Source organism: Dermacoccus sp. NHGro5 (genome assembly GCF_017565385.1).
GTDB classification, from domain to species: domain Bacteria; phylum Actinomycetota; class Actinomycetes; order Actinomycetales; family Dermatophilaceae; genus Dermacoccus; species Dermacoccus nishinomiyaensis.
Map to the genome: position 1 here is coordinate 1 of NZ_JAGEKQ010000032.1, position 93,289 is coordinate 93,289.

The 93,289-nt window shown below is 69.7% G+C and carries 81 protein-coding genes; 29 read left to right on the forward strand and 52 right to left on the reverse strand.

Going from position 1 to position 93,289, the window contains the following annotated elements:
- Positions 1-108: 108 nt before the first annotated feature.
- Entirely contained in the window at positions 109-642 is a 534-nt protein-coding gene (locus J4Z35_RS11950) for an isochorismatase family protein (protein ID WP_208065591.1), read from the reverse strand.
- Between the two features lie 207 nt (positions 643-849).
- On the opposite strand from J4Z35_RS11950, the gene J4Z35_RS11955 reads away from it, so the two are divergent.
- The 4 genes from J4Z35_RS11955 to J4Z35_RS11970 all read left to right on the forward strand — a co-directional run bounded on the left by J4Z35_RS11955 (position 850) and on the right by J4Z35_RS11970 (position 4,527).
- Positions 850-2,379 carry an AMP-binding protein gene (locus tag J4Z35_RS11955; protein WP_208065592.1) on the forward strand — a complete coding sequence of 510 codons (1,530 nt, stop codon included), beginning with the start codon at positions 850-852 and terminating at the stop codon, positions 2,377-2,379.
- Positions 2,380-2,433: 54 nt separating this feature from the next.
- Positions 2,434-3,195, forward strand: coding sequence for an SDR family oxidoreductase (locus tag J4Z35_RS11960; protein ID WP_006946150.1), 762 nt, complete (start codon positions 2,434-2,436; stop codon positions 3,193-3,195).
- A gap of 106 nt (positions 3,196-3,301) precedes the next feature.
- Positions 3,302-4,054 (forward strand): 3-oxoacyl-ACP reductase FabG, encoded by a 753-nt coding sequence (gene fabG / locus J4Z35_RS11965; protein WP_006946283.1) that lies wholly within the window; start codon positions 3,302-3,304, stop codon positions 4,052-4,054.
- Positions 4,055-4,074: 20 nt separating this feature from the next.
- Complete coding sequence (locus tag J4Z35_RS11970) at positions 4,075-4,527, forward strand: MaoC family dehydratase (protein WP_038567023.1); 453 nt, start codon at positions 4,075-4,077, stop codon at positions 4,525-4,527.
- A gap of 103 nt (positions 4,528-4,630) precedes the next feature.
- On the opposite strand, the gene J4Z35_RS11975 is transcribed toward J4Z35_RS11970, so the two are convergent.
- From J4Z35_RS11975 to ndhC, 12 genes are all read right to left on the reverse strand, one after another.
- The gene (locus J4Z35_RS11975) at positions 4,631-5,014 is read right to left on the reverse strand and encodes a hypothetical protein (protein WP_208065593.1); all 384 of its coding nucleotides are present in this window, start codon (positions 5,012-5,014) and stop codon (positions 4,631-4,633) included.
- A gap of 38 nt (positions 5,015-5,052) precedes the next feature.
- Complete coding sequence (pepN, locus tag J4Z35_RS11980) at positions 5,053-7,836, reverse strand: aminopeptidase N (protein ID WP_208065594.1); 2,784 nt, start codon at positions 7,834-7,836, stop codon at positions 5,053-5,055.
- Positions 7,837-7,898: 62 nt separating this feature from the next.
- The gene (locus J4Z35_RS11985) at positions 7,899-9,416 is read right to left on the reverse strand and encodes a proton-conducting transporter membrane subunit (RefSeq protein ID WP_208065595.1); all 1,518 of its coding nucleotides are present in this window, start codon (positions 9,414-9,416) and stop codon (positions 7,899-7,901) included.
- Positions 9,413-11,095 carry an NADH-quinone oxidoreductase subunit M gene (locus J4Z35_RS11990; RefSeq protein WP_208065596.1) on the reverse strand — a complete coding sequence of 561 codons (1,683 nt, stop codon included), beginning with the start codon at positions 11,093-11,095 and terminating at the stop codon, positions 9,413-9,415. Before J4Z35_RS11990 ends, J4Z35_RS11985 begins: the two co-directional genes overlap by 4 nt.
- Entirely contained in the window at positions 11,092-13,068 is a 1,977-nt protein-coding gene (locus J4Z35_RS11995; RefSeq protein WP_208065597.1) for an NADH-quinone oxidoreductase subunit L, read from the reverse strand. The genes J4Z35_RS11990 and J4Z35_RS11995 overlap by 4 nt, the downstream gene beginning before the upstream one ends.
- Positions 13,065-13,511, reverse strand: a complete 447-nt coding sequence (nuoK, locus tag J4Z35_RS12000) for an NADH-quinone oxidoreductase subunit NuoK (protein WP_208065598.1) — start codon at positions 13,509-13,511, stop codon at positions 13,065-13,067. The genes J4Z35_RS11995 and nuoK overlap by 4 nt, the downstream gene beginning before the upstream one ends.
- Positions 13,508-14,020: an NADH-quinone oxidoreductase subunit J gene (locus J4Z35_RS12005; protein WP_208065599.1), complete on the reverse strand. Its 513-nt coding sequence runs from the start codon at positions 14,018-14,020 to the stop codon at positions 13,508-13,510. Before J4Z35_RS12005 ends, nuoK begins: the two co-directional genes overlap by 4 nt.
- A 94-nt stretch (positions 14,021-14,114) precedes the next feature.
- Positions 14,115-14,750 carry an NADH-quinone oxidoreductase subunit I gene (locus J4Z35_RS12010; RefSeq protein WP_208065600.1) on the reverse strand — a complete coding sequence of 212 codons (636 nt, stop codon included), beginning with the start codon at positions 14,748-14,750 and terminating at the stop codon, positions 14,115-14,117.
- Positions 14,747-15,703, reverse strand: coding sequence for a complex I subunit 1 family protein (locus J4Z35_RS12015; RefSeq protein ID WP_115297088.1), 957 nt, complete (start codon positions 15,701-15,703; stop codon positions 14,747-14,749). The genes J4Z35_RS12010 and J4Z35_RS12015 overlap by 4 nt, the downstream gene beginning before the upstream one ends.
- A complete protein-coding gene (locus tag J4Z35_RS12020) occupies positions 15,700-16,269 on the reverse strand; it encodes an NADH-quinone oxidoreductase subunit C (RefSeq protein ID WP_038567011.1) in 570 nt (189 codons plus the stop codon). The genes J4Z35_RS12015 and J4Z35_RS12020 overlap by 4 nt, the downstream gene beginning before the upstream one ends.
- Positions 16,266-16,895: an NADH-quinone oxidoreductase subunit B gene (locus J4Z35_RS12025; RefSeq protein WP_239304127.1), complete on the reverse strand. Its 630-nt coding sequence runs from the start codon at positions 16,893-16,895 to the stop codon at positions 16,266-16,268. The genes J4Z35_RS12020 and J4Z35_RS12025 overlap by 4 nt, the downstream gene beginning before the upstream one ends.
- Before the next feature lie 132 nt (positions 16,896-17,027).
- Positions 17,028-17,399: an NADH-quinone oxidoreductase subunit A gene (gene ndhC / locus J4Z35_RS12030; protein ID WP_006946140.1), complete on the reverse strand. Its 372-nt coding sequence runs from the start codon at positions 17,397-17,399 to the stop codon at positions 17,028-17,030.
- A 282-nt stretch (positions 17,400-17,681) separates the two neighbouring features.
- Between ndhC and recC the strand changes: the two genes are divergently transcribed.
- The 5 genes from recC (at position 17,682) to J4Z35_RS12055 (ending at position 27,612) form a co-directional block, all read left to right on the forward strand.
- Positions 17,682-21,119: an exodeoxyribonuclease V subunit gamma gene (gene recC / locus J4Z35_RS12035; RefSeq protein WP_208065601.1), complete on the forward strand. Its 3,438-nt coding sequence runs from the start codon at positions 17,682-17,684 to the stop codon at positions 21,117-21,119.
- On the forward strand, positions 21,116-24,499 hold the full coding sequence (locus tag J4Z35_RS12040; protein WP_208065602.1) for a UvrD-helicase domain-containing protein: 3,384 nt from the start codon (positions 21,116-21,118) through the stop codon (positions 24,497-24,499). Before recC ends, J4Z35_RS12040 begins: the two co-directional genes overlap by 4 nt.
- Entirely contained in the window at positions 24,496-26,364 is a 1,869-nt protein-coding gene (gene recD, locus J4Z35_RS12045; RefSeq protein ID WP_208065603.1) for an exodeoxyribonuclease V subunit alpha, read from the forward strand. Before J4Z35_RS12040 ends, recD begins: the two co-directional genes overlap by 4 nt.
- Positions 26,365-26,433: 69 nt before the next feature.
- A complete protein-coding gene (gene rarD / locus J4Z35_RS12050) occupies positions 26,434-27,351 on the forward strand; it encodes an EamA family transporter RarD (protein ID WP_208065604.1) in 918 nt (305 codons plus the stop codon).
- Positions 27,352-27,402: 51 nt separating this feature from the next.
- Positions 27,403-27,612, forward strand: coding sequence for a hypothetical protein (locus J4Z35_RS12055; protein ID WP_208065605.1), 210 nt, complete (start codon positions 27,403-27,405; stop codon positions 27,610-27,612).
- Positions 27,613-28,140: 528 nt separating this feature from the next.
- Here the strand turns inward: J4Z35_RS12055 and J4Z35_RS12060 are convergent.
- From J4Z35_RS12060 to J4Z35_RS12085, 6 genes are all read right to left on the reverse strand, one after another.
- Complete coding sequence (locus J4Z35_RS12060) at positions 28,141-29,442, reverse strand: D-arabinono-1,4-lactone oxidase (RefSeq protein ID WP_208065606.1); 1,302 nt, start codon at positions 29,440-29,442, stop codon at positions 28,141-28,143.
- Entirely contained in the window at positions 29,435-30,586 is a 1,152-nt protein-coding gene (locus tag J4Z35_RS12065; protein WP_208065607.1) for an alanine racemase, read from the reverse strand. Before J4Z35_RS12065 ends, J4Z35_RS12060 begins: the two co-directional genes overlap by 8 nt.
- A complete protein-coding gene (locus tag J4Z35_RS12070) occupies positions 30,583-31,179 on the reverse strand; it encodes a TetR/AcrR family transcriptional regulator (RefSeq protein WP_062258326.1) in 597 nt (198 codons plus the stop codon). Before J4Z35_RS12070 ends, J4Z35_RS12065 begins: the two co-directional genes overlap by 4 nt.
- Positions 31,180-31,327: 148 nt before the next feature.
- Complete coding sequence (locus J4Z35_RS12075) at positions 31,328-32,356, reverse strand: polyprenyl synthetase family protein (protein ID WP_208065608.1); 1,029 nt, start codon at positions 32,354-32,356, stop codon at positions 31,328-31,330.
- Positions 32,357-32,378: 22 nt separating this feature from the next.
- Complete coding sequence (locus tag J4Z35_RS12080; protein ID WP_208065609.1) at positions 32,379-33,701, reverse strand: geranylgeranyl reductase family protein; 1,323 nt, start codon at positions 33,699-33,701, stop codon at positions 32,379-32,381.
- The gene (locus J4Z35_RS12085; RefSeq protein WP_050786552.1) at positions 33,698-34,459 is read right to left on the reverse strand and encodes a demethylmenaquinone methyltransferase; all 762 of its coding nucleotides are present in this window, start codon (positions 34,457-34,459) and stop codon (positions 33,698-33,700) included. The genes J4Z35_RS12080 and J4Z35_RS12085 overlap by 4 nt, the downstream gene beginning before the upstream one ends.
- A 138-nt stretch (positions 34,460-34,597) precedes the next feature.
- On the opposite strand from J4Z35_RS12085, the gene J4Z35_RS12090 reads away from it, so the two are divergent.
- The 3 genes from J4Z35_RS12090 to J4Z35_RS12100 all read left to right on the forward strand — a co-directional run bounded on the left by J4Z35_RS12090 (position 34,598) and on the right by J4Z35_RS12100 (position 37,286).
- Positions 34,598-35,884, forward strand: a complete 1,287-nt coding sequence (locus tag J4Z35_RS12090; protein ID WP_136788547.1) for an isochorismate synthase — start codon at positions 34,598-34,600, stop codon at positions 35,882-35,884.
- Positions 35,885-36,070: 186 nt separating this feature from the next.
- Positions 36,071-36,532 (forward strand): flavodoxin, encoded by a 462-nt coding sequence (locus J4Z35_RS12095; RefSeq protein WP_165584159.1) that lies wholly within the window; start codon positions 36,071-36,073, stop codon positions 36,530-36,532.
- A gap of 478 nt (positions 36,533-37,010) precedes the next feature.
- Positions 37,011-37,286 (forward strand): hypothetical protein, encoded by a 276-nt coding sequence (locus J4Z35_RS12100; RefSeq protein WP_165584158.1) that lies wholly within the window; start codon positions 37,011-37,013, stop codon positions 37,284-37,286.
- Positions 37,287-37,308: 22 nt separating this feature from the next.
- Here J4Z35_RS12100 and J4Z35_RS12105 read toward each other — a convergent pair whose 3' ends face one another.
- The 3 genes from J4Z35_RS12105 to menD all read right to left on the reverse strand — a co-directional run bounded on the left by J4Z35_RS12105 (position 37,309) and on the right by menD (position 39,712).
- The gene (locus tag J4Z35_RS12105; protein WP_165584157.1) at positions 37,309-37,482 is read right to left on the reverse strand and encodes a hypothetical protein; all 174 of its coding nucleotides are present in this window, start codon (positions 37,480-37,482) and stop codon (positions 37,309-37,311) included.
- Positions 37,483-37,560: 78 nt separating this feature from the next.
- Positions 37,561-37,743, reverse strand: a complete 183-nt coding sequence (locus tag J4Z35_RS12110; RefSeq protein WP_165584156.1) for a hypothetical protein — start codon at positions 37,741-37,743, stop codon at positions 37,561-37,563.
- A 121-nt stretch (positions 37,744-37,864) separates the two neighbouring features.
- Entirely contained in the window at positions 37,865-39,712 is a 1,848-nt protein-coding gene (menD, locus tag J4Z35_RS12115) for a 2-succinyl-5-enolpyruvyl-6-hydroxy-3-cyclohexene-1-carboxylic-acid synthase (RefSeq protein WP_243755055.1), read from the reverse strand.
- On the opposite strand from menD, the gene J4Z35_RS12120 reads away from it, so the two are divergent.
- From J4Z35_RS12120 to J4Z35_RS12130, 3 genes are all read left to right on the forward strand, one after another.
- Positions 39,711-40,790: an aldose 1-epimerase family protein gene (locus tag J4Z35_RS12120; RefSeq protein ID WP_208065611.1), complete on the forward strand. Its 1,080-nt coding sequence runs from the start codon at positions 39,711-39,713 to the stop codon at positions 40,788-40,790. The genes menD and J4Z35_RS12120 overlap by 2 nt on opposite strands.
- A 272-nt stretch (positions 40,791-41,062) precedes the next feature.
- Complete coding sequence (locus J4Z35_RS12125; RefSeq protein ID WP_347813548.1) at positions 41,063-43,324, forward strand: helicase-associated domain-containing protein; 2,262 nt, start codon at positions 41,063-41,065, stop codon at positions 43,322-43,324.
- The gene (locus J4Z35_RS12130) at positions 43,321-43,800 is read left to right on the forward strand and encodes an NUDIX domain-containing protein (RefSeq protein ID WP_136788549.1); all 480 of its coding nucleotides are present in this window, start codon (positions 43,321-43,323) and stop codon (positions 43,798-43,800) included. Before J4Z35_RS12125 ends, J4Z35_RS12130 begins: the two co-directional genes overlap by 4 nt.
- Here J4Z35_RS12130 and J4Z35_RS14580 read toward each other — a convergent pair.
- The 3 genes from J4Z35_RS14580 to J4Z35_RS12145 all read right to left on the reverse strand — a co-directional run bounded on the left by J4Z35_RS14580 (position 43,758) and on the right by J4Z35_RS12145 (position 48,205).
- Positions 43,758-44,321, reverse strand: coding sequence for an EamA family transporter (locus tag J4Z35_RS14580; RefSeq protein ID WP_243755056.1), 564 nt, complete (start codon positions 44,319-44,321; stop codon positions 43,758-43,760). The two genes, J4Z35_RS12130 and J4Z35_RS14580, sit on opposite strands and share 43 nt — an antisense overlap.
- 434 nt (positions 44,322-44,755) lie before the next feature.
- The gene (locus J4Z35_RS12140; protein WP_062258333.1) at positions 44,756-46,741 is read right to left on the reverse strand and encodes a M13-type metalloendopeptidase; all 1,986 of its coding nucleotides are present in this window, start codon (positions 46,739-46,741) and stop codon (positions 44,756-44,758) included.
- A gap of 99 nt (positions 46,742-46,840) precedes the next feature.
- The gene (locus tag J4Z35_RS12145; RefSeq protein WP_062258335.1) at positions 46,841-48,205 is read right to left on the reverse strand and encodes an MFS transporter; all 1,365 of its coding nucleotides are present in this window, start codon (positions 48,203-48,205) and stop codon (positions 46,841-46,843) included.
- 296 nt (positions 48,206-48,501) lie between these two features.
- On the opposite strand from J4Z35_RS12145, the gene J4Z35_RS12150 reads away from it, so the two are divergent.
- Both J4Z35_RS12150 and J4Z35_RS12155 read left to right on the forward strand, forming a co-directional pair.
- The gene (locus J4Z35_RS12150; RefSeq protein ID WP_136788551.1) at positions 48,502-50,133 is read left to right on the forward strand and encodes a DNA repair helicase XPB; all 1,632 of its coding nucleotides are present in this window, start codon (positions 48,502-48,504) and stop codon (positions 50,131-50,133) included.
- A gap of 17 nt (positions 50,134-50,150) precedes the next feature.
- Positions 50,151-50,408, forward strand: coding sequence for a type II toxin-antitoxin system prevent-host-death family antitoxin (locus J4Z35_RS12155; RefSeq protein WP_243755057.1), 258 nt, complete (start codon positions 50,151-50,153; stop codon positions 50,406-50,408).
- A gap of 90 nt (positions 50,409-50,498) precedes the next feature.
- Here J4Z35_RS12155 and J4Z35_RS14755 read toward each other — a convergent pair whose 3' ends face one another.
- Positions 50,499-50,915, reverse strand: coding sequence for a DUF2530 domain-containing protein (locus tag J4Z35_RS14755; protein WP_235182005.1), 417 nt, complete (start codon positions 50,913-50,915; stop codon positions 50,499-50,501).
- Between the two features lie 222 nt (positions 50,916-51,137).
- On the opposite strand from J4Z35_RS14755, the gene J4Z35_RS12165 reads away from it, so the two are divergent.
- Positions 51,138-52,625, forward strand: coding sequence for an NCS2 family permease (locus J4Z35_RS12165; protein ID WP_038566975.1), 1,488 nt, complete (start codon positions 51,138-51,140; stop codon positions 52,623-52,625).
- A 66-nt stretch (positions 52,626-52,691) separates the two neighbouring features.
- On the opposite strand, the gene J4Z35_RS12170 is transcribed toward J4Z35_RS12165, so the two are convergent.
- From J4Z35_RS12170 to J4Z35_RS12180, 3 genes are all read right to left on the reverse strand, one after another.
- Positions 52,692-53,600: a DUF3027 domain-containing protein gene (locus J4Z35_RS12170; protein WP_208065613.1), complete on the reverse strand. Its 909-nt coding sequence runs from the start codon at positions 53,598-53,600 to the stop codon at positions 52,692-52,694.
- A gap of 2 nt (positions 53,601-53,602) precedes the next feature.
- Positions 53,603-53,986 carry a cold shock domain-containing protein gene (locus J4Z35_RS12175; protein ID WP_006946178.1) on the reverse strand — a complete coding sequence of 128 codons (384 nt, stop codon included), beginning with the start codon at positions 53,984-53,986 and terminating at the stop codon, positions 53,603-53,605.
- A gap of 90 nt (positions 53,987-54,076) precedes the next feature.
- On the reverse strand, positions 54,077-54,580 hold the full coding sequence (locus tag J4Z35_RS12180; RefSeq protein ID WP_040014818.1) for a hypothetical protein: 504 nt from the start codon (positions 54,578-54,580) through the stop codon (positions 54,077-54,079).
- Positions 54,581-54,747: 167 nt separating this feature from the next.
- On the opposite strand from J4Z35_RS12180, the gene J4Z35_RS12185 reads away from it, so the two are divergent.
- A complete protein-coding gene (locus J4Z35_RS12185) occupies positions 54,748-55,992 on the forward strand; it encodes a crosslink repair DNA glycosylase YcaQ family protein (protein ID WP_243755058.1) in 1,245 nt (414 codons plus the stop codon).
- 67 nt (positions 55,993-56,059) lie between these two features.
- Here the strand turns inward: J4Z35_RS12185 and J4Z35_RS12190 are convergent, their stop codons facing one another.
- The 12 genes from J4Z35_RS12190 to J4Z35_RS12245 form a co-directional block, all read right to left on the reverse strand.
- Positions 56,060-57,895 (reverse strand): DUF3824 domain-containing protein, encoded by a 1,836-nt coding sequence (locus tag J4Z35_RS12190; protein ID WP_115296544.1) that lies wholly within the window; start codon positions 57,893-57,895, stop codon positions 56,060-56,062.
- A gap of 117 nt (positions 57,896-58,012) precedes the next feature.
- Positions 58,013-58,669 carry a response regulator transcription factor gene (locus J4Z35_RS12195; RefSeq protein ID WP_208065615.1) on the reverse strand — a complete coding sequence of 219 codons (657 nt, stop codon included), beginning with the start codon at positions 58,667-58,669 and terminating at the stop codon, positions 58,013-58,015.
- 120 nt (positions 58,670-58,789) lie between these two features.
- Entirely contained in the window at positions 58,790-60,187 is a 1,398-nt protein-coding gene (locus tag J4Z35_RS12200; RefSeq protein ID WP_136788558.1) for an ATP-binding protein, read from the reverse strand.
- Entirely contained in the window at positions 60,184-60,918 is a 735-nt protein-coding gene (locus J4Z35_RS12205) for a LemA family protein (RefSeq protein WP_208065616.1), read from the reverse strand. Before J4Z35_RS12205 ends, J4Z35_RS12200 begins: the two co-directional genes overlap by 4 nt.
- A gap of 130 nt (positions 60,919-61,048) precedes the next feature.
- Positions 61,049-61,813, reverse strand: a complete 765-nt coding sequence (locus J4Z35_RS12210) for a CbiX/SirB N-terminal domain-containing protein (protein WP_208065617.1) — start codon at positions 61,811-61,813, stop codon at positions 61,049-61,051.
- Entirely contained in the window at positions 61,806-62,756 is a 951-nt protein-coding gene (locus tag J4Z35_RS12215) for a uroporphyrinogen-III synthase (protein WP_006946229.1), read from the reverse strand. Before J4Z35_RS12215 ends, J4Z35_RS12210 begins: the two co-directional genes overlap by 8 nt.
- Positions 62,749-63,534 carry a uroporphyrinogen-III C-methyltransferase gene (gene cobA, locus J4Z35_RS12220; protein ID WP_243755059.1) on the reverse strand — a complete coding sequence of 262 codons (786 nt, stop codon included), beginning with the start codon at positions 63,532-63,534 and terminating at the stop codon, positions 62,749-62,751. The genes J4Z35_RS12215 and cobA overlap by 8 nt, the downstream gene beginning before the upstream one ends.
- A 130-nt stretch (positions 63,535-63,664) precedes the next feature.
- Entirely contained in the window at positions 63,665-63,934 is a 270-nt protein-coding gene (locus J4Z35_RS12225; RefSeq protein WP_006946225.1) for a DUF4031 domain-containing protein, read from the reverse strand.
- 79 nt (positions 63,935-64,013) lie between these two features.
- On the reverse strand, positions 64,014-64,418 hold the full coding sequence (locus J4Z35_RS12230) for a nitrite reductase (NAD(P)H) small subunit (protein WP_006946104.1): 405 nt from the start codon (positions 64,416-64,418) through the stop codon (positions 64,014-64,016).
- Positions 64,415-67,051, reverse strand: a complete 2,637-nt coding sequence (gene nirB, locus J4Z35_RS12235) for a nitrite reductase large subunit NirB (protein WP_208065619.1) — start codon at positions 67,049-67,051, stop codon at positions 64,415-64,417. The genes J4Z35_RS12230 and nirB overlap by 4 nt, the downstream gene beginning before the upstream one ends.
- Positions 67,052-67,264: 213 nt before the next feature.
- Complete coding sequence (gene pyrE, locus J4Z35_RS12240; RefSeq protein WP_038570314.1) at positions 67,265-67,819, reverse strand: orotate phosphoribosyltransferase; 555 nt, start codon at positions 67,817-67,819, stop codon at positions 67,265-67,267.
- A 27-nt stretch (positions 67,820-67,846) separates the two neighbouring features.
- The gene (locus J4Z35_RS12245) at positions 67,847-68,629 is read right to left on the reverse strand and encodes an SDR family oxidoreductase (protein ID WP_040014821.1); all 783 of its coding nucleotides are present in this window, start codon (positions 68,627-68,629) and stop codon (positions 67,847-67,849) included.
- An 85-nt stretch (positions 68,630-68,714) separates the two neighbouring features.
- Here J4Z35_RS12245 and J4Z35_RS12250 point away from each other — a divergent pair, with 85 nt between their 5' ends.
- Together J4Z35_RS12250 and J4Z35_RS12255 are read left to right on the forward strand one after the other, a co-directional pair.
- Positions 68,715-69,503 (forward strand): exodeoxyribonuclease III, encoded by a 789-nt coding sequence (locus J4Z35_RS12250; protein ID WP_006946080.1) that lies wholly within the window; start codon positions 68,715-68,717, stop codon positions 69,501-69,503.
- 207 nt (positions 69,504-69,710) lie between these two features.
- Positions 69,711-71,183, forward strand: a complete 1,473-nt coding sequence (locus J4Z35_RS12255) for an NAD(P)/FAD-dependent oxidoreductase (protein ID WP_208065620.1) — start codon at positions 69,711-69,713, stop codon at positions 71,181-71,183.
- 76 nt (positions 71,184-71,259) lie between these two features.
- Here J4Z35_RS12255 and J4Z35_RS12260 read toward each other — a convergent pair whose 3' ends face one another.
- The 5 genes from J4Z35_RS12260 to J4Z35_RS12280 form a co-directional block, all read right to left on the reverse strand.
- A complete protein-coding gene (locus J4Z35_RS12260) occupies positions 71,260-71,634 on the reverse strand; it encodes a hypothetical protein (RefSeq protein WP_208065621.1) in 375 nt (124 codons plus the stop codon).
- Between the two features lie 163 nt (positions 71,635-71,797).
- A complete protein-coding gene (locus tag J4Z35_RS12265; protein WP_243755060.1) occupies positions 71,798-73,045 on the reverse strand; it encodes a sugar phosphate nucleotidyltransferase in 1,248 nt (415 codons plus the stop codon).
- Positions 73,046-73,157: 112 nt separating this feature from the next.
- Positions 73,158-73,673, reverse strand: coding sequence for a tRNA (cytidine(34)-2'-O)-methyltransferase (locus tag J4Z35_RS12270; RefSeq protein WP_208065622.1), 516 nt, complete (start codon positions 73,671-73,673; stop codon positions 73,158-73,160).
- A 19-nt stretch (positions 73,674-73,692) separates the two neighbouring features.
- Positions 73,693-75,354, reverse strand: a complete 1,662-nt coding sequence (locus tag J4Z35_RS12275) for an AMP-binding protein (RefSeq protein ID WP_208065626.1) — start codon at positions 75,352-75,354, stop codon at positions 73,693-73,695.
- 118 nt (positions 75,355-75,472) lie between these two features.
- Positions 75,473-76,099, reverse strand: a complete 627-nt coding sequence (locus tag J4Z35_RS12280) for a TetR/AcrR family transcriptional regulator (RefSeq protein ID WP_006946248.1) — start codon at positions 76,097-76,099, stop codon at positions 75,473-75,475.
- A 167-nt stretch (positions 76,100-76,266) separates the two neighbouring features.
- On the opposite strand from J4Z35_RS12280, the gene J4Z35_RS12285 reads away from it, so the two are divergent.
- Together J4Z35_RS12285 and J4Z35_RS12290 are read left to right on the forward strand one after the other, a co-directional pair.
- Positions 76,267-76,833, forward strand: a complete 567-nt coding sequence (locus J4Z35_RS12285) for a DUF4352 domain-containing protein (RefSeq protein WP_040014822.1) — start codon at positions 76,267-76,269, stop codon at positions 76,831-76,833.
- 261 nt (positions 76,834-77,094) lie between these two features.
- Entirely contained in the window at positions 77,095-77,529 is a 435-nt protein-coding gene (locus J4Z35_RS12290; protein WP_006946077.1) for a lipoprotein, read from the forward strand.
- A 93-nt stretch (positions 77,530-77,622) separates the two neighbouring features.
- Here J4Z35_RS12290 and J4Z35_RS12295 read toward each other — a convergent pair whose 3' ends face one another.
- Positions 77,623-78,300, reverse strand: coding sequence for an N-acetyltransferase (locus J4Z35_RS12295; RefSeq protein WP_243755061.1), 678 nt, complete (start codon positions 78,298-78,300; stop codon positions 77,623-77,625).
- Between the two features lie 340 nt (positions 78,301-78,640).
- Between J4Z35_RS12295 and J4Z35_RS12300 the strand changes: the two genes are divergently transcribed.
- The 5 genes from J4Z35_RS12300 (at position 78,641) to J4Z35_RS12320 (ending at position 85,258) form a co-directional block, all read left to right on the forward strand.
- Positions 78,641-80,218 carry a carboxyl transferase domain-containing protein gene (locus J4Z35_RS12300; protein WP_040014862.1) on the forward strand — a complete coding sequence of 526 codons (1,578 nt, stop codon included), beginning with the start codon at positions 78,641-78,643 and terminating at the stop codon, positions 80,216-80,218.
- Positions 80,219-80,223: 5 nt separating this feature from the next.
- Positions 80,224-82,353 carry a biotin carboxylase N-terminal domain-containing protein gene (locus tag J4Z35_RS12305; protein ID WP_006946200.1) on the forward strand — a complete coding sequence of 710 codons (2,130 nt, stop codon included), beginning with the start codon at positions 80,224-80,226 and terminating at the stop codon, positions 82,351-82,353.
- 155 nt (positions 82,354-82,508) lie between these two features.
- Complete coding sequence (locus J4Z35_RS12310) at positions 82,509-83,684, forward strand: acyl-CoA dehydrogenase family protein (RefSeq protein ID WP_006946270.1); 1,176 nt, start codon at positions 82,509-82,511, stop codon at positions 83,682-83,684.
- A 106-nt stretch (positions 83,685-83,790) separates the two neighbouring features.
- Positions 83,791-84,336 carry a MaoC family dehydratase gene (locus J4Z35_RS12315; RefSeq protein ID WP_006946184.1) on the forward strand — a complete coding sequence of 182 codons (546 nt, stop codon included), beginning with the start codon at positions 83,791-83,793 and terminating at the stop codon, positions 84,334-84,336.
- A gap of 88 nt (positions 84,337-84,424) precedes the next feature.
- A complete protein-coding gene (locus tag J4Z35_RS12320; RefSeq protein ID WP_040014823.1) occupies positions 84,425-85,258 on the forward strand; it encodes a CoA ester lyase in 834 nt (277 codons plus the stop codon).
- Positions 85,259-85,476: 218 nt separating this feature from the next.
- Here the strand turns inward: J4Z35_RS12320 and J4Z35_RS12325 are convergent, their stop codons facing one another.
- Together J4Z35_RS12325 and J4Z35_RS12330 are read right to left on the reverse strand one after the other, a co-directional pair.
- On the reverse strand, positions 85,477-87,291 hold the full coding sequence (locus J4Z35_RS12325; protein ID WP_074041103.1) for an MFS transporter: 1,815 nt from the start codon (positions 87,289-87,291) through the stop codon (positions 85,477-85,479).
- A gap of 81 nt (positions 87,292-87,372) precedes the next feature.
- Positions 87,373-88,086, reverse strand: a complete 714-nt coding sequence (locus J4Z35_RS12330) for an LppX_LprAFG lipoprotein (protein WP_074041104.1) — start codon at positions 88,084-88,086, stop codon at positions 87,373-87,375.
- Between the two features lie 121 nt (positions 88,087-88,207).
- Here J4Z35_RS12330 and J4Z35_RS12335 point away from each other — a divergent pair, with 121 nt between their 5' ends.
- A complete protein-coding gene (locus tag J4Z35_RS12335) occupies positions 88,208-89,116 on the forward strand; it encodes an alpha/beta hydrolase (RefSeq protein WP_144693533.1) in 909 nt (302 codons plus the stop codon).
- Between the two features lie 114 nt (positions 89,117-89,230).
- Here the strand turns inward: J4Z35_RS12335 and J4Z35_RS12340 are convergent, their stop codons facing one another.
- From J4Z35_RS12340 to J4Z35_RS12350, 3 genes are all read right to left on the reverse strand, one after another.
- Positions 89,231-90,112, reverse strand: coding sequence for a universal stress protein (locus J4Z35_RS12340; RefSeq protein WP_082740471.1), 882 nt, complete (start codon positions 90,110-90,112; stop codon positions 89,231-89,233).
- Positions 90,113-90,306: 194 nt separating this feature from the next.
- On the reverse strand, positions 90,307-92,967 hold the full coding sequence (clpB, locus tag J4Z35_RS12345; RefSeq protein ID WP_208065623.1) for an ATP-dependent chaperone ClpB: 2,661 nt from the start codon (positions 92,965-92,967) through the stop codon (positions 90,307-90,309).
- A 127-nt stretch (positions 92,968-93,094) separates the two neighbouring features.
- On the reverse strand, positions 93,095-93,289 hold a 195-nt coding region (locus J4Z35_RS12350), incomplete at its 5' end, for a helix-turn-helix transcriptional regulator (RefSeq protein ID WP_208065624.1).

A 93,289-nucleotide genomic window follows, 5' to 3' on the forward strand; every position in this document is an offset into this window, starting at 1 on the left:
GATCGCCATGGCCCTCGACCGTAGGTGAGCGTCCGGCGAAGGGTTATGGAGGTTCGTGCTACCCAGAGCACGAACCTCCACAACCCTCGTGGGAGCGGCTGCCACCCGTCAGGCGAACGCGTCGGCGGCTGTCGTCGTCGAGCCCACCGCGTCAGGCTGCTTCGTCCAGGACGCTTGGGCGTTGAGGACGCGGATGGCTTCGTCCGGGCCGTAGGGCAGGCCATGTTCGCGCATGTCGGCGGTCGTGTGCGCGTCTTCGACGAGCGTCATGTCGTAGCCGCGGTGGATGCCGCCGTAGAACGTCGAGCGGATGCAGGCGTCGGTCTGAGCGCCGCAGAGGACGATGCGCTTCACGCCGCGCTCCTGCAGACGTTCGGGGAGGTCGGTCTCGACGAACGCATCACCCCACGTCTTGTGGACGACCGGTTCGTCAGGTGCCGGAACGAGCTGCGCGACGGTCTGCCACTCGTCGCTGTCACGCGGCATCCCCGGGTCGGAGTGCTGCACCCAGATGACGGGCACACCCTGCTCACGCGCCCGATCGACGAGCGATGAGATCTTCGCGACGACGTCGTCGCTGTTGACGGATTCGGCCATGACATCGTTCTGCACATCGACGACGAGAAGTGCTGTTTCGCTCATGCAGTCAGCCTAGGTGGCCCCGGTGACAACGCTGCCCGGACGTCCCACTTCATGTCAGGTGGCGCCATGTGGGGAAGTCATCAGGCCTGACGGGCAGTGCGCAGGACAACGCCATCCAGTTGTTGAGCAATGCTCAACAAGATGCCCCAGGAGCGTTGTCGGTGTGGTGTGATGTGATGCACAGCACAATCAACGTCTGGAGTGCACATGTCCGAGCTGCCCCTCGTCTCCACCACGCTCTCCCTCGCCAGCGTGCTCGCCGAACCGGCGCGCCGCACCCCTGACGCTCTTGCCCTGATCGAGGGCGAGCGTCGACTCACGTACGCGGAGGTCTGGCGCGAGGCGCGCACGGTCGCCGCGCAACTCATCGCGGACGGCGTCACGCCCGGCGACCGCGTCGCGCTGCTGGCGCCCAACGTCGTCGAGTTCGTCACGAGCTACTACGGCATCCTCGCGGCGGGTGGCGTCGTCGTCCCCGTGCCGACGCTGCTGCAAGGGCGCGAGGCCGCCTACCTCCTGGAGACGGCCGAGGTGAGCCGCCTGCTCCACCACCCGGCTGTCGCGGCGACGGCGACGAAGGCGTCGGAGATCACCGGCGTCCCCGCGGTCGACATCGCGACGTACGCGGCCAGCGCCGAACCCATCAGCAACTTCGTGGCACGCGAGCCGCTCGACCCCGCCGTCATCTTCTTCACGAGCGGCACGACGGGCAAGCCCAAGGGTGCGATCCTCACCCATCTCAACCTGGTGATGAACTGCACGGTCAGCGCGTTCGACGGCAACGGCGTCGCGGCGGGCGCCGTCGTCCTGGGGTGCCTGCCGTTGTTCCACATCTTCGGTCAGTCCGTCTCGCTCAACGCGGCGTTCCGGCGCAGCGTCACCGTCGTCCTGCAGCCGCGTTTCGACGCGACGGAGGCGCTGCGCCTCATGAACGCCGAGGGCGTGACGATGATCTACGCCGTCCCGACGATGTACATCCAGCTCCTCAAGGCAGTCGGCGAGCACCCCGAGATCCCCGTCCCGCAGCTCGCCGATGCCATCAGCGGCGGCGCGTCGCTGCCCGTAGCCGTGCTCGAGAAGTTCGAGAGGGTGTTCTCGACGAAGATCCACGAGGGCTACGGCCTCAGCGAGACCTCGCCGTCGATCACGTCGAACCAGGAGGCGCTCGGCGTCGAACCGGGCACCGTCGGACACGCGCTGTGGGGCATCGACATGGGCATCGCCGACCTGACGGTGCCCGAACGCGTCGAGCTGCTGCCGCCGGGCGAACGCGGCGAGGTCGTCTGCCGCGGCCACGCCATCTTCGCCGGCTACTGGAACAACCCGGCCGCGAGCGCCGAAGCCCTGCAGGACGGATGGTTCCGCACCGGCGACATCGGCATCCAGGACGAGACGGGGCGGATGCGCATCGTCGACCGAACGAAGGATCTCGTCATCCGCGGCGGGTACAACGTCTACCCGCGCGAGGTCGAGGAGACGCTGATGCGCTATGACGGCGTCGCGCAGGTCGCCGTGATCGGCGTGCCCGACGAGCAGTACGGCGAGGAGATCATGGCCGTCGTCGTGCCGTCCGACGACGCTGCGCTCGACGCTGAGACGCTCGTCGCCTGGAGCCGAGAGCAGCTCGGATCGCACAAGTACCCGCGCCGCGTCGACATCGTCGAGGCGCTGCCGCTCGGGCCGAGCATGAAGGTGCTCAAGCGCGAACTTCGCACGAGGTACGCCGAAGGGGCATAGTGTTGTTGAGCAACGCTCAATAGCGTTGCGTGCGTCTTTCGAGAGGAATGCTTCATGACTGCACAGGCCAGCCGCTTCACTGGCAAGGTCGCGATCGTCACCGGCGCGAGCCGCGGGATCGGCCTCGCCATCGCCCAGCGCTTCGTCGACGAGGGCGCGAACGTCATCATCACCGCGCGCGGCCAGGAGACGCTCGATGCGGCCGTCGCGCAGCTCGGCGACGCGGCCGTCGCCGTCGCCGGCAAAGCGCAGGACAAGGCGCACCAGGACGAGGTCGTGCGCACCGCGATGGAGCGCTGGGGCCGCATCGACGTGCTCGTCAACAACACGGGCATCAACCCCGTCTACGGCGGCCTCATGGACCTCGACGACGACGCGGCGCGCAAGATCGCCGACGTCAACCTGCTCGCGACGCTGTCGTGGACGCGCGCCGTCTGGAACGCGTGGATGAAGGACAACGGCGGCTCGGTCGTCAACCTCGCGAGCATCGCCGGGCTGCGCGCCGCACCCGGCATCGCGTTCTACGGCGTGACGAAGGCCGGCGTCATCCACATGACGGAGGAGCTCGCCGCCGAACTCGGCCCGAAGGTGCGCGTCAACGCCGTCGCCCCCGCCGTCGTCAAGACCGACTTCGCGAAGGCCCTGTACGAGGGACGCGAGGAATCCGTCGCCAAGCCCTACCCGCTCAAGCGCCTCGGCGCGCCGGAGGACATCGCGGGGCCCGTCGCGTTCCTCGCCTCCGACGACGCCGCGTGGATGACGGGCCAGACGCTCGTCGTCGACGGCGGCATCACCGTCACCGGCGGGCTCGTCTGAGACCTGCTGCCGGCTACTGCTGGCCGTCGCTGTTTGCGTGCACGTGCACGCGAGTAGATGAGCCACGAAACCTGAACGACCCCCCGCTCCACGAAAGGACTTCCCCATGACCCAGCGAACCGCCATCGTCACCGGAGCCGCGCGCGGCATCGGCGCCGCCGTCGCCAAGCGCCTCGCTGCGGACGGCATGAAGGTCGCCGTCCTCGACCTCGACGAATCCGCTTGCGCGGCAACGGTCGAGGCCATCAAGACCGCCGGCGGCGACGCCCTGGCCGTCGGCTGCGATGTCGCCGATGAGGAGAGCGTCAAGGGCGCCGTCGCCCGCGTTGCCGACGAGCTCGGCGCGCCGACCGTCCTCGTCAACAACGCCGGCATCCTGCGCGACAACCTGCTGTTCAAGATGTCGGCCGACGACTGGGACATGGTGATGAACGTGCACCTGCGCGGCTCGTTCCTCATGTCGCGCGAGTGCCAGGCGCACATGACGAAGGAGGGTTTCGGCCGCATCGTCAACCTGTCGTCGAGCTCCGCGCTCGGCAACCGCGGCCAGGCGAACTACTCGGCCGCGAAGGCGGGGCTGCAGGGCTTCACGAAGACGCTCGCCATCGAGCTCGGTAAGTTCGGCGTGACGGCGAATGCCATCGCCCCGGGCTTCATCGAGACGGACATGACGGCGGCGACGGCCGAGCGCGTCGGCGTGCCGTTCGAGGACTTCATCAAGGGCGCCGCCGAGATGACGGCCGTCAAGAAGGCCGGCCAGCCCGACGACATCGCCAACGCGGCGTCGTTCTTCTGCGACGAGCGCTCCGGGTACGTCTCCGGGCAGGTGCTGTACGTCGCCGGCGGACCGCTCTGCTGAACCGGGACGAGGAGAACACCATGCGAACGTTCAACGGACTCGACGAACTCAAGACGGCTGTCGGCGAGCATCTCGGCACGAGCGAGTGGCACGAGATCACGCAGAAGATGGTCGACCAGTTCGCGGACGCCACCGGCGACCACCAGTGGATCCACGTCGACCCCGAACGCGCCAAGAGCGGCCCGTTCGGCACGACCATCGCGCACGGCTACCTGACGTTGTCGCTCGCGCCGATGCTGTCGTCGGAGATCTGGACGATCGAAGGCATCACGATGGCCGTCAACTACGGCTCGAACAAGGTGCGCTTCACGCAGCCCGTGCCCGTGGGGTCGCGGGTGCGCGGCAGCATCGTGCTCGACAGCGTCGACGAGAGCCCCAAGGGCGCCCAGGTCGCCATGACGCTGACCGTCGAGATCGAGGGTCAAGAGCGACCCGCGTGCGTCGCGCAGACGCTGAGCGTCATCGTGCCCTGACGATCGGCGCCGCTGCGCTCGTGTTCGAGCGCGCACGATGGCGGGTGACTCACGAGGTGGAGGGCAGTTTCGAACCAACCAGTGAGTTACCCGCCATCGTGCGTCAGGCCTGCGATTCGTCGGTCCCGGGGTCGATGAACGCGGCCCGGATTCTGCGGGACTCCTCGTCCCCCAGCCACTCAAGCGCATAGATCAGGGCGGGGCGACCGCCCTGCCTGACCCCTGTCCACTCGCCTCGGGCCCACTGTTCGGTCTCGGCCTCGATTGCCTCGCCGTCACTCAGCCAGATGTCTGTGCACACTCCGTCCGGCAGGTCGAGCCACAGAATCGCGTTCTCGTAGGGTGTCGACCAGCATCGCCACCACAGATGACCACTCTCGAGCGTGGCGAGGCGAACCGATTCGACGTACAGAACTCCTGAGCGACCATCGGGCAACGTGGCACGCGCCGCGCGATCGCGAAACGGGTCGAGACGCGGATCGGGCATGAACCCCGTCTCGAGATCGGGCTTCCGGAGCAGCCCCATCAGCCCTCGACGAACGCGGCGCGTGAGGCGAGGACCTCACGCACGAGGGCCTGCTGGTCGACGACGGCACGGCGTACCGATGCGGGCAGGTCGCGCTCGAGCATGCGGCGGGCCTCGACGTCGAGTTCCTCGCTCGCGAGCGCGGTCGGGAACGCGAGCGACGCGACGCGGGCGAGGGCGTCCTCACCCACCCAGGCGCGCATCGCAGGGACGTCGCTGACGTAGCGCTCGATGTACGGCGCGAGCGTGGCCTCGTCGTCGGCCGACCAGAAACCGCTCGCCAGGGCGTTCATCTCGTAGTTGCTGTGCGCGGGAGCGTCAGCGGTGGGGGCGGCCGTCAGCTCCTCCCAGGCCCATTCCTTCGCCTCGGCAGTCGGGAACGAGGCGCGGGCGGTGAGATAGCCGAGCTGACCCGGCATCGTCTCGTCAGCCGCGAGGGCAGCGTCGAGCTCGGCGATCGTCACGGCGTCGAGCTGTGCGAGGCGACGCGCCACGCGCCACCGGAACGGTGCGTCACCGTCGAGCCCCGCCGGCAGGCCCTCCCCCGCGAACCAGGGACGCAGACGCTCGGCGTCGCCCGTCGAGGCGACGAGACGCGCCCCCGCGAGGAGGCGGGGATCGTCGACGGCATTGACCTGTGCGCCCGAGGACGCACCGGCCGAAGTCGATGACGGTGCGCCGGCAGGGCTCAGCGAAGATGCGCCGGCAGCGCTCGACGACGGGCTGGCAGTGCTCGTCGAGGACGCCACTGACATGGCCCTCGTCGAAGAATCCGATGCCGCAGCCATGAGCTGCTCCCCCACCGCGGCGAGACGTGCCGCAGCGTCCGAACGCTCAGGCCACGGCATGAAGCGTCCGACGACCTGCCCCAGGGCCACGCCGACGGCGACGTCGAGCACGGGCATCTGCGTCTCGGCCGGCAGCGCGCCCTCGGCGATGGCGAGCACCTGCTGCGGGGAGACGACAGCCGTCGCGAGGCCGTGGGCGAGTGCCGTCCAGATCATGCCGCGCGTGGTTGCGTCGGCGATGCCGGGCAGTGCGGTCGGCAGCGCAGCGAGGGTCGCGGCGTCGAACTCGACGCCCGCCCACGTCAGGTCACCGGCGTTCGGGATGATGGCGGCGACCTGCTCACCGCGCGCCATCGCTCCGCTCACCTCGGGAAGGTCGACGCGGCCCGCAGCGCCCGTCAGGTCGTCGACGGCGACGAGGGCGCCGTCGGCTGAATGGGCGCTCACGCGGAGGGTGTGCGTGCGCTCGGCAGGCCACTGCGTGTTGGCCTCGATGACGAGGTGGGGCGCGCTCGTCGTGTCAGCCGCGGCGGAGGCATCGTGATCCAAGGGAGCGGACGCAGCCGGGTCGCGGGCGTCGTCGAGCGTGCGGGTGGTACGTGCTGCGTCATCGGCACCCTCGGTCACCACACCGCGGGCCGCGCCGACGAACCCGTCGACGCGGAGGGTGTCCATGCCGGCCGTCTCGAGCCACGCGGCGGCCCATCGCGTCAGGTCGGTGCCGGAGGCCTCTTCGAGGGAGGCGAGGAAGTCGGCGAGCGTCGCGTTCGCGAACGCGTGCCGCTGCAGGTGCAGTCGAACGCCTGCGATGAACGCGTCGTCACCGATGTGGTGGATGAGCTGACGCAGCACCGCCGAACCCTTGGCGTAGGAGATGCCGTCGAAGTTCTGCAGCGCCGTGTCGGTGTCGGGCGCGGGCGCGCCCGCGACGGGGTGCGTCGACGGCGACCGCTCCGCCGCGTAACCCCGTGCCTTGCGGCCGGCGGCGACGTCGACCCACGCGTCGTCGAACTCGGTGGCCGCGACGAGCGTGCGGTTGGCCATGTACTCGGCGAACGACTCGTTGAGCCACAGGTCGTCCCACCACTGCATCGTCACGAGGTCGCCGAACCACATGTGCGCCATCTCGTGGCTGATCGTGTTGGCGCGCGACAGGTGCTCGGTGCGGCTCGCGGCGCCGGTGAAGACGAGCTGGTCGCGGAACGTCACGCACCCCGGGTTCTCCATCGCGCCCGCGTTGAACTCAGGAACGAACACCTGGTGGTACTCGCCGAACGGGTATCGGATGCCGAACAGCTGGTGGTAGTAGTCGAACGACTCGCGCGTCACGGTGAGCATCTCGTCGGCCTGCGCCTCGAGCCGGTCGCGCAACGAGGCGCGCGCGTGCAGCGCAAGGGGAATGCCGTCGTGCTCAGCCGTGACGGTGGCGAAGGGGCCGGCGCAGACGGTGACGAAATACGTCGCGAGCGGTTTCGTCGTCGCAGCGCGCCAGAGCTGCGGCTCGACCTCGCGCATGGCGCCGTTGGCGACGACCGTCCACCCCTGCGGGGCGCGCACGGTGACGTCGTACGGCGCCTTGAGGTCGGGCTGGTCGAAGCAGGCGTAGACGCGCGATGCCGCGTCCATGAACAGGTGGCCGTAAACGTAGTCGTTGCTGTCGGCGGGGTCGGTGGCCCGGTGCAGGCCCTGCCCGTCGCGCCCGTACGTCATGCGCGCGGTGACGACGAGTTCGTTGCGCTCGGCGAGATCGTCGAGGCGCAGGCGACGACCGTCGAGGGCCGTGGTGACGTCGAGGTCACGCCCGTTGAGCGACGCTGACAGCAGCTCGTCGGGGTCGAGGTCGACGAACGTCGACGCTCCGGCCTGCGCGTCGAACGTCAGCGTCGTCGTCGAACCGAACGTGCGGGGCCCCGCGTCGAGATCGAGGTCGATGCGGTAGGCCGTCGGATGCACGATCGCGGCTCGTGCTTGCGCTTCGTCACGCGTCAGAGTCATGCTGCCATCCTGCCAGCCCAGGGTGTGCCGCAGGTGGAACGCGGTTACCGACGGCGCGGGCCTCAGAAGAAGCGCAGCAGCAACGACGGCAGGATGCTCGTCGCGACGAGCACGAGCGCCATCAGCGCGATGACGACGCGGTGGCCGCGCGTCGTGACGACCAACGGCGAGGCCGCCGCGCCTGCGGACGTACCCACGACGGTCGCGCCCGCCCCCTCGACGGAGTCAGCGGCCGGCGCATCGGATGCGTCGCCCGTCGCGTCACCGATCGGCACGAACATCGCGACGATCCAGCGCAGGTACACCGCCACGCCGAGCAGCGTGTTGAGCACCGCGAACCCGAGCAGCCACCACGAGTGGTCGACGGCGACGGGTTTCATCGCGACGACCTTCGCGACGACACCGACGATGCTCGGCGGCAACCCGGCGAGCGCGAGCAGGCCGAGCGCCATCGCCGCCGCACTCAGCGGATGCGAGCGGAACATGCCGCGCAGCGAGTCGATCTGCACTGCCCGGCCGGGCCGCTCGAACGCGGCGAGGACGACGAACACCGCGGCCGTGCCCAGCGTGTAGAGCGCAAGATACTGTGCGGCTGCATGCGTCGAACCGGCCGAGACGCTCGTGAGCGGCAGCAGCACCCAACCGGCCTGCGCAACCGTCGACCACGCCATGAGACGCAGCAGATCGACCTGACGCAGCGCCATGACGTTGCCGAGCGTCATCGACAACGCCGCGATGATGCCGAGGGCCGTCTGCGCCGGCGAACCGAGCGCGGACGCCGCCGACACGACGACGAGCATCGCGCCGAGCGCGCCCACCTTGGACGTCGTCGCGAGGAACGCCGCGACCCACGTGCCGGACCCCGCGAACGCCTCCGGCGTCCAAGCGTGGAACGGCGCGAGCGACAGCTTGAAACCCACACCGGCGAGCACGAGCATCATCGCGACGACGGCGAGCGGCTTGCGGGCCGGGTCGGCGAACGCCGTGATGACGGCGTCACCGCTCATCGCGATGGTGCCCGTCGCAGCAAACCACAACGCACACCCCAGCGCGAGCACGGCGAACGACGCGAGCGCCGTGACGAGCAACGTCAACGCACCGTGCGCGGCCGCCCGGCCACCACGCAACGCGACGAGGGCGATGCTCGGCAGCGTCGCGAGTTCGAGGAGCACGAGCCACGATGCGAGGTCTCGCGCGGCGACGACGCCGACGCATCCGGCCGTCGCGGACAGCACGAGCATGGCGCGCACCGCGGCGCGTTGAGGGGACGTCGGACGCACCGGCTCGAGCGCCGCGAGCACGACGACGACGAGCGCCGAGACGAGCGCCAACCCCACGAGGCCCGTACCCGGCGCGTCGAGACGCCACCAGCATTGCCCGCCGGAGCACAACGTCGCCACGTGCCCTCGGCGCCCCGCGACGACGAGGGCACCCAACGCACCGACCAGACCGAGAGCCGCGATGATCCACGGCAACCGCGCCTTGGCGTGGAAGACCACGTCGACGAGCAGCACGAGAAGCGCCGCGACCATCGGCGCGGCAGCCGGTGCGAGGGCGAGAGCGTCGACGGAGATCTTCACTTGACGCCTCCCAGCAGCGTGACGAGCTCGTCGTTCATGAGATGCATGAGGGGGCTCGGGACGAGACCGAGGGCGATCGTCGCGAGCGTCAGCACGCCGATCGCGAGCCACTCCGCGCCCGTGACGCGCTGCATGGCCGCGGCGCCGTCGGCCGATGAAGCGGTGGCCGTTGACGCGGTGGCCGACGCGTCATCGGACGTGTCGTCGAACGCCGTCGCGCCGAACGCACTCGCACCGGCCGACTTCGCGCCGAGCTCGGTCTTCGTCGCGCCAGGCTGTGCCGCCGCGTCAGACGCAGCGTTCGCAGTCGCCCGACGGGCGTCATCGACAGCCGCGCGACGAGCGTCGTCGTCGAGGTCGCCGGCCCAGACGGCGCGCAATACGCGTGCGCCGTAGACGGCGGCGAGCACGGCGCCGAGGGCGGCGAGGGCCGTCAGCACGTGGAACAGGGTGTTGGGTCGTGACGGCGCATCCCACGCCGCGAAGAGTGCGAGGATTTCGCCCCAGAAACCGGCGAGCCCGGGCAGCCCGAACGCAGCGGCGACCCCGACGACCAGGGCGAACCCGAGTCGCGGATCGGTGTCACGCAATCCGAGCGCGGGTGCGTCGACGTCGACCGACCCGCGGCGCGCCTTCAGCGCACCGACGATCGCGAACAGCAGCGCCGAGATGACACCGTGCGCGATGTTGCCGTAGAGCGCGGCACCGAAACCGATGACCTGCCCGGCCGCGAGCGCCAGCATGACGAAACCCATGTGCGCGATCGACGACCACGCGACGAGACGTTTGAGGTCGCGTTCGACGAGACAGACGAGGCCACCGACGATGATGCCGGCGACCGCCAGGATCGCGATGATCGGCGCGATGCGGCGCCATGCGTCCGGCATCGGCAGCGCGACGAGACGGACGAAACCGTACGTGCCCAGCTTCAGCAGCACGGCGGCGAGCATCATCGAACCGGCAGTCGGTGCCGCCGTGTGAGCGCGCGGCAGCCACGCGTGCACGCCGAGCAGCGGCACCTTGACGGCGAGGCCGACGCTGATGAGCGTCGCGGCGACGAGCGTCGTCGTGAACGGCAGGTGGTGTGCGGCCGCCGTCAGGTGGTCCAGGTCGCTCGTGCCGGTCGCGGCGACGAGCACGAGCAGCCCCGCGAGCATGAGCATGGAACCACCGACGGTGTAGAGCGCGAACATCCACCCGGCGCGACGACGCTCGGCGGGCGCAGCGTCACCGAAGCGGTCGATGAGCACCCACATCGGCACGAGGGCGACCTCGAAGGCGATGAAGAAGCCGATGACGTCGCGCACCGTGAACGCGGCGACGGCCGCGCCGAGCACGACGAGCAGGCTGCCGTAGAACAGCCCCGGCGTGCCCTTCGGACGCTGACGGGACGACACGGCGACGGCGAGCAGCGTCACCGCTGCGGCGAGCACGACGAGGGGCGCGCTGATGCCGTCGATCGTCAGGTGCAGGCGCAGCCCGATCTGCGGCACCCACGGCCGGTCGACGACGGCGTCCCCCATCGCCGCGGCGAGGCCGGCGACGAGCGATGCAGCCGCGGTCAGGAGGGCGATGCACCAGGCGGCGGTGTGCGACAGCGGACGTCCGAGGCGGTCGGACGCCATGAGGGCGGCGCCGAGACCGAGCGGCAGGGCGCTGGCGAGGAGCAGGGCGATCACCACAACGTCACCCCCACGACCGAGGCGACGACGACGCCGACGATGACCCACGACAGGCCCGTCGAGGGGCGGCGCGTGTGCGGTGCGTCGGCGAGGTCGCCGAGGCGCGCCATGCCGGCGGGCAGCGTGTCGTGCGCTGCGGCGAGACGAAGATCGGTGCCGTGGACGACATGGGCGAACCACACGACCGGCCGCGCCAGCGCGAGGTAGGCACGATCGAGGCCGAACCCGCGCGTGGCGAGCAGCGTCATGCGTCGCGGCAGGCGCCGGGAGGCGTCACCGTAGAGCTGACGCAGCGACATGATGCGCACGACGAGCACCGACGCGAGCACGAGCAGCACGGTGGCCCCCATCATCGGCAGGTTGAGATGCCGGGTGTCGATGTCGATGAGCGGCGTCAGCGCGAGGGCTCCACCGAAGATGCCGCCGAGGGCGAGCACCCACATCATGAACCGCACCATGACGCCGGGGCGCGGCAGCACCTCGTCCTCGTCGTACTCCTCGACGGCGGCGATCTCCTCGCCGTGCTCGTCGACCTCGGGCGAGGTGCGCAGCAGTTCGACGATGTCGACGTCGCGCACGACGTGCGAGTCGTTGAGGACCTGACGTTCACCGCGGCGCTCCAGCGTCGTGCGGTGCTGCAGGATGAGCCAGGCACGCATCGAGTACGCCGCGGTCGCGGCGACGATGAGGAACAGCATGATGAACCCGATGAGCCCTTCGACGTGTCCGTCCGCCTGCGAGCGCGCTGCGTCGTTGATCATCGCATCCTTCGAGACGAACGCGATCGTCGGAGGCAGCCCCGCCATGGTGAACAGCCCCAGGGTCGCCGGAACGAACGTGCGCGGCAGGCGACGCAGCGACCCCGACATGCGACTCGCGAGCGTGCTGCCGATGACGACGTACAGCCAGCCGAGCAGCAAGAACAGCATCGACTTGAAGAAGGCGTGGCCGACGAGGTGGAGCAGCGCGGCGTCGGCCGAGTCACCCGGCGGGACGGCGCCGACGGCCAGCAGCATGAGCCCGACCTGGCTGACGGTCGACCACGCGAGCAACCGCTTGAGGTCGAACTGGCAGAACGCGGCCAGCGCCGCGAGCAGCGACGTCACGCCGGTGACGAGGACGAGCGTCAGGCGGGCTGTCGGTTCAAGTGCGAGCAGCGGCTCGAACTGGGCGAGCACGACGGTGCCGGCGGCGACCATCGTCGCGGCGTGGATGAGCGCGGAGGCGGGCGTCGGGCCCTCCATCGCATCAGGCAGCCAGTCGCTGAACGGCAGCTGTGCCGACTTGCCGAGCACGCCGCAGACGAGGCCGAGCAGGACGGCGAGTCGCAGAGGGCCGTCGATGTGCGTCCACGTGCTGAGGATGTCGCTGATGCGCGTCGTGTGCGCGACCATCGCGAGCGCCGCGAGGCCGACGATGAAGGGCGCGTCTGCGAGGCGGGTGACGACGAAGGCCTTGAACGCTGCGCGGCGGGCCGCAGCGCGCTCGCTCTCGTGGCCGATGAGCAGGTACGAGCACCAGCCCATGACCTCCCAGCCCATCAGCGTGAGCAGCACGTCGTTCGACAGCACGACGAGCACCATCGCTCCAGTGAACAGCGCGACGCTCGAGGCGAACACGCGATAGCGCGGATCGGAGTACAGGTACCAGCGCGCGAAGAGCTGCACCGTCAGTGACACGAGAAGCACGACGGCGACGATGAGCGCGCTCGTCGCGTCGTCGCGCAACTGCAGCGGCACCCGCAGCGTGGGCCCGAGCGGCAGCGCGTCGAGCGTCGTGACGTCCTGCGCCACCCCCGAGCCGAGATGACGTAGCACGAGCCAGACGGACGCGCCGAGCGCCGCGGCCGTCGTCACGGAGGCGAGGACGAAGGCGACGACGTTGCGGCGTCCGAGGACGAACGCCAGCAGCGTGCCGATGAGCGGCAGCGCGAGAGCCGCCTGCGCGAGGTGAGACGTCACGCTCGTCACGAGGTCACCTCCGGCGAGGATGCTGAGGATGCCGGCGACGTGGTCGACGTCGCGGCCGGCGAAGCCGCGGTGGCCGTCGCGCCCGCCTCGCGAGCGCCGCTGTTCTCCCCCGTGACCTCACGCGTGTCGGCGCGCACCTCGTCGGCGTCGAGCCCTTCACCGAGGTCGATGTGGCCGCGCGCCCGGAACGCATACAGGATGATGCCGAGCGCGAGCGTCACCTCGGCGGCGGCGAGGGTGATGACGAACAGGGACATGATCTGGGCGGAGCCGCCTGGATCGGGCAGGATCGCGCTCGTCGTGACGAGCACGAGGTTCGCGGCCGCGAGCACGAGTTCGACACCGATGAGCATGAGCACGGCGTTGCGGCGCGCGAGGATGGCGTAGACACCGGCGCCGGCGAGGATCGAGGCGAGGCCGAACGGCAGCACGAGGTGGATCATCGACCGCCTCCCGAGCGTCGCGAACCGATCATCGCGAGGCCCCCGACGAGGGCGGCGAGCAGGACGAGCGAGACGACCTCGAATGGCCACGCGAACCGGCCGAACAGGTTCTGCGCGAGGTCGGTCGTCGTGCCCGAGTTGATCCGCGCGCCGCGTGTGCCGAACGCCGAGACGAACGCCGAGAACAGCAGACCGCCCGTCGCCGCGGCGATGACGAGGGCGGCCATCCGCGTCATGATGGGCGCGTCGTGGTCGCCGCTGCGCCCGATCGGCGCGCGCGTCAGCATGACGGCGAACAGGACGAGGACGACGACCGCTCCGACGTAGACGAGCAACTGCACGAGCGCGACGAGTTCGGCGCCGAGGACGAGGTAGCAGCCCGACAGCGTTGCGAGGCACACCGTCAGCCACAGTGCGGCGTGGACGATCTGCCGCGTCGTCACCGCACAGATCGCGGACGCGGCGCTGATGAGGCCGAGGCAGGCGAACAGGGCGTCATGGACGGTCATGGTCGCTCCCCCCTGGTCCTGGCTGCCCGGCTGCTGATGGGCGTGTCGGCTTCGGTGTGGCGGGCGGTGGCCCGCGTCGTCGTGGTGCTCGCGTTCACTGCGTCGGCCGACGTCGTTGCACGCGTGCGGGTTTGCTCGCCGCAGCCACCTCGGCGGCCCCGGGTGCGCCGTCGTCGAGGTCGGGCGGCGCGGGGACGGTGCGCATCCACTCGCCGAGCTCGTCCTTCTCCTGCAGCAGGTCGCGGATGTCGTTCGTCGCGTACTCGAACTGGGGGCTCCAGAACAGCGCGTCGAACGGGCAGACCTCGATGCAGATGCCGCAGTACATGCACAGCGAGAAGTCGATGGCGAACCGGTCGACGACGTTGCGCTGACGATCGCGCCCACCGGGCGTCTCGCTCGGCACCGTCTCCTTGTGCGAGTCGATGTAGAGGCACCAGTCGGGGCACTCGCGCGCACACAGCATGCAGGCGGTGCAGTTCTCCTCGAGCAGCGCGATGACGCCGCGGCTGCGCGGCGGCAGGTCGGGCTTGACGTCCGGGTACTGCTGCACGGACGTCTTCTTCGTCATCGTGCGCGCGGTCGTGCGCATCCCGGCGAGCAGGCCGCGGATCGGACCCGCCTCACGCCCGGAGGAGGGCAGCGGGTGGACGTGGCGACCGAGATCGCGCGGGGCGTCGGGAGTCGCGTCGCCCGAGGCGGACGCGTCGTTCTCGTGAGGCTGAGTCATGCGGTGTAGATCACTCCTGCCGCGGTGAGAGCGAGTTGGACGAGTGCGAGCGGGACGAGCACGAACCAGGCGAAACGCTGCAGCTGGTCCTCACGCAGCCGCGGCCAGCTCATGCGCATCCACAAGATGACGAAGGCGACGACGGCCGTCTTGAGCAGCATCCACACGAACCCGAGCGCGCCCTCGAACGGGCCGTTCCACCCGCCGAGGTAGAGCGCGGCGAACAGTGCCGACATCACGACGATGCCTGCGTACTCGCTCAGCAGGAACAGCGCGAAACGCAGGCCGGTGTACTCCGTCATCACGCCCATGACGACCTCTGAGTCGGCGACGGGCATGTCGAACGGCGGGCGTTGCAGCTCGGCCGTCATCGCGACGAGCAGGACGAACGCGCCCGGCAGCTGCCACAGCAACCAGATCGGGTGCCACTCGTGGACGATGCCGGAGATGCTGAGCGAACCCGCAGCCATCGCGAACGACGCGCACGCGAGGATGAGCGGCACCTCGTAGCTGACGAGCTGCGCGGCCGACCGGAACGCGCCGAGCGTCGCGTACTTGTTGCCCGAACCGAACCCTGCCATGAGCGTCGCGACCGTGCCGATGCCGGAGACGGCGAGCACGTAGACGAGCGACGCGGGCAGGTCACCGGCGACGAGGCTCGGCGTGAACGGGATGGCCGCGAGCGCCAGCAGATAGCTGAACATCGACACCGCCGGCGCGAGCTTGAACACGCCCCGGTCAGCGGCGCGGGGCGTCACGTCCTCCTTCTGCGCAAACTTGACGCCATCGGCGACGAGCTGCGCCCACCCGTGAAAACCGCCCGCCTCCATCGGGCCGAGGCGCCCCTGCATGTGCGCCATCACCTTGTGCTCGACCTGGCCGAGCACGAGCGGCAGCACCATGAAACAGGCGAGCACGGCCACGCTGCGCAACGTGACGTCGAGAACGCTCATCGCGGCCCCCACGTGTCGTCGGGGACGCCCGGCGCCATGACCTTGCGGCGCTTCGCCGCTCCCGCGCGAGGGCTCTCACCCTTGGACTCGCCGGGGTCCTTGATGCCCGGCCACTCCTTGCTCGCGCGCGCCGTGAGGACGAACGACTTTCGCAGCGGCGTGCCGATGAACGTCTCGGGCAGCAGCAGCTTGCGCAGACCGGCGCCCGTGCCGTCGTCGAACCCGTCGAAGACGATGCCGAACATCTCGAACGTCTCACGTTCGTGCCATGCCGCGCCGCGCCACAGGCCGGTGAGGCTCGGCGCGTGCGCCGGGTCGTCACCCGAGGCGAGCGGCACCCGTGCGCGCGTCATGACACTCGCGCGCACGCCGGGGACGTCGCCGTCACCGATCTCATAGAGGTGGCTGACGAGGTCGAAACCGGCCGGCTTGTCGGGCAGATCGCGATCGGTCTCGTCGACGGCGGTGACGAAGTCGAAGAACGTGTAGCCGTCGGCGCGGTGCGCTTCATGCGTGGCGATCCACTCGTCGAGCGCGACGTCGACGCGGCGCGGCTCGCGGCTCATGCGTCATCACCGGTCGTGGGGGTGTCGGGTGTCGGGGCGTCGGCCTTGGTGGCGCCCGTCGCCTTCGTCGAGGGGACGTCGTGCCCCGGCTTCGTCACGAGCGGACGCTGGACGGACGCGGCGCTGCGGCGCTTGGTGGAGAACGGGTTGAGGCGCGACAGAATGCTCTCGCCGGTCAGCTTCTCCTGCGCGATCTGGTTCTGCAGCGTGACGATGCCCTGCAGCAGCGCTTCGGGGCGCGGCGGGCAACCGGGCACGTAGACGTCGACGGGCACGAGCTGGTCGACGCCTTTCGTCACGGAGTAAGAATCCCAGTACGGCCCACCGGAGTTCGAACACGCGCCGAAGCTGATGACGTACTTCGGCTCGGGCATCTGGTCGTATAGGCGACGGACGGCGGGCGCCATCTTGTCGGTGACGGTGCCGGAGACGACCATGAGGTCGGCCTGACGTGGGCCCGGCGCGAAGGGGATGACGCCGAGGCGGATGAAGTCGTGGCGCGACATCGAGCCGGCGATGAATTCGATGGCGCAGCAGGCGAGGCCGAAGTTGAACACCCACAGTGAGTAGCGGCGCCCCCAGTTGAGGACGAGCCGCATCGGCTTCGGTGCATGCTCCTGCGCCATGCCGACGTGGGGACGCACCGTCGGCATCGGCAGGTCGACGGCGGGCGCTGCGGTCGCTTCGATCGGCCCCGCCGTGGGGGAGGTCGCGTCGGCGGCGGGCGTGCGGGAATCGTCGGTCATCGTCGGGTCACCTCACAGCCAGGCCAGCAGGCCCCGGCGCGCGGCATGCGCGAGGCCGACGAGCAGGACGAGGATGAAGATGCCCATCTCGAACAGTGAAGCGACGCCGAGACCGCTCGTGCGCAGGACGAGCGCCCACGGGAACAGGTAGACGGCGTCGACGGCGAACACCACGTAGAGAAACGCGAACGCGACGTACCGGAAACCGGACTGCTGCCAGTTGCCGGCGATGGGGTCGACGCCCGACTCGTACGTCGTCAGCTTCGTCGGGCTGGGCACGCGCGGTGCGAGGACACGACGGACCACCATGGCAGCGACGAAGAGCGCGACGCCCCCGAGGGTGACGCCGAGCACGACGAGGTAGCCCAGCAGACCGGAATTCACCGGCCCAGCCTATCGGGGCGCGCCACCTGCGCCCGCGAGGCTGGCGCGTGTGTCTCGCCTGTGGGCGTTCTGCGGTGACGCCGGGCATCGTGCGGCTGCCCTCTCACAGATGGAGTGGGGAGCCTGTCTGCCCCTGCTACCGACGGGGGTTCGTCGAGGCTGAAGGCCCACACCCGCAGCCGTGGCGTTCATAGGCTCCTGCCGGCAGGTGCGATGTCGCCGATGGGACGCAAGAACCCCGGAATCCCGCGGTTGTCGGAGGCAGCGTCTACTGTCTGTGACGTGGCACTCATCCTGCATCGGGAAGCTTCCCCGACCGCGCTCGCCGAGCAGCTCGGCTCGCTCCTCGCGAGCGATCCGCTCGACGTGTTCGACCGTGAACTCGTCATCGCGCCCTCCCCCGGCGTCGAGCGCTGGCTGAGTCAACGTCTCGCGCACGAGCTCGGCGCGAACATCGGCGACGACGGGGTGTGCGCCGGGCTGAGCGTCCACACGCCGTACTCGTTCATGTCGTTCGCCCTCGAGCGCGAGTTCGACGACCCGTGGCACCCCGACCGGCTCGCCTGGCTCGTCCTCGAAGCCGTCGACGCGGCCGTGCAGCGCCCCGGGTTCGAGACGCTCGCCCACCACCTCGGGGCCGATGCGCTGCCCGGCGGCGCGTCGAAGAACGACGCGTGGTTCCACCGTGCCCGCCAGTCTCGTCGGTATGCGGTCGCGCGGCGCCTCGCGGGGCTGTTCGCGCGCTACAGCGACGAGCGACCCGCGCTCGTTCGTGCCTGGGAGAGCGGTGCCGGCGGCGACGTCGCGCCCGACCTCGCGTGGCAGCCCCGGTTGTGGCGTGACGTGCTCGACGTGGCGCGCGCGCACGGCATCGACGAGTCGCCCGTCGCGCGGCTCGACCGCGTGTGCACCGGCCTGCGCGACGGCACGCTGACGCTGTCCCTGCCGCGGCGCGTCAACTTCTTCGGCTACACGCGGGTGTCGACGGCGACACTCGACCTGCTCGAAGCGCTCGCCGCACGTCACGAGACGCACCTGTGGCTGCCGCACCCGAGCGGCGCCCTCTGGCAGCGGTTGCGCCAGCTCGATTCCGGCGGCCTCCGGCGCCGCGACGACGACAGCGCGCGCGCCGCGGAGCACCCGCTGCTCGCCACGCTCGGGCGTGACGTCCGCGAACTCGAACTGACGCTGCTGCGACGCGACGTCGAGGACGCGAGCGCACCGGCGGCCGCCCCGTTCGGTCAGGGGCCTGCCGGTGAGGGGTCCTCGCGCGGGGCTGCTGCCGGCACGCGCCTCGAGCAGCTGCAGGCCGACATCCGCGCCAACCGCGCCCCGAGCGCCGTGTCGACCATCGACGACACGACCACCTTCCAGGTTCACGCCTGTCACGGCCCGGCCCGCCAGGTCGACGCACTGCGCGAGACGCTGCTGTGGCTGCTCGACGAGTCCGAGGGCAGTCTGCAGCCGCGCGACATCGTCGTCATGTGCCCCGACGTCGAGACTTACGCGCCGCTCATCAAGGCGGCGTTCGCCTCCGTCGACGACGACGGCGCGCACCATCCCGGTCGGCGTCTGCGCGTGCAGCTCGCCGACCGCGGCCTCGCCGCCACCAACCCCCTCGCCGAGGTGGCCCTGCGACTGCTCGGCCTCGCCGGCGGGCGCGCCACCGCATCCGAGGTGCTCGACTTCGCGCACCTGCCCGCCGTGCGCGAGAAATTCGGTTTCGACACGGACGCCCTCGACCGCATCAGCCGGTGGGTGCGCACGAGCGGAGCACGTTGGGGTTACGACGCCGAGCACCGCCGCGAGTACGGCCTCCTCGAGATGCCGGCCAACACGTGGACGCTGGCTCTCGACCGGCTCGCACTCGGCGTCGCGATGAGCGCCGACACCGAAGCTCCGGCGGGCGCCCTGCTGCCGATCGACGACCTGGGCACCTCCGACATCGAGACGGCGAGCGCCTTCGTCACCCTCATGACGGAGGTGACGGCGGCCGCCAAGGCCGTGCGCGGCACGAGCTCATCGGGCGTCGACCTTCCCCGGGGCAGTTTCACGCCGCCGGAATGGTTCGACTGGTTGCGGCGCCACGTGGGCGCCGTCGCTGCGCCGTCACGCGACGAGGCGTGGCAGCTCGGAGCGTTCGAGCGCGAGTTGGCGTTCCTCGCCGAAGGCAGCACCCGCACCGGGCTGCGCCTCACCGACATGCGCGTCATGCTCGAGCAGCGCTGGGGCCCGCGCCCGTCGCGCAGCAACTTCCGCAACGGCGCCGTCAGCGTGTGCACGCTGACGCCGATGCGTTCGGTGCCGCACCAGGCCGTCATCCTGCTCGGCCTCGACGACGAGAGCTTCCCCCGCTCCTTCGTCGCCGACGGTGACGACGCGCTCGCTCGCGACCCTCATCTCGGCGAGCGCGACCCGCGCAGTGAGGACAGGCAACTGCTCCTCGATGCCGTCATGGCGTCGCGCAAGCACCTCATCGCGTTCTACTCGGGCTTCGACGAGCGTGACGGCACTCGCCGCCCGCCCGCCGTCCCGCTGCAGGAGCTCATCGCCGCGGCCGCCGCGACCGGCGCGCCGACCCCCGAGGACGCCGAGCGTCACCCCTTCGAGTTCGTCCACCCGCTGCAACCGTTCGACGAACGCAACTTCACGTTCAGCTCACCCCTGCCAGGTGGCTCGTACGACGCGGCCGCGCTCGCCGGCGCGCGTTCGTTGCGGCAGGCGCGTGAGAGCGGACGCGACGTCGCCGACGAGACCTCGCTGCCGCCGCTGCTCACCGGCCTGCTGCCGGCCCGCGAACCCCGTGACGTCACCCTCGACGAGCTCGTGAGGTTCATCGAGAACCCGGCCCGCACGTTCCTGTCCGACCGGCTGCAGACGGGCGTCACGTACGAGGCCGACGAGACCGAGGATGCGCTACCGATCGACCTCGACCCGCTCGAACAGTGGGCCGTCGGCGATCGCCTCCTGCGTCGCACCCTCAGCGGGGTGCCGCTGGAGCAGGCGAGCGCCGAGGAGAGCCACAGTGGCGCGTTGCCACCGAGCCCGCTGCCGTCGAAGATCGGCGACATCACGCGCAAGGTCGGCGCCATCCTTCAGGGCCTGCCGCCGGGTGAGCGACGCAGTATCGACGTGTCGATCCCCCTCACGCTCAACGGACCGAGCGGGCCGACCTCCGTCCGGCTGACGGGTGTCGTCCCGCACGTCATCGGCGACGAGTTCCAGATCGTCAACTACAGCTCCGTCAGTGCTCGGCACCTCGCGCGGGCCTGGGTGAGCGTCCTCGCGGCCGCCGCCTCGCGTCCTGGGCAGGAGTGGAGCGCCGCCGTGCGCGGCAAGTACGGCGAGTGCCGCCTCACCGCACCCGATGACCCGCTCAGTGCGCTCACCGACCTCGCGTCCCTGCGCCTCGACGGTCTGCGCGCGCCCCTGCCGGTGCCGGCGAAGACGTCGCTCGCGTTCATCGAGGGCTACCGCGCCGGACGACGCTCGCGCAACGCCACCGAAGAACTCGCCCTCAACGTCGGGGCGAGCAAGGCCCGCCCGGTCTGGGAAGGCACCTTCGATCGCGAGGGAGAACGCGACGACCCCTGGTGGCAGCGCGTTTACGCGCCACAGGTGCCCTCACTCGACCGGCTCAATGCCGGCAACGTGTTCATCGACCGGAGCAAACGGCTGTGGATGCCGCTGCTCGACCAGAAGGGACCGATCGGGCGATGACCGAGACCCCAGCACCCGTCGCCACGAACCCGCTCGGGGCACCCGCGCCGCCGCCGTCCGTGCAGTTCGACGTCACGGCGCCCATCCAGCACGGCACGACCCTCATCGAGGCGAGCGCCGGAACGGGCAAGACCTGGACGCTGAGCGCCCTCGTGACCCGTCTCGTGGCCGAGGAGGGGCTGCCGCTCGAGGAACTGCTCGTCGTGACTTTCTCCCGCGCCGCCAGCCAAGAACTGCGCGAACGCGTGCGCGAACAACTCGAACGCGTGCTCACGCGGCTGCGTCAGGCGCCCCACGACGACGACGGCGTCCTCGTCGCAGCCCTGCGCAGCGACGACCCAGGCGTGCTCGCCGAGCGCTGCGACCGCCTCGCCCGGGCGCTCGCGTCGTTCGACTCGGCGCTCATCGCGACGATCCACCAGTTCTGCCACGACGTGCTCAAGGGCCTCGGCGTCGCCGGCGATTCCGACTCGTTCGCGACGCTCGTCGAGGACACGACCGGCCTGCGCGACGAGGTCATCGACGACCTTTACGTCGCCCGCCGCGCGCAGGATCCGTCGTTCGACCTCTCGCACGAGCGGGCACGATTCATCGGCCACTGCGTATTGACGAACACCGGCGCCGCCCTCGACGCGCCCGCCGACGACAGCCAACGCGCCGTCATCGACTTCGCTGAGGCGCTGCGCAACGAGTACGCGCGCCGCAAGCGCCGCGCGGGCATCCTCGAGTACGACGACCTGCTCGTCGACCTGCGCACCGCACTGCGTGCAACCCCGTCGATCGCCCGCGAACGGATGCGGGCGCGGTGGAGTGTCGTGCTCGTCGACGAGTTCCAGGACACCGACCCCGTGCAATGGGAGGTCTTCCAGACGGCGTTCTCGGAGGCGGGCCGCTCCCTCATCCTCGTCGGCGACCCCAAGCAGGCGATCTACGGTTTCCGCGGCGGCGACGTCCACACCTACCTGCGGGCGTCGCAGACCGCCGAGCACCGTTCGACGCTGCCGACGAACTACCGCAGCGACGGCCCGCTCGTCGACGCCCTCGGCCGCCTCATGGGCAACGTGACGCTCTCGCCCGGCATCGTCGCGCACCCCGTCACCGCCGACCGCGAGACGTCCCGCCTCGTCGGCGACGCCGCGCCGATCGAGATGCGCTGGGTCAACGGTGACCCGCTGCCCGCAGCTGGCGCGCGCAGCGCCGTCGCGCACGACCTCGCGGTACGCGCCAGCGAACTGCTGGCGAGCGGGACGACGTTCGCCGACGCGCCGCTCGCGCCGCACCACATGGCGGTCCTCGCGCGCACCCACGCACAGCTGCTCCAGGTCCGCGAGCAGCTGCGTGCCGCCGGCATCCCCGCCGTCATGATGAGTGGCGACTCCGTACTGCGCAGCAGCGCCGGGGCCTGGTGGCTCGAGCTCCTGCTCGCCCTCGAACAACCCCATCGCGCGCAGCGCGTGCGAGCGGCGTGCCTGACGCCCCTCATCGGCTGGGACGTCGCCCGCATCGACGCACTCGAGACGGCCGACGCCGACGAATCCGCCGAACTCGTCCACGCGCTCGCGGCGCAGTTCGACGAGGGCGGCATCCCCGCTGTCATGGATGCGCTGCGAGCGCACGGCATGCTCGAACGCCTCCTCGCCCGCGTCGGCGGCGAACGCGACGTCACCGACATCGAGCACTGCGCGCAGTTGCTGACGGAGCGTCAGCTCGCGACCGGTGGCGGCATCGCGGCGCTCGTCGCGTGGGTGCAGGAGCAGAGCGCCGCGGATGCCAAGGTCACCGCCGACGCGCGCCTCATGCGTCTCGACTCCGACGCGCAGGCCGTGACACTGTCGACCATCCACGCGAGCAAGGGGCTGCAGTACCCCGTCGTCTTCGCGCCGACGCTGTGGAACCGATGGGACAAGGACCGCTCGGTTCCCGACATCGTCTACACCGAGGCGGGCCGTGTCGTCTCGTTCGATCCGGGCGTCATCAACGCGTCGCGATCGCACGAGGAGGCCTCCGGCGAGGAGATGCGCCTCGCGTACGTGGCGATGACGCGCGCGCAGAGCAAGGTGGTGTTGTGGTGGGCACCGACGGCACGCAGTACCTCGAAGAGCGCTCTGCACCGGCTGCTGTTCGGTCAGGCCGCCGACCCCGCGTCGCTGGGAGAACTGTTGACGCGCCGCACGAGCGACAAGGGCAGCGAGGTCATCACCACGACCGAGCAGAACGGCCTGCCGCGCGGTGACAAGCGGTTCGAGATCCTCCAGACCTGGGCTGAACACCGGGCCTTCACCCTCACCGAGGTCGTGCCCGGCGCCAAGCCGACGCCCGTTCACGTCGCCGTCTCGAGCGACGAGATGAACCTCTCACGGTTCGACCCACGCCTCGTCGACACGTCCTGGCGACGCACGTCGTACTCCGCGCTGTCGGCCGCCGGCGAGCGCGCCGACGAGCTGGCGGGCGTCGTCAGCGAGCCCGACGCCGTCGGCGCCCAGCTCGACCCGGACGTCGACCTCGCGCTGCCGCAGGCACCGTCGGCGCTCGATGTCCCGGGGGCTGACGCTCTCTCCCCCATGCACGACCAGCCGCTCGGCGCGACGTTCGGCTCGCTCGTGCACGGTGTGCTCGAGGAGGCCGACTTCCAGGCCGACGACCTCGACGCCGAGCTGCGCCGGCACATCGTCGAACAACAGCTGCGCTGGCCGGCGGACGTCGACGTCGACGCCCTCGTCGAAGCGCTGCGCGGGGTGCTCGCCACCCCGTTCGGGCCCCTGGCCGACGACGTGTGCCTGCGTCGGATCGCAACGAGCGACCGCATCGCCGAGATGGACTTCGAGATCCCCCTCGGTGGCGGTGACACCCCCCACGCCCGGGCGACCCTGCGTGCGTTCGCCGACGTCCTGCGCCGTCACCTGCCGGAAGACGACCCGCTGCGTCCCTACGCCGATCATCTCGAGGCCTCCCTGCTCGGCGAGGAGACGCTGCGCGGGTACCTGACCGGCTCGATCGACCTGACGTTCCGTCACAGCGGGCGCTATTTCGTCGTCGACTACAAGACGAACCGCCTGGGTGATCCGGATGCCCCGCTCACGTTGTCTGCTTACGGCCCCGAGGCCCTCGCCGCGGCGATGAATCACTCGTCGTATCCGCTGCAGGCGATTCTGTACGCCGTCGTCCTGCACCGCTACCTGCGCTGGCGCCTGCCCGGCTACGACCCCGAGACCCACCTCGGCGGCGTCATGTATCTCTACCTGCGTGGCATGGCGGGGGCTGACACGCCGCGAGGCGACGACGACACCCCCTTCGGCGTCTTCACGTGGCGCCCACCGGCAGCGCTCGTCGTCGCGCTGTCCGCCATCATCGACGGTCGCGAGCGAGGGAGTCAGCGATGACCGACCACCATGTCGAGACTGCGCCTGAATCGGCGGTTGTCGCGCCCGACGCGGGTCGCGCAGACGGACGCCACCCGCTCGACGTCCTCGCCGAGCACGAGTTCGTCAGCCGCGGCGACGAACTCGTGGCCCGTCGCATCGCCCGCGCCGTGGGTGAACCCGACGGGTGGCCGCTCGCGCTGCTTGCTCTCGCCGTACGCGCGGCTCGAGAAGGATCGAGCGCGCTCGACCTCACAGGCGTCGCCACGACGGGCGCCGAGGTCGCGCGTGACCAGGAGGACGAGGTCGACCTCGCGGTGACGACGCTCGCCGAGGTGATTGCCGTGCCCGGCCCTGCGGCCCTCGCCGATCTCGTGCGTGCCAGTGCCCTCGCGCACCAAGGCGTCGTGCACGTGCGCGGCGACGGCGCGGACGCCGCAGATCCGCCGCTGCTCATCATGGATCGTCACGACCGCGACGAGAACCTCATCGCCGACCTCATCGCACAGCGGCAATCACTGCTGGCTCCCCTCACCACGCAGTCGCAGGCCGATGCCGACGCGGCCATCGCCGGCATCGCGCTCGACGACGCGCAGCGCGGAGCGGTGCACTCGGTCCTGACGCGATCGCTGACCGTCCTCACCGGTGGCCCGGGCATGGGCAAGACCTACACGCTCGCTGCGATCATCCGCGCCGCCCACGCGGGGCTCGGAGCCGACCTACGCCTTGCGCTCGCGGCTCCCACCGGCAAGGCGGCGGCGCGCATGACGGAGTCGTTGCGCGAGAACGGCGTCGGCCCCGACGCGGCCCCCGACGCCATCACCCTGCATCGCTTGCTCGGGTGGGATCGCACGAACTCGCAGCGCTTCGTGCACGACGCGAGCAACCCCCTGCCCCACGACCTCGTCGTCGTCGACGAGGCGTCGATGCTGTCGCTCGCGATGACGGCGCGCCTGCTCGAAGCGCTCAAGCCGACGGCGCGCCTGCTCCTCGTCGGCGACCCCGATCAGCTCGCATCCGTCGAGGCCGGTTCGGTGCTGAGCGACCTCGTCTCCGGGCTCGACGACGCGCAGATCGTGCGCCTCACGACGCATCACCGGCTCAGCGAATCCCGCCGCGATCTCGCGCTGGCCTTCGCGGCGCCGACGCCGGACGAACAGGTCGGGGGCGTCGCCGCGGTGCTGCGCGGTGGGCGCGGCGACGTCGAACACCTCAGCGAGGACGACGTCGACCTGGCCGCGCTGCCGCACGTCGCGGAATCGGCGTGGCAGCTTCGTCAGGCGGCCGCCGCCGGGGATCGTGCCGCAGCACTGGACGCCCTGCGTCACCACCGTCTCCTGTGCGCGCACCGCACCGGACCGTACGGTGTCGCCCGCTGGAACCGCCTCGTCGAGGCCTCGCTCGCCGATCGGGGCGTCGACATCGTGGCGGGCCGCATGTACGTCGGCCGGCCCGTCATCGTGACGAAGAACGACCCGAGCCTCGGGCTGTTCAACGGTGACACGGGCGTCGTCATCGACGCGGGCGGGCACCTCGTCGTCCTCGTCGACCGCGGGCAGAAGGCGGGCGAGGAGACGAAGAAACGCACCGAGTTCTCACCGTGGCGCCTGGCCGACGTCGAGACGATGCACGCGATGACGGTGCACAAGGCGCAGGGCAGCCAGGCCGAGCACGTCACGGTCATCGTGCCGCCGGTCAGTTCGCGGCTGCTGACGCGCGAGATGCTCTACACCGCGCTGACCCGCGCGAGTGCGCACCTCACCGTCGTCGGCACGGACGACGCCATCGAGCACGCGGTGCGCACCCCGGTGCGCCGAGCGTCAGGGCTGGCGCGGCGCCTGCGTGAGACGAACATCCAGCGCGAGACGAAAACCGAGAATGGATAGATTTCTGATGCACTGACCGGTGTCACCTGCCCCGCCGGGATCACCCGGCCCGACGACCGATGGAGAAGCGTGGCTGACGAGCAGCGCCAAGGCACGATCTACGGCTTCCTCGCCTACCTGGCGTGGGGTCTGTTTCCGCTGTACTTCCATGCCCTCGAACCGGCGGGCGCGTGGGAGATCCTCAGCCATCGCATCCTGTGGACGCTGCTGCTGTGTCTCGTCCTGCTGGCGATCACCCGCAAACTGGGCTTCCTGGGCGGGTTGTTCAGGGACGCGCGCAGGCTCGGCGCCATCACGATCGCGGCGCTCCTCATCGCCGCGAACTGGACGATCTACGTCGTCGCCGTGACGAGCGGCCACGTCACCGAGGCCGCGCTCGGGTACTTCCTCAACCCTCTCGTGACGGTGATGCTCGGCGTCCTCGTGCTTGGTGAGAAGCTGCGGCGTCTGCAGTGGCTCGCCGTCGCGATCGGTGTCGTCGCGTGCGTCTACCTCGCGATCGACTACGGCAGCCCGCCGTGGATCTCCATCTCCCTCGCGCTGTCGTTCGCCGCATACGGCCTCATGAAGAAGCGCATCGGCGGCCACCTCAGCGCCCTCGAAGGGCTGACAGCGGAGACCGTCGTCCTCGCGCCGTTGGCCGCCGCGCTGCTGCTGTTCGTGCTGCCGTCGAAGGATCTGACGTGGAGCGGGCACGGCGTCTCGCACAGCGTTCTGCTCGCCTTTAGCGGCGTCGCGACGGCCATCCCGCTGCTGCTGTTCGCCGCCGCTGCCCGTCGCATCCCGCTGACGACGATCGGGCTGCTGCAGTTCATGACGCCGATCATGCAGTTGCTGTGCGGCGTGCTCGTACTCGGCGAGCACATCAGTGCCGGACGCTGGGTCGGCTTCGGCCTCGTGTGGCTCGCCCTCGTCGCCCTGACGCTCGACTCGCTGCAGCACGCCACCCGCAGCCGCCGCGCCCGACGCGTCGCAGCCGCCGCCTGAACACGCAGCCACTCGGATCATGGCGCCGACGCGCGCCGGGTCAGCGAGGTCATGCCACGTCAACCGCACGACGATGAAGCCAAGACGCTCAAGACGCAGGTGACGCAGCTTCTCGGCCTGCAGGGCGCGCGGGCTGTCGCACTTGCCGAGCCCGTCGAACTCGATGAGGACACGAGTACTGCAACCCGGAAATCAGCCCGGGCGAAGACGCCGCCCGTCTCGTCGCGAATCGGGTGTTGCGGCTCCAAGGCGATCCCGTAGGTGTGGCACAACCAGCGCAGCCGGCTCTCCCCCGGCGACTCGACCCGGGCGTCCGCGAGATCGACGACGACGCGCGCCATGCTCACCCCCCTTGCGACGGTCATAGAGGGCAAGCACGTCTGGCAGTGCCGTGAGCGTGGCGGCAACACGGCGTCGCGCCAATTCGCGGCGCCACACCGCCGGATTCTCGGACGTCGGCGGCGTCACGATGTGATAGCTGCCGTTGCCGAGCGATTCGAGCCAACCGTCACGGACCCAGCGTCGGACGTGGTCATGCGTCAGCCCATGGGTGGCGAGTTCACTCACGTGCAGATGATGGGGTCCGTGCTGCATTCGCTGCCGCAGCAGCTCGGGTGGCGGATTCACTCTCACACTGTCGCCCATCGAGGGCACGGCGTGCTGGGCGAACGACGTCGCCCTGTGGACAACCAACCACGATCGAGCGAATCGGTGGGATCAAGCACTGCAGCGCTCGATCCCACCGATTTCGCTCGTGTTCGGCCCGGCTCGGCCCCGTGCGCCCAGCCGTCAGGCCCCGAGCACCTGTTCCAGATACGGGTTGGCGAACACCCGCTGCGGGTCGAGACGATCGCGCAGGGCGACGAAGTCGTCGAAACGCGGGTAGACCGAGCGCAGGTAGTCGGCGTCGTAGTCGTGCATCTTGCCCCAGTGAGGGCGCGCGCCGAGTTCGCGGGCGACGTCCCAGAAGTGCGCGAAGTAGGCGCGGTGGTCGGCCTTCACGTATTGGTGGATGGCGATGTAGCAGCTGTCACGCTCGTTGGCCGTCGACATCCAGCGATCGTCACCGGCAGCCCAGCGCACCTCGACGGGGAACGCGACGGGTTCGGCGGTGCGCTCCACCCACCGCTGCATCTCCCGCAGGATCGGCTCTGCGGCCTCGAGCGGCACGGCCATCTCCGATTCGCGGAACCGAACCGTTCGCGGTGAGGCGTACACGGCGTGCGAGCGATCCGAGAACTCGCGCGCGGACAGCGTCGAGGCGGAGATGTCGTTGAGGCGCGGCACGAGCGACGGCCGTCGCACCGCGAGCTCGTTGAGCCACCCGAAGACGGTGTTCGACAGGAACTGATCCTCGAGTCGTCCCTTCCAGCGCGGCAGCGGATTCACCGCCGCGTCACCGCCCCTGCGGACGTTGCGTTTCGTCATCACCTTGTCGGTGTGCGGAAACCAGTAGAACTCGTAGTGGTCGATCTCGGCGAGCGTCGCGTCGAGGCCGGCGAACTCCGCCGTCATCGTCGACGGGCCCTCCGTCGCGGCCAGCGTGAACGCCGGCACGCACTGCATCTCGACCTCGGTGATCACCCCGAGCGCCCCGAGCGTGACGGCGAGGGCCGGCACGAGGTCGGCGTTCTCCCCGCCGTCGCTCCAGCGCAGAACCTCGCCGGTGCCCGTCACCATCTCGCCGCCGACGACGGCGCCGCCGAACCCGGTCCAGCCGAGCCCTGTGCCGTGCGTCGACGTTGAGACCGCCCCCGCGATCGTCTGACGGTCGATGTCGCCCATGTTGGGCAGCGGGAGCCCGTGTTCGGCGAGCCGCTCGACGAGGTCGTACAGGTGCGTCCCCGCCTTGATGCGCACTCGGTTCGTCGCCTCGTCGACGACGATGCCGCTCAGCGCATCGAGACGCACCTGGACGTCGACGGGCTCGGCGATCGCCGTGAACGAGTGCCCTGCACCGACCGGTTTGACACGCCCGCCCGACGCCGCGGCGCGCCGCACGAGCGCAACCACCTCGTCGCGTGATCGCGGCGTGACGACCTCGCGCGGCGTCGCCGTCACGTTGCCGGCCCAGTTGCTCCACTCAGCCAAAGTTCTGCCCTTCTCCCCGATAGGTCGCGCCCTCGTCGACGAGGGCGCCGTTCTCGACGACGAGGATCGAGTCGAACCGCTCGCACATCTCCCCCGCCTTGGAGTGGCGGAACCACACGTGGTCGCCGATGCTCAACCCGCGCGCGGACGCTCCGTGCAGCGGCGACTGCACCTCCCCCGCGCCCAGCTGGCCGTAGTACTTGAGCCCGCGCGGATGCACGGGCACCGGCACCCGCGAGCGTGACGGCGGCCCGGAGCCGATGTAGCCGCCCGAATACGTGACGGCGGTCTGCGGGTCGGGTTTGCGCACGACGGGTGAGACGAACCAGCAGGCCGGTTCGGTGCGCAGCGCGCGGTAGCCGTCGAACAGACGCGGCGCGAACAGACCGGAGCCGACGGCGATGTCGCCGAGCACGCCGTCACGCCCGCTGATGTGCGCCGATCCCGTGCCGCCTCCGTTGATGATCTCGAGGTCGGAGTACGCCCGCAGGGCGTCGACGACGGCCCGTCGGCGGCCCTCGATCTCGCGCATCGACGCCCACTTCATGAGGCGGTGACCGGGCGTCGAATCGGGCACGCCCGCGATCTGTGCCTCGTAGAACATGCAGCCGACGAGTTCGACGCCCGGCGTCCGCTCGATGCACTGCGCGAGGCTGACGGCGTCCTCGGGCGTACGCACGTCGGACCGGTGCGCGCCGGCGGTGAACGGACCGACCTTGAACGTCATGTCGACGTCGATGGCCACGCGCAGCACGACCCCCGCCTGCGTGGCGCCGCGCGCGATCATCGCGACGTGCTCGGGCGAGTCGACCATGAGCGTGACGGTGGCGCGTGCGTCCTCGTCGTCGGCGATGGCGCGCATCGCGACGACGTCGGCGCTCGGGTAGGCGACGAGCACATCACGTAGCCCGTGAGACACGAGCCACCGCGCCTCGGCGACCGAATAGGCGAGCAGACCGCTGCAGCCGTCGTGGCGCAGCGCCTCCTCGATGAGCGAGCGCACGCGGATCGACTTCGTCGCGATGCGCAGCGGCACGGGGGCCGCGACGTCGCGTAGCGCCGTCAGGTTGCGCGTGAACGCTGCGCGGTCGAGGACGGCCGTCGGCGCCCCGATCGGCCCCAACGGCGTGTCGAAGACGCTCACGCGGACACTCGGTCGGCGAACAGGCCGGCGAAGGCGTCGAGGACGGCGAGCGCCTTGTCGTCATCACCGTCGGCGAGCCAGGCGAGGGCGACGCCGTCCGTCATGGCGATGACCATGCGCTGGACGACCTCGGTCGGGATGCCGAGGTCGTTCGACCAGCGTGTCTGGAAGGTCTCGACGAAGTCGTGGACGATCGCGTAGTTCGTGGCGAAGATGCGGCGCGCGAGTTCGGGGCCCGAGTCTTCCTGACGCACGAGGTAGGCGACGAGTTCGTAGACGAGTCGCTGCCGGTCCGCCTGCGCACCACTGATCGACCAGTAGTAGCGGAACGCGGCGCGGATGGCGTCGACGGGCGAGACGTCGTCCGGCAACGGCAGTGACGCCGCCTCGATGTCGCGAGTCGCGATCGACTCGACCATGGCTTCGAGCAGCGCCTTCTTGCTGTCGAAGCAGTAGTGGACGGTGCCGAGCGAGACGCCCGCCTCCGTCGCGATACGGCGGACGGTCGTGTTGTCCAGGCCGTCCCGCAGGGCGATCGCGACGGCCGCCTGGATGAGTTGCGCGCGTCGCGTTTCGATGTCTAGCCGAGGCATAACTGCGACTCTAACGCCCCCTCAACTGGACATGTGTCTGGCACCACATTCGACACCCAGATGGTCACCTGCTGAACACCCGGCGTTCACGCCTCGGGACGGAACGCGGTGTCAGCACGTGGTCTCAACGTCCCCGCACCGGCGTCCGTCACGCCGAACGCGTCGCGACGCTCAGCGGAACCTCCTTGAGCGCGTCCTGCACCTCGCCCTCGCCGAGTTCGTCGATGAGAGCGGCGGCTTCGCGCGCTGTCGTCAGCGTGTGCGCGCGGGCCTGCTCCATGGCGGGGTGCGCGCGCAGCAGCTCGAGGGCCTCGGCGTGCTCGGCGTCGTCCGTCAGTGGCCTCGCGAGCAGTGCCTTCAGGCGCGCGTCGGCGGGGTCGCTCGAGGCGTTGACATAGAACGTCGGCAGCGTCGCGACGCCCTCACGCAGGTCGGTGCCCGGGGTCTTGCCCGAAGTCTCGGCCTCGCTCGCGATGTCGAGGATGTCGTCGCTCAGCTGGAAGACGAGCCCGACGAGCTCGCCGTAGCGGCCCAGCACCTCGACGGTGCGCTCGTCGCAGCCGGAGAACATCGCCCCGTACTGCGCGGCGGCGGCGATGAGGACGCCCGTCTTGTCGGCGAGCACCTTGAGGTAGTACTCCATCGGGTCGGCGCCGTCGGGTGCCTGACGCTCGTCCTCGATCTGGCCGGCGCACAGGCGCACGAACGTCCGGGCCTGCAGGATGACGGCCTCCGGGCCGAGGTGGGCGATGAGTTCGGATGCCTTGCCGAAGAGCAGGTCGCCGATGAGGATGGCCGTCGAGTTGCCGTACACCGCGTTGGCGCTCGGCACACCGCGGCGGATGTCGGCCTCGTCCATGACGTCGTCGTGGTACAGCGAGGCGAGGTGCGTCAGCTCGACGCCGGCCGCCGCGTCGACGACCTCGTCGCTGATGCCGGTGCCGAGCATCGAGGTGAGCAACGTCAGCATCGGGCGGAAACGCTTGCCGCCGGCGTCCACGAGGTGGTGGCTGGCCTCACGCACGAGCGGGCTGTCGTGGTCGACGACGACGTCGAGGCGTGCGTTGACGCGCTCCAACCCGTCGACGAGGCGGTCGCTCAGCTCCGCCGAGGCGTCCGGGACGATCGCGGACGCGACCGACTGGGCGCTCGAGGTGCGCGCGGATTCAGCACTCATGGTTCAACTCTTCCTGGGCCGTTCACGCGTTGGGCGCGAGGCGGGTCAGCACGGTGTACAGGCGATCGGTGGCGCTCTTACCGCCCGGGTCGGCGAGGTTCGCCATCACCTTGACGATGATCTTCATCAGGTCCTCGCGCGGCAAACCGTACGTGACGGCGAGCTTCATGATCTGCGGATTACCGATCATCGTGGCGAAGTGGCGACCGAGCGTGAAGTAGCCGCCGAGGGCCTGCTTCATGACGTCGGGGTAGGTGGCGAGGATGCGTTCCCGGGCGACGTCGCCGCCGTTCTTCGCGGCGCCGAACGCGTCCGCGACGACGCTCGAACCGAGGCGCGCGGCCTCCATCGCGTACGCGATGCCCTCACCGTTGAACGGATTGACCATGCCGCCGGAGTCGCCGACGAGCATGAGGCCGTCGGCGTAGTGCGGGGTGCGGTTGAAGCCCATCGGCAGCGCCGCTCCGCGGATGTCGCCGACCATCGTCGCGTCGCCGAACGTCCACTCGGGCGGCATCGTCGCGACCCAGCGGCGCATGACCTCGCGGTAGTCGGTCTTGCCGAACGCCTTCGAGGTGTTGAGGATGCCGAGGCCGACGTTGCTCGTGCCGTCCCCGACGCCGAAGATCCACCCGTAGCCGGGCAGCAGGATCTTCTCGCCGCGCTCGTTCATCGACGGCAGTTCGAGCCAGCTCTCGAGGTAGTCGTCGTGCGTGCGCGGGCTCGTGTAATAGGCACGGACGGCGACGCCCATCGGCCGGTCCTCGCGCTTCTCGCGGCCGACCGCGAGCGCCAGGCGGCTCGAGTTGCCGTCGCAGGCGACGACGAGCGGGGCACGGTACGTCGCCTTCTCGCCGGTGGCACGCCCGTCCCCGCCGAGCAGCTTCGCCTCGACGCCGGCAACGCGGCCGTTCTCGACGATGGGCGCCGTGACGTTGACGCCCTGCAGCAACCGCGCGCCCTGGGCGACGGCGTGCTGGGCGAGGATGTCGTCGAAGTCCTGGCGCGTGCGCACGAGACCGTAGGCGGGGAAGGCTCCCTCGTCGGGCCAGTCGACCTGCAGACGCATGCCACGCCCGACGAGGCGCAGCCCCTTGTTGCGGATCCACCCCTCGCTCTCGGGCGTTGGGATGCCGAGCGCGTCGATCTCCTTGACGGCGCGCGGCGTCAACCCGTCACCACACACCTTCTCGCGCGGGAAACGGGTCTTCTCGAGCAGCAGGACGTCGAGGCCGGCCTGCGCGAGGTACGCGGCCATCGTCGAACCACCCGGGCCGGCACCGACGACGATGACGTCGGCGCTCTCGGTGGCTGCCTGGGGGCTGGTGCTGACGGCGTCGCTCACGCCGCGCCGCCCTTCTTCTTCGCCTGCTGGTTCTTCGACTGCTGGTTCTTCGGCGCATTCTTCGCCGCGGGCTTGACCGCGCGGTGCAGCGCGACGATGCCGCCGGTGAGGTTGCGCCACTCGACGTCGGCCCAGCCTGCCGTCTTGATCTGCTCGGCGAGCTCACGCTGCGCGGGCCAGCTCTGGATCGACTCGGCGAGGTAGACGTAGCTCTCCGGGTTCGAGCTGACGGCGCGCGCGACGGGCGGCAGCGCCTGCATGAGGTACTCGGTGTAGACGCGGCGGAACGGCCCGTTCGTCGGGTGGCTGAACTCGCAGATCAGCAGGCGCCCGCCGGGCTTCGTCACGCGCGCGAACTCGGCGAGCGCGCCCGTGACGTCGACGACGTTGCGCAGGCCGAAGCTCATCGTGACGGCGTCGAACGAGGCATCGGCGAACGGCAGCTTCGTCGCGTCGGCGGCGGTGAATCCGAGGTCGGCGCGGCGCTTCTTGCCCTCGCGCAGCATGCCGAGGCTGAAGTCGGCGGGCACGACGTGGGCGCCCGCGGCGTCGAAGGGCTCCGACGAGGTTCCCGTGCCTGCGGCGATGTCGAGCACGATCTCGCCCGGCTTGGGGTCGAGCGCCGTCAGCACCTGCTTGCGCCAGCGACGGTCCTGGCCGAGGGAGAGCAGGTCGTTCATGATGTCGTAGCGCGCCGCGACGTCGTCGAACATGCGCGCGACATCGCTGGGTCGCTTGTCCAGGCCAGCACGATTCATGGGGCCATTCTCGCATTCGCGCGCGCGTGCCCTCGCGGCCACCTGAATGAGCAGGCGCGCGGGGCGTCATCACGCGTCGCTGACGGCGGCGCCTCGCGCCACCGAGCCGTCTGCGGCACGGGGTTAGGCTGGTGTCTCGTGAGCCTTTCCCCATCGCCCGCCGACGCCGCGCGCACGCCGCACCTGCGGGTGCGCACCCAGGAGCTCGCCGACCCGGGCGATCTCGTCTCGCTCGTTCCGGCGGGCCGCCCGGCCGAGGACGTCATGTCGTGGGTGCGCCGCGGTGAGGGTCTCGTCGCGTGGGGGCGCGCCGCGTCGATCGCGACGAGCGGTGACGAGCGATTCGCCGACGCCGAGTCGTGGTGGGATGCGCTCGTCGCGGCAGCCGACGTCGAGGACGAGGTCGCCCTGCCCGGCAGTGGACTCGTCGCGTTCGGCTCGTTCAGTTTCCGCAACTCCTCCGACGAGGGTTCGGCGCTCGTCGTGCCCGAGATGGTCGTCGGGCGCCGCGGCGGGCGAGCGTGGCTCACGACGATCAACCGCACGAGCGACCGCCTGCCCGACGTCACGCCGGCGCTGGCACCGACGGGCGTCGAGGCCCGTGACGGCGCGCTGACGCCCGCGCAGTGGCGCAGCGCCGTGAGCGACGCCATCGAGATGATCCGCACGGGGCGCATCGAGAAGGTCGTGCTCGCGCGTGACGAGATCCACGTCGCGGACGCCGACATCGACCCACGCTGGCTGCTGACGCGTCTGGCGGCGCGTTACCGCGACACGTGGGCGTTCGCCGTCGACGGTCTCGTCGGCGCGACGCCGGAGCTGCTCGTACGCTCGGAGAAGGGGCTCGTCACCTCACGCGTCCTCGCCGGGACGATCCGTCGCGCCGGGGCCGGCGCCTCCAGCGAGGAGCAGGATCTGGCGCTCGCCGCGAGCCTCGCGCGCAGTTCGAAGGACCTCGAGGAGCACGAGTACGCCGTCCGCTCCGTCGAGGCGGCGCTGCGGCCGCACTGCTCGTCGATGAACGTGCCCGACGCGCCGTTCGTGCTCAATCTGCCGAACGTGCTGCACCTCGCCACGGACGTCTCCGGCGCGCTCGCCGGGGGTGCGTCGTCGCTGACGCTCGCGGCGTCGCTGCACCCGTCGGCTGCGGTGTGCGGGACGCCGACGAACGAGGCAGCGCTCGTCATCGACGAGCTCGAACACATGGACCGCGGACGCTACGCCGGGCCCGTCGGCTGGATCGACGCCGCCGGCGACGGCGAGTGGGGCATCGCGCTGCGCAGCGGCCAGATCGACATCGAGAACCCCTGCCGCATCAGGCTGTTCGCCGGGTGCGGCATCGTCGCCGGGTCCGATCCGGTGAGCGAGGTCGCCGAATCCGTCGCCAAGCTCTCACCCATGCGCGAGGCGTTGCGCGACGACTGACGCGCGAGGAGGGCAGGTTTGGCGACGTCGCTCCGGTTCTTGTGCGCGTTCGGAGCTGCGATCCCGCCATGCCGACTTTCAGCCCTCACGGTGCGAGATGAGGGCCACAACCCTGCCATGCGGTACTTCAGCTCCGCGCGGGACGGCTGGTTCCACGCTCGGCGGCCGGGCGGTAGCGTCGATCAGATGAAGCGTCTTCTCGTCATCAGCCACGCACCGACCCTGGCCACGGTGTCCCTGCGCGATGCAGTGATCGCGGGGGCGAGCGACCCGGAGTTCTTCGACGGACTCGTCGAGGTCGTCCCGATCGAAGCGCTGGAGGCGACCGACCCGCGGGCCTACCTCGACGCCGATGCGTACTTGTTCGGCACACCGGTCAACTTCGGCTACCTCTCCGGCGCACTCAAGCACAGTTTCGACTCGACGTACGACGCGCTGCAGGGGCACGTCCGCAGGCGCCCGTTCAGCTACTGGGTGCACGGACGCAGCGACGCGACGGGCGCGCGCCGCGCTCTCGACGCCATCACGACGGGCCTCGAACTGCGCCTCGTCGCCGAGCCCTTCGAACGTCTCGGCGACGTGGGTGATGACGACCTCGCCGCTGCCCGCGAGTTCGGAGCCACCGTCGCGGCACACCTGTTGGACTGAGCATCCACCTCGCCGTCTCCGCTGGGCTGGTGAGCTCACACGCGTGACCATGCCGGCGCGGCGCCGGGCCACTCGATCGTGACGCGCGACAACCGGCCACCCGACATCAGGCAGCCCCGATCGCCCCGGAAGTACCCTCGGTGGGCGGTGCAACACATAGGGTGAGGTCGCGCTCATCGTGTGGTGAAGCGGAGCGGTCACACCGATGTCAGCGTTCCGCCCCCGGCAGGGGGAACCGAACCCCGCGCTCACCTGGACGGCCATTGCCGTCGCGTTGCGTACCGCCCTGGCCCTCGTCGCGGCCTTCGGCGGGCCGAAGGACGTGCGCCGCACCGATGGAGGCAACGTCGCCTTCGCGATCGGGGCCTGCGGCGCGTCCGAACCGAAGGCCTTCCCGAGCGGTGTCATCGCCAACACGGATCGGCACACGGCCCGAATCATCGCCATCACGCCGAGCGCTGGATCGTCGCGTGTCGACGTGCGCGATTTCGCCGTCATCGACGCGGGGCCTGCCGAAGGCAGCCTCGATCCCGAGACGCCCATGAGCGTCGGGTTTGCGTCACTTCCCGCCGTCGCGCACCGACAAGAAATCTTGCCCGGGCATCAGGCGGTCATCGAGGTTCGCGTGACCTCGAATGGTCGCCCGTCCCACCTGACCGGCTACGACATCGAAGTGGCGAACGGCCCCGCCACGCACGTGGTGCATGACGAGGCTGACGTGACCTTCACCGGGGCCTGCTCGGCCCCCGCGTGAGGCGTGATTCAGACGACGCGGTTCAGACGGCGTGGTCCGTCGGCGTTCCCGGGTCGTTGCTGACGATGGTGCGCGTGGGGTCACCTTCGTCGATCGAACCAGCCTTGTCGGTCGCGTTCTGAGCCGTCTCTCCGGTCCTGTCGGACGCGCCGCTCAGGCGCGCCTTGAGCTGCTCTATGAAGTCGGACAGTGCCATGCTCGTCATCTCCTCATGTCGTCGTCTCGCGCATCATGCCCGGGCGCCCGCAACCTCGCGGGCGGCCGGGCAGCGCGATCAGTTCTCCTGCAGTTTGTCACCGTCGAGGCCGGAGTGCGGGACGTTGTCCTCGTCCACCGTGTCGGCCTCGCCGCCGGCGTCGGCGGTGTCGATGTTGGAGGCGTCCTGCTCGCTCAGACGCTCACCGTCGTTGTCGCCGTCCTCCGGCATCTCGAACACTGCGTCGGTCGCAACCGTCATGTCGTCTCTCCTTCATCGTGTAGCGCGCCACCATGTGGGCTGCGGCGCCCGGGCGGGCGTCGCCTCCTGCCACTCTTGCCGAGATGACGCGGGCGCGCACCATACCTGAGGGTGGGGCGCGTCAACGACGTTCGTAGCGCGCGTCCATCTCACCGGCGTCGGCGACGGCGTCGATGGCGGCCGCGAAAAGGTCGTGGCGGGCCTGACGCTCGAGGTGACGCTCGATGCGCACCTCGATGACGTTCAGCCCGGGCGCCGGGTCGCTGACGCGCTCGATGAGTTCGTCACGCGACCCGACGAGCGAATACCCGACACCGCGGGCCTCGCACACGAGCGCGAGGTCGGCGTTCGTCGGCGTGCCGAAGACGCGCTCGAAGTGCTCGACGAGTTCGCTGCGCCCCTGCTCGAGCGTGCCGAAGATGCCGCCGCCGTCGTCGTTGATGACGACGATCGTCAGGTCAGGGCGCGGCTCGCCGGGGCCGATGAGCAGGCCGTTGCTGTCGTGCAGGAACGTCAGGTCGCCCATGAGTGCAAAACTCGGGCCGTCGTGCGACAGCGCGATGCCGACGGCGGTCGAGACCACCCCGTCGATGCCCGACAACCCGCGGTTCGCGACGGAGCAGACCCGACGCGCGATGCGCTGCGGGTTGCGACCGAGATCGAGGTCACGCGCCGTGTTCGACGACCCGATGAGCAGCGCCGACCCGGCCGGCACGTGCTGCACGAGCGTCGACGTCGCGGCCAGGCCAGACGGCCACGACCGCGCGACGAGCGGCCCGATGCGCTGCGCGAGACGCTGCCCTGCGATGCGCCAACTGCTCGACCACCGACGGTCCGCGCACGCCGCGACGAGTTCGTGCGAGCGCGCGATGGCGGCCCACTCGTGCACGCGCTGCACGACGTGCGACGGGTCGGCCCACGACGTCGAGGCCGTGATGACCTCGACGGTCACCTCGGGGTGACGCAGCAGCTTCGCGACGTCGCGCGAGAGCGTCATGCGTCCGGCGACGAGAACACGCTCGGGCAGGTGCTCGTCGAGCCAGTCATGGGCGGCGAGGATGAGCGAACCGTGCGGCATGGCGCGCCCGCGGTGGTAATCGCCGAACGGCTCGGCGATGACGGGCCAGCCCGCCGCGTCGGCGAGTTCGGCGACCTCGGCGGCCAGCTTCGGATCGGGCAGATCACCGAGCAGGACGAGCGTACGCGGCACCGGTGCGATGCCCGGGCCGGGCGCGACGGTGACCGTCGATGCCGGAGCACGCAACTGCATCCAGGGGCGCCCGCGATCCCGCCCCTCGAGGCTTTCGGGCCACACGGGTGCCGTCGCTGAGGGGGCGTCATCAGCCCGGGCGTCCTCATCGGACGTCGCGCTCGTATCCCTCGCCACGATCGCCGCCGCGCCCGCAACGGCTCCGGCCATCGCGAGGTCGGCGACGTCGGGCGTCAGCGGCTCGCGGAACGGCAGGTTGAGGTGGACCGGCCCGACGTCGCCCGTCGGGACGCCCGTCGCGTGGGCGAACGCGCGACCGACGACCGAGCGCCACACCGTGTTCTGCCCAGCGCGCTCGCTCGGCGTCGCGAACTCGTGGAACCACCGCGTCGCGGAGCCGAAGATCTTGACTTGGTCGGTCGTCTGGTTGGCGCCCGTGTCGCGCAGTTCGGCGGGGCGGTCGGCGCTCATGATGATGAGCGGAACCTGCGCGTGATGTGCTTCGAGGACGGCAGGGTGAAGGTTTGCGACGGCCGTGCCGCTCGTCGTGATGACGGGCACCGGGTTGCGCGAGATCTTCGCGAGACCGAGGGCGAGGAACCCAGCCGAACGTTCGTCGACGCGCACGTGCAGACGCAGCCGTCCAGCCTTGTCGGCCGCGGCCACCGCGTACGCGAGCGGCGCCGAACGCGAACCAGGCGAGAGCACCACGTCCTTGACGCCGAGCCGCACGAGTTCGTCGATGATCACGCTTGCCATGGCAGTCGAAGGATTCACGCTCACCATCTTGGCGCATGGCGCCGACAACCCCAACGACGCGCCCGTTCCCTACGCTGTGGGCGTGACGAACGACGAGCAGCCCACCCTTCCCAGCGGCACGCAGTGGCACATCCGGGCGTCCGGGTACGAGGCGACGATCGTCGAGGTCGGTGGCGGGTTGCGGGCGCTGCGCCACGACGGCGAGGACATCGTCCATGGATACGCCGAGGACACCATGGCCGACGCGGCCCGCGGGCACGTCCTCGCGCCGTGGCCGAACCGCATCGCCGGCGGGCGCTACGCGTTCGACGGCGACACGTACCTGCTGCCGCTGACCGAACCGGAGCACGCCAACGCCGCCCACGGGCTGGTGCGCTGGCAACCGTGGCAGCTCGTGGAGCACGCGACGCATCGCGTCACCGTCGGCGTCACGCTGCACCCGCAGCCGGGATGGGCGTGGACGGTGCGATTCGAGTTGACGTACGTGCTCGGCCCCGACGGCCTGACGATCACGCCGCGCGCCACGAACCTCTCCGACACGCCATGCCCGTTCGGGTTCGGCATGCACCCCTATCTGACGGCAGGTGAGAGCTCACTCGACGACGTGACGCTGACCGCCCCTTTAGACGAAGCCCTTACCGTCGACGAGCGGCTCATCCCGGTGGGGCGTGAACCAGCCTCGATCGACTTCACCGAAAGCGCATCATTGCGCGGCGTCACCCTTGACACGTGCTTCACCGATATCGGAGCCCGCCCGGGCAGCGGAATGCCCTCGCGGCCTGCTGACGCGGCGCCACGGGCTGACGGAGCCGCGGCGTCGAGCAACGACGCCGCACGCTGGGAGGTCAGCGTCAGCACGTCGTCGCGGGTGACGACGTTGTGGGCCGATGCGCGCGAGTTCGGCTACGTGCAGCTGTTCACAGGCGACGGGTTGCCGGAGCCGAAGAACCGACGCTCGGGCTTGGCCGTGGAGCCGATGACGTGCCCCGCCAACGCGTTCAACACGGGCGAGGGCCTCATGGTGCTGCACCCCCGCCGAACATGGACAGCCTCCTTCGGCATCTCCTCACGCCACTGACCCTCACGACCCCGACCCTCACAACGCTGGCCCCACCCGTCCCCAACCGCGATCCACATCGGCGATTCCTGTCCACCTTCGCGATCCACGTCCACATCCGCGATTCCTGTCCGCATGTGCGAATTTCGTTCATATTCAGCAGGCCGTCATACCGCGCACTCGAGCCCCCGCCCACCCAGCCGACGTCCATGGTGCGCTCTGCCGTCTCGCCACAGACGTCTTCACCGGACGTCGAGGTGCCCCCGGCCGCGCCGCCGACTACCGTGGTGCGGGTGCCCAGAGCCGCGCGCAGTTTTGCCGATGACCTGAGGGCCCGCAGCGACGACGAGCTCGCGGCCCTCCTGCTCGCGCGCCCCGACCTCACGCGACCGGCGCCGGCGGACATCACTTCCCTCGCGGCTCGCGCCGCGACGCGCGCCAGCGTCCAGCGTGCGCTCGAACATCTCGACGGCGGCGCGCTGCGCCTCGTCGAAGCCCTCCTCGTCGTCGGTGCTGACGGCGCCGCGGCCCCGCTCGGCGCGTCGAAGAAGGCCGTCGAACAGGGGATCCGGGAGCTCTGGGCGAAGGCGCTCGTCTGGCGCGCTTCCGACGGCTGGCGAACGGCTCGCGCGGTCGGTGAGATCCTCACGCACCCAGCAGGATTGGGACGTTCGGCCGCCGAGCTGGTGACACATCCGAGCACCCTCGCGCTCTCGCCCACGACCACCCCCGACGAGGTCGCCGACGCCGAAGCACGTCTCACCGATCGCGCGCGCGCCGTCATCGAGCAACTGCGCTGGGGCAGCGCCCGCGCCTCGTTCACGACGCCCGCCCTGCGCGCCGTCCGTGACGAACTCGTCCGCGCCGGGCTCATGGTCGCCCTCGACGGTGACGACGCCGTCATCCCGCGCGAGGTGGGCCTCGCCCTGCGCGGCGGCCGGCTGTCGCGCGAACCGTGGGCGCCGCCACAACCCGAGCCACGTCACGTCGACCAGGCCGACGCCGACACGGCTGCCGCCGGGGAGGTGCTCGATCTGCTGTGGCGACTCGACGACGTCGCCGCCGCCTGGGATGAGGAGGCGCCGCGTGTCCTGCGCACCGGTGGTCTGTCCGTCCGCGATCACCGTCGTCTCGCCGCGAGGCTCGATGCGTCGAGCGAACTGACCGCCTTCGTCCTCGAGATCGGCCACGCCGCAGGCCTGTTCGCCTCCGACGGAGAGATCGACGCGACGTGGCGACCGACCGATCTGTACGACGAATGGACGACCTGGAGCCCGGCGCGACGCTGGACGGCCCTCGCTCTGGCGTGGCGTGACACCGTCCGCGCCCCCGGCCTCGCGGGTCAGAGCGTCGACGGGACGCTCGTCAACGTCCTCGGCAAGGACGCCGCGTGGCCGCTCATGCGGGCCCGCCGCCGGGACGTGCTCGACGTCCTCGCCGCCCTCCCGGCGGGCAGCGCCCCCACGATCGACGGCGTCGAAGCGCTGCTGCGTTGGCGCCGACCGCTCCGCCTGCCTGCCGGGGCGCCCACCCACGCTGATGTCGTCCTGCGCGAAGCGGCATGGCTCGGCGTCCTCGGCCGGGGCGCGCTCACCAGCGCCGGGCGTGCGCTGCTCGCGGCCGACCCGTCGTCCGCCGCGGATGTCGAGGCCGTGACGACCGCCATGTCGACCGCGCTCCCGGAGCCGGTCGATCAGGTCATGCTCCAGGGCGACCTCACCGCCGTCGCGCCCGGCCCGCTGGCGGAAGAGGCCGCCACGTTCATGCGTCGCGCCGCCGACGTCGAATCCCGCGGTGGTGCAACGGTTTTCCGCTTCAGCGACGCGAGTCTGCGTCGCCTGCTCGACCACGGGGTCTCCTCGGCGGAGGCGCTCGAGTTGCTGCGTCGCCACAGCATGACGCCGATCCCGCAGGCTCTCGAATACCTGCTCGGCGACGTCGCGCGCCGCCACGGCCACGTGCGCGTCGGCTCGGTCAGTTCGTACGTGCGCAGCGATGACGAGGCCGCCCTCGACGCGCTCGTCGCCGACACGGGTCTCGCGTCGCTGCAGCTGCGCCGCATCGCACCCACCGTCTGCGTCTCCCCGATGCCTGCGGCGACGCTGCTCGACGTCCTGCGCGAGCATCGTCACGCGCCTGTCGCCGAGACCTCCGATGGCGGGGTCGTCGTGCGCGCCGCCACCGTCGAGCGCGCCCCGACGCCGTCGCGCCGCACCACCCCCGTCCAGGTGCACACGCTCGACGCCGGTGAGGCCGAGCAGCTGGCCGGCCGTCTACGGGCCGCCGAGAAGGACGCCGTCCGTCCGAGCGAGCACGACGCGCACACGCGCATTCCGTCCTGTGATCCGACGGTGACGTTGGCGCTGCTGCAGGACGCGGCCGCCGAGAGCGTTCCCGTGTGGATCGGCTACGTGGAGGCCGGCGGCGACATCAAGCGCGGCTTGTTCCGCCCCGCGAGCGTGACAGGCGGGCGCGTCACGGGCCAGCTGGGCGACGCCTCGCCAGTGACGCGGACGTTCTCGATCCACCGCATCACGGGCGTGGCGTCGGCGTGACGTCCGCGACGCCCCTCGAGACCTGCCTCGTCCTTGTCACCCGTACGAGCGACGGGGCGGACGAGGTGCTGCTCGGGCGAAAGCTGCGCGGCTTCGGTCGTAGCCGCGTCGTCGCCCCCGGCGGAAAGATCGACGCCGGTGAGAGCGCGCAGGAGGCGGCCGCCCGCGAGCTCGAGGAGGAGACGGGTCTGCGCGCGCAGACGCTCGCGCCAGCCGGCGTCCTCGACTTTCGCTTTTCCCACGACGACCTGACCCAAGACATGCGGGCGCATGTCTTCATTGCGTCCGATGCCCTCGGCGCGGTGCAGGATTCAGACGAGATCGCCGGCCGGTGGGTGCGTCAGGACGAGATTCCGTACGTCGAGATGTGGCCGGATGCGCGCCACTGGATGCCCCGCGCGCTCGCGGGCACCCTGCAGCACGCCCTGTTCGTCTACGGCGCGGACGGCGTCACGCTCGAGCGCTTCGAGCTCTGACGGCGGGCGCCCAGCCGCGTCAGCGCGCGCGGGCCGAGCACGATGACGACCACGCCAACGAGCAGGAGCGCGCCGCCGACGAACGCGGCAGCGTTGGGGCGTTCGCCGAGGAAGACCCAGCCGGCGAGGAAGCCGACGACGGGGACGAGCAGCGTGAACGGGGCGACGTTCGATGCCGGATAGATGCCCATGAGCCCGTTCCAGATCGTGTAGCCAACGAGGCTCGCAAGGATGACGGTGTACGCCGTCGACGCGATCGCCGCGCCGCCGAAGTGCGTGAGCGCGTCACCGACAGCGCCCGGGCCGTCGACGAGCAGCGACAACACCAGCATAGGCAGCGGGACGAACAGGCTGCCCCACACCGTCAAACCGAGGCCTGACGCTCCCGCGCAGCGTCGCGAGGCGACGTTACCGGCACCCCAGCTCAGCGCTCCCGCGAGACACAGCAGGACGCCGACGAGCGGTGTCGCCCCCGAGCGTCCGAGGGCCACGACGACGAGCCCACCCACGGCGATGCCCATGCCCATGAGTGGGATGGGTCGCCGCCGCTCCCCCCAGGACGGCCGCGGCGATGACGACGGTGAACAGCGCCTGAGCCTGCAGGATCAGCGAGGCCAGCCCGGAGGCCAGACCCGCTGCCATCGCCGAGTACAGAAAACCCGAACTGTCCGGCCGACATGAGCAGCCCGACGAGTGCGAGGTCGCGCCACGCGACCTGCGGGCGCGGCACGAACGCCATGATCGGCAGGATGCACGCGAACCGGATCGCCACGAACAGCAGCGGCGGTATGCCGGCCAGCCCCTCGTGGATGACGACGAAGTTGAGCCCCCAGATGAGAACGACGAGCAGCGCGAGCGCGATGTGGCGTGGGGTCATGAGCCCCATCCCACCGCACCGCGCCCGCGGCCGGAAGAACGATCCGTCTGGTGGCCGTTCAGGGCCTCGGAAGGTGCCTCAGAAGATGCGCACGCGCTCGTCCTCGTCGACCCACATGCCGTCGCCGGCCCTGACGTCGAACGCCTCGACGAACTCGGTGAGGTTGCGGGCTGCGTTGGCGCGCACGTCCATCGGCGAGTGCGGGTCGGTGGCGAGCAGACGCTTCGCCTCGGCCTCGCGAGCGGTGCCGCTCCACACCTGAGCCCAGCCGAGGAAGAAGCGCTGCGCGCCCGTGAAACCGTCGAGCTCCGGTGCCGGAGCGTCCTCGCAGGCGATCGTGTACGCCTTGTACCCGATCGTCAGTCCGCCGAGGTCGCCGATGTTCTCACCGACCGTCAGGCCACCGTTCACCTTGAGGCCGGGGGCGTCGCGCGTCTCGAGCTCGGAGAACTGCGCGATGAGCTTGGCCGACAGGGCGTCGAAGCGCTCGCGGTCGCCTTCGGTCCACCAGTCGACGAGTTCACCGTCTCCGTTGAAGCGCGAGCCCTGGTCGTCGAAGCCGTGGCCGAGTTCGTGTCCGATGACGGCGCCGATGCCGCCGTAGTTGACGGCGTCGTCCGCGTCGACGTCGAAGAACGGCGGCTGCAGGATGGCGGCCGGGAAGACGATCTCGTTCATCATCGGGTGGTAGTAGGCGTTGACCGTCTGCGGGCTCATGAGCCACTCGTTGCGGTCGATGGGCTGCCCGATCTTGGCCAGCTGGTAGTCGGTCTCGAATGACGCGGAACGCTTGATGTTGCCGACGAGGTCGTCGGCGACGATCTGCAGGTCGGAGTAGTCGCGCCACTCGTCGGGGTATCCGATCTTGGGCGTGAACGCGTCGAGCTTCTCGAGCGCCTTGACCTGCGTCTCGGGGCTCATCCACGTCGATTCGCGGAAACTGCGACGGAACGCCTCGACGAGGTTGCCGACGAGTTCCTGCATCCGCCCCTTCGCCTCCGGCGGGAAGTGACGCTCGACGTACAGCTTGCCGGCCTCCTCGCCGAGGACGCCCTCGACGAGGCCGACGCCGCGCTTCCAGCGCTCACGCAGCTGCGGCGTGCCCGACAGGGTGCGGCCGGCGAAGTCGAAGCGCTCCTCGACCACGGCGTCGCCGAGGTAGTTCGCGAAGGAGGTGACGAGGTGCCACGTCATCCATGCCTTCCAATCCTCGAGCGGACGGGTGGCGAACAGTTCCGCGAGCCCCTCGAGGTAGCTCGGCTCCCCGACGACGACGTTCGCGAACGCGCCGTCCGGCACGACCTGGCCCTCCATCCACGCGTCGAGATCGAACGCGCCGAGCACGTCGCGCAGCTCGTCGAGCGTGTAGCGGTTGTAGGTCTTGATGGCGTCGCGCGTCGAGACGTTGTCCCAGTGGTGCTTCGCGAGGTCGACCTCGAGGGCGTAAGCGCGGTCGGCGACGGCCTCCGGCGTGGAGACACCCGCGAGTTCGAGCAGCCGCACCATGTGCTCCTGGTAGGCGGCGCGGATCTCGGCGTACTGCGCCTCGCGGTAGTAGGCCTCGTCGGGCAGCCCGAGGCCGCTCTGGCCGATGTAGACGATGTACTCGTCGCTGTTCTTCGCGTCGGCGCTGACGTAGAAACCGAACAGACCGCCCATGCCGTAGCGCTCGAGGTGGCCGAGGAGCATGAGCAGATCGTGCTCGCTCGTCAGCCCGTCGATGGCGGCGAGATCCTCCGCGATCGGCGAGACGCCGAGACGGTTGATGCGCTCGGTGTCCATGAACGAGCGGTACAGGTCGCCGACCTTCTGCGTGGCCGGGCCGAAGCCCTCGGCCGGGTTGCCGTTCTCGGCGTCCTCCGCCTTCTGCGCTGCCTCCTCGATGATGACGCGCATCGCCGCCTCGCTCTTCTCACGAAGGCGGTCGAACGCGCCGTAGCGCGACTTGTCGTCGGGGATGGGGTGCTCGCGAACCCACGTGTTGTTGACGTAGGCGAACAGGTCGTCCTGGGGGCGGACGGACGCGTCGAACGTGTCGACGTCGAGGCCGGACTTGCGGGTCATGCGAACACCTCAGATTTCGTGGAGGTCGAGGACTTCTCAGCTGATGTCCATCCAAACACCTCGCACCGACAACCGTCATCCGCAGCTCACCGCGCGAGCTCAGACAGCATCGTTGAGACCCACCCCGGGCACCGCCGACGGGTCGTCGCGAACTGACTTGGGGTTCGTCTCCGGCAGCAGCCAGGCCCCGACGGCCGTCAGGACGCTGAGCACCACCATGTAGGCGGCGATCCCGTGCGTGCTGCCCGTTCTGTCGATGACGGAGGCCATGATCATCGGGGTCGGGCCGGCCAGTGCGATGGCGGCCAACTGATACGCCAGCGACATGCCCGAGTACCGCATCGACGGGTGAAAGATCTCTGCAAGATAGGCAGCGAGCGGGCCGTAGATCGTCGACTGGAAGAAGCTCGTGAGAAAAGCCCCGATGGCGAACATCGCGATGCTCTTCGTCCCGAGCAGAGCGAAGTAGGGAAAGATGACGACTGCGAGGCCGATGGCTGACCAGAACACGACGGGTTTCCGTCCGATCCGGTCCGAGAGTGCGCCCGACCACAAGATCATGGGGATGTTGAGCGCCGAGAGCACAAGAGTGACGAGCAGGAGACTCTCTCGTTTCATCCCGAGCTCGCTCGAGGCGTAGCTCAGGGAACCGACGATGCCGACGTAGAACATCGAATTCGTCGCCCCCATCGTGAGGCAACCGAGCAGAATGCGTTTCCACGCCTTGCGGACCACGTCGAGCGCGGGCGCCTGAGCAGGGGCGTCGTTCATCCGCTCGGCGGAACGCGCCTGCAGCTCCTTGAACTCCGGCGAGTCCTCGACCTTGTTGTGGATGTACAACCCGAGGGGGAACAGGACGACGCTCAGCAGGAACGGGATGCGCCAACCCCACGAGACGAAGTCAGCCTTGGAGACGCTCTGCGACACGACGAGAAAGATGAGGTTGCCGAGCAACACGCCGATCGGGACGCCCATCTGACCGAAGGTGCCGGCGAAGCCGCGGCGTTTCGGCCCCTCGGATTCCGTCAGGAGCAGGATGATGCCGCCCCATTGACCACCGGCCGCAAGGCCCTGGACGAACCTGAGGGTCACGAGGACGACGGGCGCGAGGACGCCGATCGTCGCGGCAGAGGGCAGGAGGCCGATGAGGAACGTCGCCCCTCCCATGGCCAGGACGCAGATCACGACGACGCGCTTGCGCCCGTACTTGTCGCCGTAGTGGCCGGCGAGCACGCCACCTAGTGGGCGGGCAAGAAAGGCCGCCCAGAACGTCCCGAACGACAGGAGGGTTCCGGTCAAGGCGGAGCTGTCGGGAAAGAACACATGAGGGAACACCAGCGCTGCTGCGGTCCCGAAGATGAAGAAGTCGTACCACTCGATCGAACTGCTCAGCAGGCTGGCGGCGAGCAGCCGCTTGCGGCGCTTCGGATCGATGGCGACGTCAGGTGCGGATACAGCAGTCACGGGGGCCTCCTGCTCGACGGGAGATGACATTTTCATGTGATCTGAAGCACACCCTAGAGCCCCACTCGTCACTTGTTGAGCAATGCTCAATAACGCATCGGTAACGGAGATCGCGTCACGGCCCACTCGATGACGGGCGGCGCCGATGTTGTGTCATGAACGCGCGCTATCTCACGCGTTCATGACACAACATCGGCCGTCTCGGTGCTCACCCCGGTCGGAATGCCCCGTCGCTGGCGCCCGTTACCCTGAACGCGGCACCTGTCGATGCCGCAGACCCCACCGAGAGGCAACGCGTGAACAACGGCGCACTCATCGTGCAGAGCGATCGGACGATCCTGCTCGAGGTCGATCACGAGAACGCCGAGGCGGCGCGTCGCGCCATTGCTCCGTTCGCCGAGCTCGAACGCGCCCCCGAGCACGTTCACACGTATCGCGTCACGCCGCTCGGCCTGTGGAACGCCCGCGCTGCAGGCCTCGATGCCGAGACGGTCGTCGACGCCCTCATCACGCACAGCCGTTTCCCCGTGCCGCAACCGCTGCTGCTCGACGTCGCCGAGACGATGGATCGTTACGGCCGTCTCGTCCTCGAGAAGGACGGCGACCAGCTCGTCCTGCACTCCACCGACAAGCCCGTGCTCGAAGAGGTGCTGCGGCACAAGAAGATCAAGCCACTCGTCGGCGATCGCCTCGACGACTTCACCGTCGCCGTCCACCCAAGTGAGCGTGGCGCGATCAAGCAGGAGCTCATCAAGGTCGGCTGGCCGGCCGAGGACCGTGCGGGTTTCGTCGACGGCGAGGCCCATCCCATCGACCTCGACACCGACGGCTGGGAGCTGCGCCCCTACCAGCGTCAGGCCGTCGACGGGTTCTGGGACGGCGGCAGCGGCGTCGTCGTCCTGCCCTGTGGCGCCGGCAAGACGCTCGTCGGCGCCGGTGCCATGGCGAAGGCCAAGGCGACGACCCTCATCCTCGTGACGAACACCGTCTCGGCCCGTCAGTGGCGCGATGAGCTGCTCAAGCGCACGACGCTGACGGAGGACGAGATCGGCGAGTACTCCGGTGCGCGCAAGGAAATCCGCCCCGTCACGATCGCGACGTACCAGGTGCTCACGCTCAAGCGAAAGGGCGTCTACCCGCACCTCGAACTGCTCGATGCGCGCGACTGGGGCCTTGTCGTCTACGACGAGGTGCATCTGCTGCCCGCGCCCATCTTCCGCATGACGGCCGACTTGCAGGCCCGTCGACGTCTCGGCCTGACGGCGACGCTCGTGCGTGAGGACAACCGCGAGGACGACGTGTTCTCCCTCATCGGCCCGAAGCGCTACGACGCACCCTGGAAGGACATCGAGAGCCAGGGTTACATCGCGCCCGCCGATTGCGTCGAGGTGCGCGTCGGGCTCTCCGACTCCGACCGCATGGCCTATGCGACGAGCGAACCCGACGAGCGCTACCGCTTCGCCTCGTGCGCGACGGTCAAGGATCCGGTCGTCGAACGCATCGTCGCCAAGCATGACGGCGAACCGACCCTCGTCATCGGCCAGTATCTCGACCAGCTCGAGACCATCGCGGGACGCCTGAACGCCGACCTCATCACCGGTGAGACGTCGGTTGCGGTGCGGCAGAAGCTGTTCCAGCAGTTCCGTGACGGCGAGATCACCAAGCTCGTCGTGTCGAAGGTCGCGAACTTCTCGATCGACCTGCCGGAGGCGAGTGTCGCCGTCCAGATCTCCGGGACGTTCGGCTCGCGTCAGGAGGAGGCCCAGCGCCTCGGTCGCGTCCTGCGCCCGAAGGCCGACGGACGCACCGCGCACTTCTACTCGATCGTCACGCGCGACACCGTCGACGCCGACTTCGCCGCGCACCGCCAGCGCTTCCTCGCCGAGCAGGGCTACGCCTACCGCATCGTCGACGAGAGCGACATCTGAGCCCTTCCCCGCACAGCTTGGTTCAGCAGACCAACCACATGACGACGGTCAACATCCACGAGGCGAAGACTCACCTTTCCCGGCTGCTTGCCAGGGTCGGGGCCGGCGAGTCGATCACCATCGCCAAGGCGGGGCGGCCCATCGTCGACCTCGTCCCGCATGTCGCCGAGCCCGTCAGGTTCGGCACACTCGATGCGTCGTGGACGACGGCGGACGACGCCTTCGGCGATGAGATCGACACGCTCATCGGGGCGCTGTTCGGCGCCGAGCGATGAGCATCCTGCTCGATACCAACGTCGCGCTGCGGCTACTGCAGGACGACCGCGGTCTCGGCCGAAGTGCGGAAAGACGCCATCCGCGAGAGCTCACGCAGCTTCGGCGTTGCCACGTCCGCGACGCACGTAGGCCCAGCCCATGAGTCCGAGGACGGCGCCCGCGACGCACGTCCACGGCCACCAGTCACGCTCGCCCGTGTGCAGGGCGGGCACGAGAAGCGTCACGACGAGCATGACGACCCAGCACGCGACGCCGACGAGGATCACCTTGGGTGTGTCGACGTGCAGCGGCTGCGGCTTCGGAATGACGGTGTCGCCGCCGGTGAACAACTTCTCGTACGGCGATTCCTCGAGTCGCGCCTCGCCCTCGGCGGGGAGCACGACGCCAGCTTCGTAGGACATCGAGTGCTCGGCGCGCTCCCGCATCTCGCGGGCGCGCTCGATCGAGCGGGGCGTCGCACCGTCAGCACGCGGCGCGCGCTTCGGCTGACGCTGGTCTGGGCTCACCGCCACAGCCTAGTTGACGCGCCCCTGACGGGCGGCGAAGCACCGACAGCCGAGCTCGGTGCCGGCGCCCTCAGACCCGGCGGCGCGCCTCTGCTGAGCGGGGCGAAGGGACGGCAGACGTCACCCACGGGCCCGGTCATGGGCGCGCACCCGACGAGGCGGCGACGACCACCCGCTGAGCACGTTTCCCGGCGCACACGGGCGCCAAATACGATGTGCGCCATGTCGAGCACAGTCACTTCGGCCCCCGCCCCCGGGCCGCCCGCGAACGCCCTGGATCGCTACTTCAAGATCAGCGAACGCGGTTCCACCGTCGGACGGGAGATCCGCGGTGGCCTCGTCACCTTCTTCACGATGGCGTACATCGTCGTCCTCAACCCCATCATCATCGGCACGGTGCCGGACTCGACGGGCCATTACATCGGTGGCGGAACGTCGCCGAACCTCACCCTCGTGGCATCCGTGACGGCCCTCGTCGCTGGTGTGATGACGATCTTCATGGGCGCGATCGCCAAGTTCCCCCTGGCCATCGCGACCGGCCTCGGTCTCAACGCATTCGTCGCCTACTCCGTGGCGAAGTTGCCGGGCATGACCTGGCCTGACGCCATGGGGCTCGTCGTCATCGAGGGCTTCATCATCTTCCTGCTCGTCATCTCCGGTTTTCGCAAGGCACTGTTCGCGGCGATTCCGCACTCGTTGAAGACGGCCATCAGCGTCGGCATCGGGCTGTTCATCTGCCTCGTCGCCCTCCACGACGCGGGTTTCAACTCCGCCGGCGGCGGCTTCCTCCAACTTGGCCCGAGCGGCACGCTGCAGGGCTGGCCGGTGCTCATCTTCATCATCGGCGTGCTCGGCATCGCCGCGATGATGGCCCGCAAGGTGAAAGGCGCCATGCTCGTCGGCATCCTCGGTGCGACGACGCTCGCCGTCATCGCCGAGACGGTCGGCAACATCGGCAGCAAGACGAACGCCAAGGGGGACGTCGTGAACCCGGGAGGGTGGTCCCTCACCGTGCCGCAGGTGCCCGACTCGTTCGTCTCGCAGCCGAACTTCTCGATCATCGGCGACTTCTCGCTGTTCGGTGCCTTCGGCAAGATCGGCACCATCTCCACGATCCTCATCATCTTCACGCTCGTGCTCGGCGCCTTCTTCGACCTCATGGGCGCGATGTACGCCGTCGGCGCCGAGGGAGACCTGCTCGACGAGGATGGTGTGCCCGAGCACTCCGAACGCATCATGATCGTCGACTCCGTGGCCGCGATGGCCGGCGGCGCCGGCTCCATCAGCTCCAACACGGCCTTCATCGAATCGGCGTCCGGCGTCGGCGAGGGTGCGCGAACCGGCCTCGCCTCCATCGTCACCGGCGTGTGCTTCCTGCTCACGACGTTCCTGGCCCCGCTCGTCGAGATGGTGCCTTCGGAGGCCGCCGCGCCTGCCCTCGTCATCGTCGGCTACCTCATGATGACGCAGGCGAACGACATCGACTGGAAGGACATGGAGATCGGCCTGCCCGCCTTCCTGACGATGGCGCTCATGCCCTTCACCTACTCGATCGCCGTCGGCATCGGCGCCGGGTTCATCAGCTTCATCCTGATCAAGCTGGTCAAGGGCAAGGCGAAGGACGTGCACCCACTCATGTACGTCGTCGGGTTCTTCTTCCTCGTCTACTTCGGGATCGAACCGGTCAAGCAGATCCTCGGCGTCAGCTGAGGCAGCGATCATGCGGCGAGGGCCGCCCACCACGTGGTGGGCGGCCCTCGCCGCATGTTCGCTGCCTCAGGCCTCGTCGTGCTCGGTGTTCTCGTGCTCGGTGTTCTCGTGCTCCGTGTTCTCGCGCGCACCCTTGCCGCCGCCCGAGACCTCCAGGTCGACGTCAAGTTCGTCGAGCACCGGCGCGTCCTGATGGTCGTGCGCCTGCGGAGCTTCCATGTCGGCCTCGGAATGGGCGCCGCACCCGAAGTCGAGGGCGACGACCTTGCCGTCGGCGGGCGACCAATCATTGGCACAGACACCGAACTGCTGACGCAGCACACCCGCCATCGGCAGGAAGTAGCCACACGTCGCGCACGGCGCGGGAGCCTTGCGGGCGATGTCGGACGACGGCCCGTTCTCTCCGTCGTACCAGCGCTGAGCCGCCTCGTCGCGCCCCTCTGCCGAGAGCACGCGCGCGCGGCCGAGGCCGAGCTCGAAGATGGCGACCTGGTCGACGTCCTCGTTGCCGGTTGCCTCGAACCCGCCTTCGAGGCGCGGGTCGTCCTCCTTGTACGGCAGCACGTCGCCGGCGCTCAGGTCCCCCGGGGCGAGCCGGTCAGCCCAGGGCACCCACTCGGGCGCGAGGATCGACGACGCCGTCGGCACGAGATTCGTCTCGCACACGGTGGCGACCTTCGCGCGGGGCGCGCGGGCCACGGAGACGGCCCACTGCCAGTCGGGGTAGCCCTTGGCCAGGCTCGCGAAGTAGTGCGTGCCGAGTCGCTCCGAGTTCATCTCGAAGCGCACGTGCTCACCGACCGTGTCGCGGTAGGCGATCTCGACGACGGCGGCGCGCGCCATGTCGCGTGCGGCGTCAGCGGCGAGTACGGCGTCGTTCTTCACCACCTTGACGCGGCGAGCCTTCGGTGACGACGCGGGCGCCGGCTCGACGGGTTCGCTCGCCGCGGAGGGCACGGAGGGGACGTCAGACATGATCAGACCTCGAGGTCGTCGGCCACGGCGCGCAGCACCGTCGCGATCTTGTTCGAATGGCTGCGGTCGGGGTAACGCCCCTTCTGCAACCCGGAGGACAGGTCGTCGAGCAGACGGATCACGTCTTCGACGATAACGCTCATCTGCTCAGCGGGCTTGCGCTTGCGCTCGGCGATCGACGGCGGCGCGTCGAGCACCTGGACGTGCATCGCCTGCGCGCCCTTGCGCCCGTCGACGACGCTGTACTCGATGCGCATTCCGCCCCGCAGCTGGCTCACCCCGGCAGGCAGCGCACTCGCGGGGACGAAGACGTCGACGCCGTCGTCCCCGGAGACGAAGCCGAAGCCCTTCTCGGCGCTGTAGAACTTGACCTTGCCGACCGGCACGTCGCACCTCTTTGCTCATGAGGCCGGCGGGCGACCTCGGGTGGGATGGCTCGCGCGTGCGGCACCCCGTCGAACACTAACTTTTCGAGTTTACCGGCGCGTGTGCGGCGCCTCCGAATCGTCGGCCTCGACGCGTTCCACGCTCGGCTCGGCGACCTCGATGCCGGCGTCATCCGAGCCGCCGCCGCGCTCGTGTGCACCGTCGCCGCGACGGGCCTCGTCCTCGCGTAGTTGCTGCTGCATCTGCCGCAGCATGTCGGCGCGGGCCGAGCGCGACGCCGCATCGCCCGCCGACGCACGGCGGGCGGTCGGCGGCTGCGTGACGGCGCGCGAGCGCCACCAGAAGAACACCCCGCCGAGCAGCATCGCGAACCCGGCCAGCAGGACGACGAGACAGACCAGCGCCCACACCACCATGGCGGCATGGAGCAGCGCGCCGACATGCCCCCGGTCAGCGAGCTTGACGGCTACCGTCACCCACGCGCCGATGAGCAGTGGCGAGGCCACCCACAGCAGCGCAGCGCCGACGATCGCGAGCCGTTTGCCGCGCGCCAGCAGCGCGGTCGAGAAACTCTCCTCGTGCACGTCGTCCATGGCGCGAACGCTACCGCGCGCCGGCGACAACCCCGTCGTTCCAGGCCTTCGGCGCCGCCCGTCAGGTGCCGAGTGCTGCCCAGACGCTGGCGCGTCGCCACGCCGTCACGGGGCCGGAAAACCCCGAGCCGACGGGGTTGTCGGGGCCGCCCACTACTGTCGGCGACATGACGAACCGCAGTCCGCGACGCCTCAGCACCGCGCAGGCACGCCGCATCGCGTTGGCCGCCCAGGGGTTCGCGAAGGCACGCCCCGAGAGCGTCACGACACGCCACCTGACGGCGACCGCCGCGCGCCTGCAGGTCGTGCAGATCGACAGCGTCAACGTCCTCACGCGCAGCCACTACCTCCCCTTCTTCAGCCGCCTCGGCCCGTATGCGCAGCGCGACCTGGACGCGCTTCGGGACCGCGCGCCACGTCGTCTCGTCGAGTATTGGGCGCACGAGGCCAGTCTCGTGACGCCGCAGGTGTGGCCGCTGCTGCGTCACCGCATGGCGCGCGCCCATGAGGACGCCTGGGGTGGCATGCGTCGCGTCGCAGCCGAGCACCCCGACCTCGTCGAACGCGTCCACGCCCACGTCACGACGCACCCGCCCGCCACAGCCCGCGAGATCGAGGTCGCGCTCGAACACGACGAGCAGCTGAACAACGACCACTGGGGCTGGAACTGGTCGCTCGTCAAGGCAGCTCTGGAGCACCTGTTCTGGGCCGGCCGCATCACCTCGGCCGGACGAACGCCGCAGTTCGAACGTCGCTACGCGAGCCTCGAGCGCGTCCTGCCGAACGAGATCGCCGACGCCGCGCTGGCCGAGGAGTTCTTCTCACCGACCTCCCTGATCGACGCCCCTGCGGGCAGCGACGTCGCCTACTTCGACGACGTCGTCGAACTCGTGCGGCGCAGCGCGATGGCGCACGGGGTCGGCACCGAGCTGTGTCTAAGGGATTACTTTCGGCTCAAGGGCGCGCAGGTGCGCCCGGCGATCGAGCACCTGGTGTCGGCGGGCGAACTCGAACCCGTCGACGTCGAATGCTTCGGCAAACCCGCATGGCGCCACGTCGATGCAAAGATCCCTCGCCGCATCGAGACGGCCGCGCTGTTGTCGCCGTTCGACTCACTCATCTGGCAGCGCGAACGCACCGAGGCACTGTGGAACTTCCGCTACCGCCTCGAGATCTACACCCCCGCCGCGAAGCGTCAGTACGGCTACTACGTCCTGCCGTTCCTGTTCGGCGAGCGCCTCGTCGCGCGCGTCGACCTGAAGGCCGACCGCGCCGCCGGGGTGTTGCGCGCTCACGCGATCCACTGGGAGCCGGGCGCCCCCGCCGCACACCCAGGCGCCGCGGACGCCTTGAGCGACGAGCTCACGACGATGGCGACATGGCTGGGTCTCGAGGGGTGGCGCGCCGCATGAACGACGCACGCGCACCGGTGACGGGCGGGGTCCGCCCCACCCGTCACCGGTGCGCGTTTGGCTCATGTCAGACGTGACGCTCCTGATGCGGATCCGACGATGCCTTCGGCTGCTTCGCCTCCTTCGAGGCCAGCGCGTAGGTGCGGGCGTACGTGGTGCCGGCCGCGAGCAGGACGAGGCCTGCGCCGACGCACGTCATGGCCCGCGTCATCGCGCCCATGTAGGCGAGATCGAACATGAGCAACTTGAGAAGGGCACAGCCGAGCAGCGCGAGACCCCCCGCCATCGACGCCGACAGGTGGCGCGGCCGCGTCAGGCCGGCGACGAGCACGAGAGCGGCGAGCGCCATCGTGCCGACGGTGATGACGAGGTGCACGAGGAAGAAGCCCGACGGCGTGCGACCCAGGCAGGTGATCAGCGACATCGCGAAGCCCAGCAGACCGATGAAGCCGGCACCGACGAGCGTCATCTGGACGTGCGGCGCGGGCATCGCCCGGCCCCGGACCGACCAGGTCGCGACGGCGGCCACCGTGAGCATGAGCAGCCCGCTCACCGCGACGGATGCCGGCAGTTCAGCGGCACGCCCCCGGTAGAACAGGTCGATCGTGGGAGAGGCCACCTGCTGCGCGACGGCGGCGAGACCCAGCGCTCCGAGGGCCAACTGACCGTCGATGCGCTGACGCGTCATGCCCTGCGCGGCGAACAGCACGAGCGCAGCGGCGAGGAACGGCAGGGCGAGCCACGGCCCGGTCGTCATGGCGAAGGCCAACGTCAGCGCGTTGATGACGGTGACGACGAGCGCGCCCAGGCGCAGCTCGCGCCCCGCGTGCCGCAGGGCCCACCACGTCAGTGCCGCGACGAGCGTCGCCCCGAGGGCCAACAGCGTCCACGTCGAACGGTCGGCACGGATCATGAAGACCCACATCGGCAGCCAGGCGCTGACGTAGGCGGCCGCACCCCAGCGCGCGTCGGGACGAACCGTCGCGGTGAGCAGCGTCGTCGTCACCGCGGTGAGGGCGATGAGGCCGATCATGACGGGCACCTGGACGCTGTGGTCGAGGTCGATCCAGAACGTCGCGGCGAGCACGACGGGGACGGTCCGCGCGAGGCCGAGCTCGTCCCAGCGACGCGTCAGCTCGGGTGCGACGCCGAGGAGCTGGATGACGAACAGGAACGCGACGAGCGCGAGGCCGGGGCCCTGCGTCAAGAAGGGCGCGAACACGCAGACCGCGACCATGATCGCGATGGCGAGCCATTTCTCGTCCCAGCGCATCGCGAGCAGGAACGCGGCTGCCGCGACGACGAACGCCATCGCGAGGCCGACACTCAACGGCACCCACGCGTAGAGGCGGGTGACGGCGATGACGTCGAAGTACGCCGCGGACGCTGCCGTCGCGAGCAGCGCGATGGAGCCGATCTGGCCACCCGGTCGACGGCGCACCCACGACGCGGCCGCGGCGAGAGCCGCCGAACCCGCGGCGCCACCGACGACGCGGACCGGCGGCGTCAGGATGCCTTCACGCGCCGCCATGACGAGCAGGAGCACGACCCCGACGAGCGTGACGACGACGCCCGCGGCCGCCAGCAGCATCGCGACGATCTGCTGGTTGTCGAACCGTCGAGGCTTCAGTTCGGGAGGTGGCGGCGGGATGAACGCGAGCGAACCGGGAAATGCGGGTGCCGGTCCTGCACCAGGGCGCCCGTCATGGGGAGCCGGGCCGGGAGCGGCACCGCTGTACTGGCCTTGCCGATGACCACTGTTCGGCGTCGCCCCCATGAACGGTGGCGGCGGCGTCGAGTGGCCGTCAGGAGCGTCGAAGGCAGGGCGTCCGGGGTACGACGGACCGTAGGGCGGCACCGGGCGGGACGGGTCGAAGGAGTTCGAGGGCTGGTTCTCATTCATGCCTTCGAGCCTCGTCGGCCGTCGGCTTCGGCGCCTGAGCAGGACTACTCAGACGACGTGAGTAATGGACGCGAGTGAGTGCTCAGGGCGCCCCTGCCCACGCAGGTGCGGCGAACGTCAGTCGAGGCCGTTCTCGAGAGCGAACCGCGTCAGTTCGACGCGGTTGGCAAGGTGCAGCTTGCGCAGCGTCGCGGCGACGTGGTTGTCGACGGTGCGGCTGCTGAGGCCGAGCCGCGAGGCGATCTGCTTCGACGCGAGCCCCTTCGCAACCATGCGCAGCACCTCGCTCTCGCGGGGCGTCAGGGCGCTCGCCGGGTCGTTCGTGGTGTCGACGCGGCCACGCAGGTGCGCGAGCACCAGCCCGGCGAGTTCGGGGGTGAACACCGCGTCTCCGCGCAGCGTCGCCTCGACCGCGTCGACGAGTTCGGCGGCGCTGGCACTCTTGAGCAGGTAGCCCGACGCGCCAACCTTTACGGCGTCGAGCACGTCGCTGCGCGCCGACGACGCCGACAGCACGAGCACCTTGACCTCGGCGAGCGTCAGCATGATGGCGGACGTCGCGTCGGCACCGTTGCCGTCGGGCAGATTCATGTCCATGAGGACCAGGTCGGGGCGCGTCGCGCGAGCGCGATCGATGGCCTCGCGCACGGACCCGGCGGTGGCGACGACGTCGTAGCCGCGCGCGACGAGGTCGCGTTCGACGGCGTCACGCCACATCGGATGATCGTCGACGATCATGACGCGGGCCTGGGGCTCACGGGACGAGTCATTCATGACGACATTGTCGCGGACGCCAAGATCGCGAGCCACCGTGGCGCTGCGGCGCTCCACTGCTGCGGCGGATGAGAACGCCCGTCGCGCGACACGATCATGATCGAGGCCGCTTGCCGCGCCTCAGCGCGGCACCGTGAACTCCCACTCGACGCCCTCGCCCGGCGCGGTGGTGAGATGCGCGCGTCCGCCGATCGCCTCGATGCGTCCGACGATCGATCCGCTGACGCCCAGTCGCCCTTCGGCGCGTGCCTGCGCCGGCCGTTCCGGCGACATGCCCACGCCGTCGTCACGGACGGTGACGACGACCTCATCGCCGAGATCCTCGAGCAGGACGTACGAGGTCGCGGGTGCGCCACCACGCCCGGCGTGCAAATCGGTGTTCGTCAGGGCTTGCCGCACCGCCGCGGTGATCTCGGCGACGACGTCGGGGCGCAGCGTCACCGCCTCGGCTCCGGCGCTGACGTGGCACCGACGGCTCTCGAGGGCGAGCAGCGCCTGGCGCAGATCCGTCGGGTCAGGCGCGTCAGACCGGCGGGCAGCACCCCGCGCCGGCGCGTCCACCGACGACGCCTCTATGCCGGCGTCGAGAGCTCCCCCACCCCGCGCCACCCCGTTCTGACCCGCATCACGCAGGCTGGAGGCGACTCCCCCGGCGAGACCATTAAGACGCACTGCCCCCGCGTTGCCCGCCCACGTGCCGTCGCGGCGCGCGCTGTCGTCGCCGTCCGCGATGAGGTGGCGTAGAGCCTGCTCCTGCTCGGCGGCGAGCTGCCCGACACGCGCGAACTCACCACCCGCGCGCTCCCCTTCGCGCGCGGTCAAGGCGAGCACCTGCAGCACTCCGTCGTGCACCTGCCGGGCGAGCCGTTCGCGCTCCGCGGCCCGGGCGCGCAGCTCGAGCGCCCTCGTCAACTGCTCGTGGGCGCGCTGCACACCGTGGCTCGCCACCCCCGCGGCGATGCCCGCACTGACGAGAATGGGCAGCGTCGGTGAACGTTCGAGCCACGACAGATCTCCGCCGACGTGCAGGCACGCGAGCCCCAGGACGACGGCGCTCGCGAAACCTGCGCCGACACCCCACATCATCCCGGCGGTGAGCACGGCGTTCGTCACCCACATCGTCGTCGGCAGGCTCTGGTTGTGATCCCACCAGCTCTCGGGTGCGACGATCCACGTCGAGTAGACGAGCGCGAGCGTGACGACCTGGTCGAGCCCGATGAGCACAGGCCGCCAGGTGCGGCGCGCGAACATCGTGTACGCCGCGATGCCGGACCAGATGCACTGCACCGCGATGAGGGCGCTTGCCAGGTGGGGGCGCGAATAGTGCGAGATCGCCATCGAATGGATGAAGAGGCTGTACGCGAGCGTCAGGACGCGAAACGCGCCCGAGGTTGCCCAGAGCGACCCCATCGCGTCGTCGGGCAGGCCCACGCCCCAGCCCGTCCATCGGGACGCGACGGACGACGCCCCGAACCGCACAGGCGATTCGGGGCGTCGACGCAGGTGGGCTCGGCTCACTTGCGCTGCTCGGGGTACAGCACCCCGTAACCCTCCTGGCCGGGCGCCTGGTACTGGCCACTCGCGGTGTTCTGCGTCGGGTACGGCATCTGCGACGGCGGCAGCTGCGGCTGCTCGTTGTACGGACGCTGCTGGCTCTGCGGCGCGTCGAACTGCACGTTCGGCGCCTGGTCGTTCGTCATGTTGACGCGCGGGGCACCCTTCGTCGCCTCGTCGGCCTCGTAGTACTCGGCCTTCGTCACGCCCGCGGGGCCGGCCATGAACTTCGTCGGGATCGAGTCGACCTTCGAGTTGAGCGAGCTGACGCACGCGTTGTAGTAGCGGCGCGCGTTGGAGATGCGGTCCTCGGTCGAGCTGAGCTCGCCCATGAGCTGCTGGTAGTTCTGGTTCGACTTGAGGTCGGGGTAGGCCTCGGAGACGGAGATGAGGCGACCCAGCGCCTGGCTCAGCTCACCCTCGGCCTCAGCGACCTGCGCCGGCGAACCGTTCGTGTTGACGGCCGCACCACGCGCGCGGATGACGGCGTCGAGCGTGCCCGCCTCGTGCTTCGCGTACGCCTTGACCGTCTCGACGAGGTTCGGGATGAGGTCGTGACGACGCGTCAGCTCGACGTCGATCTGGTGCCAGGCCTCTTGCACCGTGTTGCGCTGCTTGACGAGGCCGTTGTACATCATGACGGCTGCGACGACGAGCGCGACGATGATGACGAGAAGGATGATGACGAACGTCATGAGTGGCTCCTGCTTCGAGGGGTCATGTCTGCTTCGACCCTAGCCGACGGCAGCGACCACCGTCAGCGCTCGATGCGTGTCACGGCGCGATTCGCCCCCGGCGGGGCCGGCTGCGCCTGGGGACTGGAGGTCACTCCTCGTCGAAGCGGGTGAGGATCTGCTCGACGATCTGGGGGGATGCGCCCAGCGGCGCGGTGACGATTTCGGCGCCCGAACGCGTCAGCTTGTCATGGAAGTGCCCCTCGCCGAGCAGCAGCGCCGCGACGGCGACACGGACGTGAGGGTGGTCGCGGTTTGCGCTCACGGCGTCGGGCACGGACGGGGTGGCAGCCGAGCCGAAGGCCACGCCGATCGAGGTACCCCAGACGTCAGCGAGCAGACGTGCCTGGGCGCGGGCGTCGGCGGTGGCCTCGGCGCGGCTGGACCCGGCGGCGGCCATGACGATCGCGTCGCCGGGACGCGCGCCTGCCTCGCGGAGGCGCTGCGCGAGCAGTTCCGCGATGGGTCGCGACGGGCCGAGCGCGCCCCTCGAGCGCGCGTTGTCGTGCGGCGCAACGGCTTTCGCGACGTCGACCCGCACGTGGTAGCCGCCGCAGAACAACAGCGGCACGGCGACGACCTCGTCGAACTCGGGCACCAAGCGCGCCACGACGTCCGCGACCTTCGGCTCCTGCACGTCGACATACGCCTCGGTGACGGTGAGGTCGGGGCGCGCGGCGCGAACCGCGTCGGCGAGATCGTGGACGACCCGCCGGCCCTGTGGGCTCGCCGTCCCGTGGGCGACGAGGACGAGTGCGGCTCGCCGGCCGCCACGCGCGGGCGCCGTTGCAACAGCGGAGGATTCAGGGGGCGCGAGATCGGGCGCGGTCGGGGCGACCGTCATGTCGTCAGGCATGGCCGTCATTGTGCCCGCCGAGGGTGTCGGCGACCAGGCGCGTCAAGGCGCCGAGGCGAAAGCGCGTCGGCACGATCGGTTCGACGCCGCACTCGCGCAGCGGCGCCGCGGTGGTGTCACCGACGCAGGCCGCGATGACGCGCCCCTCGCGCAGCATGTCCAGCACGGCATCCTGTTGACCCGAGGCGCGCGCGGCGTCGAGAAAGGCGAAGACGCCGGGAGCTGCGGTGAACGCGACGACATCGACGTCGGATCGCGCGACGAGATCGACGGCGCGCGCGACGGCAGAGGGGTCGGGCGCCGGGCCCCAGCGGTAGACGACGAGCGAGACGACGTCAGCACCTGCGGCGCGCAGGGTCTCGTCGATGCCGTCGGAACCGGCGCCGTGGTGTTGCACAGCGACGCGGACGCCGTCGAGCGACTCCCCGCGCAGACGTTCCTTGATCTCCTCGGCCGTCTCCGAGGCGGCCGTCCACGTGACCTCGAGACCCGCTCCGACGACAGCGCCGCGCGCCTTCGGCCCGCGGGCGTAGATGCGAGTCGTCCGCAGTGCGTCGAGGAGTCGCTCGCGCAGCCCGGCCGCCTCGGCGGCCTCGAACCAGCCCCGGAACCCGATGCCCGTCGTCACCACGAGCAGGTCGGGCGGCTCCTCGATCAGCGCGCGGGTATGGGCGAGCAGCTCAGGGTCGTCGACGTGCGGCACGTGCGACATAGTCGCTGCCCGGATCACCTCGGCGCCGCGACGTTCGAGCGGTGCGGCGAACTCATCGGCCTTGCGCTGCGCGGTGATGACGATGCGCCGCCCGGCGAGGTCGTGCGGCGCCCGTCGCTGCTGGGGAGCGGAATCCGAAGCGAACTCCACCGAAGCGACGGCAGAGGCGTGCGACGCACGCCGAGCGGCGTCTCGAGGGGCGCTCGCGCCGTCCGGCTGCTGGTCACGCATCGGTCTCACCCGTCCCCTCGGTGGTGGCTTGCTGCGTCGTCATGTCGATGATCGCCGCGTCGGGCAGGACGTCGACGACGTCACCGATGACGATGACGCTCGGGTTGCCGATGCCCCGCGCGGCGCACTCGCGGGCGAGCTCGGCGAGGGTGGAACGCACGACCTGCTGCTGCGGCGTCCACGCACGGTGGACGACGCCCGCGGGCGTCGCGGCCGGTTTGCCGTGCGCGACGAGGCCGGCCGTCAGCTCGCCCAGGCGTCCCATCCCCATGAGGACGACGATGGTGTGCGGCCATGCCGCCAGCGCCGGCAGCGCCAGTTCGTCGTGCCCGGAGAGCACGAGCAGGCCCGCCGACGATCCGCGATGCGTCACCGGGATGCCGCCGGCGAGCGGCGCGGAGAGCGCGCTCGTCACGCCGGGCACGACATCGACGTCGATGCCGCGCGCATGGCAGGACAGGTATTCCTCCCCCCCGCGGCCGAGCAGGTACGGATCGCCTCCCTTGAGGCGCACCACCCTCCGCCCGGCCCGCGCCTCACGCACGAGAATCGCGTTGATCTCGTCCTGCGGAACGGGGTGATGGTGCGGGCTCTTGCCGACGTCGATGATTTCGGCGCTCAGATCGAGACGCGCCAGTTCGTCCCGCGGGCCAAGGCGATCGGCGACGATGACGTCCGCCTGCTCGAGCTCGCGCAGGGCACGCAGCGTCAGCAGGTCGAGCGAACCCGGTCCACCGCCGACGAGGACGACGCGCCCCGCCGCGACTGCGTCGCTCATCCGTTCCTCCTCGCTGCGGCCCTTCGTGTTCACTCCCCGACCTTAGGCAGCGACGCGCCGCGGCCGCCGTGATGTTCGTGACGCGAGAAGCGTCGCGCACTCACGCCCGCGCAGCACCCGTCGAGCAGTTTCATGATCGGCGCTCCACGGCACGAACCCGCACACCGCCGGCGATCAATCGGCGAATGAGCTCAGTGGCGCGCACGGGCAGCGCGCCACCCGCGACCAACGCGTCGTACATGCGCTCCGGCACGTCGTAGTGGTCGACGTCGAACGCAGCATCCGGAACGCCATGATCGTGCGCGAAGGCGTGCAGCTCGTCGAGCGAGCTGTCGGAGACGAGATGCGAGAACACCGTGCCCCACGCGGGCCACATCGGCGGGTCGATGAGGATGGCCATCGTCCCATCATCGCGGTTGGCCGGGCACATCGCCACCGTCCCCGCCGCAGGCGACCGACCTGGCGAGGCGGCCGGACGATCAGCGCGTCGTCTGCTCCGGTTCTGCGTAGTCGCTCGTGCGCTCGCCCAACTCGATCATCCCGTCGCGCTCACGCACGGCCCAGGTGCCGAGACGGACGGCGCGGTCGGCGACGTCCTCGCCCGTCCGCACGTCGAAGGCCTGCTTGTACAGCGGCGACTGGATGACGTCGTACGTCTGACCGTCGAGAGTGCGCGTCCCGACGACGCCGCGGGCGATGACGTTCGCGAGGGCGTACGGGTCACGGTGGCCGACGGCGAACACCTCGTCGTTCGCGAGGCGCACGAGGGCGACCTGCGCGCCGTCCGGCGTGAGTGCCGCAACGGCCCGCTCCGGTGTCAGCCGGTCGACGGCGCACAGCGGGGTCCACGAGGTACCGGCCTCGCTAGGTGTGGGGGTTGTCATCCCTGGCCTCCTTGTGCAGCGCCTGCGCCGACGGGGATGCGCTCGCCTGCGATCCGGACGGGACGTCGGTTGGAGTCGATGAGTTCGAGGGTGGCGTCGGCCTTCTCGGCCGGGGTCGCCGGGCGGGGCTGGTCACGTTCCACGACGTAGAGCAGATCGGGGTCGACGTTCGTGTCGTCGTTGACGAAGGCCGTGAACCGGGCGAGCTTCTCAGGGTCCTCCAGGACGTCGCGCCACTCGTCGGAGTAGGCGTTGACGTGACGTGCCATCATCGCGTCGAGGTCGGCGCAGATGCCCAGCGCGTCGTCCATGATCACCTCGCGCAGGTGCTCGGCGCCGCCCTCGAGCTCGGCGAGCCACGGCGCGGTGCGCTGCAGCCGCTCGGCTGTCGAGATGTAGAACATGAAGAACCTGTCGATGGTGCGGATCAGTTCTTCTTCGTCGAGGTCCTCAGCGAGCAACTGCGCGTGCACCGGCTTGAAGCCACCGTTACCCCCGACGTAGAGGTTCCACCCGTTCTCCGTCGCGATGATGCCGGCGTCCTTGCCGCGCGCCTCGGCGCACTCGCGCGCGCACCCGGAGACACCCATCTTGAGTTTGTGCGGGCTGCGCAGCCCCTTGTACCGGGTCTCGAGGTCGATCGCGAGACGGACGGAGTCGCGCACGCCGAAGCGGCACCAGGTCTGCCCGACGCACGACTTCACCGCACGCAAGCTCTTGCCGTATGCCTGGCCGCATTCGAAGCCCGCGTCGAGCAACTCGCGCCAGATGGCGGGGAGCTGGTCGATGCGGGCACCGAACATGTCGATGCGCTGGGCGCCGGTGATCTTCGTGTAGAGGCCGTACTTCTCGGCGATCTGCCCGATCGCGACGAGACCCGACGGCGTCACCTCACCACCCGGGGTGCGCGGCACGACCGAGTACGTACCGTCCTTCTGCATGTTGGCGAGGACGTGATCGTTCGTGTCCTGCATCGTCGCCTGCTGACCGTCGAGCACGTGGCCGTTCTCGAGACTGGCGAGGATGTTGGCGATCGTCGGCTTGCACACGTCACAGCCACGCCCGGCGCCGAAACGCTCGATGACGTCGTCGAAGGACGTGAGCTTCGCGACCTTGATCGCGTTGAACAGCTGGCTTCGTGACAATGGCATGTGCTCGCACAACGACCTGTCGACCTCGATACCGGCCTTCGCCTGCTCGACCTCGACGAGCTTGATGACGAGCGGCAGGCATGATCCGCACGAGGTCCCTGCCTTGGTGCAGGTCTTGATGTCCGAGACCGTCGTGGCACCGTCCGCGAACGCCGCACGGATCTGGCCCGCACTCACGTTGTTGCACGAGCAGACGCCCGCGTCGTCGGGCAGTTCGAGGTTGATCTCGGCCTTCGCGCCGCGTTCGTCCTCGGGGATGACGAAGGCGCTCGGCGCTGCGAGGTCGTGGCCGACCATCGCCCGCAGGCTCGGGAACGCGCTCGCATCACCGACGAGCACTCCGCCGAGGAGGGTGTGTCCGTCATCGGCGACGACGAGCTTGCGGTACCAGCCGGTCATGGCATCCGAGTAGACGACCTCGCGCGCGCCGGGCGTCGCGGCGAACGCGTCGCCGAAGCTCGCGACGTCGACGCCCATGAGCTTGAGCTTCGTCGAGGAATCGGCGCCGTCGAAGTCCGGCGCTTCGCCGAGCAGATGCGCAGCGGCGATCTCGGCCATCGTGTACCCGGGTGCGACGAGGCCCCACACCTCCCCCTGGATGCACGCGACCTCACCGATCGCGTGGATGGCCGGGTCCGTCGTGGCGCAGTGGGTGTCGACGAGGACGCCGCCGCGAGGCCCGAGCTCGAGGCCCGCGGCACGCGCGAGTTCGTCGCGAGGACGGATGCCCGTGGCGAAGACGACGACGTCCACGTCGTCCCGCTCGCCACTCGCGTAGTCCATCGAGGCGACGCGACCGTCGTCGCCCGCGTTGATGCGTGCCGTGGCGGTCGAGGTGCGCACGTGCACGCCGGTGCCTTCGATGATGCGCTTGAGATCCTCGCCGCCTCCCGCGTCGACCTGCATGGGCATGAGGCGGTCAGCGAACTCGACGACCGTCGTATCCGCTCCCATCGCCTGCAGCGCGCCACCGGCCTCGAGGCCGAGCAGACCACCTCCGATGACGGCGCCGCGCACCTGCCGCTCGGGGTGGCGTCCGGCCGTGTCCGAGACGTAGCGCCGAAGCGCCTCGACATCGTCGAGGGTGCGGTAGACGAAACAACCCGTGACGTCGCGCCCCTCGATGGGCGGCACTGCGGCGTGCGAGCCCGTTGCCAGGATGAGGGCGTCGTAGGAGATGTGCTCGCCGCCCTCCGTCTCGACGGCTCGCGCGTCTCGGTCGATGCCGGTGACGAGCGTGCCCGTGCGCAACGTCACCCGTTCGTCGTCCCAGACACTCTCGTCGAGCAGCAGATCTGACGCGGTGGAGCCCGAGAAGAAGCTCGTCAGATGCACCCGGTCGTACGGCGCGAACGGCTCGTCACCGATGACCGTTAGCGAGACGCGGCGCGCGTCGTCCTTCGCGAGGAGCGTCTCGGCGAACTTGTGGGCCACCATCCCCGCGCCGATGACGACGACGTGGGTGGGTCTGTCTTGGCGCATGCTTCCTCCGGAACGGGTCGTGTCATCCCACCGTACGAGCGCACCGGGACGTCGGCGAAGGGGCCATGGTCCCGATTCACCGGGTGTTCACCTGCAGCGGTGTCCAGCTCCGTGGCGACGGGCGCGCACCCCTGAGGCACAGACGAACGAGCCGCCACCGGTGACGGTGACGGCTCGTTCGCGCACAGCCAAGAGGCGCGGCGTGACAGACGCTCAGGCGAGGCCGAGATCTTCCATCGAGAAGGCGCTGACGTAGGTGAGGCCCTCGGCCTCGATCTTCTCCTGCGCACCGGTGGCACGGTCGGCGATGGTCGCGACGCCGACGACCTCGGCGCCCTCCTCACGGCACGCGGCGACGGCTTCCAGCGGCGAGGCACCCGTCGTCGTCGTGTCCTCGACGACGAGCACGCGGCGACCCTTGATCGAGGGGCCCTCGATGCGCTGCTGCAGGCCGTGCGCCTTGCCGGCCTTGCGGACGACGAACGCGTCGACCTGCTCCCCCGCAGCAGCCGCAGCGTGCAGCATCGACGTCGCGACGGGGTCGGCACCGAGCGTCAGACCGCCGACGGCGACGTAGTCGAAGTCCTTCGTCAGATCGCGCATGACGCGTCCGACGAGCGGCGCAGCCTCGCCGGAGAGAGAGATGCGACGCAGATCGACGTAGTAGTCGGCCTCCTTGCCGCTGCTCAACGTCACCTTGCCGTGCACGATGGCGTTGTCCTTGATGAGTTGCAGCAGGCGGGCGCGGTCTTCGGCGATGTTCGTCATGCCGTCCATTCTATTGGCGGGGGCTCCTCAGTCGCGTGGCCGATGACGGTTGCTCAAAGCGCCCGCGCGCACGATGGAGCGCGGCACGTGGCGCAGCAACTGCGTCGCGACCTTGTACTGCTTCCCAGGCACCGAGATGACGCGCCCGGCGTCGACGTCGGCGAGGCAGTCGCGCACGAGGCGGTCGGCGTCGAGCCAGAGTCGCTTGCCGATGGCCGAGGTCTTGTCGACGTCGATGTCGGCGCTCGCGTGGAAGTCGGTGTGGGTGAAACCCGGGCACAGCGCGGTCACCGTGACGCCGGTGCCCGCGAGCTGGCCGGCGAGCGACTCGCTGAACACGGTGACATACGACTTCGCCGCCGAGTAGGTGCCGCTCGCCATGAACCCCGCGACCGACGAGACGTTGATGATCGCGCCCCGCCCCCGCTCACGCATCGCGCGGCCTGCGGCGTGGCTGAGCACGACGACGGCCTTGACCATGACGTCAACGGAGGCGATCTCCTTCTCGACGTCGGTGTCGAGGAACGCCGTCTTGAGCCCGAAGCCGGCGTTGTTGACGAGCACCTCGATGGGGTCGCTCGCCTGCGCGACACGCTCGGCGACGCGCTTGAGATCGTCAGCGTTGGCGAGGTCGGCCGCCAGGACCTCGGCGTGCACGCGGTAGCGCTTCTCGAGGTGTGCCTTGAGCTCCTCGAGCCGGTCGGCGCGCCGCGCGACGAGGACGACGTTGTCGCCGCGCGCCGCCAGCTGCTCGCAGAACTCCTTGCCGATGCCGGCGCTCGCGCCGGTGACCAGTGCCCATTTCGTCATGCTCACCACTGTGCCACTCGTCGCCGACAACCGCAGGATCCCGCTGGTTTCGAGGGTTGTCGCAGGGCCCGTCTAGGGTTGAGGCATGCGAATCGCCACGTGGAACGTCAACTCCATCCGCACCCGCGTCGACCGCGTCATCGCCTTCCTCGAACGTGGTGACGTCGACGTGCTCGCCATGCAGGAGACGAAGTGCAAGGACGAGCAGTTCCCCATGGCCCGCTTCGAGGAAGCCGGGTACGAGGTCGCCCATCACGGGCTGAACCAGTGGAACGGTGTCGCGATCGCCTCGCGCGTCGGCCTCGAGGACGTGCAGATCGGCTTCGAGGACATGCCCGGCTTCGGCGACCCCATCGCCGCGGAGGCCCGCGCCATCGCCGCCACGTGCGACGGGGTGCGCATGTGGTCGCTCTACGTGCCGAACGGTCGCGAGATCGGCCACCCGCACTACGAGTACAAGCTCGACTGGCTCGCCGCGCTGCGCGCCGACGGCGAGAAGTGGCTCACCGAGAACCCCGAGGCGCAGATCGCGCTGACGGGTGACTGGAACATCGCGCCGAGAGACGAAGACGTCTGGGATCCGGCGTTCTTCGAGGGCAAGACGCACGTGACGCAACCCGAGCGTGACGCGTTCCAGGCGATGATCGACACAGGCTACGCCGACGTCGTGCGCCCGCACACGAACGAGCCGCGCACCTACACGTACTGGGATTACACGCAGCTACGTTTCCCCAAGAAGCAGGGCATGCGCATCGACTTCGCCCTGTGCTCCCCCGCCCTCGCCGGGCGCGTCCAGGGCGCCGTCATCGACCGCGACGAGCGCAAGGGCAAGGGCGCGAGCGACCACGCGCCCGTCATCGTGCAGCTCGACTGACAGCGTCTTGACTGACGAGTCGGCTGGCAGCCTGACGGCGCACGGTGCGATCAGCCGAGCCCAGCTGCGTCAGTCCGTGTCGTTCGAGTCACTCCTGCGTGACGCAACCGGCATTGACTGACGCAGTGGCGGCGCGAGCAGCGCCATCACGCGCCGTCGGCTGTGTCGGTGCGCGATGGCGGCGGTCGGCCCCGTTAGGTTGGTGCGGTGAGCACTGTGGCAGAGGTGGACGTCGTCGTCGTCGGCACCGGTTTCTCCGGGATCGGCATGGCCGTGGCGCTGCAGGACGCCGGCCGCAGCTTCGTCATCCTCGAGAAGGCCGACGAGATCGGTGGCACGTGGCGCGACAACCGTTATCCCGGTGTTGCCTGCGATGTGCCGAGCCACCTGTACTCGTTCAGCTTCGAGCTCAACCCGTACTGGTCGCACACCTATTCGCGCGGTGACGTCATCCAGGACTATCTGCTCGCCGTCGTCGAGAAGTACGGACTGCGCGAGCACATCCGCTTCGACACGGCGCTGCATGCCGCCGACTTCGACGAGTCGAGCGGCGTCTGGACGATCGCGACGCACTCCTCGGACGGTTCGACGCACACCGTCACCGCCCGCGCACTCGTGCTCGGCGTCGGCGCGCTGCACCTGCCGCACATCCCCCTCATCGACGGGCTGCACACGTTCGCCGGCGAACTCATCCACACCGCAGCCTGGCCTCGCGACAGTTCGATGTTCGGCCGCCGCGTCGGCATCATCGGCACGGGCGCCTCGGCTGTGCAGTGCATCCCGGCGCTCGCCGAGGACGCCGAGCACCTCACCGTCTTCCAGCGCAGCGCACCGTGGATCATGCCGCAGCGCAACAGCGAGTACTCCGACGCGACGATCGACCGCTTCCGGCGTCACCCCGCGCTCATGCGGGCGCATCGGGCTGCACTGCGCCGACGCAACGACCTGCGTGCCGTCGCGTTCGACAGCCAGCCGCGGCTGCTCGAACTCGCCTCCCGCGAGGCCCGACGGCACCTGGCCAACCAGATCACGGATCCGCAGTTGCGCGAGAAGCTGACCCCCACCTACACGATGGGGTGCAAGCGCGTCCTGCTGTCCGACACGTACTACCCTGCCCTCGCGCGCACCGACGTCGACGTCGTGACCGACGACGTCGTGGGCGTGACGCCCGACGGCGTCGTCACCGCCGACGGAACCCTGCACGAGGTTGACGCCCTCGTGCTGGCCACCGGCTTCGACCCCCGCGGCTCGTACGCCCACCTCGACATCACCGGGCGTGACGGCCGCTCGTTCGCCGAGGAATGGCAGACCGGTGTCGAGTCCTATCTCGGCGTGACGATGGCCGACTTCCCCAACCTCTTCATGCTGCTGGGGCCCAACACGGGCCTCGGGCACACGAGCGTCGTGCTCATGAGCGAAGCGCAGATCGCCCACGTCATGACGCTGCTCGACGAACGCGATCGCCGCGGCGCCCACGCCGTCGAGGTGCGCCCCGAACTCGTGCCCGCCTTCACGCGTGAGATGCGCGAACGCAGCCGTCGCTCGGTGTGGACGCAGGGCGGCTGCACCTCCTGGTACCTCGATGACGACGGCGAGAACCGCACCCTGTGGCCCGGCGGGGTCGGCGAATACGAACGGCGCCTCACCGAGCCGTCGGCCGTCGACTTCCTCTTCACCTGAGCACGCCGGCGAGCCGGCCGGAGTCGTTCGCCTTACCTGCGCTCCCGCGCCTTGTCATGCGCGAACGACAGCCCGGCTACCGTCGCCCGATGCCTGCGAGTTGCGCCTGACGATGGCGCTCCCGATGGGTCATCCGTGCGAGGACGAGTTGCTCAGGCGTCCGACGGTTCTTGGCCTGCTGGAACGAGACGGCGTAGATGAGCGGGCCCACGACGGGCAGGACGCCGACGAGCAGGGCCCAGCGGTACATGGCGTCCTCGGTGTCGGCGACGAGGCTCGGCCACTTCTTGAGGCTGCGGGTCGCCACGATCGCACCGGTGAGCCACAGCGCCGGGGCGACGACGAAGAGCAGGACGGCGACGACGACGAACCAGTGGATGAACGTCGCGAGCGCTTCCGCGTTGGGGTCGTCCGCGACCGCGAGCACGCCGTGAGCTTTGAAGATAGTCATGCGTCGACGGTAGGCATGTCACGGGGTGTACCGTCGGCGCCGGCCGCAAACCCTGTGGACGAAGGTGCAGGACGGCCGCGGAAGGCCGCGCAGCCGTCATCGTCCACAGCCGTCGGCGCCCCGGCGTCACCCCACGGGGTTGCCGATGCGCCCCCGGCGCGGCTCAGCCGACGACGTCGCCGGGGTCGATCTGCTCCCCTGGCTTCACGACACCGCGCACGGTGGCACCCGCGCCGATGACGGCGATGTCGGCGTCCCGCGCCTTGGTGGCCGCGGGGGCTGCCCCCACGCGCGCATCCCGGCGCACCGCGACGTCGACGTCGACGATCGCGGTGCGCACCTCGGCACCCTTCTCGATGACCGCGCCGTCGAGCACCACGGCATCCTCGACGACGGCCCCCGCGCGCACGATTACGCCGGGCCCGAGCACCGAGCGGCGCACGGTGCCTGAGATGTCGCACCCTGGCGACACGTAGGACGCTTCGACGAGCGCGTCCTCCCGCACGCGGGCGGCGCACTTGTTCGTCGCGAGGGTGCGCATCGGCCACGCCTCGTCGTCGAAGATCGGCACGTCACCACGCACGAGGTCGCGGTGGGCCCGCAGGTAGGTCTCGGGGCGGCCCATGTCCATCCAGTACCCCTCGAGCGCGTGGGTGCGCACACGTCCACGCGCGACGAGCGTCGGGATGAGGTGCTCGGCGAAGTCGCCGAGGCCGGTCTCGTCCTCACCGTCGGCTTCAGGGCGCGTCGCCTTCTCGGCTTCGTCGAGGGCGTCGAGCAGCGCCGCCGTGCGGTAGACGAAGACCTCCGCGGAGATCGTTCCGTGGGCCGGGTCCTCGGGCTTCTCGTCGATGCGGGTGACCTTGCCGGTGGCGTCGCTCGTCACGACAGCCTTGTTCGACGCCTCCGTCACGGGCACCTCGGTGGTGACGATGGTGAGGTCGGCGCCCTTGGCGAGGTGAGCGGCGACGACGTCCCGCAGGTCGAGCGTGAACACCTGGTCGGCGCTGAGCACGACGGTCACGTCAGCGTTCTCGTCGGCGATCTGATGGCGGATGCGGTACAGATCGTCCGCGTTGCCGGTGGCGAACCCGCCCGTGCGCGCGGCGTCGATCTCCTCGGGCACGATGCGGCGGAAACCGCCGTCGTTGCGGTCGAGATCCCAGGGGCGCCCGTGCTGCAGGTGCTTGTCGAGCGTGCCCGCGCGGTACTGCACGGAAACCCAGACGCTGGAGATGCCCGAATTGACGAGGTTCGACATGGCGATGTCGATGAGCTGGTGCGTGCCGCCGAACGGCAGCGCCGGTTTCGCGCGGTGCGTGGTGAGCACACCCATCCGTGAGCCCTTACCTCCGGCCTGGACGATGGCGAGCACGCGCGGAGCGTCGGTCAGGGGCATGTGAGCGGCCATGCCGCCATCCTGCCAAGGCGACCTCCCCGCGTCGAGCCGGCGTCGCATCGTGTGTTCGCGTCCGCCCCGCCGCGCACCCCACACCGGGCACCTCGCGTCTCACGCGGGACGATCACGCCTTCCGTCCTGGGGCGTCAGCGCTCAGCGCCTCGAGGGTGCCGGTGCCATCGTCGGCGGCGCCGGTGAAGCCGAGCTGACGCCATGCCTCATACGCGACGACGGCGACCGCGTTGCCGAGGTTGAGGCTGCGGTTGTCGGGGCGCATGGGGATGCGCAGTCGCTCGTCAGCGCTGAACGTCGCGAGGAGATCGTCAGGCAATCCCGTTGCCTCGCAACCGAAGACGAGGACGTCGTCGTCACGGTAGTCGACGGCGTCATACCGTCGCCGGGCATGCGACGTCAGCGCGAGCCACCGCCCGGGGCAGGCTGCGCGGGCCGAGTCGACGTCCGCGTGCACGTGGACGTCGGTCAACTCGTGATAATCGAGCCCACCACGACGCAGCAGGCGGGCGTCCATCGAGAAACCGAGCGGTTCGACGAGGTGCAGGCTCGCGCCGACGTTCGCGGCGAGGCGGACGACGTTGCCGGTGTTGGGCGCGATCTGCGGCGCGACGAGGACGATCTGCACGCCCGCGAACCTACCAGCGTCACTTCATGTACTGCGGCGCCTCTTCGCGCAGGTCGATCTTGCGGATCTTGCCCGTCACCGTCATCGGGAATTCATCCATGACGCGCACGTAGCGCGGCACCTTGTAGTGCGCGAGCTTGCCGTCGCAGTAGGCGCGCAGCGATTCGACCGTCAGCGGCTCCGCGCCGTCGATCATGCGGACGCACGCCATGAGTTCCTCGCCGTACTTCTCGTCGGGCACGCCGATGACCTGCGCGTCGACGATGTCGGGGTGGTTGTAGAGGAACTCCTCGATCTCTCGCGGGTAGATGTTCTCGCCGCCGCGGATGACCATGTCCTTGATGCGCCCCGTGATCGCGACGTACCCGTCGTCGTCCATGGCGGCGATGTCGCCCGTGTGCATCCAGCCGTCGACGATGGCTTCGGCGCTCTTGTCGTCCTGGTTCCAATAGCCGAGCATGACCGAGTACCCCTTGGTACACAGCTCACCCGGCTCACCGCGCTTGACGGGCTCGTACGTGACGGGGTCGACGACCATGACCTCGAGGTGCGGGCCGACGCGCCCGACCGTCTGCGTGCGCTGCTCGACGGTGTCGTTCTTGCGTGTCTGCAACGACACGGGCGAGGTCTCCGTCATGCCGTAGCAGATGGAGACCTCCTCCATATGCATGCGCTCCATGACCTGACGCATGGTGTGCTCGGGGCATGGCGAGCCGGCCATGATGCCGGTGCGCAGGCTCGTCAGGTCGTAGCGGTCGAAGTCGGGCAGCGCGAGTTCGGCGATGAACATGGTCGGCACGCCGTAGAGGCTCGTACACCGTTCGTCTACCACGGTCTGCAGGGTGAGGGCGGCGTCGAAGCCGGGCGCGGGGATGACCATCGTCGCGCCGTGCGAGGTGCAGGCGAGGTTGCCCATGACCATGCCGAAGCAGTGGTAGAACGGCACGGGGATGCAGACGCGGTCCTCGGCTGTGTACGAACAGAGTTCGCCGACGAAGAAGCCGTTGTTGAGGATGTTTCGGTGACTCAGCGTCGCGCCCTTGGGGAAGCCGGTCGTGCCGCTCGTGTACTGGATGTTGATGGCGTCGGTGTTCTTCAACGTCTTCTGGACGGCGGCGAGGCGCTCGCGTCCGCCCTCCGCGGCGAGAGCCTTCGCGCCCGCGTCGGCGAGGTCGCTCCACGACGTCTCGCCGATGAGAACGACGCGCGCGAGGTCGGGGCACTCGCCGCGCACCTGCTCGATCATGCGCGCGTAGTTGCTCGTCTTGAACTTCGGGGCGGCGATCAGTGTCGTGATGCCGGCCTGGCCCAGCACGTACTTGAGTTCGTGGCTGCGGTAGGCGGGGTTGATGTTGACGAGGATGGCGCCGATCTTGGCCGTCGCGTACTGGGTGAGCGTCCACTCGGGGCAGTTGGGCGCCCAGATGCCGACGCGGTCGCCCGTCGCGACGCCGGCGTCGAGCAGGGCCAGGGCAAGTGCGTCGACGTCGTGGAGGAACTGCGTGTACGTCCAGCGACGGCCGCTCACCACGTCGACGAGCGCCTCACGATCGGGATGTGCAGCGACGGTCGCGTCGAGGTTGTCGCCGATCGTCTGCTCGATCAGAGGCGATTCGGGCGCCCCACGCGTGTGGCTGAGCGTCGGGTCGAGGTCGTTCTCGAGGGTGTCGGTGGCGGACATCGGCTCTCCTCCGGTCGCGTCATCCGTGACTCGCATCACAGGATTTTAGTGAACCACATCACACCGTCTCGGTTAATGGTTCTTAACTGAATTTCTCGACGGGCGGAACGACCCGGCTTCACCCAGCAGGGCGCAGCGCCGCGAGCGCCATCGCGCGCAGGACGGCTCGGGTGCGTTCGCGGTGAGCTTCGACCGCGGTCTTCGTCCTGCCGGTCGAGTGCGGCGTCGAGTTGAGCGCGCCGAAGCCGGCGTGGGCCTTGATGCGGGCCTCGTCGTCGCTGAGAGAGGGGTCGACGTCGCGCAGCACACCGACCCAGATCTCGACATATTGGCGCTGCAGCTGCCGCACGTCGCGACGAGCGGCTGCGTCGAGGCTTGCGAGATCGCGGCCCTGCACGCGGATGAGCGCCGGCTTGGTCAGGGAGAAGTCGATGTGGAAGTCGACGAGGTTCTCGAGCGCCTCGTCAGCCGTGGCGGCGTCAGCGACGACGCGCGAACCGTTCTCGAGGAGATACCGGCTGATGCCGACGAGCAGTTCGGCGAGCACCGCTTCCTTGTTCGCGAAGTGGCGGTAGACGGCGGGGCCGCTGATGCCGACCGCGCTGCCCAGGTCTTCGAGACGCACCCCCGCGAGCCCACGCTCGGCGATGAGGCCCGCAGCGGCATCGAGGATCTGCTGACGCCGGGCAGCCTTGCTGCGCTCCCGGGCCGTCAGCTCCGCGCCTGCCGCGACGTCGAGCGCCATGCGAACCCCCGTGGGCGAGAGACAGATACCAACGATTGAGTTAATCACAATGAACTGAGTGTGGTTGACCTCGACGGACTCCTCATGGCGCACCAACGCAGGCAGTCACCCAAAGAAGTCACCTCGCGAACCCCCGCGAAAGATACGAAACCCTCCATCTTGGCCGCATGCGCAATCTGAAGATTTGCTCCGTGGCGGCTGCCCTCGCCCTGTGCGGCTGTTCGTCAGAGGTCAAGAACACGAACGACGCCCCTGGCAGCAACACCCCCGCCTCGTCGGCCTCGTCAGCCGCCGGGGAAGGCACGACACCTCAGACATCCAGCTCAGCGACCTCTACGTCATCTGACGAAGTCAACAGCAAGACCAAGCCCTTCGGATCCACGTTCACGTGGGACGACGGCGTCGCGATCACCATCTCGAAGCCTCAGCCCTTTCAACCGTCTCCCTACGCAGCCTCTGACACCAAGTTCAAGAAGTTCGTCATCGTCGATGTCACGTTGAAGAACGGATCTAAAGAGCCCTACAACGCCATGACGCTCACGACCACAGCCACGAGCGGAGATAAGCAATCCGACGGGGCCTTCGACACCGAGAAGGGCGTTGATCTGCCCACCGCTGACATTCTCCCCGGCAAGACGCTCACTTGGAAGCAGGCCTACGGTGTCGACGCCACGGGCGACCTCGTCATCGCGGTTGAAAACGGCTTTGGCAACGCAAAGGGCTATTACAAATAGGACAGCGCCCCGACGGGGTTGGACAAGATCACTGCGGCGGCGCTGATCATCACGGTACAGCCGCCTCTCATACGGAACTACTGCGGCGCCCCGTGAACTCGGAAGGGGACGGAGGGCCTCAGCGTCCGTTATCCCGGTTCATCCTTAAGCCACCACATCGGCGCAAGCCCCGGACATGAGAGGTCCCTGCCGTGCGTGACGAGTTGGACACAAGCATGACCAGCGAGACTTAAGCCAGGGAACTCAGCCTAAGGTCGATCTATGAACAAGACCAGCCTCCTCGCCCTGACCGCGGTCCTCGCCCTCGCCGGTTGCTCGAGCAACGACACCGACAAGGCCGAGGACGCCGCAACCAGTGCTGCGTCGCAGGCCACGAGCGCGGTGGCGAGCGCAGGCTCCGCAGCATCGAGCGCAGCCGGCGATGCCAGCTCCAAGGCCGTCGGGGCACAGGCCGAGCCGTTCACCATGCCCGACGAGACCGGCAAGACCTTGCAAGCCGCGCAGGACGACGTGCAGCGGGTCTCCGGCAACCCGCTCTACGTCTCGCACTCGGACGACGCGCTCGGCACGAGCCGCCCCCAACTGCTCGACAAGCACTGGAAGGTCTGCTCACAGACCCCTGCGGCCGGAACCGAGGTCAAGGACGGCGTCGACGTGCGGTTCAAGACCGTCAAGCTCGACGAAACCTGCCCCTGACGTAGCGTCGCCGACGCCACACGTTGTCGCGCCTCAGGGGCCTCGCGACGCTCCCTCACACGCGACGCTGGGCGCCGCATGGGCCGACCACCCTCATTGGCTCCGCTCAGACGCCACGACGGGGTGCGCCGGCCGCCACCCCAGGCGCGCGAACGGCTCAGGGTAGGTGATGACGCCGCGCGGTCCGGCGTGTGCCTGGCTTTCAGCGTCACCGTCGCGCCCCCAGCCGTCCGCGAGAGGACGCGCCTGGAAGAACTCACCCCATGACGGGTCTGCGCTGATGCCGAGATCCGCAGCCGGCACGAAACCCAAACGCGCGTGATAGCCCGGCCCACCCAGCAGGACGATGACGCTCGCGCCCGCCTGGCGAGCAGCGCCCAGAGTCGCCCCCATCAACCGTGACCCGATGCCCTGCCCCTGCCTCGACGGCTCGACCGACAACGGCCCCAGCCCGAGCGTCGGCGCCCCGTCGAGGTCACCCCCGGTCGCCATCACGTGCCCGACGATTCTGTCCCCATCGAGTGCGACGAACGCGAACCTCGGGTCGTACGAAGCCGATTCGCGAAGCCAGCCTACGAGCGTCGCCTCACCGGGAGCCCGACGCACCGGCGACGGCATCGACGCCGACGCCAGACTCGACGCCTGCGCCGCGCTCTGGTCGGACGACCCGCAGGCCGCACCCCCGAGCGTCACGACGAGCGTCGCTCCCGCTCCCACAGCCGCCCGTCGCCACGACTGAGCATGATTCGTGAATTCATCCCTGCGAGTCATCAGATCCCCCTGGTCCCCCGCGGCCGTCGCAGCCTCGACGGCCGCCGCCAACCGGCCGCGCACATGCGCACCTCACTCACCAGGACGCTCGCCTCGCCGACTCGTAAAGCCCTTGGCACGAATGCGACACGGACGGTTGACGACGCCAGCCGCCACAAGCGGCCCACCGCCCACCGCTCACTGCGACGACTCCCGCCACGTGCTCGGGCGAGGACACCCGGGCAGACCTCCCCGCTCACCACACTTGAGTTAATTGTGATTAACTGAATGCGCGAGTGGCGCAGGTCACGTGATCGCTCGCACCGACCCGTCCCACCGACGTCACGGGGTGAGCGAACGCATGGCCTTCGACCAAGCCGCCAACCGAGCCGAGCATCTGCGCCTGCTCGACGATCTGAACGACAAGCTGGCCCGCGCTGCGAAGGGTGGCAGCGACAAGTCGCGCGAGCGCCACGTCGCCCGCGGCAAGCTGTTGCCGCGCGACCGCGTCGAGACGCTGCTCGATCCGGGCAGCCCGTTCATCGAGCTCGCGCCCCTCGCCGCCGACGGCATGTACGACGACGAGTGCCCCGGCGCCGGCGTCATCGGCGGTATCGGCCGCGTCGAGGGTCGCGAGTGCGTCATCGTCGCGAACGACGCGACCGTCAAGGGCGGCACGTACTACCCGATGACGGTGAAGAAGCACCTGCGCGCGCAGGAGATCGCGCGCGAGAACAACCTGCCGTGCATCTACCTCGTCGACTCCGGCGGAGCGTTCCTGCCCAAGCAGGACGACGTGTTCCCCGACCGCGACCACTTCGGCCGCATCTTCTACAACCAGGCGACGCTGTCGGCGAAGGGCATTCCACAGATCGCCGCCGTCATGGGTTCGTGCACCGCCGGCGGCGCCTACGTGCCCGCGATGAGCGACGAGACCGTCATCGTGCGCGAGCAGGGCACGATCTTCCTTGGCGGCCCGCCGCTGGTGAAGGCTGCGACGGGCGAGGTCGTCACGGCCGAGGATCTCGGTGGCGGCGACCTGCACTCGAAGGTCTCAGGCGTCACCGACCACCTCGCCGATGACGACCACGACGCGCTCATGACGGTGCGCAGCATCGTCAGCACGCTCGGGCCGAAGCCCGAAACCCCTTGGCGCACCGTGGAACCGCGCGACGCCGTGCATGATCAGGAACGCCTCTACGACGTCGTCCCCGTCGACCTGCGCACACCGTACGACGTGCACGATGTCATCGAGACGATCGTCGACGCCGGCGAGTTCCACGAGTTCAAGGCCGAGTACGGCAAGACGCTCGTCACCGGGTTCGCGCACATCCACGGCCACCCCGTCGCGATCATCGCGAACAACGGCGTGCTGTTCGGCGAATCCGCGCAGAAGGGCGCGCACTTCATCGAGCTTGCCGACAAGCGCAAGACGCCGCTGCTGTTCCTGCAGAACATCACCGGTTTCATGGTGGGCCGCGAGTACGAGGCCGGGGGCATCGCCAAGCACGGCGCGAAGATGGTGACGGCCGTCGCCTGCGCGCGCGTACCGAAGTTCACCGTCGTCATCGGCGGCAGCTACGGTGCCGGCAACTACTCGATGTGCGGGCGCGCCTACTCGCCGCGATTCCTGTGGATGTGGCCCAACGCGCGCATCAGCGTCATGGGCGGTGAACAGGCCGCGAGCGTGCTCGCGACGGTGCGCGGCGACCAGCTCGAAGCCGCCGGCACCCCGTGGAGCGACGACGACGCCGAGACGTTCAAGGCCCCGATCCGCGAGCAGTACGAGACGCAGGGCAACCCCTACTACTCGACCGCCCGCCTCTGGGACGACGGCGTCATCGACCCCGCCTCCACCCGCGACCTCGTCGGACTCGCCCTCGAGGCCTGCTCCGGCACCGACCTGCCCGACGTCAGCTACGGCGTCTTCCGGATGTGAGTGAGATGACCTCGAACACGACCTCCGCCCCCGACACGAACGTCGAGAAGCGCGACATCGCAACGGTTCTCATCGCCAACCGCGGCGAGATCGCCGTCCGCGTCATGCGCACGCTGCGCCGCATGGGCATCCGCAGCGTCGCCGTCTACACCGACGCCGACGCGAGCGCGCTGCACGTGCGCGAAGCCGACGTCGCCATCAACCTGGACCGTCTCGACGTTGCGCGCGGTGACGCCAGCGCCCCGGTTCGCACGAACTACCTCAGCATCCCCGCCGTCATCGAGGCGTGCCGCATCAGTGGCGCCGACGGCGTGCACCCGGGCTACGGGTTCCTGTCGGAGAACACCGCGTTCGCGGCTGCGTGCGAGGAGGCGGGCATCGCCTTCCTCGGCCCCGGCAGCCGCGCCATCGAGACGATGGGCGACAAGATCACGGCGAAGACAGCCGTCAGCGCGTTCGACGTGCCCGTCGTGCCCGGCCTCGCCCGATCCGGCCTGAGTGACGACGAGCTCGTCGCGGCCGCGAGCGAGGTCGGTTTCCCCGTCCTCATCAAGCCGAGCGCCGGCGGCGGCGGCAAGGGCATGCACGTCGTCGAGCGTGCCGAGGACATGGCCGACGCCGTCGCGCGCGCCCGTCGGGAGGCCGCCTCGAGCTTCGGCGACGACACGCTGTTCCTCGAACGGTTCGTGCTGCGCCCGCGGCACATCGAGGTGCAGGTCATCGCGGACAAGCACGGCAACGTCGTGCATCTCGGCGAGCGCGAGTGCTCGCTGCAGCGCCGTCACCAGAAGGTCATCGAAGAGGCACCGTCACCGCTGCTCGACGACGCCACGCGTGCACGAATCGGCGAAGCGGCCTGCAACACAGCACGATCCGTCGACTACGTCGGTGCGGGGACGGTCGAGTTCATCGTCAGCGCCGACGCGCCCGACGAGTTCTTCTTCATGGAGATGAACACGCGCCTACAGGTCGAGCACCCCGTCACCGAACTCGTCACCGGCCTCGACCTCGTCGAGTGGCAGGTGCGCGTGGCCGCCGGTGAGCCGCTCGGGTTCACGCAGGACGACGTGACGCTGACGGGCCACGCCATCGAGGCGCGCGTGTACGCCGAGGACCCGGCGCGCGGCTTCCTACCCACCGGCGGCGAGGTCATCTCGCTGTCCGAGCCGACGGGCGCCGGGGTGCGCGTCGACTCGGGGTTGCGCGTCGGCACGATCGTCGGCAGCAACTTCGACCCGATGCTGAGCAAGGTCATCGCCTACGGCCCCGACCGCGCGTCCGCCCTGCGAGGCCTCGACGCGGCGCTGGCGAAGACGCACATCGGCGGCGTCGTGACCAACATCGATTTCTGCCGCTTCCTGCTCGCCGACCCCGACGTCATCGCCGGGCGCCTCGACACCGGCCTGCTCGACGCGCGCGTCGCCGACTACGTCGCCACCCCCGCGCCCGACGGCGTGCTCGTCGCCGCAGCGTCGGCCTCGTTGGGGCTCGCCGGCGGTGGCGACCTGTGGGCCGGGCGAGACGGATGGCGCACCGGCCACAACAGCCCGCGGCGCGCCCGCTTCGCCGTCACCGACCCGAGTGAGGATGCCAGCGGCATCGTCGAGGTCGCCCTCGTGCATCACCGCGACGGTGATGACGTCACGATAAGCCGCGACGTGCCCGCCTCCGTGACGGCGGCCCGCGGCGACGGGGAGACAACGCGGCTCGCCGTCGTCATCGAGGGCGAGGAGACCGACGGCACAACGCGATTCGTCATCGACGCCGATGGCGAACGCCGCACGTACCGAACGGCGATCTCGAGCGACAAGAGCAGTACCCGCACGGTCTGGGTCGACTCACCCGACGGGACGTTCTCGCTCAAGGAGGCACCACACGTCAGCCTGCGCGCGTCGGCTGCGGCCAGCGCGGGTGGTGACATCACGAGCCCGATGCCGGGCGCCGTCATCGCCGTGCAGGTGGCCGATGGTGCCGAGGTGTCGGCGGGCGACGTCGTCGTCATCGTCGAGGCGATGAAGATGGAGCACTCCCTCACCGCACCGATCGACGGCACCGTCGAGATTCTCGCCCCCGCAGGCACTCAGGTGGCCGTCGACGAGGTGCTCGCTCGCATCACACCGCCCGACGCCTCCTGACCCCATCCCTCTGCATCCCACCCCACTCTTTCCGCCTCTTCAGCCCTTCGCCGAGCCCTGACCCCCCGCCGAGCCTTGACCCTCTGCGTGCAAGTGCACCCGGGTTCACTTGCACGCAGAGGGGGTAGACGCCCACACACCCGTAGGAGACCGCCATGACCGACTTCATCGCGCAGGGAAATCTGCCCGACGAGTACGCCGACCTCGCGAAGGGTGTGCGTGACTTCGCGCAGCGTGTAGTCGCGCCTGTGTCGGCGCAGCACGACAAGGACCACACGTTCCCGTACGAGGTCGTCTCCGGCATGGCGGAGATGGGCCTGTTCGGCATCCCATTTCCCGAGGAGTTCGGTGGCATGGGCGGCGACTACTTCGCCCTGTGCCTCGCGCTCGAGGAACTCGCGAAGGTCGACCAGAGCGTCGCCATCACCCTCGAGGCGGGCGTCGGGCTCGGCGCGATGCCGATCTACCGCTTCGGTTCGCAGGAGCAGAAGGAACAGTGGCTACCGATGCTCGCGTCCGGTGAGGCGCTCGGCGGCTTCGGTCTGACGGAGGCCGGCGCCGGTTCTGACGCGTCCGGCACGCGCACGACGGCCAAGGAAGACGGCGACGAGTGGGTCATCAATGGCTCGAAGCAGTTCATCACCAACTCGGGCACCGACATCACGAAGCTGGTGACGGTGACGGCGGTGACGGGCGAGTCGCAGACAGCTGACGGGCGCGTCAAGAAGGAGATCTCGACGATCATCGTGCCGGCGAACACGCCGGGTTTCACGGCTGAGCCCGCCTACGACAAGGTCGGTTGGAATGCCTCCGACACGCATCCGCTGTCGTTCTCGGACGTGCGCGTGCCGAGGGCGAACCTGCTCGGCGAACGCGGTCGCGGGTACGCGAACTTCCTGCGCATCCTCGACGAGGGCCGCATCGCCATCGCGGCCCTGGCGGTCGGTGCGGCGCAGGGATGCGTCGACGAATCGGTGAAGTACGCAAAGGAACGTCAGGCGTTCGGGCACGCGATCGGCGAGTACCAGGCCATTCAGTTCAAGATCGCCCGCATGGAGGCGCGGGCTCACACGGCGCGTTCGGCGTACTACAACGCCGCGGCACTCATGCTCGCCGGCAAGCCGTTCAAGAAGGCCGCGTCGATCGCGAAGATGGTCGCGTCGGAGTCCGCGATGGACAACGCCCGCGACGCCACGCAGATCCACGGCGGCTACGGCTTCATGAACGAGTACGTCGTCTCGCGTCACTACCGCGACTCGAAGATCCTCGAGATCGGCGAGGGCACAACCGAGGTGCAGCTCATGCTCATCGCCCGCGAACTGTCCTTGTGACCCACGATGTTGCCCGGGTTTCGGGGCGCAGGCGCCCCGAAACCCGGGCAACATCGACTCGACGAAAGATCGACTCGACGAAAGATCGACTCGACGAAAGGCCGTCATGCCCCTTCCTGAAACACCCCAAGACGCCTCGAGCGACGACGCCGCTACCGGCCCCGAATCGGGCGAGCGACAGCCCAAGCGCATCACGCAGCGGGGACTGTGGTTCGAGGAGTTCGAGGTCGGCGCGATCTACGAGCACCGCCCCGGACGCACCGTCACCGAGGCCGACAACGTGCTGTTCACGACGTTGACGATGAACACGCAGGCCCTCCACCTCGACGCCGACTACGGAGCGGGGACGGAGTTCGGCGAGCGCCTCGTCAACTCGATGTTCACGCTGTCGACGCTCGTCGGGCTGTCGGTCGCCCAGCTGACGATGGGAACGATCGTCGCGAACCTCGGGTTCAGCGAGATCAGCTTTCCCAAGCCGATGCGCCACGGTGACACGATGTACGCCGAGACGCTGATCGAGGACAAGCGCGAATCGAAGTCGCGCCCCGGCCAGGGCATCGTCACGCTGCGGCACGTCGCGAAGAACCAGCACGGTGACGTCGTCGCCGTCGCGGTGCGTCAGACGCTCGTGAAGTGCGCGCCGTCGGCCTGATGCACACCTGGTGACGGTTGGGGTGGATGGGGACGTTCGGACGTCACCATCCACCCCAACCGTCACCGTCTACCGACCGGAGGAACTCATGGACACAAGCACCTCGTGGACGATGCCGGGGCCGGGCTGGCTCTTCTGCCCGGCGGACCGCCCGGAGCGCTACGCGAAGGCCGCTGCGGCGGCGGACGTCGTCATCCTCGATCTGGAGGACGCCGTGAACCCGGCGGACAAGCCCGCGGCACGTCAGGCCCTCATCGACGCATTCAATTGTGACGGCGCACCGGACGTCGAGACGATCGTCGTGCGCGTCAACGCCGCGACGACGGACGAGTTCGCCGCCGACCTCGTCTGCCTGGAGCAGCTACCCGTCCGTCGCGTCATGCTCGCCAAGACCGAGACGCGCGCCGACGTCGACGCGCTGCCAGACCACGACGTCATCGCCCTCATCGAATCTCCTCTGGGTGCCGTCAACGCCGCCGAGATCGCTGCCGCCCCGAACGTCGCCGGGTTCATGTGGGGCTCCGAGGACCTGACGGCGGGCCTCGGTGGGCGCCGCAGTCGCCTGGCCGACGGGAGTTACCACCCGATCGTTCAGCAGGTGCGCGGCAACGTCCTGCTGGCCGCGAAGGCGCATGGCTGCTTCGCACTCGACTCCGTGTTCATGGACATCGGCAACCTCCTCGCCCTGCGCGCCGAGGCCGATGACGCCGTCGCCATCGGTTTCGACGCGAAGGTCGCCATTCACCCCAAGCAGGTCGCCACGATCCGCGACGCCTACGCCCCGGCCGATGAGCAGATCGACTGGGCCACGCGCCTCATGGACGCGGCGAAGCACGAACGCGGCGTGTTCACGTTCGAGGGACAGATGGTAGACGGGCCGGTGTTCAAGCAGGCCGAGCAGATCCTGCGGCGCGCGAACTGACGCAACGCGGCCGGTGGGGCAATGACGGGGGCTGCTCCGAGCTGGCGCTGCGGCGGCGTCCCGGGCCCGCTCATCCCGCATCGCGGCCACGTCGGGCCCTCGACGGCGAGGTCCCGGCAGGCCCTTGATGGCGGGCCGGGCATGCAGGCCACCGAGGTCAACGTCGACGCCCAGCGGTAGAGGCCACCGTCATCGGCCCCTGTCGGCGCCGCGGCCGTTCAGCTCTCGACGCGGCGTGAACCGATGACCCGGCGCCCCAGGAAGAAGAACGCCAGCACCGCCGCGACGAGCGCCGCGATTCCTGCGCCGACGAACACGGTGTGCACCTGCACGACGCCCGCGTCACGCACGGTCTGCTCGCTCGTATGAGCGGCCTTCTGCATCTCGACGCTGAACTGGTGCAGGCCGATCGCCGTCAGCAGCGCGAGGCCGACGACCATGCCCATCATGCGGCCGACGACGACGAGTGCCGACGTCACGCCGTGCGCGTCGTCGGGCGAGTCGGCGAGCGCCGCGTCGTTGACGGGCGCGATGGCGAGGCCGATGCCGAGGCCCGCGACGGCGAGCACGAGCGTCGAGATGACGACGCCGCCGAGCGCGTCGCGCCCCCACGTACTCATCGCGAGGATCGCGGCCCCGGCCATGATGAGACCGGGAGCGGCGACGAGGGCCGGCCCCACGCGTCGCAGCAGGAACCCGCCGAGGAACGCCCCGATGGGCACGGCGACGAGAAAGCGCAGCAGGACGAACGCGGCCGCCGTCTGCGAGTCCGTCAGCGTCAGTCGCGCGAGGACCGGGATCTCGACGACGATCGCGACGAGCGCCGTGCCGACGAGGAACGACACCAGTAGCGCGACGGGCACCCGCCCCGCCAGGACGCCGCGTTCGATGAGCGGTCGCCGCGCCGTGCGATGACGGATGACGTACCCGACGAGCAGCGCCGCCGCCACCGGCAGCAGTACGTATCCGGCGGGGCTGAGCACCTCCTTCGAGGTATCAGCCGCGGCGAACGCCCACACGATGCAGGCGAGCGCGCCCGTCAGCAGCACGGCGCCGGGCAGGTCGATGGCGCGTAGCCGCGGCCACCAGATCCGTGCCGTCAGCGCGATGCCCAGCACGAGGACGCCGAGGCCACGCAATGCGATGGGCGTCGCCATGCGCGAGGTGTAGCCGTCGTACGGGACGAACGGCAGGCCGTAGTCGACGTCGGAGGTCAGCCGCTCCGGCGCCCACAGCGCGAGCAGGACGAGGAGGGTTCCGACGAGCAACGCCAGCCACCCCAACCATCCGACGATGCGCGCCACGCGCCCGGGACCCGACGACGCAGCAGCGACGCGGTGCGCGCCGTCGCCAGCCGCGGATGTCGACGCGCCGCGCCCGCCCACCGGCTCAACGCCGCCGCCCACGTCCGGCACCTGCGCGCTCGTCCGTCGCCCCAACACACCGATCATGACGGCGAGCACGACGGCCGCTGCAGCGTTGACCCAGAAGATCGCGCGCCACGACCACACGGCGAGGATCGCGGCGCCGAGCAGTGGGCCGAGCACCGACCCCACTTCCTGCACCGCCGACACCATCCCGAGCGCCATGCCCCGTCGCCCGCGCGGCAGCAGATCCGCGACGAGGGCCAGCGTCGCGGGCACGAGCCCGCCGCCACCGATGCCCTGGATGACGCGCCCGCCGACGATGACAGGCAGGTCGACGGCGAGCGCCGTCACGACGCTGCCGAGGCCGAACAGCACGAGGCACCACAGCAACACGCGTTGGCGCGAGACGAGGTCGGACAACCGGCCGATGAGCGGCAGCACGGCGATGTAACCGAGCAGGAAGCCCGACACGATCGGCGTCGCCCGCTGCAGTTCGTCGATGCCGAGGCCGACGCCCGCCATCATGTCCTGCAGCGCGAGGACGACGACGTACGTGTCGGCCGCCGTCAGCAGCACGGCGAGTGCCGCCGTCGCGAGCAGCGCCTTCGAACGGGTGGCGATCGCCGGAACGTCGGCGTCGGGCGCGGTGGCAGCGGTGAGCGTCATGGGTCGTCGAGGTCTCTCGCGTCGGGGGTCAGTCGGCGGCCGGGTGCGTCACGAGCAGGGGTGAATCACCGGCAGGCACGGTCACGGCTGCTTGATGTCGACCTTCTGGTCGTACTTGGAGATGTCGATCGTGTACGTCGCGTCGGCCGAGTCGAAGAACGGGCCCGTGATGATCATGGTGCGCACCTCGTCGGAGTCCGTGAGGCCGACCTCGACGGTGTAGTCGCCGCGCGTCTTGCCGAAACCCATCGCCTTCGCGGCGCTCGGGCCGTCGAGCGTGCCCTTGTACGTCGTCACCTTCTCGCCGCCGACGAGCTTCTCGCCCGAACGCTTCATGTCCTTGCTCATGAGCGGCATCGCCGGGATGCCACTCGTCGCGTTGAAAAGCGACGTCGGGGACGGCACACCGAGCGACTTGAGGTTCACCGTCAGGTACTTGGGCGAGAAGCTCGGCTTCACCCAGTTCTTGTCGCCGATGCTGATGATGCCGGCCTTGATCTCGTTGCCCTGCGTGCTCGCCGTCACGTCACCCTTGAACGCGGCGGGCGAGTTGACGACGTCGCCCTCCCCCGCCTTGAGCGCCGGTTCGTCCTTCGGCGCGGCCGAGCACGTCACCTTCGTGTGGTACCCGGACGTCTTGCCGATCTTGTCCTGCGCGGCCTTGAGACGCTTCGTCACGTCCTCGCCGCTGGAGGCGTTCGAATCGGACTTCTTCGCCGACGAGCACGCCGTCAGGGCGACGCTCGCGAGCGCTGCCGTCATGACGCTGCGGCGCGTGGGCATGTGGGAGGTCATGAGCTCACCTGTCCGTCGGGGGTCGTGAGCGGATGCTCACCTGTCGTTGTGACGCAGCCTATGCAATGCAGGTTCCGAAACGGGGCGGTTCACCGTCTCCGGGTGTGTTTGAGTGGGTCGCGTGAACCACGAATTCGCCCGCACCACCGTCACCGCCGCCGACGGCGCGCGCCTCGCCGTCTTCACCGCCGAGCCGGCCGATCTGGCGCCCGACGCGCCGACCGTCGTCATGTCCCACGGCTGGACACTGAGCCACCGCTCGTGGGAACCCGTTGCGCAGCGTCTGCTCGATCGCGGCGGCGTGCGAGTCGTGCTGTGGGATCAGCGCGGGCACGGCGACTCGACGTTCGCCGGTGGCCGCATGCGCCCCGGCGACGAGACCGTGCGCGCGCTCGGCGAGGACCTCGCGAGCGTCGTCGCCGAGACGGCACCGGAGGGATCACCGGTCATCGTCGCGGGTCACTCGATGGGCGGGATGACGGTGATGGCGTTCGCCGGGCTGCACCCGGGGCTCCTGGGTGAGAAGGTCATCGGCGCGGTGCTCGTCTCGACGTCGTCAGGGCAGTTGCGCGGCTTCACCGTCCCCGGCGAGAAGTGGATCGTCAAGGCGCTCAAGCACGTTCCGCTCCGCCCGGGCCGTCTCGTCACCCTCGCCTCACAGCGCCGCGGCGGCTTCGGCATCGACCCGCTCGACGAAGACGTCCGGGCCGCGCGCGACCAGATCGCCGCCACGCGCATCTCGACGAGCGGCGCGTTCTACACCGCGCTCATGGCGCACGACGAACTCGCCGCGCTGGCCGCGCTGAGCAAGGTGCCCGTGCGCATCCTCGTCGGCTCGCGTGATCTGCTGACGCCGAAGCGCCACTCCATCGCTCTCGCCGAGGCCATGCCCGACGCTCACCTCGACATCGTGGACGGCCGGGGCCACATGCTGACGTACGAGGAGCCCGACCTCGTCACCGACGCCATCGGCGACGTCATCACGCAGGCCGGCGCGAACGATCAGGGCTCTGCCGTCACGTCCGCGTGACGCCGGGGCCATCGTGCGCCTGCCGCGGCCACGTCGGCGTCCCGCTCGGGACGCCTGAGCGCGGCGCCCCCGCGAAGGGGACGCCGCGCTCAGTCATGTGCGCGAGGTGGCGGCTCAAGCGTCGCGTCGCGGGACGACGATCATCGGCACGGGCAGCGACGAGAGCATGCGCGTCGCAGCGGAGCCGAGGAAGGTGCGTCGGTTCTGCGCGAGCCGGGACGAGCCGACGCACAGCGCCGTGCGCTCGTCCCAGTCGATCTTCTTGACGGCCTGCTTGAGCGAGCGGCCCTGACCGACGACGGTCGTGACCTCCGCGCGGTCACCGACGCGCTTGGCTGCGTCGGCGAGCACGCGCTCGGCCTCGTCGAAGCCGTCGACGTGGAACTGCTTGTCCTGCTTGAGCGAGACGAGCGAGATGAGCTGCAGCGGCAGGCCGACGCGCTTGATCGCGTCTGCGGCCTCGATGGCGACCTGGTGCGCGCCGGGGCGCGGGCCGATGGCGGCGGACAGCGACGAGAGCGAGTCGAACTTCACCTTGCGGTAGTTGCGCGGCGCCATGGCGATCGGGACGGGGCTCGAGTGCAGCAGGCCGCCGACGATGGCGTTCGTCGCGACGGGCTGACCCGCGCCCGAACCGGCACCGATGACGATGGCCTGCGAGCCAAGCTGCTCGGCTGCGGCGAGGATGCCCTGCGTGATCGACTCGCCGTAGACGACGTGCGTCTCGACCTCGACGCCCTCGCCCACCGACTTCGCGGCCGTCTTCAGCCAGCCGGCCGCCTCGCGTCCGACCTCCTGCTCGAAGGTGCGGTCGCCCGCGGTGACGGTGAAACCGTTCGTCTGCTGGAAGACGACGTACACGATGTCGAGCTTCGCCTCGAAGGTGCGCGCGAGCACGGCGCCGAGCTTGAGGGCGTCCTCGGAACGCTTGTCCCCACCCCAGGCCACGAGGTAGCGCGTGCCAGGAGTCGTCACTGCAGGTGTGTTCTCTGTCATACGTCAAATCTACCTGCCCCGATGCCGTGCCATCAGCGCCGCGATACGAATGTGACCGAAACTCGCAAGGGTGGACGAAAATCGCAGAAGGGGACGGGAATCGCAGAGGGGACGCGCGAAACGGGCCGGACACCGTGATCGGTGTCCGGCCCGTTTCAGTGTGCGGTTCACTGCTCAGGCAGCTGTCGCGACGATCAGCTCTCGACGCCCGCGTCGGGCTCGACCCTCTCCGACACGATGCGCAGACCCGTCACCGGAGGCTCGACGCCCTCCGGTGCCGTGACGCCATCCGGCAGCTCCAGCGCCGCGCCACGTTCGACGTCAATCGTCACCTTCTCGCCGTCGAGCACCTCGCCGGCGAGGAGTGCACGAGCCAGACGGTCGCCGATCTCCTTCTGCACGAGGCGACGCAGCGGGCGCGCACCGTACGCCGGGTCGTACCCCGTCTCGGCGAGCCACTCGCGCGCGGCCGGCGTCACCTCGAGGGTGATGCGGCGATCGGCGAGCCGCTTGCTCAGCGACGCGACCTGCAGCTCGACGATGTGCGACAGCTCGTCCCGCGTCAGCGGGTCGAAGATGACGATCTCGTCGAGACGGTTGAGGAACTCGGGCTTGAACTGCGCGCGCACCGCACCCATGACGGCGCCATGCTTGGCCTCCGGCGCCATCGTCGGGTCGACGAGGAACTGGCTGCCCAGGTTCGACGTCATGACGAGGATGACGTTGCGGAAGTCGACAGTGCGGCCCTGCCCGTCCGTCAGGCGCCCGTCGTCGAGCACCTGCAGGAGGATGTCGAACGTCTCCGGGTGCGCCTTCTCGACCTCGTCGAGCAGCACGACCGAGTACGGGCGACGGCGCACGGCCTCGGTCAGCTGACCGCCCTCTTCGTACCCGACGTAGCCGGGGGGCGAACCGATGAGGCGCGCGACGGCGTGACGCTCGGAGTACTCCGACATGTCGATGCGCACCATGGCGCGCTCGTCGTCGAAGAGGAAGTCGGCGAGCGACTTCGCGAGCTCCGTCTTGCCCACACCCGTTGGGCCGAGGAACAGGAACGAACCGGTCGGACGATCGGGGTCGGCGATGCCGGAGCGCGAACGGCGCACGGCGTCACTGACAGCCTGGACCGCGGCCTTTTGACCGATGAGGCGCTCACCGAGGAAGTCCTCCATGCGCAGCAGCTTCTCGGTCTCGCCCTCGAGCAGACGCCCGGCGGGGATGCCGGTCCAGCTGGCGATGACCTCGGCGATGTCGCCGGCGGTCACCTCGTCGGAGACCATCGGCGCCTCGCCGCCGGCCTTCGAGGACGTCGCCTCGGCTGCCTGCGCCTCGTCGAGCTGCTTCTCAAGAGCCGGGATGTCGCCGTAGAGCAACTTCGAGGCGTTGCCGTAGTCACCTTCGCGCTGCAGCTTCTCGGCCTGCGTGCGCAGGTCGTCGATCTGGGCCTTGAGATCACCGACCTTGTTGAGGCTGGCCTTCTCGGCCTCCCAACGCGCCGTCAGCGCGGCGAGCTGCTCCTCGGTGTCGGCGCGGTCGGCCCGCAGCTTCGCGAGTCGGTCGCGCGAGGCCGGGTCGGTCTCGCTCTCGAGGTGCAGTTCTTCCATGTTCATGCGGTCGACGCTGCGGCGCAGCTGGTCGATCTCGACAGGGCTCGAGTCGATCTCCATGCGCAGACGCGACGCGGCCTCGTCGATGAGATCGATCGCCTTGTCGGGCAGCTTTCGGCTCGTGATGTAGCGGTCACTCAACGTCGCAGCGGCGACGAGCGCCTGGTCGGCGATGGCGACCTTGTGGTGCGCCTCGTAGCGCTCCTTGAGGCCGCGCAGGATCGCGATCGTGTCCTCGACGCTCGGCTCACCGACGAACACCTGCTGGAAACGACGCTCCAGCGCCGGGTCCTTCTCGATGTTCTCGCGGTACTCGTCGAGCGTCGTCGCACCGACGAGACGCAGCTCGCCGCGCGCGAGCATCGGCTTGAGCATGTTGCCGGCGTCCATCGACGAGTCGCCGCCGGCACCCGCGCCGACGACGGTGTGGATCTCGTCGATGAACGTGACGATCTCGCCGTCGGAGTTCTTGATCTCCTCGAGGACGGCCTTGAGGCGCTCCTCGAACTCGCCGCGGTACTTCGCACCGGCGACCATCGCGCCGAGGTCGAGGGAGATGAGGCGCTTGTCGCGCAGGCTCTCCGGCACGTCCCCGGCGACGATGCGCTGCGCGAGACCCTCGACGACGGCCGTCTTGCCGACGCCGGGCTCACCGATGAGGACGGGGTTGTTCTTCGTGCGGCGGCTCAGCACCTGCACGACGCGACGGATCTCGCTGTCGCGGCCGATGACGGGGTCGAGCTTGCCCTCACGGGCGAGGGCCGTCAGGTCGGTGCCGAACTTCTCGAGCGCCTCGAACGTGCCCTCGGGCTCGGCGGAGGTGACCTTGCGGCCACCGCGCGTCGCGGGGATCGCCTGTTCGATCGCCTCCGCGTTCAGCGTGGAGAACTTGCCCGTGCGAGCGAGCGCGAGCAGCAGGTGGTCGGTCGAGGTGAACGCATCCCCCATGGCGCTCATGTCGCTGCGCGCCTTCTCGAGCACGTTGAGCAGCTCACGGCTCATGCCGGGCTGGCCCACGCTTGCACCCGAGCTGCTCGGGAACGTGCGCAGGTCGGCCTCGGCCTGCGCGATGACTGCCTGCGGAGTGGTGCCCGTCGCCTCGAGCAGCGGGCCGGTGGTCGTGTCGGTCTGTTCCGCGAGCGCCTTGAGGAGGTGCGCGGGCTCGATCGAGGGGTTGCCGGCCGACTGCGCGGCCGTCACGGCGGCCGAGAGGGCCTCCTGCGCCTTCGTGGTCAGTTGAAGATCCACTGCTGACTCCTTGTCGTTGAACGTCTTCTTGCTGCAATGCACGACGTGCGCTGACGGCCAGGTGGCTCGACAGCGACCGCACCTTCAGTATGGCTGGTCGCGCATCTTCCTGATGCTCCTATAGGTGTCAAGCAACGTCGAGCCAGGCCCGGTAGGCGGTTGCGAGTTCGGCGTTGGGGCGTCGGCCTCGTTCGAGTTCGGAGATGCGTGCGGGTTCTGCGCCGAGGCTGAGGGCGACGTCGAGCAGGGTGGCGCCTCGCTCGTGGCGCAGCTGCCTTAGGTCGTCGGTGCGGGGCACGAGGTGGGGCTTGGTCAACAGGCG

Coding starts and splice junctions, on each gene's coding strand:
- J4Z35_RS11950 (WP_208065591.1), bottom strand. CDS start 642: ATGAGCGAAACAGCACTTCTCGTCGTCGATGTGCAGAACGATGTCATG.
- J4Z35_RS11955 (WP_208065592.1), top strand. CDS start 850: ATGTCCGAGCTGCCCCTCGTCTCCACCACGCTCTCCCTCGCCAGCGTG.
- J4Z35_RS11960 (WP_006946150.1), top strand. CDS start 2,434: ATGACTGCACAGGCCAGCCGCTTCACTGGCAAGGTCGCGATCGTCACC.
- fabG (WP_006946283.1), top strand. CDS start 3,302: ATGACCCAGCGAACCGCCATCGTCACCGGAGCCGCGCGCGGCATCGGC.
- J4Z35_RS11970 (WP_038567023.1), top strand. CDS start 4,075: ATGCGAACGTTCAACGGACTCGACGAACTCAAGACGGCTGTCGGCGAG.
- J4Z35_RS11975 (WP_208065593.1), bottom strand. CDS start 5,014: ATGCCCGATCCGCGTCTCGACCCGTTTCGCGATCGCGCGGCGCGTGCC.
- pepN (WP_208065594.1), bottom strand. CDS start 7,836: ATGACTCTGACGCGTGACGAAGCGCAAGCACGAGCCGCGATCGTGCAT.
- nuoK (WP_208065598.1), bottom strand. CDS start 13,511: ATGATCCACCTCGTGCTGCCGTTCGGCCTCGCCTCGATCCTCGCCGGC.
- J4Z35_RS12005 (WP_208065599.1), bottom strand. CDS start 14,020: ATGACCGTCCATGACGCCCTGTTCGCCTGCCTCGGCCTCATCAGCGCC.
- J4Z35_RS12010 (WP_208065600.1), bottom strand. CDS start 14,750: ATGACTCAGCCTCACGAGAACGACGCGTCCGCCTCGGGCGACGCGACT.
- J4Z35_RS12015 (WP_115297088.1), bottom strand. CDS start 15,703: ATGAGCGTTCTCGACGTCACGTTGCGCAGCGTGGCCGTGCTCGCCTGT.
- J4Z35_RS12020 (WP_038567011.1), bottom strand. CDS start 16,269: ATGAGCCGCGAGCCGCGCCGCGTCGACGTCGCGCTCGACGAGTGGATC.
- J4Z35_RS12025 (WP_239304127.1), bottom strand. CDS start 16,895: ATGGCGCAGGAGCATGCACCGAAGCCGATGCGGCTCGTCCTCAACTGG.
- J4Z35_RS12040 (WP_208065602.1), top strand. CDS start 21,116: ATGACCGAGACCCCAGCACCCGTCGCCACGAACCCGCTCGGGGCACCC.
- recD (WP_208065603.1), top strand. CDS start 24,496: ATGACCGACCACCATGTCGAGACTGCGCCTGAATCGGCGGTTGTCGCG.
- J4Z35_RS12055 (WP_208065605.1), top strand. CDS start 27,403: ATGCCACGTCAACCGCACGACGATGAAGCCAAGACGCTCAAGACGCAG.
- J4Z35_RS12070 (WP_062258326.1), bottom strand. CDS start 31,179: ATGCCTCGGCTAGACATCGAAACGCGACGCGCGCAACTCATCCAGGCG.
- J4Z35_RS12075 (WP_208065608.1), bottom strand. CDS start 32,356: ATGAGTGCTGAATCCGCGCGCACCTCGAGCGCCCAGTCGGTCGCGTCC.
- J4Z35_RS12085 (WP_050786552.1), bottom strand. CDS start 34,459: ATGAATCGTGCTGGCCTGGACAAGCGACCCAGCGATGTCGCGCGCATG.
- J4Z35_RS12095 (WP_165584159.1), top strand. CDS start 36,071: ATGAAGCGTCTTCTCGTCATCAGCCACGCACCGACCCTGGCCACGGTG.
- J4Z35_RS12105 (WP_165584157.1), bottom strand. CDS start 37,482: ATGGCACTGTCCGACTTCATAGAGCAGCTCAAGGCGCGCCTGAGCGGC.
- J4Z35_RS12110 (WP_165584156.1), bottom strand. CDS start 37,743: ATGACGGTTGCGACCGACGCAGTGTTCGAGATGCCGGAGGACGGCGAC.
- J4Z35_RS12120 (WP_208065611.1), top strand. CDS start 39,711: ATGGCAGTCGAAGGATTCACGCTCACCATCTTGGCGCATGGCGCCGAC.
- menD (WP_243755055.1), bottom strand. CDS start 39,712: ATGGCAAGCGTGATCATCGACGAACTCGTGCGGCTCGGCGTCAAGGAC.
- J4Z35_RS14580 (WP_243755056.1), bottom strand. CDS start 44,321: ATGGGCATCGCCGTGGGTGGGCTCGTCGTCGTGGCCCTCGGACGCTCG.
- J4Z35_RS12140 (WP_062258333.1), bottom strand. CDS start 46,741: ATGACCCGCAAGTCCGGCCTCGACGTCGACACGTTCGACGCGTCCGTC.
- J4Z35_RS12165 (WP_038566975.1), top strand. CDS start 51,138: ATGTCGAGCACAGTCACTTCGGCCCCCGCCCCCGGGCCGCCCGCGAAC.
- J4Z35_RS12170 (WP_208065613.1), bottom strand. CDS start 53,600: ATGTCTGACGTCCCCTCCGTGCCCTCCGCGGCGAGCGAACCCGTCGAG.
- J4Z35_RS12180 (WP_040014818.1), bottom strand. CDS start 54,580: ATGGACGACGTGCACGAGGAGAGTTTCTCGACCGCGCTGCTGGCGCGC.
- J4Z35_RS12185 (WP_243755058.1), top strand. CDS start 54,748: ATGACGAACCGCAGTCCGCGACGCCTCAGCACCGCGCAGGCACGCCGC.
- J4Z35_RS12190 (WP_115296544.1), bottom strand. CDS start 57,895: ATGAATGAGAACCAGCCCTCGAACTCCTTCGACCCGTCCCGCCCGGTG.
- J4Z35_RS12195 (WP_208065615.1), bottom strand. CDS start 58,669: ATGAATGACTCGTCCCGTGAGCCCCAGGCCCGCGTCATGATCGTCGAC.
- J4Z35_RS12205 (WP_208065616.1), bottom strand. CDS start 60,918: ATGACGTTCGTCATCATCCTTCTCGTCATCATCGTCGCGCTCGTCGTC.
- J4Z35_RS12210 (WP_208065617.1), bottom strand. CDS start 61,813: ATGCCTGACGACATGACGGTCGCCCCGACCGCGCCCGATCTCGCGCCC.
- J4Z35_RS12215 (WP_006946229.1), bottom strand. CDS start 62,756: ATGCGTGACCAGCAGCCGGACGGCGCGAGCGCCCCTCGAGACGCCGCT.
- cobA (WP_243755059.1), bottom strand. CDS start 63,534: ATGAGCGACGCAGTCGCGGCGGGGCGCGTCGTCCTCGTCGGCGGTGGA.
- J4Z35_RS12225 (WP_006946225.1), bottom strand. CDS start 63,934: ATGGCCATCCTCATCGACCCGCCGATGTGGCCCGCGTGGGGCACGGTG.
- J4Z35_RS12230 (WP_006946104.1), bottom strand. CDS start 64,418: ATGACAACCCCCACACCTAGCGAGGCCGGTACCTCGTGGACCCCGCTG.
- nirB (WP_208065619.1), bottom strand. CDS start 67,051: ATGCGCCAAGACAGACCCACCCACGTCGTCGTCATCGGCGCGGGGATG.
- pyrE (WP_038570314.1), bottom strand. CDS start 67,819: ATGACGAACATCGCCGAAGACCGCGCCCGCCTGCTGCAACTCATCAAG.
- J4Z35_RS12245 (WP_040014821.1), bottom strand. CDS start 68,629: ATGACGAAATGGGCACTGGTCACCGGCGCGAGCGCCGGCATCGGCAAG.
- J4Z35_RS12250 (WP_006946080.1), top strand. CDS start 68,715: ATGCGAATCGCCACGTGGAACGTCAACTCCATCCGCACCCGCGTCGAC.
- J4Z35_RS12260 (WP_208065621.1), bottom strand. CDS start 71,634: ATGACTATCTTCAAAGCTCACGGCGTGCTCGCGGTCGCGGACGACCCC.
- J4Z35_RS12265 (WP_243755060.1), bottom strand. CDS start 73,045: ATGGCCGCTCACATGCCCCTGACCGACGCTCCGCGCGTGCTCGCCATC.
- J4Z35_RS12275 (WP_208065626.1), bottom strand. CDS start 75,354: ATGTCCGCCACCGACACCCTCGAGAACGACCTCGACCCGACGCTCAGC.
- J4Z35_RS12280 (WP_006946248.1), bottom strand. CDS start 76,099: ATGGCGCTCGACGTCGCGGCAGGCGCGGAGCTGACGGCCCGGGAGCGC.
- J4Z35_RS12285 (WP_040014822.1), top strand. CDS start 76,267: ATGCGCAATCTGAAGATTTGCTCCGTGGCGGCTGCCCTCGCCCTGTGC.
- J4Z35_RS12290 (WP_006946077.1), top strand. CDS start 77,095: ATGAACAAGACCAGCCTCCTCGCCCTGACCGCGGTCCTCGCCCTCGCC.
- J4Z35_RS12295 (WP_243755061.1), bottom strand. CDS start 78,300: ATGACTCGCAGGGATGAATTCACGAATCATGCTCAGTCGTGGCGACGG.
- J4Z35_RS12300 (WP_040014862.1), top strand. CDS start 78,641: ATGGCCTTCGACCAAGCCGCCAACCGAGCCGAGCATCTGCGCCTGCTC.
- J4Z35_RS12305 (WP_006946200.1), top strand. CDS start 80,224: ATGACCTCGAACACGACCTCCGCCCCCGACACGAACGTCGAGAAGCGC.
- J4Z35_RS12310 (WP_006946270.1), top strand. CDS start 82,509: ATGACCGACTTCATCGCGCAGGGAAATCTGCCCGACGAGTACGCCGAC.
- J4Z35_RS12315 (WP_006946184.1), top strand. CDS start 83,791: ATGCCCCTTCCTGAAACACCCCAAGACGCCTCGAGCGACGACGCCGCT.
- J4Z35_RS12320 (WP_040014823.1), top strand. CDS start 84,425: ATGGACACAAGCACCTCGTGGACGATGCCGGGGCCGGGCTGGCTCTTC.
- J4Z35_RS12325 (WP_074041103.1), bottom strand. CDS start 87,291: ATGACGCTCACCGCTGCCACCGCGCCCGACGCCGACGTTCCGGCGATC.
- J4Z35_RS12330 (WP_074041104.1), bottom strand. CDS start 88,086: ATGACCTCCCACATGCCCACGCGCCGCAGCGTCATGACGGCAGCGCTC.
- J4Z35_RS12340 (WP_082740471.1), bottom strand. CDS start 90,112: ATGACAGAGAACACACCTGCAGTGACGACTCCTGGCACGCGCTACCTC.